At 69.3% G+C, this 114,313-nt stretch carries 106 protein-coding genes, 1 tRNA gene, 1 other RNA gene and 5 pseudogenes (1 of these 113 running past the window's edge); 70 read left to right on the top strand and 43 right to left on the bottom strand.

The features are described 5' to 3' along the window. Positions 1-44: 44 nt before the first annotated feature. Positions 45-728 carry an HAD-IA family hydrolase gene (locus KXD96_RS19005; RefSeq protein ID WP_260738767.1) on the bottom strand — a complete coding sequence of 228 codons (684 nt, stop codon included), beginning with the start codon at positions 726-728 and terminating at the stop codon, positions 45-47. A gap of 81 nt (positions 729-809) precedes the next feature. Here KXD96_RS19005 and cobC point away from each other — a divergent pair, with 81 nt between their 5' ends. From cobC to KXD96_RS18980, 5 genes are read left to right on the top strand one after another with little or no spacing between them, the layout of a single operon-like run. Beyond that, a complete protein-coding gene (gene cobC / locus KXD96_RS19000) occupies positions 810-1,838 on the top strand; it encodes an Rv2231c family pyridoxal phosphate-dependent protein CobC (protein ID WP_260738765.1) in 1,029 nt (342 codons plus the stop codon). Continuing rightward, positions 1,835-2,980, top strand: coding sequence for a Nif3-like dinuclear metal center hexameric protein (locus KXD96_RS18995; RefSeq protein WP_260738763.1), 1,146 nt, complete (start codon positions 1,835-1,837; stop codon positions 2,978-2,980). The genes cobC and KXD96_RS18995 overlap by 4 nt, the downstream gene beginning before the upstream one ends. After that, complete coding sequence (locus KXD96_RS18990; protein ID WP_260738761.1) at positions 2,980-3,717, top strand: zinc ribbon domain-containing protein; 738 nt, start codon at positions 2,980-2,982, stop codon at positions 3,715-3,717. The genes KXD96_RS18995 and KXD96_RS18990 overlap by 1 nt, the downstream gene beginning before the upstream one ends. After that, positions 3,714-4,826: a bifunctional RNase H/acid phosphatase gene (locus KXD96_RS18985; RefSeq protein ID WP_260738759.1), complete on the top strand. Its 1,113-nt coding sequence runs from the start codon at positions 3,714-3,716 to the stop codon at positions 4,824-4,826. The genes KXD96_RS18990 and KXD96_RS18985 overlap by 4 nt, the downstream gene beginning before the upstream one ends. Positions 4,827-4,863: 37 nt before the next feature. Further along, positions 4,864-5,064, top strand: coding sequence for a hypothetical protein (locus tag KXD96_RS18980; RefSeq protein ID WP_260738757.1), 201 nt, complete (start codon positions 4,864-4,866; stop codon positions 5,062-5,064). Positions 5,065-5,068: 4 nt separating this feature from the next. On the opposite strand, the gene KXD96_RS18975 is transcribed toward KXD96_RS18980, so the two are convergent. The 3 genes from KXD96_RS18975 to tpx all read right to left on the bottom strand — a co-directional run bounded on the left by KXD96_RS18975 (position 5,069) and on the right by tpx (position 7,481). Beyond that, positions 5,069-6,610: a molybdopterin-dependent oxidoreductase gene (locus KXD96_RS18975; protein ID WP_260745450.1), complete on the bottom strand. Its 1,542-nt coding sequence runs from the start codon at positions 6,608-6,610 to the stop codon at positions 5,069-5,071. A 17-nt stretch (positions 6,611-6,627) separates the two neighbouring features. After that, positions 6,628-6,822 (bottom strand): ferredoxin, encoded by a 195-nt coding sequence (locus tag KXD96_RS18970; RefSeq protein WP_260738756.1) that lies wholly within the window; start codon positions 6,820-6,822, stop codon positions 6,628-6,630. Positions 6,823-6,986: 164 nt separating this feature from the next. Further along, positions 6,987-7,481 carry a thiol peroxidase gene (gene tpx, locus KXD96_RS18965; protein ID WP_260738754.1) on the bottom strand — a complete coding sequence of 165 codons (495 nt, stop codon included), beginning with the start codon at positions 7,479-7,481 and terminating at the stop codon, positions 6,987-6,989. 154 nt (positions 7,482-7,635) lie between these two features. Here tpx and KXD96_RS18960 point away from each other — a divergent pair, with 154 nt between their 5' ends. Next, on the top strand, positions 7,636-8,541 hold the full coding sequence (locus tag KXD96_RS18960) for a hypothetical protein (RefSeq protein ID WP_260738752.1): 906 nt from the start codon (positions 7,636-7,638) through the stop codon (positions 8,539-8,541). Between the two features lie 32 nt (positions 8,542-8,573). Here KXD96_RS18960 and KXD96_RS18955 read toward each other — a convergent pair whose 3' ends face one another. Both KXD96_RS18955 and KXD96_RS18950 read right to left on the bottom strand, forming a co-directional pair. Continuing rightward, entirely contained in the window at positions 8,574-9,749 is a 1,176-nt protein-coding gene (locus tag KXD96_RS18955; RefSeq protein ID WP_260738751.1) for a cytochrome P450, read from the bottom strand. A gap of 73 nt (positions 9,750-9,822) precedes the next feature. Beyond that, complete coding sequence (locus KXD96_RS18950; RefSeq protein WP_260738750.1) at positions 9,823-10,533, bottom strand: 2OG-Fe(II) oxygenase; 711 nt, start codon at positions 10,531-10,533, stop codon at positions 9,823-9,825. A gap of 101 nt (positions 10,534-10,634) precedes the next feature. On the opposite strand from KXD96_RS18950, the gene rnpB reads away from it, so the two are divergent. Continuing rightward, an RNA gene (rnpB, locus tag KXD96_RS18945) (RNase P RNA component class A) lies at positions 10,635-11,034 on the top strand. 8 nt (positions 11,035-11,042) lie between these two features. Here rnpB and KXD96_RS18940 read toward each other — a convergent pair. After that, positions 11,043-12,575: a CYTH and CHAD domain-containing protein gene (locus KXD96_RS18940; RefSeq protein WP_260738748.1), complete on the bottom strand. Its 1,533-nt coding sequence runs from the start codon at positions 12,573-12,575 to the stop codon at positions 11,043-11,045. A gap of 140 nt (positions 12,576-12,715) precedes the next feature. Continuing rightward, positions 12,716-12,955, bottom strand: a complete 240-nt coding sequence (locus KXD96_RS18935; RefSeq protein WP_260738745.1) for a hypothetical protein — start codon at positions 12,953-12,955, stop codon at positions 12,716-12,718. Positions 12,956-13,162: 207 nt separating this feature from the next. Between KXD96_RS18935 and KXD96_RS18930 the strand changes: the two genes are divergently transcribed. Beyond that, positions 13,163-13,543 (top strand): heme-binding protein, encoded by a 381-nt coding sequence (locus KXD96_RS18930; protein WP_396876987.1) that lies wholly within the window; start codon positions 13,163-13,165, stop codon positions 13,541-13,543. Between the two features lies 1 nt (position 13,544). Here KXD96_RS18930 and KXD96_RS18925 read toward each other — a convergent pair whose 3' ends face one another. Continuing rightward, a complete protein-coding gene (locus KXD96_RS18925) occupies positions 13,545-14,723 on the bottom strand; it encodes a cellulase family glycosylhydrolase (protein ID WP_260745448.1) in 1,179 nt (392 codons plus the stop codon). A 142-nt stretch (positions 14,724-14,865) separates the two neighbouring features. After that, complete coding sequence (gene panB, locus KXD96_RS18920) at positions 14,866-15,711, bottom strand: 3-methyl-2-oxobutanoate hydroxymethyltransferase (RefSeq protein ID WP_260738743.1); 846 nt, start codon at positions 15,709-15,711, stop codon at positions 14,866-14,868. Between the two features lie 188 nt (positions 15,712-15,899). Here panB and KXD96_RS18915 point away from each other — a divergent pair, with 188 nt between their 5' ends. Further along, the gene (locus KXD96_RS18915) at positions 15,900-17,456 is read left to right on the top strand and encodes an alpha/beta hydrolase (RefSeq protein ID WP_260738741.1); all 1,557 of its coding nucleotides are present in this window, start codon (positions 15,900-15,902) and stop codon (positions 17,454-17,456) included. A gap of 109 nt (positions 17,457-17,565) precedes the next feature. Next, positions 17,566-19,128: an alpha/beta hydrolase gene (locus KXD96_RS18910; RefSeq protein WP_260738739.1), complete on the top strand. Its 1,563-nt coding sequence runs from the start codon at positions 17,566-17,568 to the stop codon at positions 19,126-19,128. 12 nt (positions 19,129-19,140) lie between these two features. On the opposite strand, the gene KXD96_RS18905 is transcribed toward KXD96_RS18910, so the two are convergent. Both KXD96_RS18905 and KXD96_RS18900 read right to left on the bottom strand, forming a co-directional pair. Then, positions 19,141-19,590 (bottom strand): hypothetical protein, encoded by a 450-nt coding sequence (locus KXD96_RS18905; protein WP_260738737.1) that lies wholly within the window; start codon positions 19,588-19,590, stop codon positions 19,141-19,143. 28 nt (positions 19,591-19,618) lie between these two features. After that, positions 19,619-20,131 carry a DUF2231 domain-containing protein gene (locus tag KXD96_RS18900; protein ID WP_260738735.1) on the bottom strand — a complete coding sequence of 171 codons (513 nt, stop codon included), beginning with the start codon at positions 20,129-20,131 and terminating at the stop codon, positions 19,619-19,621. Positions 20,132-20,424: 293 nt separating this feature from the next. Here KXD96_RS18900 and KXD96_RS18895 point away from each other — a divergent pair, with 293 nt between their 5' ends. The 9 genes and pseudogenes from KXD96_RS18895 (at position 20,425) to KXD96_RS18860 (ending at position 30,059) form a co-directional block, all read left to right on the top strand. Next, the gene (locus KXD96_RS18895; protein WP_260738733.1) at positions 20,425-21,762 is read left to right on the top strand and encodes a glutamine synthetase family protein; all 1,338 of its coding nucleotides are present in this window, start codon (positions 20,425-20,427) and stop codon (positions 21,760-21,762) included. Between the two features lie 49 nt (positions 21,763-21,811). After that, complete coding sequence (locus tag KXD96_RS18890) at positions 21,812-24,796, top strand: bifunctional [glutamine synthetase] adenylyltransferase/[glutamine synthetase]-adenylyl-L-tyrosine phosphorylase (protein ID WP_260738731.1); 2,985 nt, start codon at positions 21,812-21,814, stop codon at positions 24,794-24,796. Then, entirely contained in the window at positions 24,793-25,437 is a 645-nt protein-coding gene (locus KXD96_RS18885) for a PaaI family thioesterase (protein ID WP_260738729.1), read from the top strand. Before KXD96_RS18890 ends, KXD96_RS18885 begins: the two co-directional genes overlap by 4 nt. Continuing rightward, positions 25,434-26,294 (top strand): TIGR03619 family F420-dependent LLM class oxidoreductase, encoded by an 861-nt coding sequence (locus tag KXD96_RS18880; RefSeq protein WP_260738727.1) that lies wholly within the window; start codon positions 25,434-25,436, stop codon positions 26,292-26,294. The genes KXD96_RS18885 and KXD96_RS18880 overlap by 4 nt, the downstream gene beginning before the upstream one ends. A 113-nt stretch (positions 26,295-26,407) precedes the next feature. Further along, positions 26,408-26,794 carry a DUF6394 family protein gene (locus tag KXD96_RS18875; protein WP_260738724.1) on the top strand — a complete coding sequence of 129 codons (387 nt, stop codon included), beginning with the start codon at positions 26,408-26,410 and terminating at the stop codon, positions 26,792-26,794. A gap of 3 nt (positions 26,795-26,797) precedes the next feature. Further along, positions 26,798-28,537: an NAD-binding protein gene (locus tag KXD96_RS18870; protein ID WP_260738722.1), complete on the top strand. Its 1,740-nt coding sequence runs from the start codon at positions 26,798-26,800 to the stop codon at positions 28,535-28,537. A gap of 75 nt (positions 28,538-28,612) precedes the next feature. Beyond that, positions 28,613-28,708, top strand: a pseudogene (locus tag KXD96_RS28795) (hypothetical protein); the annotation flags it as partial. Then, positions 28,702-29,381, top strand: a pseudogene (locus KXD96_RS18865) (LLM class flavin-dependent oxidoreductase); the annotation flags it as partial. The pseudogenes KXD96_RS28795 and KXD96_RS18865, both read left to right, overlap by 7 nt. 90 nt (positions 29,382-29,471) lie before the next feature. Further along, positions 29,472-30,059, top strand: a complete 588-nt coding sequence (locus KXD96_RS18860; protein WP_260738720.1) for a GNAT family N-acetyltransferase — start codon at positions 29,472-29,474, stop codon at positions 30,057-30,059. Between the two features lie 892 nt (positions 30,060-30,951). On the opposite strand, the gene KXD96_RS18855 is transcribed toward KXD96_RS18860, so the two are convergent. After that, complete coding sequence (locus tag KXD96_RS18855) at positions 30,952-31,935, bottom strand: hypothetical protein (RefSeq protein WP_260738718.1); 984 nt, start codon at positions 31,933-31,935, stop codon at positions 30,952-30,954. Between the two features lie 147 nt (positions 31,936-32,082). Between KXD96_RS18855 and KXD96_RS18850 the strand changes: the two genes are divergently transcribed. Next, positions 32,083-32,409 (top strand): hypothetical protein, encoded by a 327-nt coding sequence (locus tag KXD96_RS18850; RefSeq protein WP_260738716.1) that lies wholly within the window; start codon positions 32,083-32,085, stop codon positions 32,407-32,409. Here KXD96_RS18850 and glnA read toward each other — a convergent pair. Beyond that, the gene (glnA, locus tag KXD96_RS18845; RefSeq protein WP_260738713.1) at positions 32,397-33,833 is read right to left on the bottom strand and encodes a type I glutamate--ammonia ligase; all 1,437 of its coding nucleotides are present in this window, start codon (positions 33,831-33,833) and stop codon (positions 32,397-32,399) included. The genes KXD96_RS18850 and glnA overlap by 13 nt on opposite strands. 243 nt (positions 33,834-34,076) lie before the next feature. Between glnA and KXD96_RS18840 the strand changes: the two genes are divergently transcribed. Then, positions 34,077-34,499 carry an RDD family protein gene (locus KXD96_RS18840; protein WP_260738710.1) on the top strand — a complete coding sequence of 141 codons (423 nt, stop codon included), beginning with the start codon at positions 34,077-34,079 and terminating at the stop codon, positions 34,497-34,499. Between the two features lie 8 nt (positions 34,500-34,507). On the opposite strand, the gene KXD96_RS18835 is transcribed toward KXD96_RS18840, so the two are convergent. The 5 genes from KXD96_RS18835 to sucB are packed head-to-tail and all read right to left on the bottom strand — an operon-like array spanning position 34,508 to position 39,707. Then, the gene (locus KXD96_RS18835; RefSeq protein WP_260738708.1) at positions 34,508-35,260 is read right to left on the bottom strand and encodes a DUF4191 domain-containing protein; all 753 of its coding nucleotides are present in this window, start codon (positions 35,258-35,260) and stop codon (positions 34,508-34,510) included. A gap of 55 nt (positions 35,261-35,315) precedes the next feature. Next, positions 35,316-36,242: a lipoyl synthase gene (gene lipA, locus KXD96_RS18830; protein ID WP_260738706.1), complete on the bottom strand. Its 927-nt coding sequence runs from the start codon at positions 36,240-36,242 to the stop codon at positions 35,316-35,318. Beyond that, positions 36,239-36,937: a lipoyl(octanoyl) transferase LipB gene (lipB, locus tag KXD96_RS18825; protein WP_260738703.1), complete on the bottom strand. Its 699-nt coding sequence runs from the start codon at positions 36,935-36,937 to the stop codon at positions 36,239-36,241. The genes lipA and lipB overlap by 4 nt, the downstream gene beginning before the upstream one ends. Positions 36,938-36,992: 55 nt before the next feature. After that, positions 36,993-37,904, bottom strand: coding sequence for a TIGR01777 family oxidoreductase (locus KXD96_RS18820; protein WP_260738700.1), 912 nt, complete (start codon positions 37,902-37,904; stop codon positions 36,993-36,995). A 15-nt stretch (positions 37,905-37,919) separates the two neighbouring features. Next, the gene (gene sucB / locus KXD96_RS18815) at positions 37,920-39,707 is read right to left on the bottom strand and encodes a 2-oxoglutarate dehydrogenase, E2 component, dihydrolipoamide succinyltransferase (protein ID WP_260738699.1); all 1,788 of its coding nucleotides are present in this window, start codon (positions 39,705-39,707) and stop codon (positions 37,920-37,922) included. 196 nt (positions 39,708-39,903) lie between these two features. On the opposite strand from sucB, the gene KXD96_RS18810 reads away from it, so the two are divergent. Next, positions 39,904-41,679: an SDR family oxidoreductase gene (locus tag KXD96_RS18810; protein WP_260738697.1), complete on the top strand. Its 1,776-nt coding sequence runs from the start codon at positions 39,904-39,906 to the stop codon at positions 41,677-41,679. Between the two features lie 7 nt (positions 41,680-41,686). Here the strand turns inward: KXD96_RS18810 and KXD96_RS18805 are convergent, their stop codons facing one another. Continuing rightward, complete coding sequence (locus KXD96_RS18805) at positions 41,687-42,031, bottom strand: aminopeptidase (RefSeq protein WP_260738695.1); 345 nt, start codon at positions 42,029-42,031, stop codon at positions 41,687-41,689. A 139-nt stretch (positions 42,032-42,170) separates the two neighbouring features. On the opposite strand from KXD96_RS18805, the gene KXD96_RS18800 reads away from it, so the two are divergent. After that, positions 42,171-42,620: an SRPBCC domain-containing protein gene (locus KXD96_RS18800; RefSeq protein WP_260745447.1), complete on the top strand. Its 450-nt coding sequence runs from the start codon at positions 42,171-42,173 to the stop codon at positions 42,618-42,620. Next, positions 42,617-44,218, top strand: a complete 1,602-nt coding sequence (locus KXD96_RS18795) for an NAD(P)/FAD-dependent oxidoreductase (RefSeq protein ID WP_260738694.1) — start codon at positions 42,617-42,619, stop codon at positions 44,216-44,218. The genes KXD96_RS18800 and KXD96_RS18795 overlap by 4 nt, the downstream gene beginning before the upstream one ends. On the opposite strand, the gene KXD96_RS18790 is transcribed toward KXD96_RS18795, so the two are convergent. After that, on the bottom strand, positions 44,215-45,762 hold the full coding sequence (locus tag KXD96_RS18790; protein WP_260738692.1) for a leucyl aminopeptidase: 1,548 nt from the start codon (positions 45,760-45,762) through the stop codon (positions 44,215-44,217). The two genes, KXD96_RS18795 and KXD96_RS18790, sit on opposite strands and share 4 nt — an antisense overlap. Positions 45,763-45,773: 11 nt before the next feature. After that, positions 45,774-46,898, bottom strand: a complete 1,125-nt coding sequence (locus KXD96_RS18785) for an adenylate/guanylate cyclase domain-containing protein (protein WP_260738690.1) — start codon at positions 46,896-46,898, stop codon at positions 45,774-45,776. A gap of 41 nt (positions 46,899-46,939) precedes the next feature. Between KXD96_RS18785 and gcvT the strand changes: the two genes are divergently transcribed. Next, on the top strand, positions 46,940-48,037 hold the full coding sequence (gene gcvT / locus KXD96_RS18780; protein ID WP_260738688.1) for a glycine cleavage system aminomethyltransferase GcvT: 1,098 nt from the start codon (positions 46,940-46,942) through the stop codon (positions 48,035-48,037). Between the two features lie 52 nt (positions 48,038-48,089). Beyond that, positions 48,090-49,196: a branched-chain amino acid aminotransferase gene (locus KXD96_RS18775; protein ID WP_260738687.1), complete on the top strand. Its 1,107-nt coding sequence runs from the start codon at positions 48,090-48,092 to the stop codon at positions 49,194-49,196. A gap of 67 nt (positions 49,197-49,263) precedes the next feature. Here the strand turns inward: KXD96_RS18775 and KXD96_RS18770 are convergent, their stop codons facing one another. Genes KXD96_RS18770 through KXD96_RS18755 form a run of 4 tightly spaced genes read right to left on the bottom strand, consistent with a single transcriptional unit; the run spans position 49,264 to position 52,315 of the window. Further along, positions 49,264-50,022 carry an adenosylcobinamide-GDP ribazoletransferase gene (locus KXD96_RS18770; RefSeq protein WP_260738685.1) on the bottom strand — a complete coding sequence of 253 codons (759 nt, stop codon included), beginning with the start codon at positions 50,020-50,022 and terminating at the stop codon, positions 49,264-49,266. After that, positions 50,019-51,074 carry a nicotinate-nucleotide--dimethylbenzimidazole phosphoribosyltransferase gene (gene cobT, locus KXD96_RS18765; RefSeq protein WP_260745446.1) on the bottom strand — a complete coding sequence of 352 codons (1,056 nt, stop codon included), beginning with the start codon at positions 51,072-51,074 and terminating at the stop codon, positions 50,019-50,021. Before cobT ends, KXD96_RS18770 begins: the two co-directional genes overlap by 4 nt. Then, positions 51,071-51,607: a bifunctional adenosylcobinamide kinase/adenosylcobinamide-phosphate guanylyltransferase gene (locus KXD96_RS18760; RefSeq protein WP_260738684.1), complete on the bottom strand. Its 537-nt coding sequence runs from the start codon at positions 51,605-51,607 to the stop codon at positions 51,071-51,073. Before KXD96_RS18760 ends, cobT begins: the two co-directional genes overlap by 4 nt. A gap of 27 nt (positions 51,608-51,634) precedes the next feature. Further along, on the bottom strand, positions 51,635-52,315 hold the full coding sequence (locus KXD96_RS18755; protein ID WP_260738681.1) for a DUF3043 domain-containing protein: 681 nt from the start codon (positions 52,313-52,315) through the stop codon (positions 51,635-51,637). Between the two features lie 190 nt (positions 52,316-52,505). Here KXD96_RS18755 and KXD96_RS18750 point away from each other — a divergent pair, with 190 nt between their 5' ends. Beyond that, a complete protein-coding gene (locus KXD96_RS18750; protein ID WP_260745445.1) occupies positions 52,506-53,585 on the top strand; it encodes a glycerate kinase in 1,080 nt (359 codons plus the stop codon). 79 nt (positions 53,586-53,664) lie between these two features. Beyond that, a complete protein-coding gene (locus KXD96_RS18745) occupies positions 53,665-54,021 on the top strand; it encodes an iron-sulfur cluster assembly accessory protein (protein ID WP_260738677.1) in 357 nt (118 codons plus the stop codon). A gap of 15 nt (positions 54,022-54,036) precedes the next feature. Here KXD96_RS18745 and KXD96_RS18740 read toward each other — a convergent pair whose 3' ends face one another. Continuing rightward, positions 54,037-54,693, bottom strand: a complete 657-nt coding sequence (locus KXD96_RS18740; protein WP_260738675.1) for a hypothetical protein — start codon at positions 54,691-54,693, stop codon at positions 54,037-54,039. Between the two features lie 185 nt (positions 54,694-54,878). Here KXD96_RS18740 and KXD96_RS18735 point away from each other — a divergent pair, with 185 nt between their 5' ends. Beyond that, on the top strand, positions 54,879-55,868 hold the full coding sequence (locus tag KXD96_RS18735) for a carbohydrate kinase family protein (protein WP_260738672.1): 990 nt from the start codon (positions 54,879-54,881) through the stop codon (positions 55,866-55,868). 60 nt (positions 55,869-55,928) lie between these two features. Here the strand turns inward: KXD96_RS18735 and asnB are convergent, their stop codons facing one another. Then, a complete protein-coding gene (asnB, locus tag KXD96_RS18730; RefSeq protein WP_260738670.1) occupies positions 55,929-57,881 on the bottom strand; it encodes an asparagine synthase (glutamine-hydrolyzing) in 1,953 nt (650 codons plus the stop codon). Between the two features lie 147 nt (positions 57,882-58,028). On the opposite strand from asnB, the gene KXD96_RS18725 reads away from it, so the two are divergent. The 4 genes from KXD96_RS18725 to KXD96_RS18710 all read left to right on the top strand — a co-directional run bounded on the left by KXD96_RS18725 (position 58,029) and on the right by KXD96_RS18710 (position 61,330). Continuing rightward, the gene (locus KXD96_RS18725) at positions 58,029-59,138 is read left to right on the top strand and encodes a cytochrome c oxidase subunit II (RefSeq protein WP_260738667.1); all 1,110 of its coding nucleotides are present in this window, start codon (positions 58,029-58,031) and stop codon (positions 59,136-59,138) included. Between the two features lie 13 nt (positions 59,139-59,151). Continuing rightward, complete coding sequence (locus KXD96_RS18720; protein ID WP_260738665.1) at positions 59,152-59,571, top strand: cytochrome c oxidase subunit 4; 420 nt, start codon at positions 59,152-59,154, stop codon at positions 59,569-59,571. Between the two features lie 182 nt (positions 59,572-59,753). After that, positions 59,754-60,689 carry an MmpS family protein gene (locus tag KXD96_RS18715; RefSeq protein ID WP_260738663.1) on the top strand — a complete coding sequence of 312 codons (936 nt, stop codon included), beginning with the start codon at positions 59,754-59,756 and terminating at the stop codon, positions 60,687-60,689. After that, entirely contained in the window at positions 60,689-61,330 is a 642-nt protein-coding gene (locus KXD96_RS18710) for a DUF2561 family protein (protein WP_260738661.1), read from the top strand. The genes KXD96_RS18715 and KXD96_RS18710 overlap by 1 nt, the downstream gene beginning before the upstream one ends. 7 nt (positions 61,331-61,337) lie before the next feature. Here the strand turns inward: KXD96_RS18710 and KXD96_RS18705 are convergent, their stop codons facing one another. Beyond that, positions 61,338-61,571 (bottom strand): hypothetical protein, encoded by a 234-nt coding sequence (locus KXD96_RS18705; protein ID WP_260738659.1) that lies wholly within the window; start codon positions 61,569-61,571, stop codon positions 61,338-61,340. 336 nt (positions 61,572-61,907) lie between these two features. Between KXD96_RS18705 and KXD96_RS18700 the strand changes: the two genes are divergently transcribed. Further along, a complete protein-coding gene (locus KXD96_RS18700; protein ID WP_260738657.1) occupies positions 61,908-62,369 on the top strand; it encodes a DUF5994 family protein in 462 nt (153 codons plus the stop codon). On the opposite strand, the gene KXD96_RS18695 is transcribed toward KXD96_RS18700, so the two are convergent. Genes KXD96_RS18695 through KXD96_RS18680 form a run of 4 tightly spaced genes read right to left on the bottom strand, consistent with a single transcriptional unit; the run spans position 62,366 to position 66,787 of the window. Further along, a complete protein-coding gene (locus tag KXD96_RS18695; protein ID WP_260738654.1) occupies positions 62,366-64,063 on the bottom strand; it encodes a cytochrome bc complex cytochrome b subunit in 1,698 nt (565 codons plus the stop codon). The genes KXD96_RS18700 and KXD96_RS18695 overlap by 4 nt on opposite strands. Continuing rightward, on the bottom strand, positions 64,060-65,271 hold the full coding sequence (locus tag KXD96_RS18690; protein WP_260738652.1) for a ubiquinol-cytochrome c reductase iron-sulfur subunit: 1,212 nt from the start codon (positions 65,269-65,271) through the stop codon (positions 64,060-64,062). Before KXD96_RS18690 ends, KXD96_RS18695 begins: the two co-directional genes overlap by 4 nt. After that, positions 65,268-66,134 (bottom strand): cytochrome c, encoded by an 867-nt coding sequence (locus KXD96_RS18685; RefSeq protein WP_260738649.1) that lies wholly within the window; start codon positions 66,132-66,134, stop codon positions 65,268-65,270. Before KXD96_RS18685 ends, KXD96_RS18690 begins: the two co-directional genes overlap by 4 nt. A gap of 41 nt (positions 66,135-66,175) precedes the next feature. Beyond that, on the bottom strand, positions 66,176-66,787 hold the full coding sequence (locus KXD96_RS18680) for a heme-copper oxidase subunit III (protein ID WP_055401014.1): 612 nt from the start codon (positions 66,785-66,787) through the stop codon (positions 66,176-66,178). A gap of 138 nt (positions 66,788-66,925) precedes the next feature. On the opposite strand from KXD96_RS18680, the gene trpD reads away from it, so the two are divergent. Next, a complete protein-coding gene (trpD, locus tag KXD96_RS18675) occupies positions 66,926-68,008 on the top strand; it encodes an anthranilate phosphoribosyltransferase (protein WP_260738638.1) in 1,083 nt (360 codons plus the stop codon). On the opposite strand, the pseudogene KXD96_RS18670 reads toward trpD, so the two are convergent. Then, a pseudogene (locus tag KXD96_RS18670) lies at positions 67,946-69,787 on the bottom strand (DEDD exonuclease domain-containing protein); the annotation flags it as partial. The gene trpD and the pseudogene KXD96_RS18670 sit on opposite strands and share 63 nt — an antisense overlap. Positions 69,788-69,956: 169 nt before the next feature. Here KXD96_RS18670 and KXD96_RS18665 point away from each other — a divergent pair. From KXD96_RS18665 to pimB, 4 genes are all read left to right on the top strand, one after another. After that, positions 69,957-70,211 (top strand): hypothetical protein, encoded by a 255-nt coding sequence (locus tag KXD96_RS18665; protein ID WP_260738636.1) that lies wholly within the window; start codon positions 69,957-69,959, stop codon positions 70,209-70,211. Positions 70,212-70,393: 182 nt separating this feature from the next. Next, entirely contained in the window at positions 70,394-71,533 is a 1,140-nt protein-coding gene (ripC, locus tag KXD96_RS18660; protein ID WP_260738635.1) for a peptidoglycan hydrolase RipC, read from the top strand. Positions 71,534-71,564: 31 nt separating this feature from the next. Then, entirely contained in the window at positions 71,565-72,419 is an 855-nt protein-coding gene (locus tag KXD96_RS18655; protein ID WP_260745444.1) for a hypothetical protein, read from the top strand. A 47-nt stretch (positions 72,420-72,466) separates the two neighbouring features. Then, a complete protein-coding gene (pimB, locus tag KXD96_RS18650; RefSeq protein WP_260738633.1) occupies positions 72,467-73,624 on the top strand; it encodes a GDP-mannose-dependent alpha-(1-6)-phosphatidylinositol monomannoside mannosyltransferase in 1,158 nt (385 codons plus the stop codon). 12 nt (positions 73,625-73,636) lie between these two features. Here pimB and KXD96_RS18645 read toward each other — a convergent pair whose 3' ends face one another. Further along, the gene (locus KXD96_RS18645; RefSeq protein ID WP_260738632.1) at positions 73,637-75,439 is read right to left on the bottom strand and encodes a long-chain fatty acid--CoA ligase; all 1,803 of its coding nucleotides are present in this window, start codon (positions 75,437-75,439) and stop codon (positions 73,637-73,639) included. Positions 75,440-75,583: 144 nt separating this feature from the next. Between KXD96_RS18645 and KXD96_RS18640 the strand changes: the two genes are divergently transcribed. The 5 genes from KXD96_RS18640 to KXD96_RS18620 all read left to right on the top strand — a co-directional run bounded on the left by KXD96_RS18640 (position 75,584) and on the right by KXD96_RS18620 (position 78,988). Next, entirely contained in the window at positions 75,584-75,973 is a 390-nt protein-coding gene (locus tag KXD96_RS18640) for a polyketide cyclase / dehydrase and lipid transport (protein WP_260745443.1), read from the top strand. Positions 75,974-76,088: 115 nt separating this feature from the next. Further along, positions 76,089-76,523: an SRPBCC family protein gene (locus tag KXD96_RS18635; protein ID WP_260745442.1), complete on the top strand. Its 435-nt coding sequence runs from the start codon at positions 76,089-76,091 to the stop codon at positions 76,521-76,523. 14 nt (positions 76,524-76,537) lie between these two features. Further along, positions 76,538-77,788, top strand: a complete 1,251-nt coding sequence (locus KXD96_RS18630; RefSeq protein WP_260738630.1) for an ArsA family ATPase — start codon at positions 76,538-76,540, stop codon at positions 77,786-77,788. Further along, a complete protein-coding gene (locus KXD96_RS18625) occupies positions 77,785-78,165 on the top strand; it encodes a hypothetical protein (protein WP_260738628.1) in 381 nt (126 codons plus the stop codon). Before KXD96_RS18630 ends, KXD96_RS18625 begins: the two co-directional genes overlap by 4 nt. 85 nt (positions 78,166-78,250) lie before the next feature. Beyond that, the gene (locus tag KXD96_RS18620) at positions 78,251-78,988 is read left to right on the top strand and encodes a 1-acyl-sn-glycerol-3-phosphate acyltransferase (RefSeq protein ID WP_260738624.1); all 738 of its coding nucleotides are present in this window, start codon (positions 78,251-78,253) and stop codon (positions 78,986-78,988) included. Positions 78,989-78,992: 4 nt separating this feature from the next. On the opposite strand, the gene KXD96_RS18615 is transcribed toward KXD96_RS18620, so the two are convergent. Beyond that, positions 78,993-80,288 (bottom strand): glycosyltransferase 87 family protein, encoded by a 1,296-nt coding sequence (locus tag KXD96_RS18615; protein ID WP_260738623.1) that lies wholly within the window; start codon positions 80,286-80,288, stop codon positions 78,993-78,995. A 91-nt stretch (positions 80,289-80,379) separates the two neighbouring features. Between KXD96_RS18615 and KXD96_RS18610 the strand changes: the two genes are divergently transcribed. From KXD96_RS18610 to KXD96_RS18600, 3 genes are read left to right on the top strand one after another with little or no spacing between them, the layout of a single operon-like run. Further along, the gene (locus tag KXD96_RS18610) at positions 80,380-81,264 is read left to right on the top strand and encodes a hypothetical protein (RefSeq protein ID WP_396876966.1); all 885 of its coding nucleotides are present in this window, start codon (positions 80,380-80,382) and stop codon (positions 81,262-81,264) included. A 9-nt stretch (positions 81,265-81,273) separates the two neighbouring features. Continuing rightward, positions 81,274-81,798, top strand: coding sequence for a polyadenylate-specific 3'-exoribonuclease AS (locus KXD96_RS18605; protein ID WP_260738621.1), 525 nt, complete (start codon positions 81,274-81,276; stop codon positions 81,796-81,798). Positions 81,799-81,858: 60 nt separating this feature from the next. Next, positions 81,859-83,247 carry a class II 3-deoxy-7-phosphoheptulonate synthase gene (locus tag KXD96_RS18600; RefSeq protein WP_260738619.1) on the top strand — a complete coding sequence of 463 codons (1,389 nt, stop codon included), beginning with the start codon at positions 81,859-81,861 and terminating at the stop codon, positions 83,245-83,247. A gap of 80 nt (positions 83,248-83,327) precedes the next feature. Here the strand turns inward: KXD96_RS18600 and KXD96_RS18595 are convergent, their stop codons facing one another. Then, positions 83,328-84,521, bottom strand: a complete 1,194-nt coding sequence (locus tag KXD96_RS18595; RefSeq protein WP_260738617.1) for a protein kinase domain-containing protein — start codon at positions 84,519-84,521, stop codon at positions 83,328-83,330. A gap of 79 nt (positions 84,522-84,600) precedes the next feature. On the opposite strand from KXD96_RS18595, the gene KXD96_RS18590 reads away from it, so the two are divergent. Beyond that, the gene (locus tag KXD96_RS18590; protein ID WP_260738615.1) at positions 84,601-85,005 is read left to right on the top strand and encodes an Rv2175c family DNA-binding protein; all 405 of its coding nucleotides are present in this window, start codon (positions 84,601-84,603) and stop codon (positions 85,003-85,005) included. Here the strand turns inward: KXD96_RS18590 and KXD96_RS18585 are convergent. After that, positions 84,999-86,540, bottom strand: coding sequence for an alpha-(1->6)-mannopyranosyltransferase A (locus KXD96_RS18585; protein ID WP_260738613.1), 1,542 nt, complete (start codon positions 86,538-86,540; stop codon positions 84,999-85,001). The two genes, KXD96_RS18590 and KXD96_RS18585, sit on opposite strands and share 7 nt — an antisense overlap. Positions 86,541-86,544: 4 nt before the next feature. Further along, positions 86,545-87,594, bottom strand: coding sequence for a bifunctional (2E,6E)-farnesyl/geranyl diphosphate synthase (idsA2, locus tag KXD96_RS18580; protein WP_260738611.1), 1,050 nt, complete (start codon positions 87,592-87,594; stop codon positions 86,545-86,547). A gap of 288 nt (positions 87,595-87,882) precedes the next feature. Between idsA2 and KXD96_RS18575 the strand changes: the two genes are divergently transcribed. Continuing rightward, positions 87,883-88,779 (top strand): mycobacterial-type methylenetetrahydrofolate reductase, encoded by an 897-nt coding sequence (locus KXD96_RS18575; protein ID WP_260738610.1) that lies wholly within the window; start codon positions 87,883-87,885, stop codon positions 88,777-88,779. Here the strand turns inward: KXD96_RS18575 and KXD96_RS18570 are convergent. After that, positions 88,776-89,423, bottom strand: a complete 648-nt coding sequence (locus tag KXD96_RS18570) for an LppM family (lipo)protein (RefSeq protein WP_260745440.1) — start codon at positions 89,421-89,423, stop codon at positions 88,776-88,778. The two genes, KXD96_RS18575 and KXD96_RS18570, sit on opposite strands and share 4 nt — an antisense overlap. Positions 89,424-89,551: 128 nt before the next feature. Next, positions 89,552-90,160, bottom strand: coding sequence for an N-acetyltransferase (locus tag KXD96_RS18565; RefSeq protein WP_260738607.1), 609 nt, complete (start codon positions 90,158-90,160; stop codon positions 89,552-89,554). Positions 90,161-90,498: 338 nt separating this feature from the next. On the opposite strand from KXD96_RS18565, the gene KXD96_RS18560 reads away from it, so the two are divergent. The 20 genes and pseudogenes from KXD96_RS18560 to KXD96_RS18465 all read left to right on the top strand — a co-directional run bounded on the left by KXD96_RS18560 (position 90,499) and on the right by KXD96_RS18465 (position 112,829). Then, positions 90,499-90,900 carry a DUF3040 domain-containing protein gene (locus tag KXD96_RS18560; protein ID WP_260738604.1) on the top strand — a complete coding sequence of 134 codons (402 nt, stop codon included), beginning with the start codon at positions 90,499-90,501 and terminating at the stop codon, positions 90,898-90,900. Between the two features lie 419 nt (positions 90,901-91,319). Next, on the top strand, positions 91,320-91,751 hold the full coding sequence (gene mraZ / locus KXD96_RS18555) for a division/cell wall cluster transcriptional repressor MraZ (RefSeq protein ID WP_007170790.1): 432 nt from the start codon (positions 91,320-91,322) through the stop codon (positions 91,749-91,751). Then, positions 91,726-92,916: a 16S rRNA (cytosine(1402)-N(4))-methyltransferase RsmH gene (gene rsmH, locus KXD96_RS18550; protein ID WP_260738590.1), complete on the top strand. Its 1,191-nt coding sequence runs from the start codon at positions 91,726-91,728 to the stop codon at positions 92,914-92,916. The genes mraZ and rsmH overlap by 26 nt, the downstream gene beginning before the upstream one ends. Next, complete coding sequence (locus KXD96_RS18545; RefSeq protein WP_260738588.1) at positions 92,913-94,091, top strand: hypothetical protein; 1,179 nt, start codon at positions 92,913-92,915, stop codon at positions 94,089-94,091. The genes rsmH and KXD96_RS18545 overlap by 4 nt, the downstream gene beginning before the upstream one ends. Then, complete coding sequence (locus KXD96_RS18540) at positions 94,088-96,163, top strand: penicillin-binding protein 2 (protein WP_260738586.1); 2,076 nt, start codon at positions 94,088-94,090, stop codon at positions 96,161-96,163. Before KXD96_RS18545 ends, KXD96_RS18540 begins: the two co-directional genes overlap by 4 nt. 198 nt (positions 96,164-96,361) lie before the next feature. Continuing rightward, positions 96,362-97,897, top strand: coding sequence for a UDP-N-acetylmuramoyl-L-alanyl-D-glutamate--2,6-diaminopimelate ligase (locus KXD96_RS18535; RefSeq protein WP_260738584.1), 1,536 nt, complete (start codon positions 96,362-96,364; stop codon positions 97,895-97,897). Continuing rightward, positions 97,894-99,444, top strand: coding sequence for a UDP-N-acetylmuramoyl-tripeptide--D-alanyl-D-alanine ligase (gene murF, locus KXD96_RS18530; protein WP_260738581.1), 1,551 nt, complete (start codon positions 97,894-97,896; stop codon positions 99,442-99,444). The genes KXD96_RS18535 and murF overlap by 4 nt, the downstream gene beginning before the upstream one ends. Continuing rightward, the gene (mraY, locus tag KXD96_RS18525; protein WP_260738580.1) at positions 99,441-100,520 is read left to right on the top strand and encodes a phospho-N-acetylmuramoyl-pentapeptide-transferase; all 1,080 of its coding nucleotides are present in this window, start codon (positions 99,441-99,443) and stop codon (positions 100,518-100,520) included. The genes murF and mraY overlap by 4 nt, the downstream gene beginning before the upstream one ends. A 1-nt stretch (position 100,521) precedes the next feature. Continuing rightward, positions 100,522-101,979 carry a UDP-N-acetylmuramoyl-L-alanine--D-glutamate ligase gene (gene murD, locus KXD96_RS18520; protein WP_260738579.1) on the top strand — a complete coding sequence of 486 codons (1,458 nt, stop codon included), beginning with the start codon at positions 100,522-100,524 and terminating at the stop codon, positions 101,977-101,979. Between the two features lie 6 nt (positions 101,980-101,985). Further along, positions 101,986-103,578 (top strand): putative lipid II flippase FtsW, encoded by a 1,593-nt coding sequence (ftsW, locus tag KXD96_RS18515; protein ID WP_260738578.1) that lies wholly within the window; start codon positions 101,986-101,988, stop codon positions 103,576-103,578. Next, positions 103,575-104,794 (top strand): annotated as a pseudogene (murG, locus tag KXD96_RS18510) (undecaprenyldiphospho-muramoylpentapeptide beta-N-acetylglucosaminyltransferase); the annotation flags it as partial. The gene ftsW and the pseudogene murG, both read left to right, overlap by 4 nt. Then, positions 104,792-106,252 carry a UDP-N-acetylmuramate--L-alanine ligase gene (gene murC / locus KXD96_RS18505; RefSeq protein ID WP_260738576.1) on the top strand — a complete coding sequence of 487 codons (1,461 nt, stop codon included), beginning with the start codon at positions 104,792-104,794 and terminating at the stop codon, positions 106,250-106,252. The pseudogene murG and the gene murC, both read left to right, overlap by 3 nt. A 32-nt stretch (positions 106,253-106,284) precedes the next feature. Continuing rightward, a complete protein-coding gene (locus tag KXD96_RS18500; protein ID WP_396878836.1) occupies positions 106,285-107,241 on the top strand; it encodes a cell division protein FtsQ/DivIB in 957 nt (318 codons plus the stop codon). 226 nt (positions 107,242-107,467) lie between these two features. Beyond that, positions 107,468-108,622 carry a cell division protein FtsZ gene (ftsZ, locus tag KXD96_RS18495; RefSeq protein WP_260738572.1) on the top strand — a complete coding sequence of 385 codons (1,155 nt, stop codon included), beginning with the start codon at positions 107,468-107,470 and terminating at the stop codon, positions 108,620-108,622. Between the two features lie 101 nt (positions 108,623-108,723). Further along, positions 108,724-109,431: a peptidoglycan editing factor PgeF gene (pgeF, locus tag KXD96_RS18490; protein ID WP_260738569.1), complete on the top strand. Its 708-nt coding sequence runs from the start codon at positions 108,724-108,726 to the stop codon at positions 109,429-109,431. 5 nt (positions 109,432-109,436) lie between these two features. Continuing rightward, positions 109,437-110,222 (top strand): YggS family pyridoxal phosphate-dependent enzyme, encoded by a 786-nt coding sequence (locus KXD96_RS18485; protein ID WP_260745439.1) that lies wholly within the window; start codon positions 109,437-109,439, stop codon positions 110,220-110,222. Positions 110,223-110,287: 65 nt separating this feature from the next. Next, the gene (locus KXD96_RS18480; protein ID WP_260738567.1) at positions 110,288-110,938 is read left to right on the top strand and encodes a cell division protein SepF; all 651 of its coding nucleotides are present in this window, start codon (positions 110,288-110,290) and stop codon (positions 110,936-110,938) included. A gap of 145 nt (positions 110,939-111,083) precedes the next feature. Beyond that, complete coding sequence (locus KXD96_RS18475) at positions 111,084-111,374, top strand: YggT family protein (RefSeq protein ID WP_007170773.1); 291 nt, start codon at positions 111,084-111,086, stop codon at positions 111,372-111,374. Positions 111,375-111,634: 260 nt separating this feature from the next. Next, positions 111,635-112,432 (top strand): DivIVA domain-containing protein, encoded by a 798-nt coding sequence (locus KXD96_RS18470; RefSeq protein ID WP_260738553.1) that lies wholly within the window; start codon positions 111,635-111,637, stop codon positions 112,430-112,432. Between the two features lie 91 nt (positions 112,433-112,523). Continuing rightward, the gene (locus KXD96_RS18465; protein WP_260738551.1) at positions 112,524-112,829 is read left to right on the top strand and encodes an SUR7/PalI family protein; all 306 of its coding nucleotides are present in this window, start codon (positions 112,524-112,526) and stop codon (positions 112,827-112,829) included. A gap of 3 nt (positions 112,830-112,832) precedes the next feature. On the opposite strand, the pseudogene KXD96_RS18460 reads toward KXD96_RS18465, so the two are convergent. Both KXD96_RS18460 and KXD96_RS18455 read right to left on the bottom strand, forming a co-directional pair. After that, positions 112,833-113,516: pseudogene (locus KXD96_RS18460) on the bottom strand (phosphoribosyltransferase); the annotation flags it as partial. A gap of 88 nt (positions 113,517-113,604) precedes the next feature. After that, positions 113,605-113,690, bottom strand: a tRNA-Leu gene (locus KXD96_RS18455). 98 nt (positions 113,691-113,788) lie between these two features. Here KXD96_RS18455 and KXD96_RS18450 point away from each other — a divergent pair. Further along, a protein-coding gene (locus KXD96_RS18450; protein ID WP_260738549.1) for a M20/M25/M40 family metallo-hydrolase crosses the window boundary here: on the top strand, positions 113,789-114,313 show its start. It continues 837 nt past the right edge of the window; 525 of the gene's 1,362 nt are visible here — the first part of the coding sequence; its start codon is at positions 113,789-113,791; its stop codon lies off the right edge, out of view.

Raw genomic sequence — 114,313 nt, 5'->3', positions numbered from 1 at the left:
AGATGTTGCCGGTGCAGACGAACGTGACGTGCAGCGGCTCGCGATCAGACACCGAGCACCGCCCGCAGCTCGTCGACGGTGGCGGCGTGCGTCGCGCCGGTGCCGCTGAATCCGTCGGGGAAGTCGTCCCGCCCGTAGCCCCAACCGACCACCACGGTGTCGATGCCGTGCGCGGCCGCGCCGTGCACGTCGTGGCTGCGGTCGCCGACCATCAGAATCCGCTCGGGCAGCGGGTGCAGCTGCTCCAGCGCGTGCGCCAGCACGTCCACCTTGGTCTTGCGCGAGCCGTCGGGGCTCGCCCCGGCGATCACCTCGAAATTCTGATCGAGCCCGAAATGGGCCAGGATGCGCCGCGCCGTCGGCTCCAGCTTCGAGGTGGCCACGGCCAGCCGGACACCGGCGGCGCTCAGGTCGGCCAGCAGCGGCTCGATGCCGTCGAACAGCGTGTTCATCGCCCAGCCGCGGCTGCCGTACTCGGCGCGGAAGGCGCTGATCGCCCGCTCGGCGTCCTCGCCGAGCATGGTGCGGAAGGTGTCGTCCATCGGCGGGCCCACGATCTGCGCCACCAGGTCGCCGTCGGGCACCGCGACGCCGACATGGTCGAGCGCGTGCAGGAAGCTGGCCACGATCCCCTCCGCGGAGTCGGTGAGCGTGCCGTCGAGGTCGAAGATCACCAGCTGGGCCGTCAGGGCGGGCGACGGGCGATCGGTGGACGTTGTGCTTGTCACCTCACCATTGTCCTCGATGGTCCGGGCCGGGTGTGACGGTGTCGCTGCCACGCGCCCCGGCGGCCCACTAGTGTTTCTCGGATGGCGAGTCTGAACTTGAGCCCGCCTGCGGCGCGCTATCACGGTGACCAGGCCGTCGCACCCGGGATGCTGGATTTCGCCGTCAACGTCCGTCACGCGCAACCGCCCGAGTGGCTGGTGCGCCGGCTGGCCGCGCGGCTGCCGGACTTGGCGCGCTACCCGAGCGCCCAGGACGTGCGCGCGGCGCAGGACGCGGTGGCCGAGCGCCACGCCCGGCCACACAACGAGGTGCTGCCGCTGGCGGGGGTGGCGGAGGGGTTCGCGTTGTTGAGCAACCTGCGTCCGGCGCGGGCGGCGATCGTCGCGCCCTCGTTCACCGAGCCGGCCGCGGCGCTGACCGCGGGCGGGGTGCCGCTGCACCATGTGGTGCTCGAGCCGCCCTTCGGCCTGGACGGGGTGAGGATTCCCGACGACGCGGACTTGGTCGTGGTGGGCAACCCGACCAACCCGACCTCGGTGCTGCACACCCGCGAGCAGCTGCTGGCGTTGCGCCGGCCCGGCCGCATCCTGGTGGTCGACGAGGCCTTCGCCGATTCCATCCCGGGCGAACCGGAGTCGCTGGCCGGTGACTCGCTGCCGGATGTGCTGGTGCTGCGCAGCCTGACCAAGACGTGGGCGCTGGCGGGATTGCGGGTGGGCTATGCGCTGGGCGCACCGCAGGTGTTGGCCCGGTTGACCGCGCAGCGGGCCCACTGGCCGGTGGGGACGCTGCAGTTGACGGCGATCGGGGCGTGCTGCGGCCGGCAGTCCGTCACCGAGGCGGCGGCCGGTGCCGCACGGTTGGCGGAGTTGCGCGCCGAGATGGTGGCCGGCCTGACGTCGGTGGGCGCCGAGGTGGTCGACGGCCGGGCCCCGTTCGTGCTGTTCCGCCTGCCGGACGCCGTTGGGGTCCGAGAGGCCTTGCGAGACAGGGGGATCGCCATCCGTCGCTGTGACACGTTCGTCGGCTTGGACAAAAGCTACCTGCGGGCGGCGGTGCGCCGGGAGTGGCCGCTGCTGGTCCAGGCGATTTCGGAGGTACGGCGGTGAGCGTGCGGCTGGCCGACGTCATCGAGGTGCTGGACGAGGCCTACCCGCCGCGGCTGGCCGAATCGTGGGACTCGGTGGGCCTGGTGTGCGGTGACCCCGACGATGCGCTCGAGTCGGTGACCGTCGCGGTCGACGCGACCCCGGCGGTCGTCGACGAAGTTCCCGACGGCGGGCTGCTGCTGGCCCATCACCCGTTGCTGTTGCGCGGGGTGGACACGGTGGCGGCCAGCACGCCCAAGGGCGCGCTGGTGCACCGGTTGATCCGAACGGGGCGTTCGCTGTTCACGGCGCACACCAACGCCGACTCGGCCACGCCGGGCGTCTCTGATGCGCTGGCTCACGCCCTCGGCCTCACCGTCGAAGCGGCCCTGGAGCCGCGGACGGCCGCGCCCGACCTCGACAAGTGGGTCATCTACGTGCCGCGCGAGAACGCGGAAGCGGTGCAGGCGGCCCTGTTCGAGGCCGGCGCCGGGCACATCGGCGACTATTCGCACTGCAGCTGGAGCGTCAGCGGCATCGGGCAGTTCCTGCCGCACGAAGGGGCGTCGCCCGCGGTGGGCAGCGTCGGCACCGTCGAGCGGGTGGCCGAAGACCGGTTCGAGGTCATCGCGCCCGCCCGGATCCGGGCCGCCGTGCTGGCGGCGATGCGCGCCGCCCATCCATACGAGGAGCCCGCGTTCGACGTCTACGCGTTGCTGCCGGTGCCCGGCGACGTCGGCTTGGGCCGCATCGGCACCTTGCCCCGGCCCGAACCGCTGCGCGACTTCGTGTCCCGCGTCGACGCCGCCCTGCCGCGGACGTCGTGGGGCGTCCGCGCGGCCGGCGACCCCGACATGCCGGTGTCCCGGGTCGCCGTCTGCGGCGGCGCCGGTGACTCGCTGCTGACAACCGCGGCCGGCGCGGGAGTGCAGGCCTACGTCACGGCCGACCTGCGGCACCATCCGGCCGACGAGCATCGCCGGGCCTCCGGTGTGGCGCTGGTGGACGTCGCGCACTGGGCGAGTGAATTCCCGTGGTGCGAGCAGGCCGCCGACCTGCTGCGGTCCCGTTTCGGTGCGGAGCTGTCGGTGCGGGTATGCAGCATTCGCACCGACCCATGGAATATGGGGCGGTGCGGCGGACAGACCGGGGGTGAGGCGTAATGAAGGCCGAAGTCGCTCAGCAGCGTTCGCTGCTCGAGCTGTCGAAGCTGGACGCCGAGCTGTCCCGCATCACGCACCGGGCCAGCCATCTGCCGGAACAACAGGCCTGCGAGCGGGTGCAGGACGAACTCAACGCCGCCGGCGACCGCGTGGGTGCGATTCGAATCGCGTTGGAGGACATCGATATTCAGGTTTCGCGCTTCGAGTCCGAAATCGAGGCGGTGCGGCAGCGCGAAGACCGCGACCGCTCGCTGCTGCAATCCGGCAGCGTCGACGCGAAGCAACTGTCGGAACTGCAGCACGAGCTGGAGACCCTGACACGCCGGCAGGCCAGCCTGGAAGATTCGCTGCTGGAGGTGATGGAGCGCCGCGAGGAGCTGCAGTCCCAGCTGGATGACGCGCAGGGCAGGGCCGAGGCGCTAGAGGCCGAATTGGCCGAAACCCGGCAGGCGCTGGACGCCGCACTCGCCGAAATCAGCGAAGCCCGCCAGGCGCACTCCTCGCGGCGCGACACGCTGAGCGCCGAATTGGACCCCGCGCTGTCGGCGCTGTACGAACGGCAGCGCGCCGGGGGAGGGCCGGGCGCTGGGCCGTTGCTGGGGCGCCGGTGTGGTGCCTGCCGCCTCGAGATCGACCGCGGCGAGATGTCGCGCATCTCGGCCGCGGCCGAAGACGACGTGGTGCGATGCCCGGAGTGTGGTGCGATCCTGTTGCGGGTCAAGGGGTTCGACCAATGAGAGTCGTGATCGAGGCCGACGGCGGGTCGCGGGGCAACCCCGGCCCGGCCGGATACGGCGCCGTGGTGTGGACGGAGGACCACTCGACGGTGCTGGCGGAGAGCAAGCAGGCCATCCACCGGGCCACCAACAACGTGGCCGAATACCGGGGCCTGCTGGCCGGTTTGGACGAGGCCCTGCGGGTCGGCGCCACCGAGGCGGCGGTCTTCCTGGATTCCAAGCTGCTGGTGGAGCAGATGTCGGGGCGGTGGAAGGTCAAGCACCCCGACCTGATCCCACTGCACACCCAGGCCCGAGAGCTGGCGGCGCGGTTCGAGCGGATCCGCTACACGTGGATTCCGCGGGACCGCAACTCTTATGCCGATCGGTTGGCCAACGAGGCGATGGACGCCGCCGCCGCCGGCGACCCGGCGGGAGAATCTGAGCAGCCCGCGGCGGAGCCCGCGAAAACCCCTGCGGCGCCATCCCCGCAGGCACCCGGCTGGACCGGAGCGCGCGGCACACCGACCAGGCTGCTGTTGCTGCGACACGGCCAGACTGAGCTGTCGGCGCAGCGCCGCTATTCGGGCCGCGGCAACCCGGCGCTCACCGAAGTGGGTCGCCGGCAGGCCGACGCCGCGGCGCGCTATCTGGCACAACGCGGCGGGATTTCGGCGGTGTTCGCCTCGCCGCTGCAGCGGGCCTACGACACCGCGGCCAGGGCGGCCAAGGCGCTCGAGCTGGATGTGACCGTCGACGACGACTTGATCGAAACCGATTTCGGCGCCTGGGAGGGGCTGACCTTCGGTGAGGCCGCCGAGCGGGACCCGGAGCTGCACGGCCGCTGGCTTCGTGACACCGGCACCACCCCGCCGGGCGGGGAAAGCTTCGACGACGTGCTCGATCGGGTCGTGAAGGCCCGCGAACGAATCATCGCCGCGCACCCGGGCACGACGGTGCTGGTGGTGTCGCACGTGACGCCGATCAAGATGCTGTTGCGGCTGGCGCTGGAGGCCGGGCCCGGCATCCTGTACCGGCTGCACCTCGACCTGGCGTCGCTGAGCATCGCCGAGTTCTATTCCGACGGGGCGTCTTCCGTGCGCCTGGTGAACCAAACCGGTTACCTCTGAGGGTCAGATACCGCCTTCGGTCGCGTAGCATCCCCGTATGAGAAGGACATTCGTCGCGACGTTCGCCTTCGGGTTGATCCTCGCGTTGTTCGGTTTAATCTGGGCGCTTCAGGGATTCGGAGTGCTTGGCGGTAGCCCGATGAGCAACACCACGACCTGGTCCGTCATCGGTCCCATCACGGTGTTGATCGGCATCGCGATCGCGGTCGTCAGCTGGCGGAGACTCTCTTCGAAATAGTGCGTCACCCCGCCACGGTGAAGTTCACCGTGTGCCAGCCGGTGGCGCCGTCGGGAACGGGAGCGGCCCTGTCCGCGGTCTGGGTGGATCCGGTGTTGTCGGTGGCGCGCACAGTGATGCTGTGCCTCCCAGGGCTTTTCGCCTGCCAGGGAAAACTCCACAGCCGCCACGTCTCGTTGGAGTAGCTCGCGCCCTGTTCTGCGGGCTGCCATGCGCCGCCGTCGATGCGAACTTCCACGGACCGCACGCCGCGGTTCTGCGCCCACGCGACACCGCCGAACACCACCGGCCCCATCGGCACCTGCTGACCAGCTTTCGGCACGTCGATCCGCGACTCGGTCTTGACCGGTGCACGCGGTGCCCAGCCCTGCCGCGTCCAGTACGCCTCCGCCTTGTCGAAGCGGGTCAGCTCCATATCGACGACCCACTTGGTGGCCGACACGTACCCATAGAGCCCGGGTACGACCAGCCGGGCCGGATAGCCATGCTCGATCGGCAGGGGCTGACCGTTGAGCGCGACCGCCAGGAGCGCGTCGCGGCCGTCGGTGAGCGCATCCACCGGCGTGCCGGCGGTGAAGCCGTCGATCGACGTCGAAAGCACCATGTCGGCGTCCGGGTGCACTCCGGCCGCCCCCAGCAGATCGGCCACCCGGTAGCCCGTCCAGATCCCGGTCGAAATAAGGTTGCCGCCAACGGGATTGGATACGCAGGTTAGCGTCGCCACCTTCTCGACGACGTCAAAGCCGGCGAGGTCGGCGAAGCTGTAGGTTGCTTCGCGGTCCACCATGCCGTGGATGCGCAGCCGCCACTCGCCGTGGCTGAGTTGGGGAACGGTGAGCGCGGTGTCCACTCGGTAGAAGTCGGCGCTGGGAGTGACAAAGCTCGGGAGCGCAACGCCTTTCGGTTGCACGTCAGCCGGTATCGGGGGCGCCGATGCGCGCGGTCGGGGAAGCGTGAAGTTGTTGCGGTCCGCGGCCACCGAATGCACCAATCGCGTGATGACCGCACCCGCCACGCCACTCGCGATCCCGAATCCGAGCAGTCCGAGCACCACCAACCTGCGCCTGTCGGTATCCGCTTCGTCTCGATCGCCACGGTGTTCTTCGGGGCCTCCCGGCCAGAACCGACGGGTCAGCAAGCGTAGGGTCGCCACCCCACAGGCCGTGCCGGCGATGGTGGGGATCGTGTCGGGTGCCGTCGCGCCCTGCCGGGACAACACCGCGACGCATCCGAGCGCACCCGCCGCGGTGATCGCGGCGCTGCCGAACGGGCGACGCCGGGTCTCTAAGGTCCCGGCAATTGCGGCGATCGCAGCGATCGCCACGAGCACCGCCACGGCTAGGAAGAGTTTGTCCAGCGATCCCAGGGTCTGAATGGCCCACTCTTTGATCGGGCCCGGCGAAAGGTCCACGACCGCCGAGCCGATCGCCGCCCGCGCGTCGGCCCGCGCACCGAACGGGATGCCCACCAGCTGGGCTATCCCGAGCGCGACGGCCGCGGCGGCGACCCCGGCGATCATCCGCTCGTTCGACGCCGCGGTGGCCATCGGAGTTACGTTCTGCCTCAACGGGACAGCGTGATGGCGCCTTCGGGGCAGTTCTGCTCGGCGGTGACGGCCTGCGCCTCGAGTTCGCCGGACACGTCGCACACGAGCACGACGGAGTGGCCGACCTCGTCGGAATCGAAGACGTCGGGCGCCAGGGTGTAGCAGCGCCCGTGCCCGGTGCACCGTTCGGTGTCGACGAGAACGCGAGTCATCAGCGGCGCTCCTTTTGCTCTGCGTCGTCGCCGGCGCGGGTTATGGCAGACGCATCGTAAGCCTAGTTCGCGAATGGCGCACGAGGTTGTCTCGGAGATAGTCGGTGCCTGTTGGCGGCGGTTTGCGCCTGCGTCGCCGGGCGGCGTGGCCCGCGCGGCATCGCTCAGCCCAGCATGGCCAGCGCAGTGTCGTAGTTAGGCTCCTGCTCGAGTTCCGGCACCAATTCCGTGTATGCGACATTGCCGTCGGGGCCAATCACCACGACCGCCCGGGCAAGGAGCCCCGCCATCGGACCGTCGGTGATCGTGACGCCGTAGTCCTCGCCGAAGCTGTCACGGAACGCCGAAGCTGTCTTGACGTTGTCGATGCCTTCGGCGCTGCAGAAGCGTTGAAATGCGAACGGCAGGTCTTTTGACACGCACACCACGGGCACACCGGTCCCCGCGGCGCGCTCGTTGAAGGTCCGCACGGTCGTCGCGCAAACCGCGATATCGACGGACGGAAAAATGTTCAGCACCAGGGTCTTGCCGCGAAACTGCTCGGTACTGATCACCCACAGGTCGGAGCCGATCAAGTTGAAGTCGGGGGCTTTTGATCCGATGGCAGGCAGCTCACCGACGGTGTTGATCGGGTTTCCATTCAGGGTTATCTGTGCCATGGGCACAGTGTGCCAGGGCGGCTTGAGTCAGGTCGGGATGTTGCTGAATTAGTGAGTATCGGAAACGAGAGGGGCAATTACTCACTTAGTCGCGGTCGAGGGGAAGCCGACGAAAGTTCAGCCCGTGAGGGCGTATCTGGGCAATAATCGCCGCATGCGTGATGGACTCAAACGCCGCTGGCAACGAGCAACTCAGCTCAGTTATCTCAGCCCGTTCGAACGCAGGCTCAACCGATCGCTCTGGGCGCTGGCGTGCGTTGCCCTGTCCTACTGCATTGCTCAGCACGTTTTGCTCGCCAACATTCCGGAAGCCTTCCGAGGTGGTGAGCGACTCGGCAGCGTTGGTTTCCACCTCGCCAACGGCTACGTGGAAGCGTTCATCTTCTACCTGCTTGTGGTCCGGCTGCCGTTGCGGCGAGATCGCCAAAACATTTACAAGAACCTGGAACCGCTGATCGCCCGCGTCGTTGCCGAGGCGACGAGCCTCATGGGCACATTGCACCAAGCGGCAGGCTTCGATAGCCATCGAGAGAATTCGCTGGCGAACGTTCAAGAGACGTGTAGCAAGATCGGACCGGAAACGCCTACCAACATGCTGATTGCGTCGACAAGCCCTGCGGCGCACGCCCCGGTGTTCGATGCCATTCGCTACCACATGGACCGCGCCCGCCGGGTAAATCGAGAGATTCTCGACCTCTCGGCGTTCGTCGCGTCGGAAGTCATCTGCCTTGTGAACGACATCGAAAGCCACGGCTATTTCGAAGCGTTTGAGTTCGTCTACCCCTTGTTCAAGGCCAACCAGCTCGGTAAGTCCGACCTGTCGATTCTCAGTCGGCACATCTTCGACTATTTGTTGGTTGTCGACCGACTTGACGCCTATCGCCGCGAGTTCCTTCCGGAGCCGTCACCGCGACCCGCGTACCTCATTTCGGGCTCAATGCGCGATAGCGACGAAGTTCCGCTACGACACTTCTGGACTCCCGAGCGAGGAGGCGGAGGAATCCGGATGCCCAAGAGGCCCGGTGAAGGGCACCGAGCCTCGCAGGCCGCCAAGGTCTGAGCAGCGTCGAAACCGCAAATCAGGACGCCTGGCTAAGGCACCGGGAAGGTCAGCGGCAGCGATTCGACCGATCTCAGCGCGCGGGTGTAGGCGAGCTCGAAGCCGGGGCGGATCTCGTAATTCGGTATGCGCCGGTGGAATTCACGCAGCGCCACCCGCAGCTCCATGCGGGCCAGGTGAGAGCCAAGGCAGCGGTGCGGCCCGCCGCCGAACGCCCGGTGCCGGTTCGGGTTGCGGCAGAAGTCCACCAGCTCGGGCTCCGGGAACTCGGCCGGATCCGTGTTGGCCGCGCCGAGCAACGGGGTGACCCGTTCCCCTTTGGTGATCGGGCAGCCGCCCACCTCGACGTCCTCCATGGCCACGCGAACGACACCCGGTACGGGTGTCTCCCAGCGCAGCAGCTCCTCGACCGCGCTGGGCAGCACGTCCGGTTGCTCGACCAACTGGCGACGGTGGTCGGGATGGCGGGCCAGGTAGACGAAGAAGCAGTCCAGCGAGTCGGTGACCGTGTCCAGCCCGGCGATGAGGAACAGGAAGCAAATGTCGAGCAGCTCTTCCCGTGACAGCGGCCGACCCTCCTCGTTGAGGTTCGCAGCGATCATCGCCGAGAGCACGTCGTCGCGCGGGTTGGCGATGTGGTCGTCGATGGCGCGCTCGAAGTATTCGTAGATCTGTTCTGCCGCGGACGCCGCGGCCGTTCCGTGCTGTTCGTAGTTCTTGGCGCCCTCCGGGCGGATCACGCCGTCCTTCCACTCGAGGAACTTGTCGAGATCCTCCAGGGGCAGGCCGAGCAGCTGCAGGAAGACCGTGCAGGGCAGGGGCACCGCGAACTCGGCGTGGAAGTCGCATTCCCCGCGATCGACGAAGGTGTCGATCATCTGGTTCACCAGCTCGGTGACGCGCGGTTCACGTCGGGCCATCTCCCGCGGCGTAAACAGTGGATCGAGGATGCGGCGGTACTTGGCATGCTCGGGCGGGTCTATCTGCAGCGGGATCAGCGGCCGCACGTTACCGAGGTTGACCGCATCCATGTTCGAGGAGAACAGCTCGGTGTGTTTGAGCGCCATCTCGATGTCGGAGAGGCGGCTGAGAACGACCGCCTCGGGCGACCGGAACACCGGGCTGGAATCGCGCAGTGCTTTGTACATCGGCTGGGGCTCCGCGAGACCCTTTGCCGTCTGATCGACGAACCCTTCGGTTTGTGTCATCAGGTCAGACTGACATCAACATTCCCGTTGGGCAATGACCAATGCTAAGCGGTCGCCAAAACTGCCGATCACCTCAGGCCGCATCGTGAAAGATCAGCCCCAGGGCATAGCGTTCGCCGGACCGCACGACCGAGACGCCGTGGCGTACCGGCGCCGCGGACCAGCCCCGGCTAGAAGCGATCGGCCGCTCCCGCGTGGTGAACACAAACCCGTGCCCCTGCGGCAACTGCGTTGAAGTGCCGCGGGATTGCGCGCGTGGCCGCTGTTCGACGAGGAGAAACTCGCCGCCGGTGTAGTCGGTGCCGGGTTCGCTCAGGTTGATCACCACCTGTAGCGGAAAGACCAAGTCGCCGTAGAGGTCTCGATGCAAGGCGTTCCAGTCGCCCGGGCCGTACCTGAGCATCAGCGCGGTGGACCTGGTTTGGCCGGTCGCGTGGCAGGTTGCCAGCCAATCGTCGAGGCTGTCCGGCCAGGGCGCATCGCGGCGTAGCTTGCCCCACCAGTCCCGGGCTATCGGCAACAGCCGCGGATACAGCCCCTGTTTGAGTTCTTCGATCGGGTCGGGATAGGGCGCGTGGAAGTAGCGATACTGCCCGGCGCCGTACCGCCTGGGCGCCATGTCGACGGTCGAGCGGAACAGGCTGTCGTCGTCGTAGAGCCTGCGGAGCCGCGCGGCCTCGCTGCTGGTGACCAGCCGCGGCAGCAGTGCCCCGCCGTACTCGTCGACCGCGGCGGCGATCGCGTCCCAGTCGCCGGAGTCGACCCGCCTCTTCCACCGGGACATCGACGTCCTCTCGTGTTCGGATCCGCCCGGTCCACGATAGGCCGCCGAGTCCAATCCGCTGGCCCGGGAATTGTCCGGCGAGTACCGTTGTTGTTCGCGGACGAGTTGGCCGGGCGGCCGCGGACCGTCGCGAGGCGGTTCGAGGAAAGTCCGGACTTCGCAGAGCAGGGTGATTGCTAACGGCAATCCGAGGTGACTCGCGGGACAGTGCCACAGAAAACAGACCGCCACCCTCGCGGTGGTAAGGGTGAAACGGTGCGGTAAGAGCGCACCAGCATCCCGGGTGACCGGGGTGGCTAGGCAAACCCCACCCGAAGCAAGGCCAAGAAGGCCGCACCGCAGGTGCGGCCGCGCAGGCGTTCGAGGGCTGCTCGCCCGAGCCTGCGGGTAGGCCGCTCGAGGCACCCGGTGACGGTGTGTCCAGATGGATGGTCGCCGCCGCGTAGCTCCGGTCGCCGGAGGTGTGCGGAACAGAATCCGGCTTACAGGCCAACTCGTCCGCCCCGCTTTTAGCGCTGGGCCTTGTGCACCGCCTTGGCGAGTTTGCGCAACGCGTCGTCGAGCTGTTGTGTGCACCGCTCGGCCAGGTCGGCCTCCTGCTGGTACAGCAGGCCGTAGGTGAAGGTGTCCTCCCCGGCGGCGTGGGCGGCTTCGGATTCGTGGCGCAGGTGTTCGCGGCTGACCACGCTGTCCTGGTGGTCGCCGAGCAGCGACTGGATGGCCTTCGCCTGCTCGGACACGTTGTCCGCGCCGGTGGCCGCGGCGGTGTAGCGAAGTCGCTTGGCGCGCTTGCGGATCCGGTGGACCGCCTCGTCGCGCTCGTGGTGGCCTTCCGGGTGCTCCCGCCGGACCTGGGCGGCGGCCTTGGCGGCCTTGCGGACCTTCTTGTAGGCGGCGTCGATGGTGACCGGCGCGTGTTCTTCACCCGGGGCGCTGCCGGGGGACTGGGCGGCTATCGCATCGAGGGCGTTGAGCAGCCGGAAGTAGCGCTGCGACCGCATGGCCATCAACGAGCGGCGCAGCCCGGTCTGGTAGCGCCGCTGGGCGCCGCCGACCAGCCGCTCGTGCACCGGCCCGCGCACCAAATCCGGCGTCAGCGCGTCCAATTCACGCTCGTAACGCTCGGCGAGCACCTCGGCGTCGCGCGCTGTGCCGAGGATGCCGGCCAGCTCGCGCAGCTCGTCGAGAACCCACGCATCGTCGGGCAACCCGAACGACTCCTGGTAGTCGCGCAGCAGGCTGCGCAGCTTGCGGGTGGTGACCCGCATCTGGTGAATGGAATCGAAGGCGTCGGCCCGCACGGCGCGATCCCACACCAAGAGCTCGCGAATCTGCGCGGCCACCGCGCGCTGCAGCGGGTGCTCGGCGGGCTGTTCGCCGTTGGGCGGCGGCGTGGTGCCGAGCACCCGCGCCAGTTTGGAGGCGTGACCGGCGGGCACGGCGCCGGCGTCCAGCAGCCGGTTACCCAGCCGGTTCAACAGGCCGGTGTCCGGGGTCTCGTTCGTCTCGACGAGTTCCAGTTCCCACTCGCGCCACTCCTGCTGCGTGGGCTCCAGGTCGGCGTCATCGGAACCGCGCGCCGACCATGCGGTGACGCGGTCATTGCTGAACTCCGCCAACGGCGCGCCGTCGGCCGAATACAGCACCTGGCTTTCGCGTTGGGTGGTGATGCGCGCGACCGGTTGCAGGGGGCGGTCGCGGACGATCGCCAGCACGACGTCGACCAACTCCTCGGGCACGGTGTCGGGGCCGGACGCATCCAGCGGCACCCGGACTTCGGTGCGGACTTCGGGCCCGGCCGGCAGTTTCAGGTGCCATCCCGCGTCGGAGCCACCAGTGCGGCGGCGCAGGGTGATCTTGTTGCGGGCGAGGTCGTGTGCCGGGGTGTCGAAGTACGTCGCGTCCAGTGTCTGGGTCGGCGACTTGTCGACGCGCGCCACCGCGGCAATGCCCTCGAACGATGGTGAGACGGTGTGCTCGTCGACGTCGAACTTGCGCTCCACCTCTGAATGGCGCGAGCTCTGCGGCGCTTTTGCAGGCATTTTCGGCTCCGTTGAGGGCGCGTCGCCGCGGCCTTGAAACGTCGTGGACGGTGGTGATGGGCTCCCATAGCCTGCCATACCGCGGCCAGGCGAATGGCGGCGATGGCCGCTGTCCGCGTGGTCCGTCGTCGGCCCCGGTGCTACGGCGGCGGCGGGGGAGGGGGCGTGGTGTCTTCCGGCAGCGGCGCATACGCGTTTGGCGGCGGGACATAACGGGCGATGTTGTCGCCGATATCGGTGCACCCGCTCACCGAAATGCGCCGGCCCCCGCCGACGCAGATGGTCGCCTCCGCCCGGTCGGGGGAATGCGTGACGACGAGGATCCCGGGAACCGAGGCCATTCCCGCGAACGCCAACGCGATCCAGCGGCGCGCATCCATGTGAAGAGCTCCTTCCTGCCACCGTGAACCGCTTCGAGCCATCGCGGTGGGCGGGCAGAGAATTGGAGTATATCGACGCCGCAGCCGGTGGCGGTCCGATTCGTCCGGGGCGGGCGCGATTGTTCGTCGCCGAATGGCCCATGCGCTACCCGAAGACACCTTATGGTTTGCGGTACGTCCTACGGATGCCTGACCAAGGAGCGCTTTATGGTGTCTTTTGCCCGCGGCATGACTCGAGCGATTGCCGGCGGAATCGCGGCCGGCGCGGCCAGTGTGGCAATGCTTTTCACCGGCGCCGGAGCGGCCGGCGCGGATCCGGGACCGGACGCCCCGGACCCGGCGCCCTCGCCGGCGCCCAACTGCACGGCGGCCGACCTGGCCCAGATATCCGCGGGCGTCGCCGCGGCGACGTCGGCCTACCTGTTCACCCATCCGGACGTGAACGCCTACTTCACCAGCCTGAGGGGCCAGTCCCGCAACGATATCCGCGACCAGCTCAAGCAGTACATGGATGCCAACCCGCAGACGCACGCCGACCTGGAAGGCATTCGCCAGCCGCTGACCGATTTCCAGAATCGGTGCCAGTAGCTCAGCTCGGCGGCGGCGCTTCGCGCAGGTGCATCGCCAGGCCGCCCAGCTGGCGGATCGTCTGAATCTCGGGATCCCGGAACGGCCGTCCGTCGGGCGCGAGCAGGTCGTGGAACCATACCTTTGGCATCGTGGGGTACGGATGCTCCCACGAGTCCCAGGGAAAATAGGTCTGCGTCTTGCCGGCGACCACCCCCCAGTTGAACGCACCCACGTTGTAACGCTTGGCGATTGGCAGGATGGCCTCAACAGTGCTGCCCAAGGGCCGAGCCATGTACTCGGTGCACAGGATGGGGCGTCCATACGGGACAAGCTCGTTGATGCGGGTCTCAAACCACGCCGGCTTGTCATAGGAGTGGAACGTGATCACGTCGGAGTTGTCGAGCTGAATGCCGCTGATTGCGCTGCGGCGCCCGGGGTCTGCCCACTCCCCGTGCCATACGGCACTCGTCAACGGCTGACAGGGGTCTACCGCGCGTGCCCACTCGAACACCTGCGGGAGCAGGTTCGCGACGACGGCTTCTTTGTCTTTCCTCTCGACGGCGCGATATTGGCGCGAGGGGTTATCGGGCTCATTCCACAGGTCCCAGCCCAAAACGCGGTCGTCGTTGCGGAATTGGGTCAGCACTCCGGTGACATAGTCACGCAGCGTGTGGGCGTAGCCGGGGTCGTCGATGCGTTGCGCGCCCGGACTCTGCACCCAGCCGGAGTTGTGGACGCCGGGCCTCGGCGGGCGCTGCGGACCTGCCTGCGGGAGCGGGTCCCAACAGGAGTCGAACAAGACGAAGAGGGGTTTGATGCCGTGGCGCGCCGCGATGTCGACGAACTGTGAGAGACGGCCCTGGAACCCTTGATAGTCCTGCGCCCAGAGCAGATCATGCAGGAAGACCCGGATCGTATTGAACCCGGCTGACCGGGCCCAGCCCAGCTCGGTATCAATGCGCTGCGGGTCGAAGGTGTCGGCCTGGAACATCTCCAGCTGGTTGATGGCGTTCGACGTGATGTAGTTCGCGCCGACCAGCCAACCTTGAGCTCGGTACCAGTTGGCGGCACGGTCTGGTGACCATGGGCTTGATTTCGGCGAGGCGGGGGGCGGTTGCGCGGCGGCGTGCGGTGCGCGGGCCAGTGCGGTGCTACCTGCCAGTAGCAGCGGCGACTTCAGCACCGTTCGGCGGTGCACGAACTCACCGCGAATCCCCCGGTCGATGTCTTCACCTTTGCTCTCAGCGTCGAGACTCAATCCAAGAGCAATCGTACCCGCCTGCCACACAACAAGTTTCGGTTTTAGTCATTACGGCGGATGTGGGCCGGGGCGGCGGCGGTCAGAAGCAGTGCTCGTCGGCGGGGAAGACCCCCTCCGCCACCTCGTGCGCATATTGGATTGCGGCCCGACGCAATTCCCCGCCTACGTCGCCGAACCGCTTCACGAAGCGGGCGGCCTTGCCGCTGCTGACGCCCGCCATGTCCTGCCAGACCAGGACCTGGCCGTCGCAGTTCGGGCCGGCCCCGATCCCGACGGTCGGGATGGTCAGCTTGCCGGTGATCTGGGTGGCCAGTTCGGCCGGCACCATCTCCATGACGACGGAGAACGCTCCGGCCTCGGCGACGGCGATGGCGTCGGCGACGGTCTGTTCCGCTGCGTCACCGCGGCCCTGCACCCGGAAACCGCCCAGGCTGTTGACGCTTTGCGGGGTGAACCCGATGTGCGCCATCACGGGGATGCCCGCCGCGGTCAGGCAGGCGATCTGCTCGGCCACCCGCTCGCCGCCCTCGAGCTTGACGGCGTGTGCGCCGCCCTCCTTCATGAACCGGGTGGCCGACGCCAGGGCGGCGGCCGCACCCGCCTCGTAGCTGCCGAACGGCAGGTCCGCGACGACCAACGCGTGCCGGGCGCCGCGCACCACGCCGCGAACCAGCGGAATCATCTCGTCGATCGACACGGGCACCGTGGTGTCGTAGCCGTACACGACGTTGGCGGCCGAGTCGCCCACCAGCAGGACCGGGATGCCGGCCTCGTCGAAAATGCGGGCGGTCGAATAGTCGTAGGCCGTGAGCATGGCCCACTTGTGCCCTTCGGCCTTCATCTTCTGCAGGTGGTGGGTACGGATCTTGGGGAGCGGCTGCGCGTGCTCGGAGGCGCCTGCACCATAAACGTTCTGCTCAGACATCGTTGTCCCTAGTGGTGGTCGGGTCGATCCTCGTGGCCCGTGTCGGGTCCCCGGGTTCGTCTGACGGTGTCATTCTGCCATCTCTGCTGTGGCTTTGCACCGTCGGTGTGATGTGAGACATGCCATGCCCGGTGGCCGGTGGTGCCGCTCACCAGGATCTCAGCTTTCCTCTGGCAGCATATGTTGGCATGGGTCTGTCTTGCCGCGTCAAGGTCGCGCGCACGCTGCTGGTTTGGACAACGGTCGCTGCCGTAGCGCTCCTTCTCGCGGGCTGCGTGCGCGTCGTCGGTGGGCGCGCCGTTTTGGCCGAGCCGAAGCTGGGACAGGCGGTGGAGTGGACGCCCTGTCGCTCGGCGAACCCGAAGGCCAAGATTCCGGCCGGCGCGCTGTGCGGCAAGCTGGCGGTGCCGGTCGACTACGACCACCTCGACGGTGACGTGGCGACGCTGGCGATGATCCGCTTCCCCGCCACCGGGGACAAGGTCGGCTCGCTGGTGATCAACCCCGGTGGCCCCGGCGAGTCCGGTATCGAGGCCGCCCTGGGCGTCGTGCAGTCGCTGCCCAAGCGGGTCCGCGAACGGTTCGACCTGGTGGGCTTCGACCCCCGTGGGGTGGGGTCCTCGCGGCCGGCGATCTGGTGCAACTCCGACGCCGACAACGACCGGCTGCGCACGGAGCCGAATGTCGACTACAGCCCCGCGGGCGTGGCCCACATCGAGGACGAGACCAGGCAGTTCATCGGCCGCTGCGTCGACAAGATGGGCAAGAACTTTCTGGCCAACGTCGGCACCGTCAACGTCGCCCGGGACCTGGACGCGATCCGCGCGGCGCTGGGCGACGACAAGCTGACCTACCTCGGCTACTCCTATGGCACCCGCATCGGCTCGGCCTACGCCGAGGCCTACCCGGACAATGTGCGGGCGATGATCCTCGACGGCGCCGTCGACCCCAACGCCGACCCCATCGAAGCGGACCTGCGTCAGGCCAAGGGATTTCAGGACGCGTTCAACGGCTTCGCCACCGAGTGCGCGAAGCAGCCGACCTGCCCGCTGGGCACCGACCCGGCCAAGGCCGTCGACGTCTACCACAGTCTGATCGACCCGCTGGTCGACCCCGACAACCCGATGGTCGGCAGGCCGGCGCCCACGAAAGACCCGCGGGGACTGAGCTATAGCGACGCGATCGTCGGCACCATCATGGCGCTGTACTCGCCGACGTTGTGGCACCACCTGATCGACGGACTGAGCGAATTGGCCGACAACCGAGGCGACACCCTGCTCGCCCTGGCCGACATGTACATGCGCCGCGACGCGAACGGTCACTACACCAATGCCACCGACGCCCGGGTGGCGATCAACTGCGTCGATCAGCCGCCGATTACCGACCGCGCCAAGGTGATTGACGAAGACCGCCGCTCGCGGGAGATCGCGCCGTTCATGAGCTACGGCACGTTCACCGGCGACGCCCCGCTGGGCACCTGCGCATTCTGGCCGGTGCCGCCAACGAGCAAGCCGCACACCATCTCGGCGCCCGGCCTGGCGCCGACCGTGGTGGTGTCGACCACCCACGATCCGGCGACGCCGTACAAGGCCGGGGTGGATCTGGCCAACCAGCTCCGCAGCTCGCTGCTCACCTACGACGGGACCCAGCACACGGTGGTGTTCCAGGGCGACGGTTGCGTCGACAACTACGTCACGGCGTATCTGGTCGGCGGCGCCACGCCGCCGAGCGGCGCAAAGTGCTAGTGCGCGTACGGGTCTGACGCCGAGCGCAATCCGACGCGCCGCGTGAGGGGCGCAGACGAGACCAAGGCGTAACCGTTTCGCGCCGCTTCGGGTACCCGAAGCTGACACGATGACTGCCATGTCGCGCCTGAGATCCTTGAGCTCGGCGCTGCTGTCATCCGGGCTGTTGCTCGGGCAATCGGCGATGGGACCGCCGGTGGCGGGCGCCACCCCGGAACCCGATGCGGGGCAGACGCCGGCCCCGAGGGCGTCGGTCACGGCGCCGCAGCCGTGGGGGAGTTGCGGTCAATTCGCCACGGACACAAGCGAAATCCCCACCGCGCAGTGCACCACGGTCTCGGTGCCGGTCGACTACGACAATCCGGGGGCGACGCAAGCCAAACTGGCGGTGATCCGCGTTCCGGCGACCGGTCAGCGGATCGGCTCCCTGCTGGTCAATCCGGGCGGTCCCGGTGGGTCGGCGGTCGACATGGTGGCCGCGATGGCATCGAACCTGGACGGCACCCCGATTAGGCGCAACTTCGACCTGGTCGGCTTCGACCCGCGCGGGGTGGGCCACTCGACCCCGGCGTTGCGCTGCCGCTCGGACGCCGATTTCGACGCTTACCGGCGTGAGCCGATGGTCGACTACAGCCCGGCGGGTGTGGCGCACATCGAGCAGCTCTACCAGCAGGTGGCCCAGCAGTGCCTGACCCGGATGGGGACCGCGTTTCTGGCCAACGTCGGCACCGCATCCGTCGCGCGCGACATGGATGTGGTCCGCCAGGCGCTGGGCGACGACCAGATCAACTATCTCGGCTACAGCTACGGCACCGAGCTGGGCGCGGCGTACCTGGAGAGGTTCGGTTCGCACGTCCGGACCATGGTGCTCGACGGCGCGATCGACCCGACCGTCGGCCCGGTCGACGAAAACGTCCAGCAGATGGCGGGATTCCAAACCGCTTTCAACGACTATGCCGCGGACTGCGCGCGCTCGCCGGGCTGCCCGCTGGGCACTGACCCGGCCCAGTTCGTCAACCGCTACCACGCCCTGGTCGACCCGTTGGCCGCCAAGCCGGGCCGCACGTCGGACCCGCGCGGCCTGAGCTACGCCGACGCGACCACCGGCACCATCAACGCGCTCTACACCCCGGCGCACTGGAAGTACCTGACCAGCGGCCTGCTCGGGCTGCAGCGCGGCACCGACGCGGGCGATCTGCTGGCGCTCGCCGACGACTATGAGGGCCGTGACCGCAACGGGCACTACACCAACGACCAGGACGCCTTCAATGCGATCCGGTGCGTCGACGCGCCCACGCCGAAAGACTCGGCGAGCTGGGTCTCCGCCGATCAGCGCATCCGCCAGGCGGCCCCGTTCCTCAGTTACGGGCGATTCACCGGAAACGCGCCCCGCGATCTGTGCGCGCTGTGGCCGGTGCCGGCGACGTCGACGCCGCACGCCGCCTCGCCCGCGGCTCCGGGCAAGGTCGTCGTCGTCTCCACCACGCACGACCCGGCCACCCCGTATCAGGCCGGCGTCAACCTGGCGCACCAGCTGGGCGGCACGCTGATCACCTACGACGCGACCCAGCACACCGCGGTGTTCAACGGCGACCAGTGTGTGGACGCCGCCGTCATGCGCTACATCGTCGCGGGCACGTTGCCGCCCGCGTCCTACCGGTGCGAGTCCTGACCGGACTGAGCCCTAGCCCGCTCCGATACCGGCCATGGTGAGCACCACTAGTACGAGGGTGGTCACCGCCAGCACCCCGTGGGCGCCCACGATGGCGACGGGAAAGGAACGCTCCGGCGGGTTGTCACCGGAGCCCCCGGCCGGCTGCTGGCTGCCGGGGGCGGCCGCGGCCTGGCGGGCGCGGTAGCTGGGCACCCATCGCGCGAACATGGTCAAGCCGCCCACCGCGGCCAATGCCAGCAATACCAATGCCGCCCAGCCCACGGGGCGGCTGTCCGCCCCCAGGTAGATGATCCAGAGCACCAGCCCGGCCGCCGCGAGGAGGAAATGCCCGAAGATCAGTGCGGGCGGGAACCTGGTGGCGCTTGTGCGCCGATGCCCGCCGCCGCCGACCCACTGGGCCAGCAGGTAGAAGCCGCCGCCGGCGGTCAGGATCCATAAAACGAGTGCTGCGATACCCATGATCGTTCCTTCCTGGGCCGGTGGGGAATCAGGAGCGGAAAGCTTCGGTTTGGTCGGCCTCGCGCGCGACGCGGACGCCGTAGCGGTAGGACAACATGCCGCCCAAGAAGCCCGACACCGTCAACACGGCGAGGCCGACGGCCGACAGCACCAGCGGCCCCAGCGCGACTGCGGCGGGGTCGCCGTAGCTGCCGTGGCGCCAGATGAAGTTGACCGCGTAGGCGACGACGATGGCGGCGTTGAGCGTCATGTGTAGCAGCGCGACCCGGAAGGCCCGCGTGCCGCCGGGGATGGCCAGTAGATCCAGCAACCCGATCATTGCGGCCAGCAGCGCACCGATGACACCGATCGCGATCAGCCATTCCGAGCCCTGGGCCAAGAAGCCGGGGGTGGTCACAATGTGCGACGCGATGTCGAACACCAGGCTGCTGACCCAGGCACCGATCGGCACCGTCACCAGGATGGGATGGAAGGGGTGTCCATAGGGCCCGGCCAACACGGCGCTGACCGGTTCTTTGGCCTGCTCGACTTCGGTGGCCATCGCGCCCTCCGTGTGGTCGTTTGCGCTAGCCGAGGTGGGTCGGATGAAGCAGGTGCTTCGCGCGCGCGACGGCTACCCGCTTCGCGTGTGGCTAAACGTGGTCAGCGCCAGACCACCGGGACTCGTTTGGCGGGCGTCGGTCGGCCCGCCGGGCCGCCCCTCGCGCGAGACACGGCGCGGCGCCGCCGTCGACCACAGGAGGCCGCCCGCGTGTTTCGCGATAGTGCCTGGTCAACGCACACCGGTAGCGGCTCGGTAACACGGATTTAACAGCTGTTGCCTACTGTTTGGTTATGGATCGCCAGAAGGAATTCGTCCTCCGCACGCTGGAGGAACGGGATATCCGCTTCGTTCGGCTGTGGTTCACCGATGTGCTCGGTTTCCTCAAGTCGGTCGCCATCGCCCCGGCCGAACTCGAAGGCGCCTTCGAAGAGGGCATCGGCTTCGACGGATCCTCGATCGAGGGCTTCTCGCGGGTCTCGGAATCCGACACCGTGGCCAACCCCGACCCGTCGACCTTCCAGGTGCTGCCGTGGGCTTCCGGCGGCCACCACCACTCGGCGCGGATGTTCTGCGACATCACCATGCCCGACGGCTCGCCGTCCTGGGCGGACCCGCGCCACGTGCTGCGCCGCCAGCTGCAGAAGGCCAACGACCTCGGGTTCTCCTGCTACGTCCACCCCGAAATCGAATTCTTCCTGCTGAAGCCGGGCCCGGACGACGGGTCGGTGCCCGTCCCGGTCGACAACGCCGGCTACTTCGACCAAGCGGTGCACGACTCCGCCTCCAACTTCCGCCGCCACGCGATCGAGTCGCTGGAGTTCATGGGCATCTCGGTGGAGTTCAGCCACCACGAGGGCGCGCCGGGGCAGCAGGAGATCGACCTGCGGTTCGCCGACGCCCTGTCGATGGCCGACAACGTGATGACGTTCCGCTATGTCATCAAGGAGGTCGCGATCGAGAACGGCGCCCGCGCGTCCTTCATGCCCAAGCCGTTCGGGCAGCACCCCGGCTCGGCGATGCACACCCACATGAGCCTGTTCGAGGGTGACGTCAACGCGTTCCACAGCCCCGACGACCCGCTGCAGCTGTCCGACGTCGGCAAGTCGTTCATTGCCGGGATCCTCGAGCATGCCTCCGAGATCAGCGCGGTCACCAACCAATGGGTCAACTCCTACAAGCGGCTGGTGCAGGGCGGTGAGGCGCCCACGGCGGCGTCGTGGGGAGCGGCCAACCGGTCCGCGCTGGTGCGGGTGCCGATGTACACCCCGCACAAGACGTCGTCGCGGCGCATCGAGGTGCGCAGCCCCGACTCGGCCTGCAATCCCTACCTGACGTTCGCCGTGCTGCTGGCCGCCGGGCTGCGCGGGGTGGAGAAGGGCTACGTGCTGGGCCCGCAGGCCGAGGACAATGTGTGGGACCTGACGGCCGAGGAGCGGATCGCGATGGGCTACCGCGAGCTGCCGACCAGCCTGGACAGCGCGCTGCGCGCCATGGAGTCCTCCGAACTCGTCGCGGAAACCTTGGGCGAGCACGTTTTTGACTTCTTCCTGCGCAACAAGCGCACGGAGTGGGCCAACTACCGCAGCCACGTCACGCAATACGAGCTGAGCACCTACCTGTCGCTGTAGCCGACGGCGCCGCCTTACCCCTGCTCGGCGGGCGGTTTGCGATACCGTCGTGGTCGTGACCAAACCCGCGACCCAGCGCCCACGGCTGCCCAGCGTGGGCCGGCTCGGCTTGGTCGATCCCCGGGCGCACGATCGCCTGACGGAGCTGGGTTGGTACGACCGCGACGACCAGGCCCACGTCGACCTGCTGTGGTCGCTGTCGCGCGCCCCCGACCCCGACGCCGCGCTGCGCGCCCTGATCCGGCTGGCGGAGAACCGCGACACCGGCTGGGACGAGCTCAACGCCGCCCTGCTCACCGAACGCCCGCTGCGGGGGCGGCTGTTCGCGGTGCTCGGCTCGTCGCTGGCGCTGGGGGATCACCTGGTAGCCCACCCGCAGTCGTGGAAACTGTTGCGGGGCAGGGCCAGACTGGCCACGCATGACGAGCTGTGCGCGGCGTTCACCGACTGTGTCGAGGATGCTTCCGCCGATCCCGGTTCGGTCGTGGCACGCCTGCAATCGTTGTACCGCGACCAGCTGCTGGTCCTGGCCGCGCTCGATCTGGCCGCGACGGTCGAGGACGAACCGGTGCTGCCGTTCACCGTGGTCGGTGCCCAGCTGTCGGACCTGGCGGATGCCGCGCTTGCCGCCGCCTTGCAGGTGGCCGAGGCCAGCGTGTGCGGCGACCGCACGCCACCACGGCTGGCGGTCATCGCGATGGGCAAATGCGGTGCCCGCGAACTGAACTACGTCAGCGACGTCGACGTCATCTTCGTCGGTGAGCGCGCCGACCCACTGACCACCCGGCTGGCCGGCGAGATGATGCGGGTGGCGTCGTCGGCCTTCTTCCAGGTGGACGCCGGGCTGCGGCCGGAGGGCCGCAGCGGTGAGCTGGTCCGCACCGTCGAATCGCACGTCGCCTACTACCAGCGCTGGGCGAAGACGTGGGAATTCCAGGCGTTGCTGAAAGCCCGTGCCGCCGTGGGTGATCGGGAGCTCGCTGAGCGTTACCTGACCGCGTTGATGCCGATGGTGTGGGTCGCTTGCGAGCGCGAGGATTTCGTCGTCGAGGTGCAGGCCATGCGCCGCCGGGTCGAGCAGCTGGTGCCCGCCGACGTCCGCGGCCGCGAGATCAAACTCGGCAGCGGCGGGCTGCGGGACGTGGAGTTCGCCGTGCAGCTGCTGCAGCTGGTGCACGGGCGCAGCGACGAGTCGCTGCACGTGGCCTCTACGGTGGACGCGCTGGACGCGCTGGGCCAGGGCGGCTACGTCGGCCGCGAGGACGCGGCGAACCTGACGGCTTCCTACGAGTTCCTCCGGCTGCTCGAGCACCGGCTACAGCTGCAGCGGCTCAAGCGCACCCACCTGTTGCCGGAGGCAGAGGATGAGGAGGCGGTGCGCTGGCTGGCGCGCGCCGCGCACATCCGGCCCGACGGGCGCCACGACGCCGCGGGCGTGCTGCGCGAGGAGCTGCGCCACCAGAACCTGCGGGTGTCGCAGCTGCACGCCAAGCTCTTCTACCAGCCGCTGCTGGAGTCGATCGGCCCGGCCGGCTTGGAGATCGGGCACGGGATGACGCCCGAGGCCGCCGAACGGCAGCTCGCCGCGCTCGGCTACGAGGGGCCGCAGACCGCGTTGAAGCACATGTCGGCGCTGGTCAACCAGAGCGGCCGGCGTGGTCGCGTGCAGTCGGTGCTGCTGCCCAGGCTGCTGAACTGGATGTCGTACGCCCCCGATCCCGACGGCGGGCTGCTGGCCTACCGCCGCCTGTCCGAGGCGCTGGCCGGGGAGAACTGGTATCTGTCCACGCTGCGCGACGAGCCGGCGGTGGCCAAGCGACTCGTGCACGTGCTGGGCACCTCGGCGTACGTGCCGGACCTTTTGATGCGCGCGCCCAGGGTGATTCAGGACTACAGCGACGGCGCGGCCGGGCCCAAGCTGCTCGAGACGGACCCCGACGCGGTGGCTCGGGCGTTAGTCGCCTCGGCCGGCCGCCATCCCGACGCGGTGCGCGCGATCGCGGCCGCCCGCACGCTGCGCCGCCGCGAGCTGGCCCGCATCGGCTCGGCCGACCTGCTCGGCTTTTACGAAGTCACCGACGTGTGCCGGGCGCTCACGTCAGTGTGGGTCGCCGTGTTGCAGGCCGCGTTGGACGCGATCATCCGTGCGAACCTCCCTAAGGGCGGCAAGGCGCCGGGGGCCATCGCGGTGATCGGCATGGGCAGGCTGGGCGGCGCCGAGCTGGGCTACGGCTCCGATGCCGACGTGATGTTCGTGTGCGAGGCGGCGGCTGGTGTCGAGGACTCGGTGGCGATCCGCTGGGCGACGACGGTCGCCGAGCAGGTGCGCACCCTGCTGGGCACGCCCAGCGTCGACCCTCCGCTGGAGGTCGACGCCAACCTGCGGCCCGAGGGTCGGCAGGGTCCGCTGGTGCGCACGCTGGGCTCCTACGCCGCGTACTACGAGCAGTGGGCCCAGCCCTGGGAGATTCAGGCCCTGCTGCGCGCGCACGCGGTCGCCGGCGACGCGGAGCTGGGCCAGCGGTTCTTGTTGATGGCCGACAAGACGCGCTATCCGCCCGACGGCGTGTCCGCCGAGGCGGTGCGGGAGATCCGGCGCATCAAGGCCCGCGTCGAGTCTGAACGGTTGCCGCGCGGCGCCGACCCCAACACGCACACCAAGCTGGGCCGCGGCGGACTGGCCGACGTCGAGTGGACCGTGCAGCTGCTGCAGCTGCGGCACGCGCACGAGATTCCGGCCCTGCACAACACCTCGACGCTGGAGTGCCTCGACGCGATCGCCGCCGCCGACCTGGTGCCCGCCGAGGAGGTCGAGCTGCTGCGCCAGGCGTGGCTGACCGCCACCCGGGCCCGCAACGCCCTGGTGCTGGTCCGCGGCAAGCCGACCGACCAGCTGCCGGGGCCTGGACGCCAGCTCAACGCGGTCGCGGTGGCCGCGGGCTGGCCGACCGACGACGGCGGGGAGTTCTTGGACAACTATCTGCGGGTGACGCGGCGGGCAAAGGCCGTGGTTCGGAAGGTGTTTGGGAGTTGAGTCAGGAGGCCGGCGCGTTGGACGCCATATTCGAGGTGCTCGACGCGGCGGAGGCTGACCGTGTGACAGCGCTCTACGCCCCGTTGGCCGACGCCGTGCGTGAACTGGTCGACGCCACCGTCCGGACCGAGGTCGACGACGAGGTCGTCGCCCGGGCGCGATCCGCGATCGAGGCCGTCACCGAGTCGTTGCGGCAACGGACCCGACCGGTCGGGGTCAGCTACCAGGTCAACGACCGGGCGCTGCCGCTGGGCAACGCCGCGATCGGGGTGTGCAACCCGGTCGCGCCGCCGATCGTCGTGCGGCACGAGGGCGGCGGGCGCTGCTGGAGCGAGTTCGTCCTCGGGGTGGCATACGAGGGGCCACCGAAACTGGTGCACGGCGGCGTCAGCGCCCTGGTGCTCGACCACATGCTCGGAGAGGCCGCCAGTGAGGGGTTGTCCAAGCCCCGTTTCACCGGAACCATCACCGTGAAATACCTGCGCGGCACCCCGCTGGGCCCGCTTCGCTGCGATGCGTGGGTGGACCGCAAGGAGGGCATCAAAGTGTTTGCGCGCGGGACGATTTCGGATGCCGCGGGGGTCACGGTTGAGGCCGAGGGCGTCTTCATCGAGCCGGCGTGGGCGCGGGACGTGCAATGAAGTTCTACATCAGCAGCGCATTCCTGGACACCCGGGAGATCATCGAGCTCGCCAGGGCCGCAGACGAACTCGGATACGACGGCATCGGCATCCCCGACCACGTCCTCAACCTGGAGACCCTGGACACCCCGTACCCGTACACCAAGGACGGGCAGCGACGGTGGCAGCCGTTCACCGACTGGCCCGATCCGTGGGTCCTGATCGGCGCGCTGGCGCAGGTCACCACGCGGGTGCGGTTCGTCACCACCGTTTACATCCCGGCGATGCGAAATCCGTATTCGGCGGCGAAAGCCATTGGCACCGCTGCCGTTTTGGCGTCGGGCCGGGTGGAGCTCGGCATCGGCGTGGGCTGGTGCCGTGAGGAATTCGCGTTGATGGGCGAGCGGTTCGAAGCCCGCGGGAAACGGACCGACGAGATCATCGACTTGATGCGTGCGCTGTGGCAGCCGGGCTGGGCGGAGTTCGAGGGCGCGTTCTTTCGGGCACCGCGGCTGGAGATGGAGCCGACCCCGCCGCCGATACCGGTGTACGTGGGCGGGCTCAGCGACATTGCGCTGCGCCGCGCCGCGCGCAACGAGGGCTGGATCGGCGATCTGATCAACACCGAGCGCGCCCTTGACGCGGTGGGCCGGCTGCGGGAGATGCGGGCCGAAAACGGTTTGTCCATGGACCGTTTCACCGTTCTGACACCGCTGACCGACGCGTTCACCACCGCCGATTATCGGCGCGCGGAGGCCGCCGGCATCACTGGGATCATCACGATGCCGTGGATGTTCTACGCCGGGCCCGACGCCAGCCTGGACGACAAGATCGACGGGATGCGACGCTTCCGCAAGGACTTGGGGCTCGACGGCTAGGCGAGCAGGCGCGGCCCCAATTCCTGCCGAAATTGCTTGCTTTTGCGTCTGCTCGCGAGGGGACGGCGCGCCAATTCCGACTCGACACGCGACAGTAGAGCTAGGCTGCCGGTGTGAATCTGGAGAAGGTGGTTTTTGGTTTCTTTGTGATGCTGGCAGCGACCTTGAACTTCGGTTTCTTCGTCGGCGACGTCGGGGATCCCAAGCTGCACAACTCCTGGGAGCTCTTCCTTGCCCTCGTCGTCGCTCTCATCACCACGGTCCTGAAGTTCGGTGACCGCACCCAGCTCGGTGCGGTCCACCTCGCGGCCAGCCTCGTCGCGCTGCTCCAGCTCGTTGCCGCGGCCGCGATGTGGGTGTATGCCACCCACGTATCCGTCGCCGGACTGGACCGACATGCGACCGCGAGTGTGGTGTCCCTGTCGGGCGGGGCGTTGCTGGCCAACATCGTCTCCGTCACCCTGCTCGTGGTCGAGACGGCGTCGTTCCGGCGCCGGTAGTCGATGCCGAACTTGTTGCACCTGTTTCCGTTCTGGACCCGACGGCGGGTGAAACCGCGGCGCAAGCCGATCACCGTTCCGACGGCGGTACCGACCACCGATGTGATCTTCCTCTTCATGCGGCGCATGCGGGCGCCGCTGATCGTCGTGATCACGATTTTCAGCATCTGTACCGCCGGGCTGATGTTCATGCCGGGCGTCGACGCGCATGGAAACCCATACCGGCTGACCGTTTTCGATGCCTTCTACCAGATGACCATCACGCTGACGACGGTTGGCTACAGCGAGCTGCCCGGCGCCTTCAGCTACCCGCAGCGGATGTGGCTGTCGCTGTCGATTTACCTGGTCGTCGTCAGCTGGGCCTACGCCATCGGGGTCTTCTTCTCGGTGATCCAGGACGCCGCTTTCCGGGACGCCATCGCGGCCCAGCGGTTCCGTCGCCGGGTCCGCCGGATGGTTGAGCCCTTCTTCGTCGTCGCCGGTTACGGGGACGCCGGCCGGGCCGTCGGCTCCGAGCTCGACGAACAGCGGCGCCGGTTCGTCGTCATCGACAAGCAGGAGGCCAGGGTCCAGTCGGTGATATCCGAGCAGCTCAGTTTCGACGTCCCCGCGGTCGAGGGCAACTGCGCCATACCGGCGATGCTGGGCGTGGCCGGGCTGGCGCATCGCGACTGTGAGGGTGTGCTCGCCCTGACCAACGACGACGACGCGAACCTCGCCGTCGTGATGACGGTATCGCTGCTGCGGCCTGAAGTGCCGGTCCTTGCCCGTTGCACCGACCACCGAATCCAGGGCTGGATGGAGCATTTCTCCCCGGCCGCCGTCATCAACCCCGACGATCGGTTCGGCGACTACCTCGCGCTGTCGATCCATCGGCCGGTCAACCATCAGCTGCTGCGCTGGCTGATGGACAACGACCAAGCCGAGTTACCGCCGGTGCGCGGCGGCCTTGCGGCCGGCCGTTGGGTGGTGTGCGCCGAGGCCGATTTCGGGCGCGATCTCGTCAGCACTCTGGCTGCCATCGGGGTCACCGCGGAACTCGCCGACCCGGCCGGCGGCGAAGTGGACGTCTCCGATGCCGTCGGATTCGTCGCGGGCACCCGCAACGACACGGCCAACATCGCCATGGCCGAGCGGGCCCGGCTCACCAATCCCGACGTCTACCTCGTCGTCCGCCAGCGGACGAGCGCTAACACCTCCCTGCTCGACGCCGTGCAGATCGACTCGGTGTACATCGCGACCGAACTCGTCGCCCGCGAGGTCCTCGCCCGAATTCTCACCCCGGTGTTTTGGAGCTTCGTTGAACATGCCTTCCGGCGCGACGAGCGGTGGGCCACCGAAGTGCGTGAGCACTTGCGGGATCGCTGCGGCCGGTGCACACCCGAGCGTGCCGCCATCGTGCTCTCCGCTGCGCAGGCCCCGGCTATTGCGGACTGGTTGCACCGCGGGCGCACCCTGACGATCGGGGACCTCATGCGCCGGCCCGATGACCGCGACGCTGCGCTGCCGCTGGCCGCGCTGGTCCTCGTCCGCGCCGGCGAGCCGCGGTTCATGCCGGCCCCGGATACCCCCCTCGCCCTCGACGACCAGGTGCTCCTCGTCGGTAAGCCCGAGGGGTTGTCCCAGGCGCAAGAGATCTGCCACTATCCGGCGACCGTGGAGTACCTGGCCACTGGCCGCGACGTCGCCTTGACGTGGGTGTGGGGGAGGCTCACCTCTCGGCGCCGCAGCAGGACGACCTGAGCGGATCACCGCGCCCTGCTCTTCGGCTGCTCGCGAGGGGACTGGACCCCATTACACGTCGCAGTAGAGCGCGAAAGCTACGGCCCGTTCACCGGAAGCGCCCCGCGAGATTTGTGCGCGCTGTGGCCGGTGCCGGCGACGTCGACGCCCCACGCGGCGCCCCCGACTGGCCCGATCCGTGGGTCCTGATCGGCGCGCTGGCGCAGGTCACCACGCGGGTGCGGTTCGTCACCACCGTTTACATCCCGGCGATGCGAAATCCGTATTCGGCGGCGAAAGCCATTGGCGCCGCTGCCGTTTTGGTGTCGGGGCGGGTGGCGCTCGGCATCGGCGTGGGCTGGTGCCGTGAGGAATTCGCATTGATGGGAGAGCGGTTCGAGGCCCGCGGGAAACGGACCGACGAGATCATCGACTTGATGCGGAAGCTGTGGCAGCCGGGCTGGGCGGAGTTCGAGGGCGCGTTCTTTCGGGCACCGCGGCTGGAGATGGAGCCGACCCCGCCGCCGATACCGGTGTACGTGGGCGGCCTCAGCGACATTGCGCTGCGCCGCGCCGCGCGCAACGACGGCTGGATCGGCGGCTTGATCGAGACGAGCGGGCCCTTGACGCGGTAGGCCGGCCGCGGGAGTTGCGAGCCGAAAACGGTTTGTCCATGGATGATTTCACGATCCTGACGCCGCTGACCGATGCATTCACCACCGCCGACTACCAACGCGCCGCCGACGCCGGCATCACCGGCATCATCACCATGCCGTGGATGTTCTACGCCGGTCCGGACGCGTCGCTGGCCGACAAGATCGATGGTATGCAGCGCTTGCGCAAGGACTTGGCGCTCGACGGGTGATTCCGGGCCTTCTCGCCTTCTTGCCTTCTTGCCTGGTGTCGCGACACATAACCTATGGCGACGACACGCCGCAGACCTTCGCCATAGTTTATGTTTGACGAGCGCCGCACCGAAACCCCTTGCCGGCCTGGCAGAATCCCCGGCATGCCAGGGAACACCGGCGGGGTGCGTCCGGCGTCCGCAGCGGATGCCGAGGCGTGCCTCGCAATCTATCGCCCGTATGTCGAAGACACGGCCATCAGCTGGGAAATTGAAGTGCCGAGCGTAGGGGAGATGGCCGCCCGCATCACCGCCGCCCACGAATGGCTGGTGCTCGAACGTGGCGATCAGACCGTAGGTTTCGCTTACGGCCACGCGCTTCTACGCCTGCCCAGCTTCCAGTGGTCGGTCGAGACCGGAATCTATGTCGACCTCGGCCATCACCGCACGGGCGGCGGTCGCCACCTCTATACGCGACTGCTGCGCCGGCTCGCGGAGCGCGGCTACCGCAGAGCTTTCGCCGGAATCACCCAACCAAACGAGGCTAGCAACGGTTTTCACCGATCATTCGGGTTTCAAGACGCCGGCCTGTACCGGCGCGTCGAATGGAAACACGGCCGCTGGCACGACGTCGCGTGGATGCAACTCGACCTGGCCGGCGCAGCCGACCCCGACGAGCCGCCCGGCCCGATCGTGTGATCGGTTAGCGGCCGCCGCCGGCACCGCCACCGACGAAGCCGCCGCCGGCACCTCCGCCGAAGCGGCCGCCGCCGGCACCTCCGCCCACGCGGCTCCCGCCGCTCCCGACCATTGTTTGTGCGGTGCTGATTGTCATGCGCGAGAAGTTAACCCCGGGTCCGTAGCGGACGCAAGGGTTTTAAATTGAACTTTCGGATTCGACAAACGCGCGGCCCGTTTTCGCCCTCCACGACTGGCGTACCTAGCCGAAGGGGCCCGCTGCGGCGTCGGCCGTTTCCATCGTGGTGGCTGAATTTCGGCGTCGGGTGGGCCATCGCGGGGTGGCGTTCTCGTGAAAACCCTACTTTCGGCCCAGGGTCTGGGCAGTATGTCTGACTGGCGGCCTGTCCGGAGCAGAACGTCCCAGACATCAAAAGGCAAAGGACTGCGAGATGAGTCATAAGGTGCGTCGTGGTGGTGCTGTGGGCTTCGGATTGGCTGCCGGCTCCATACTGGCCGCCGGATGGATCTCGGTGGCGGCAGCGCCCACCGCTGTGGGCACTGCTCCCGCAGCCCCGGCTCCAGTTCCGGCGGATCCCGTCACGAAGGAGCCGCCCCCTGCGACGGGGGCTCCGGCCCCGGCTGAACCGGCGGCTACGGCCGAGGCGACTGCGAAAAGCGCTCCGCCTCCTGCCTCTCCGGCGCCGGCAGCTGGGCCATCCGGGGCTCCGACCCGGCAGCTGCCCGATGGTCCCGGCGCCGGTGCCGGACCGAGCGCCGGTCCCAGCGCCGGCCCTCTCCCAGGGCGATTCGGTCCCGGTGCCGGCAATGGCCCCGGTTCCGGTCCTGGGGCGGGAGTCGGTCCCGGTCGTCGTGCCGGGCCTGGCCGGTAATTCGAGCCGTCGACAGTGGACTACTTCGCCTGTTCGTCGACGCCGACCTCGGGGCACTCCCAATTGCCGGCCGTGTTCTTCGCCGCGTCGCTGTCGGCGATGTGCTCCATCCTCTTGAGCGAGATGACATGCGAGGCATCGGCATTGACGATGACGGCGAATCCCGCGGCCGGGGCCCATCGCGCCGGCACCAACACCCAGCGGTCGTTGTGGACGGCCAGCGAACGGAAACATTCGTAGCGAAGAAACGTTGACTTCGCCGACGGGTCGCTGCCCAGCGGCGCCCAGCTCACTTTGATCTGATTGCCCAGCAGCAGCGGCAGATCCTGCTTGGCTTCCACGTCCAGAACGACGACATTTTCGCGCGACCACAATCCCGCGTTGGTGTTGGTCGCGAGGTCGTGACCACGAAACGTCGCGAAAATGTCAGCCACCCAAAACAACGCCACGACGATCGCGCCGGCCGCCACCACGAAGCTGCCCCTTTCGGCGGCCGCGAACGGTCGCGGCGCATCGGGAGCGCGGGTTCCCGCAAGCAGCCACAACCCGACCACCAACAGGGCGGCACCCACGCCGAGCGCCAACGGCGTCACTGCGTCGACCTGAATCGGGGCCCAGTCCGGCTTGGTGAGGCCGACGATGGCCCTGGCCACGCATATCGCGCCGACGACGAGCGCGACCCATGCCAATCTGCGTAGCGACCGCGGTCGGCGCTCGGATTCCAATAGGCGACGCAGGTAGTCGGCCGCCCAGAGCATCATCACCCAGGTGAACAAGCCCACGACCAGCGGCACGTACAGCGCCGGAAGGCTCTTGACCACGTAATCGGACGTCGTGAATCCAATTGCGTCCGTGTCGATTCCGAAGTACGAAAAATACGTTCGGGTCGCGACGTAACCATAGAAGTAGCACAGCGAGGTGATGATGGTGGTCGGCGCGATGAACAACCCCACGACGCCGATCCACTTCGGGAGGGTGCGCGAACCCTCCACTTCGTCGCTCACGGTGTCGGAACCTGAGTCGGTGTAGTCAGAGCCGGTGACGGCGATGTGCCGGTTGGCGCGGTGGTCATCGTCGTAGAGGGCAGAGGTGTCGTCACGCTCGTCGTCGGTGGCGTTCCCGTGGTGAGCGGTGGCGGCTTATAGACGGAGATGGTCGAGCTCGAAGTGGTCGTGTGCGTAGTCGACGACACCGACGATGAGGTCGTCGGCGGCGCCTTGGTGTCGGTTCCACAGGAGGTCGCCCAGAGCGTCGCGGCGGCGGCCATGAACGTTGTGACTACCGCTCGGCCTGCCGAGAGCTTCGAGTCGGTCGGCGTCATTGCAACCTCCGCGCGCGGTATCCCCGTGGAACGTGATACTCCCACCTCGGCGGTCAAACGAGGGGCGTATCGCGGGATTCCGGCCGTCAGCACAAACGAAATCACCCGCGCGGCGGCCGCCACGCGGGTGATTTCGTTGACGGATCACACGTCGTAGTACAGCGCGAACTCGTACGGGTGCGGTCGGATCTGGACCGGCATGATCTCGTTCTCGCGCTTGAAGCTGATCCACGTCTCGATCAGGTCGGGCGTGAAAACGCCTCCCTCAGTGAGGTATTCGTGGTCCTCTTCGAGCCGGTCGATCACCGCGGACAGCTGGGTGGGCGCCTGTGGGATGTTGGCGGCCTCCTCCGGCGGCAACTCGTACAGGTCCTTGTCGACCGGGGCCTGCGGCTCGATCTTGTTCTTGATGCCGTCCAGCCCGGCCATCAGCATCGCCGAGAACGCCAGGTAGGGGTTGCCCGACGAGTCGGGGCAACGGAACTCGAGGCGCTTGGCCTTCGGGTTGCTGCCGGTGATCGGGATGCGGACACAGGCCGAGCGGTTGCGCTGGCTGTAGACCAGGTTGATCGGCGCTTCGTAACCCGGGACCAGCCGCTTGTAGGAGTTGACGGTCGGGTTGGTGAACGCCAGCAGCGACGGGGCGTGGTGCAACAGGCCACCGATGTAGTGACGCGCGGTGTCCGACAGGCCGGCGTAGCCGGTCTCGTCGTACATCAGCGGGCTGCCGTCCTTCCACAGCGACTGGTGGGTGTGCATGCCGGAACCGTTGTCGCCGAACAGCGGCTTGGGCATGAAGGTGACGGTCTTGCCGTTCTGCCATGCCGTGTTCTTGACGATGTACTTGTACAACTGCATGTCGTCGGCGGCGTGCAGCAGCGTGTTGAACTTGTAGTTGATCTCGGCCTGCCCGCCGGAACCCACCTCGTGGTGGCCCTTCTCCAGGATGAAGCCGGATTTGATCAGATTCGACAGCATCTGGGCGCGCAGGTCGACGTAGTGGTCGACGGGCGCGACCGGGAAATACCCACCCTTGGGGCGCACCTTGTAGCCGCGGTTGGGGCTGCCGTCGTTTTCGGTCGGCTCGCCGGTGTTCCACCATCCCGAGATCGCGTCGACCTCGTAGAAGGAACCGTTGGTGCGCGAGTCGAAGCTGACCGAGTCGAAGATGTAGAACTCGGCCTCGGCGCCGAAGTACGCGGTGTCGGCGACGCCGGTGCTGATCAGGTAGTTCTCCGCCTTGCGGGCGATGTTGCGCGGGTCGCGCGAGTAGGGCTCGAGCGTGAACGGGTCGTGCACGAAGAAATTCAGGTTCAGCGTCTTGTGCTCGGTGAACAGGTCGATCCGCGCCGTCGCGGGGTCGGGCAGGAGCAGCATGTCGGATTCGTGGATGGACTGGAACCCGCGAATCGACGAGCCGTCGAAGGCCAGGCCGTCCTCGAAGACGCTTTTATCGAAGAACGAAACCGGAATCGTGAAGTGCTGCATGATGCCTGGCAAGTCACAGAACCGTACGTCGACAAACTCGACGTCCTCGTCCTTGACGAGTTTGAAGACGTCGTCGGGCGTCGTTTCCGTCACAGAAATGCTCCTTTACTGGTGAGATCCGCGGCCTGACGCTATGGAGCAGATGTTGCCCGGCAGTCAACCCCATGTTGCGCGCACGTTACGCGACCCACGTTGTTCACAAAAGAGGCGCCGTCGCGGCGGGCTCTATTGTGGGGCCATGGACCGCTGGATCGTAACCGTTCCCGTGCCCTGGCGCAGCGTTCAGTCGGGGTTCTGGAACCGGCCGGTTGCCGCGGCGAAGCAAGGTCCCGGTCGATGACGCCGGATTCACCGCCCACCTATCCCGGCGAGCGGCTCGGACTGCCGCAAAGTGGACCGGGTTCCCTGGCCCCGATGGGCCGCAGGCTGGGCGCCCTGATGGTCGACTGGCTGATCTCCTACGGCCTGGCGGCGCTGGCCCTGCGCCTCGGCGTCTTCTCCGAACACACGTTGGCGACGGCGGTGCTGGCCATCTGGTTCGTGCTCGGCGTGGTTTCGGTGCGGCTGTTCGGCTTCACGCCGGGGCAGTTGGTGCTGGGTCTGCAGGTGGTGGCGGTCGACGGTCGGGCGGGCGTCGGCATCGTCCGCGCGGTGGTGCGGGGCGTGCTCGTCGGGACCGTCGTCCCGGCGTTGTTCACCGACTGGGACGGCCGCGGCCTGCAAGATCGGCTGACGGCAACGGCTGTTGTGCGGCGCTGACCGGCTGACTACTTGCGGCGCACGGTGCGCTGCACACCGCGCATCTTGCCGGCGTTGGGGAGCGGCCCCTTCGGCAGCACGGCGGCGCCGGCCCGCGTTCCCAGCGCGGCCAGCCGGGACTCCAGCGTGTCCATCTGTTTGACGGTGATGTTGGCCGGCAGGCGGTTGAGGTGGCGCTCCAACTTGGACAGCGGGACCTCGTCCTCGCCGTTGCCGACGATGAAGTCGTAGATCGGCACGTCGCCGATCAGCCGCGCGGTGCGCTTCTTCTCCTGCGCCAGCAGCGGCCGGAGCCGCGCCGACGACCCTTCGCCGACCAGGATGACGCCGGGCCGGCCGATGACTCGGTGCACCGCGTCGAGGTGGCCGGTCGCCGCCACCCCCGGCGTCACCCGCCACTTGCCCCGCAGGTTGTCCAAAGCCCATGCGGCCGCGCCGGTTTGGCCCTCGGCCTTGCTGTAGACGCTCTTCTGCGCGCGGCGGCCGAAGATGATGAAGGCCACCAGCCCGCCGAGCACCACGCCCAGCGGAATCAACGTGATCATCGTCAGCCCGCCGGCCCACACCCCGACCGCCACGGAGACGGCGACGATCAGCACAAAGGCGCCGATCATGTAGGGCAGCAGCCGCTTGTCCTCGCGGCGCTGCAGGTTGAACGCCTGCCACAACTGGGCGCGGCGCTCTTTGGCGGCCGCCTTGCGCGCGGCCTGCGCCTGGGCCCGGGCGGCCTTGTTCTCGGCGGCGGTGCGGGGTTTAGCCATAGTCAAAGGATACGTACCGGCGCCGCTGAACAATCGGGCCTACGGCGCCCCGGCATCAAAGGGCGCGGGTGCGCGCGGCTTGCTCGTAGAGCCGACCCGCCCGGTAGGACGACCGCACCAGCGGCCCGGCCAGCACCCCGGAGAAGCCCAGCCCCTCGGCATGCCGGGCGAACTCGACGAATTCCTCGGGCCGCACCCAGCGCTCGACCGGGTGGTGACGCGTCGACGGGCGCAGGTATTGGGTGATGGTGACGATGTCGCAGCCGGCGCCCCGCAGGTCGGCCAGGGCGGTGCGCACCTCGTCGGGTGTTTCGCCCAGCCCGAGGATGAGGTTGCTCTTGGTGACCAGCCCGAAGTCGCGCGCCGCGGTGATGACGTCGAGGCTGCGCCGGTAGCTGAAGGCGGGCCGGATCCGCTTGAAGATCCGCGGCACGGTTTCGACGTTGTGCGCCAACACTTCCGGGCGTGCCTCGAACACCTCGGCAAGCCGCGCGGGCGCGCCGTTGAAGTCGGGGATCAAGAGCTCGACACCGGTCGACGGGTTCTGTTCTTTGATGGCGCGCACCGTCTCGGCGTACAGCCAGGCCCCGCCGTCGGGCAGGTCATCGCGGGCCACCCCGGTGATGGTGGCGTAGCGCAGCCCCATGGCCCGCACGCTGTCGGCGACCCGTCTGGGCTCGTCACGGTCCAGCTCCGCGGGCTTTCCGGTGTCGATCTGGCAGAAGTCGCAGCGCCGGGTGCACTGGTCACCACCGATCAGGAAGGTGGCTTCCCGGTCCTCCCAGCACTCGAAGATGTTGGGGCAGCCGGCCTCTTCGCAGACCGTGTGCAGTCCCTCGCGGCGGACCAGGCCCTTCAGCTGGGTGTATTCGGGCCCCATCCGGGCCCGGACCTTGATCCATGGCGGTTTGCGCTCGATCGGGGTTTGCGCGTTGCGGACCTCGAGGCGCAGCAGCTTGCGGCCTTCGGGTGCGACAGTCACATGGCTGATGCTACGCGCGTGGCCGGGTGTTCCCGGACCGGAAGTGCCCCGTCGAGGGCGTCACAGACGGCGTCGGCGATGGCCGCGCGGACCTCGGCGACAGTCACCGGACGCCGCAGCTCGGCCGTCAACGACGTCACGCCGGCGTCGGTGATGCCGCACGGCACGATCGCCTCGAAAGCGTGCAGGTCGCAGTCGCAGTTGAGCGCGAACCCGTGCAGGGTGGTGGCGCGCGAGACCCGCACGCCGATGGCGGCGACCTTGCGGTCGGGCCGGCCGGCGGCCCCCGGCACCCACACCCCGGACCGGCCGTCCACCCGGCACGTCTCCACCCCCAGGTCGCCGCACACCTTGATCAGCGCCTCCTCGAGGCGCCGGACGTACTTCACCACGTCGAGCGGCTCGCCCAGGCCGATGATCGGATACCCGACCAGTTGCCCCGGGCCGTGCCAGGTGATCTTGCCGCCACGGTCGGTGTCGACGACGGGGGTGCCGTCCACCGGTCGTTCGTGCGGCTCGGTGCGCCGCCCCGCGGTGTAGACCGGCGGGTGCTCCATCAGCAGCAGCGTGTCGGTACCGCCGGCGACCCTGGCGTCGGCCAGCTCGCGCTGCAGCTGCCAGGCGGTGCGGTATTCGACGGTTCCGAGCTGGCGGACGTCGATCACGGACCGGCTGGACCGGATGGAATCGATCACGTTCGCGACGGTACTCGCCGTGCAGCCGTGCCGCAGGCCGGGACCCGCTAGGCCGCTAATCGTGTTCGCGCCGGGCGGTCGCGTAGCCGAGCGCCTCGCCAATGGTGTTGTGATGGAACTGGAAACCGGCCCGTTCCAACGCGGACGGGATGGCGCGCTGGCCGACGAGGACGCCCTCGTCGGCGAACTCGCCGAGCGCGGCCCGCACCGCGAAGCCCGGCAGCATCAACGGCGTCGGGCGGTTGACCGCGCGGCCGAACGCGGTGGTGAATTCGGCGTTGGTGACCGGTGCGGGCCCGGTCATGTTCACCGGGCCGGACAGCGTGGTGTTGGAGATCGCGAACAGCAGTGCCCGCACCTCGTCTTCCAAAGTGATCCAGGACATATATTGACGGCCGCTGCCCAGCCGGGCGCCGAGGCCCGTATTGAACAACGGGCGCAACCGCCCCAACGCGCCGCCCGCGGGCGCGAACACCAGCCCCGTGCGGGCCAGCACCACCCGGGCGCCGCCGTATTGGGCCGGCAGCGTGGCGGCTTCCCAGTCCTCGCACAGCTGGGCCAGGAAACCCCTTCCCGCCCGGTCGTTCTCATCCACCACGCGGTCTTTGGTGTTCCCGTAGTAGCCCACCGCGCTGGCGTTGACCAGTGTCGCCACACCGGCTTCGGCGACGGCATGCGCCAGGACTTCGGTGGGCGCGATGCGGCTGTCCCGCAGGCCCTGCTTGAAGGCGCCCGACCAGCGGCGCTGGCCGACGTTGACGCCGCACAGATTGACGACGGCGTCGACGCCGCTGATCGCGTCGACGTCGATTTCGCCGCTTTCGGGGTTCCAGTGCAGTTCGTCGGAATTCGACGGTGCCCGGCGCACGATGCGCAACACCCGGTGGTCGGCTGCACGCAGCGCCGCGGTCAAGGCGGATCCGATCAGGCCGGATGAACCCGCTATCGCGATGACCGGCTTGGCCACGGTTCGCCAGCCCTCCTAAAGACCCAGATCGGCCTCGAACGATCCCTCTTCGAGCCGCTGCTTGATCGTGGTGAGGAAACGTCCGGCATCCGCACCGTCGATGAGCCGATGGTCATAGGTCAGCGGGAGGTAGCAGACGGAGCGGACGCCGATGGACTCGTTGCCGAACTCGTCGACGATCACCCGCGGCCGCTTCACGATCGCCCCGGTGCCCAGCATGGCGGCCTGCGGCGGAACCAGGATGGGTGTGTCGAACAACGCGCCCTGGCTGCCGATGTTGGTGATGGTGAAGGTGCCACCGGACAGCTCGTCGGGTTTCAGGTCGCCCGACCGGGCGCGCGCCGCGATGTCCGCGATGGCCCGGGCCAGGCCGGCCAGCGACAGGTCGCCGGCGTTGTGGATGACGGGGGAGAGCAGGCCCTGCTCGGTGTCGACGGCGAAGCCGAGGTGTTCGGCGTCGTAGTAGGTGATCTCCTTGGTCTGCTCGTTGTAGCTGGCGTTGATGTTGGGGTGGATCTTCAGCGCGTCGATCACCGCCCTGGCGATGAACGGCAGGTAGGTCAGGTTGACCCCCTCGCGTTCGGCGAACGCGGACTTCGCCCTGGCCCGCAACCCGACGATCCGGGTCATATCGACCTCGTGCGTCTGGGTGAGCTGGGCGGTCGCCTGCAAGGACTCCCGCGTCTTGTTCGCCGTGAGCTGGCGGATCCGGCTGGCCTTCTGCGTGGTGCCGCGCAGGTGCGCCAGCGCGGGCGCCGGGGTCGCCGCGGGTGCCGGGGCCGCCTTGCCGTCCACGGCCGGCGCGGCGGGTGCCTTCGCGGGCGCCGTCGGGGCCTGCTGCTGTCGCTTCTGCTCCGCCGCGGCGAGCACGTCCTGCTTGCGGATGCGGCCACCGACGCCGGTGCCGGTGATCTGCGCCAAGTCGATGTCGTTCTCGCTGGCCAGTTTGCGCACCAGTGGGGTCACGTACGGCGCGCCGTTGGGACCGGAGCTGCCGGCCGCGGCGGCTGGTTGCGCTTGCGCCGGTTGGGTTTTCGGAGCGGGCGCCGGCTCGGGCCGCGAAACCGGCTGCGGTTCGGGCCTCGCCTCGGCCTTGGGTGGTTCGGGTGCCGGCTCGGGCTTGGGTTCCGGTTTGGGAGCGGGCGGGGGCGCGGCAGCGGACGCGGCCTCGGAACTGCTGCCGATCCGCGCCAGCTCGCCGCCGACCGGCACGGTGGTGTCCTCCTCGGCGGTGATGCTGACCAGGACGCCGGCTACCGGTGACGGGATCTCGGTGTCGACCTTGTCGGTCGACACCTCCACCAGCGGCTCGTCGACTCCCACCGAGTCGCCGACCTTCTTGAGCCAGCGGGTCACCGTCCCCTCGGCCACCGACTCGCCGAGCTCGGGCATCAGCACCGGCGTCGCGCCGCCGACACCGGAACTCTGGGGGGCGGGCGCGGGCTCGGGTCGGGCCGGGGCCGCCGCTTCGGGCTCGGGCTCCGGTTGGGCCGGCGGGGCGGTTTCGGCCTGCGGCTCGGGCTGGCTGGGCGTCTGCGGGGTCGCCTGTGGACCCCCACCCTCGGACGCGTCGCCGATGACGGCCAGTTCGCCGCCCACCTCGACGGTGTCGTCCTCCTGGGCGACGATCTTGGTCAGGACACCGGCGGCCGGCGACGGGATTTCGGTGTCGACCTTGTCGGTGGACACCTCGACGAGGGGTTCGTCGAGTTCGACCGTGTCGCCTTCCTGTTTGAGCCAGCGGGTGACAGTCCCCTCGGTGACGCTCTCACCGAGTGCCGGCATCTGGACGGAGAAGGCCATCGTCTTTGACTCCTCGGTCGCTCGTGGGTCGGGGTGGATCGAACATCTTGCTAGCCGTTCGAAGTAGCTAGTTCAAAACTATCCTGTCACTGCGTCCGCGCCCGCACACATCCAGGGCGGACCGCGCGCGGTTGCCGGGACGGCCCGAACACCCTTGCTACGGTGTGGCCACTGCAGTTCAAGCGGGGAGGTGCCGATGCCGGCAACACGACAGCTGACCCAGCATTTCGTCGACAGCGCCGACGGCGCGCGAATCGCTGTCTACGAAGAGGGCAACCCCGACGGTCCCACCGTCGTGCTGGTGCACGGCTTCCCGGACTCGCACGTGCTGTGGGACGGTGTCGTGCCGCTGCTGGCCGACCGGTTCCGCATCCTGCGGTACGACAACCGCGGCGTGGGCATGTCCTCGGCGCCCAAGCCGGTGTCGGCGTACACCATGGACCGGTTCGCCGACGACTTCGCCGCGGTGACCGGCGAGCTCAGCCCCGGCCGGCCCGTGCACGTGCTCGCCCACGATTGGGGGTCGGTGGGCGTGTGGCATTACCTGACGCGTCCGGGTGCCGGTGACCGGGTCGCCACCTTCACGTCGGTGTCCGGCCCGAGCCAGGACCAACTGGTCGACTACATCTTCAGCGGGCTGCGGCGGCCCTGGCGCCCCCACACCTTCGCCCGGGCGATCAGCCAGACGCTGCGGCTCAGCTACATGCTGTTCTTCTCGATCCCGGTGCTCGCGCCGCTGTTCCTTCGGCTGACGCTGTCGATCCCGGCGCTGCGGCGCAACGCGGTCGACAACATCCCGGTCGAGCAGATCCACCACTCGCCGCAGCTGGCCTCCGACGCCGCCCGTTCGGTGAAAACCTATCCCGCCAACTACTTTCGCTCCTTCTCCGGCCGCAGGCAGGGCGTCCACGTCGTCGACGTGCCGGTGCAGCTCATCGTCAACACCAAGGACAAGTACGTGCGGCCGTACGGCTACGACCACACGCCCCGCTTCGCGCCGCGGCTCTGGCGGCGCGACATCAAGGCCGGGCACTTCTCGCCGATGTCGCACCCGCAGGTGATGGCCGCGGCGGTGCACGACTTCGCCGATCTGGCCGAGGGCAAGCCGCCCAGCCGCGCGCTGCTGCGCGCGCAGGTCGGGCGCCCGCGCGGGTCCTTCGGCGACACCCTGGTGTCGGTCACCGGCGCCGGGAGCGGAATCGGTCGCGAAACGGCGTTCGCGTTCGCGCGCGAAGGCGCCGAGCTGGTCATCAGCGACGTCGACGAAGCCGCCGTCAAGGCCACGGCCGCCGAGATCGCCACCCGCGGCGGCGTCGCACACCCCTACGTGCTGGACGTGTCCGACGCCGACGCCGTGGAGGCGTTCGCCGAGCGGGTCAGCGCCGCGCACGGGCTGCCCGACATCGTGGTGAACAACGCCGGCATCGGCCACGCCGGGGGCTTCCTGGACACCCCGGCCGAGCAGTTCGATCGGGTGCTCGACGTCAACCTGGGCGGCGTGGTCAACGGGTGCCGGTCATTCGCGCGGCGGCTGGTCGAACGCGGCACCGGCGGATACATCGTCAACGTGTCGTCGATGGCCGCCTACGCCCCGCTGCAGTCGCTGAACGCCTACTGCACGTCGAAGGCGGCGACCTATATGTTCTCCGACTGCCTGCGCGCCGAACTCGACGCCGCCGGGGTGGGACTGACCACGATCTGCCCCGGCGTCATCGACACCAACATCATCAACACCACCCGCTTCGACGCGCCCGCGGGCAAGGCCGAACGGGTCGACGGCCGGCGGGGCCAGCTCGGGAAGATGTTCGCGTTGCGCCACTACGGCCCCGACAAGGTCGCCAACGCGATCCTGTCGTCGGTCAAGAAGAAGAAGCCGATTCGCCCCGTCGCGCCGGAAGCCTATGCGCTGTACGGTCTTTCGCGGGTGGCACCGCAAGGCCTGCGCAACTTCGCGCGGATGCGGGTGATCTGACGCGCCGTCAGGTGCCCGCCCGGGCCGCGCCCTGACGACCGGTCATCAACGCTCCGCCGATCGCGATCAGCCCGAGAACCGCCAGCGGGATCGACCACGCGCGCCGGCTGCCCACCGACGACTGGCATTGCGTCACATAGTCGGTGTGCGGAACGACCTGATTGAGGATCGGGATGTTCGCCACGCTGTTGTTGTTCGCGCTCCTGGCCGCGGAGAGGTCCATGGCGACGGCGTTGCCGCACCCGATCGAATGGCCGCTGCCGTCAGAAATCGACACCGGCGCCAATAGCCCGATCACGCCGGCCAGCAAAAGCACGGCGCCCACACCGAGGATCAACCGTCGCACCGTCACGATCCCGCCTTTCTTCGTACGTGTTTTCGACCGTGGGAGATTAGCCGTTGGGCGGGGCCGGTAAACCCGAAATTGACCGGATTTACCGCCCCGTTCGTGGGTATTCCGCCGCGGTAGTCGAGAGAGGAGTTGGGTCGTGGTGCTGATTGCGACGCGGGACGTGGCCGCGCCTTGCGAACGGGTGTGGGAAGTGCTGGCCCAGGGCTGGACCTACACCCAGTGGGTGGTGGGCAACAGCCGCATGCGGGCCGTCGATCCGAACTGGCCGGAGCCCGGCTCGTCGATCAGGCACTCGATCGGGATTTGGCCGTTGGTGATCGACGACGCCACGGTCGTGGAGGAGAGCGAACCGCCGCGCAAGCTGGTGCTGTGTGCGCGTCTGGGGCCGTTGGGCGCCGCACGGATCACGATCCTGCTGCACGAGACCCCGCAGGGGTGCCGGGTGGAGATGATCGAGGTGCCCGCCGAAGGCCCGATGGCGGCCGTCCCCGATTCGCTCGCGTTGGCCGCGGCCTACCCGCGCAACAAGGAGTGCCTCTGGCGGCTGGGGGCCCTGGCAGAGCGCAAGGTGCCGAGCCAGGTGAAGTGAGCGTGCCCGACACCGCCGACGCCGTCGTCATCGGGGCGGGACACCACGGGCTGGTTGCCGCCTCGATGCTGGCCGACGCGGGCTGGGACGTGCTGGTGCTCGAGGCCCAGCCGGAACCCGGCGGCGCCGTCCGCAGCGCCGAGCTGACGCCGGGCTACATCACCGACCTGTTCAGCTCGTATTACCCGATGACGGTGGCCTCACCGGCGATCGCGGCGCTCGAGCTTGCGGACCACGGCCTGCGCTGGTCGCACGCGCCCGCGGTGGTCGGGCATCCGCGCAGCGCGACCGACGACGACCCGCCCATCGTCTACCGCGACCCGGCGCGCACCGCAACGGAATTCGCGCGCCGGGAGCCGGCCGACGGCGAGAACTGGTGGCGGCTGGTGGATTTGTGGCAGCGGATCAAGTCGCCGCTGCTGGACGCCATGCTGGCGCCGTTCCCGCCCGTGCGCCCGCTGATGCGGCTGGTGACCAAACTCGGCACCTCCGAGGCGCTCCGGGTGGCGCGTCTGCTGGTGCAGCCGGCCAACGCAATGGCCGGTGAACTGTTCACCGGTGAGGCGCCGCGAGTGATGTTGCTGGGCAACGCAATGCACGCCGACGTCCCGCCGGATGCGCCCATCAGCGGCGCCATGGGATTCCTGATGACGATGCTGGCCCAGGATTGCGGCTGGCCGGTGCCGGTCGGGGGTTCGGGACAATTGACGGCCGCGCTGGTCAGTCGAGCCCGCTCCGCGGGTGCGCGAATCGAGTGCAACCAGAACGTTTCCCACATCCAGGTGCGGGGTGGCCGCGCGATCGGGGTGACGACGGTCGGGGGGCGCACCGTCGCCGCTCGCCGGGCGATCGTCGCCGACGTGACGGCGCCGCGATTGTTCTGCGACATGCTGCCCGCGAACGCGGTGCCACCCAAGCTGCGCCGCGACCTGGAGCACTTCGTGTGGGATCCGCCGGTGGTGAAGGTCAATTACTCGCTCAACGGGCGCATCCCCTGGCGGGCGAAGCGCCTGCAGGGCGTGGGCACCGTCCATCTGGGCGCCGACGGTGACGGGCTGGTCCGCTGGATGGCCGACCTGAACACCCGGGTGGTGCCCGAGCACCCGTTCATGTTGTTGGGGCAGACCACCACGGCCGACCCGAGCAGATCGCCGGCGGGCACCGAAAGCGTCTGGGCTTACACGCATTTGCCCCGCAACGTCGCCGACGACGCGTCGGCCGAGCGGCTCGCCGAAGCGGTGGACCGGGTCATCGAGGAACACGCGCCGGGTTTCGGTTCGGCGATCATCGACCGGTTCGTGCAACGCCCCTCCGACCTGGAGGCCAGCGACGCCAACCTGCACCTGGGCGCGCTCAACGGCGGCACCGCGCAATTGCAGCAGATGCTGATCTTTCGCCCGGCGCCCGGCATGGGGCGGGCCGAAACCCCGGTGCAGGGGCTATATCTGGGCAGCGCGTCGGCGACCCCGGGCGGCTCCGTGCACGGCGCCTGCGGGCGCAACGCGGCCAACGCGGCGCTGGCCGCCCACGGGATCACGGGCTGGCCGCGCCGCACGGTGAAACGGGCCGTCTTCTCGCTGACGACGGGGAAGCGCTAGCCCTTTTCGGCGATGTCCTCGAGCACCGCGAACATGGTGCGGGTCGGCACGCCGGTGCCGCCCTTGGGCGTGTACCCCCACGGGCTGCCGGTGTTGTACGCCGGGCCGGCCACGTCAATGTGCGCCCAGCCCACCCCGTCGGCGACGAACTCGCGCAGGAAAACCCCCGCCACCAGCATGCCGGCGAAGCGCTGGCCGCTGATGTTGGACAGGTCGGCCACTGTCGACTTCAGGTCATCCTTGAGTTCGTCGGGCAGCGGCATCGGCCAGCCGTTCTCGCCCACCCGCTGCGAGATCGCGGCGACCCGGTCGCGGAACTCGTCGCTGCCCATCACCCCGGGGATCCGGGCGCCCAACGCCACCGTCTGGGCGCCGGTCAACGTGGACGTCTCGATCAGGTAGTCCGGGTGGTCCTCACACGCGCGCACGATGGCGTCGGCCAGGATCAGCCGGCCCTCGGCGTCGGTGTTCTGCACCTCGACGGTGATTCCGCCGTACTGCGTCAGCACGTCACCGGGCCGCTGCGCGGTGCCCGACGGCATGTTCTCGGCCATCGGCACCGTGGCGATGACGTCGATCGGCAACCGCAGCTGCGCGGCCAGCGTCACCGTGGCGATGACCGCGGCCGCCCCGCCCATGTCCGAGGTCATGTGGTGCATCGACGCCGCCGGCTTGATCGAGATGCCGCCGGTGTCGAACGTGATGCCCTTGCCGACCAGCGCCACTTTCTTCGCCTGCTTGGGCTTCTTGGCCAGCTTCGAACCCCGGTGGGTCAGCCGCACCAGCCGCGGCGGCCGCGACGAGCCCTGGCCGACGCCGAGCACGCCGCCGTAGCCGGCCTTCTGTAGCGCCTTATCGTCGAGCACCTCCACCTCGAGGCCTACCGATTCACCCAAAGCCCTTGCGCGCCGGGAAAATTCGGCGGGAAAGAGGTGACTCGGCGGCGTGTTGACGAAGTCGCGAGCGGTGGCCACCGCGGTCGCCACGGCGGCGCCGTGCGCGCTGGCCGCTTTGGCGTCCTTCGAGGCGGACAGCACTGTGATCCTGCGCAGCCCTTTGTCTTTCGGCGCCGTCTTGCCGCTGCGGAACTCGGTGAACCGGTAGCTGCCCAGGATCAGTCCCTCGACGGCCGCCGAGCAGACGTCGTCACCGGGCAGCTCGCCCAGCGTCGTGATCACCGCCTCGGCGGTGCCCAGCGACCGCGCCGCCGCACCGGCGGCCCGACGGATCGTGTCGGCGGGCCACTCCGGTCGCGGTTTACCCAGGCCGATCGTCAGCACGCTGGACACCGGCAGCGACGGCACCACCAGGCGGTGGACCTGCTCACTGCCGCCGGTGGCGTCCAATGCGCGCAGGCCGGATTCGATCTCGGTGACAGCGTCGGCCGGCAGCATCGACCCGCCCGGGGCAAGCGCCGCCCCCGGCCGGTCCTCGTCGCCGGTCGAGACGATCGGCACGATCAATACCGAAGAGCCCGCCCGGCGTTTCGGCAGCGACGCGGCGACGTTTACGGAGGGGCTTTCATAGGTCAATTCGGTGGCCACGGGCAGTTACCCTAATCGCCGGAGCCCGCGCCGAGCTCGGCGGCGCCCCAACCGTCCAGCTCGAAGGCGACGATCGGCGCGTCGAAACCTTTGAGGTCAAACGGGCCACGGGGGATCGCCGGCCAGTCCGGCACCTGCTCGTGCAGGGCCGGATCGGCGAGGATCTGGCAGGGCGCCGCCGCCCCGACCAGACGCGCCGCCAGGTTGACCGGACTGCCGAAGTAGTCCCCGTTGATCGCCAGCACGGCGCCGTACGCCAGGCCGGCACGGACCCGCAGGCCCTCCTCGCGCGCCCGCGGATGGTTGACCAGGTCGGCCGCCGCCCGGGCGAGGCGCTCGGGCGACGCGCTCACCCACATCACCTCGTCGCCGATGAATTTGACCACCCGACCGCCATCGCGATGCACCACGTCTGCCACGGTTCCGGCGAACTCGTTGAGCAAATTCGAAAGCTGCGCGGGGGTAAGCGCGTGGGTGAGCACGGTGAAGCCGGACAGGTCCGCGAAACCGATGCCGCACACCACACTTTCCGAGGCGTCGCGAAGGACGCCTTCGAAATGGGTTCGGGCGCCGGTCAGATGGTGGCGGTGAACGACGTCGATCAGCGCGGAAATCCGGGGGACGAACTCCGCGACGGCGCGGTACGCCTGCGCCGTGGCGAGCTCGTCGTTGGTGTAGGTCATCTGGATGTCCGGCGTCCCGGCCCGGATCGCCGTTGACTCGGCCTCCGCGAGCCGGGCCATCGCCGCGCCGAGCACCCGCAGCAGCCCGAACGCGCCGTCCTCGCCCACCACCGTCTTCATTGCGACCCAGGTCCCCAGCGCGTCGACGTCGGCCTGGCTCAGCGCCGGAACGTCCGGCCCCGCGACCGTGAGGCCGAGCAGACCCCACGCGTGGGCCACTTCATCGGGCGACAGGCCGAGTTGTTCGGCCGCGGTCGCCATCGTGTGGATCGGGCGGCCCGACCATTGCAGGACGTCGCCGGCAAGCCCGAACAGCCGTCCGCGCTGCTCGGCTTCCACCATTTCGTCGACGGTGAAGCCGAGTTCGCCCAGGTACTTGATCAGGTCGCCGCGCTCGCGCGCATTAGCGATTCCGGCAGCCTCGAGCGCGTCGAAGTCGGGAGAATCGACCACCCGCCCAAGTGTGCCAGCACGCGGGATTAGGGTGAACCGTCGTGACCGATGACCTACAGCATGGCCCGTTGGAAGACCGCCACCGCGACTTGGGGGCCAGTTTCGCTGAGTTCGGCGGCTGGCTGATGCCCGTGGCGTACGCCGGGACCGTCAGCGAGCACAACGCCACCCGCAACGCCGTCGGCCTGTTCGACGTCAGCCACCTCGGCAAGGCGCTTGTGCGCGGGCCGGGTGCCGCCGAATTCGTCAACTCGACGCTCACCAACGACTTGAGCCGCATCGGGCCTGGCAAGGCCCAATACACGTTGTGCTGCAACGAATCCGGCGGCGTCATCGACGACTTGATCGCCTACTACGTCGCCGACGACGAGATCTTCCTGGTGCCCAACGCGGCCAACACCGCCGCGGTGGTCGAGGCGTTGCGGGCGGCCGCCGGGCCCGGGTTGACCATCACCAACGAGCATCGCTCCTACGCGGTACTGGCGGTGCAGGGCCCGCGATCGGCGGACGTGCTCGGTGGGCTGGGACTGCCGGCCGACATGGACTACATGGGCTACGCCGACGCCTCGTACGTGGGGGTGCCGGTGCGGGTGTGCCGGACCGGATACACCGGAGAGCACGGCTACGAGCTGCTGCCGCCGTGGGATTCCGCGGGTGTGGTGTTCGACGCGCTGGTCGCGGCGGTCGGCGCCGCCGGCGGCGAGCCCGCCGGCCTGGGCGCCCGCGACACGCTGCGCACCGAGATGGGCTATCCGCTGCACGGGCATGAACTGGCGCTGGACATTTCGCCGCTGCAGGCCCGCTGCGGCTGGGCGATCGGCTGGAAGAAGGACGCGTTCTTCGGCCGGGATGCGCTGCTGGCGGAGAAGGCGGCGGGACCGCGACGGCTGCTGCGCGGGCTGCGGATGGTCGGCCGCGGCGTGCTGCGCCCCGGCCTGACGGTGCTCGCCGGCCAGACGCCGGTCGGGGTCACCACGTCGGGGACGTTCTCCCCGACGCTGCAAGCCGGCATCGGGCTGGCGCTGATCGACACGGGCGCCGGAGTCGAGGACGGCCAGCGTGTCACCGTCGACATCCGCGGGCGCGCCGCGGAGTGCGAAGTCGTTCGGCCGCCCTTCGTCGAAGCGAAAACCCGCTAGTGCCGCCGGTTCAGTGAAAAGCCCGTTCCCAGGCGGATATACAATCAGCCCCATGACCAGCGGCTCGCTTGAGTTCACGGTTTCGCGCTCGGCCAACCCCAAGACCGACGCCGAACGTGAATCCATCCTGGCCGAGCCCGGTTTCGGCAAATACTTCACCGACCACATGGTGTCGATCGACTACGACGACGGGCGGGGCTGGCACAACGCGCGCGTCATTCCGTACGGCCCGATAGAGCTCGACCCGTCGGCGATCGTGCTGCACTACGCGCAGGAGATCTTCGAAGGGCTCAAGGCGTACCGCTGGGCGGATGGCTCGATCGTGTCGTTCCGCGCCGAGGCCAACGCCGCGCGGCTGCGGTCGTCGGCGCGGCGGCTCGCGATGCCCGAACTGCCCGACGAACTGTTCATGGGATCACTGTGTCAACTCATCGCCGTCGACAAGCCCTGGGTTCCGGCCGCCGGGGGCGAAGAGGCGTTGTATCTGCGCCCGTTCATCATCGCCACTGAGCCCGGACTGGGCGTACGGCCGTCCAAGCAGTACCGCTACCTGCTGATCGCGTCGCCGGCCGGGGCGTACTTCAAGGGCGGCATCAACCCGGTCACTGTCTGGGTGTCGACGGAGTACGTGCGCGCGAGCCCGGGCGGCACGGGCGCGGCCAAGTTCGGCGGCAACTACGCCGCCTCCCTGCTGGCGCAGGCCGAGTCCGCCGCGCACGGGTGCGACCAGGTGGTGTGGCTGGACGCCGTCGAGCGCCGCTTCGTCGAAGAGATGGGCGGCATGAACATCTTCTTCGTGTTCGGCAGCGGCGGGTCGGCGCGGTTGGTCACCCCCGAGTTGTCCGGCTCGTTGTTGCCGGGGATCACCCGGGATTCGTTGCTGCAGTTGGCGATTGACGCCGGATTCGCCGTCGAGGAACGCAAGATCGACATCGACGAATGGCAGAAGAAGGCCGCCGCCGGCGAGATCACCGAGGTCTTCGCCTGCGGTACCGCCGCCGTCATCACCCCCATCTCGACCGTGAAGTACGGCGATACCGAGTTCACAATCGCCGACGGCCAGCCCGGTGAGGTGACGATGGCGCTGCGCGACACGCTGACCGGGATCCAGCGGGGGACCTTCGCCGACACCCACGGCTGGATGGCCCGGCTGGGCTGAGTTCCGCCCGAATGCCCGTCCAGCCGGGCAGCCGGGCCCGAGCGCCCGGCTGGCCGGGCGCGCGCACCTAGAACCGCACCAATGCCGCGAGCGCCACGGCGCTCACCGTCGTGGTCAGCTCGATGGCGGCACCCAGCACGTCGCCGGTGATGCCGCCGAATCGTCGCACGCAGTGCCGCACCAATACCGCCGCGCAGCACAGCCCCGCCAGCACCGCCACCGGCCCCTGCCACGGCCGCGGTCCGGCCGCCAGCGCAGCGACGAGCAGCGCCGCGACCCAGGCCGCTACCGCGATCACCGGCTGGCTGCCGGCGACCCGCGCGCCCAGGGCGCTGCCCGCCGCCGCCGGCACCGACCGGCGGGTGGCCAGCACCGCGGCGACCCGGCCGGCGACGACCGCCACGGCGACGCCGACGAGCCCCGGCCTGCCCGCCGCCCCGAGCGCCGCGAAGGCCAGCCCCTGCAGCGCGATCACCACGACGACGGCCGCCGCCCCGAACGGTCCGCTCGACCCGTCGCGCATCACCGCCAGGGCGCGCTCGGGCGGCCCGTAACAGCCCAGCCCGTCGGCCGTATCGGCGACACCATCGACGTGCAGGGCGCGGGTCGCCAGCAGCAGCGCCGCGACGGCGAGCAGGCCGGACAGCGGACTGGACGGGCCGAACGCGTGAGCCCCGCCCCACGTCACCGCGGCGGCCAACGCACCCAGGGCGGCGCCCACCACCGGCAGCGCCGTCATCGCGCCGCGGCCCAGCGGCGCGTCCTGACAACGCGGGATGGGCAGGATCGTACCGAACGCGAAAGCCGTTGCCAGCGAACGCATCACGACGGAGGAGCGGACTGGTCGGACACACCGGCCTGGGTGAACGTGGCCATCGACGACAAGGTCGCCACCGCGGCGCGCAGCACCGGCAGCGCCAGCGCGGCGCCGCTTCCCTCGCCGAGCCGCATCCGCAGGTCCAGAATCGGCTCCAGGCCGAGCTCGGTCAGCGCCAGGGCATGACCGGGCTCGGTGGACCGGTGACCGGCCTGCCACCACAGCCGGGCGCCGGGCGCCAGCCGCTCGGCGACCAACGCGGCGGCCGCCACCGCCATCCCGTCGAGCAGCAGCGGGGTGCGCCGCGCGGCGGCCTGCGCGCAGAAGCCCGCCATCGCGGCCAGGTCGGCGCCGCCGGCGCAGCGCAGCAACGCCACCGGGTCCGGCAGCACCAGCCGCGTCCGGAACAGCGCATCGCGCACCGCGGCCGTCTTGCGCGCCCATCCCGCGTCGTCGACCCCGCTGCCGAAGCCCACCACCGCGACCGGCTCGGCGTTCGTCAGCGCCGCCACCAACACCGCGGACGGGGTCGTGTTCCCGATCCCCATGTCCCCGGCGATCAGCAGGTCGGCGCCGGCGTCGACCTCCTCGTCGGCGATGTCCCGGCCCGCGGCGATCGCCGCGACGGCCTCGTCGCCGGTCAGCGCGTCCTCGACGGTGATGTCGCCGCTGCCGCGCCGCACCTTGTGGGCGCCGATCCGGTCCGTCAGCGCATCGCCCGCCACCGCCAGGTCCGCGACACGCACCGTCGCGCCCGCGATATCGGCCAGCGCATTGATCGCCGCGCCGCCGGCATCGAAGTTGGCCACCATCTGAGCGGTCACCTCCGGCGGGTAGGCCGACACCCCGGACCGGGCGACACCGTGGTCGCCGGCGAACACCACCACCCGTGCGCGCTCGAATTGCCTTGGGGGGCATTGCGCTTGACACGACGCGACCCACACCGACAGGTCCTCGAGGCGGCCCAGCGCACCCCTGGGCTTGGTCAGGGTGTCCTGGCGGGCGCGGGCGGCGGCGGCGACGCCCGCATCGGGCGGCGATATCGGCGCGAATTCCATCAGGTCCCCGGCGGCTTGATCGGCACCGCCTGCCCGGCCACCACCAGCACTACCCGGTCGCAGAGCTCGGCGACGCGCTGGTTGAGGCTGCCCAGTTCGTCGGCGAACCGCCGCCCGGACGCGGTGGCCGGGACGACGGCCAACCCGACCTCGGGGCTGACTAGCACCAGCGTGGAGCCGAATGCGCCGACGGCGGCGAGCAAGTCGCGGACCGGCGCCGCCACCGACCCGCCGTCCCACCCGCGGTGCCGGTCCAGCGTGCCGGTCAGCCAGGTGCCCAGGTCGTCGACGAGCGTCGGCGTGTTCGGCGACCCGCGCAGCCGGCTTGCGATGTCTTCGGTTTCGACCGTCGACCAATGCCCGGGTCGGCGGCTGCGGTGCTCGGCGACCCGGTCCGCCCAGGCCGCGTCGCCCGCACCGGTCGGCCCGGGGGCCAGGTAGCAAACCGGGTGGCCGGCGGGCACCGCGTCGGCGATGGCCTCCTCCGCCCACCGGGATTTGCCCGACCTGATCCCGCCGAGCACCAGCGTGCGCACCGCGCTCAGGCGGCTTTCCGGCGACGCCTAAGCAACATTCGCGCCGCGCTGGACTTGGGGCCGCGGCGTCCGCAACCGTCGCATCTGCGATGCCCGGCTTGCGGCGTACAGGCCCAGCTTCCAACGGCTTTCGGTGTTGTCGGGGAACTTGGCGTCCACCAGCTTGCTCACCTTGCGGCCCAGGAGCAGCCCGTCGGCCATCATCACGCCCATCAGCAGCAGCATCGCCGGGGAGACGTAGAGCTGCAGCTGCGGGGTGGTGAACATGGCGAACATCAGGAACAGCGTTGCCGGCATGAACAGGCCGAGCAGGTTGCGCCGGGAGTCCACCACGTCGCGCACGTAGCGCCGGATCGGGCCCTGGTCCCGCGGGAGCAGGTAGGCCTCCTCGCCGGCCATCATGCGCTCCCGGCGGTTCGCCATCTTGGCGCGGTTGGCCGCCCGGTCGGCCTTGCGCTCCTCGCGGCTGAGCTTGGGACCGGCCAGCGATTTGCGGCGCGCCCGCGCCTCCGCCGCGGTCATCGGTGCGGGCGCGACAGGACCCTTCCGCGCGGTGCGCCGCGCCTGGTCGCGTTTGGGCGTGGGCCGGCCCTTGGGGCTGGTCCCACGCGAACCGCGCGGCGTCGTCTCGGCGCCGGCGGCGCCCACCGCGGCGGTGGCCTCGTCGAGGTCTTCGTCCTGGCTTTTCTTACGGCCCATCAACTTCACAGAGGCCAGGTTACTTCGCTGATGGCCCGTCTCGGAATTGCCTTGGAATCCTTGCTATTGGACCTGCGTCAGCGCCTCACTTCGCCATACTCTTACCAGTGATGAACGGCTGCCTGTAATGGATGACGGGTCGATGGCCTCGGATGATGCTGCCTTGGGCCTGGCCCCCGGCCGTCTTCAGTTGCCCGCCATGGTCGTTCTGGTCGCCCCGGATTGCTATGGCGATTCCATGACGGCCGTGGAGGCCGCGGCGGCAATCGCGACCGGGTGGACCCGTTGCCGACCGGGGGATCGGTTCATCGTCGCCCCGCAGTCCGACGGTGGCCCCGGCTTCGTCAAGGTGCTCGCCAGCCGGCTGGGGGGCAAGACGCGACGGCTGCGGGTGTCCGGGCCGCTGTCGACGATGGTCGAGGCCGAATGGTTGTTCGACCCCGCCACGACGACTGCGTACCTGGAATGCGCGCAGGCGTGCGGCCTGGCCCTGCTGGGCGGTCCGCCCACGCCGGAGACCGCGATGGCCGCCCACAGCAGGGGAGTCGGGCAGCTAATCGCCGAGGCGCTGCGCGCGGGGGCGACGCGCATCGTGGTCGGGCTTGGCGGCAGCGCGTGCACCGACGGCGGGCAGGGCATGATCGCCGAACTCGGCGGGCTGGATTCCGCCCGCCGCCAACTGGCCAACGTGGAGCTCGTCGCCGCCTCCGACACGGAGTACCCCCTGCTCGGACCGTGGGGCGCGGCCAGGGTCTTCGGACCGCAAAAGGGCGCCGACACGGTCACCGTCGCGGCCCTGGAAGTCCGCCTGCAGGCGTGGGCGCTCATCCTGGAAGCGGTCGCCGGCCGCGACGTGAGCTCCGAACCGGGCGCGGCCGCGGCCGGCGGCATCGGTGCCGGGCTGCTCGCCCTCGGCGGCCGGTGCGAGTCGGGCGCGGCGATCATCGCCCATCACACCCGACTGGCCGCCGATCTGGACATGGCGGAGCTGATCGTCACCGGGGAGGGCCGCTTCGACGAGCAGTCGCTGCACGGCAAGGTGGTGGGCTTTCTCGCGGACGCCGCCCGGCCGCGGGGACTGCCGGTGATCGTGCTGGCCGGCCAGGTGGGCCTGGACAACGCCACGGTGCGTTCGGCGGGCATCATGTCGGCCCTGTCCATCGCCGACCACGCCGGATCGGTGCGGCTGGCCCAGGCCGACGCGGCCAATCAGCTCATGGGTCTGGCATCGGTGGTCGCGGCGCGGCTCGGGAATAGCGGTCCCGCAAGGTACCGTTGAAGCAGTGGGCTTTGTCCGGGCGTCCCGTACCAGCGGAGCCTCAAGGTCCCATCCGACGATGAGGCATGTAGGAGAAGCAATGACGGTGCAAAACGAGTCGAACGCCAAGACCCACGGCGTGATCCTGACCGAGGCCGCCGCCAGCAAGGCAAAGTCCCTGCTCGACCAGGAGGGGCGGGATGACTTGGCGTTGCGTATCGCGGTCCAGCCGGGCGGGTGCGCCGGCCTGCGCTACAACCTCTTCTTCGACGACCGGACGCTGGACGGCGACCTGACTGCCGAGTTCGGCGGCGTGACGCTGACGGTGGACCGGATGAGCGCGCCCTACGTGGAAGGCGCGTCCATCGATTTCGTCGACACCATCGAGAAGCAGGGCTTCACGATCGACAACCCGAACGCCACCGGTTCGTGCGCCTGCGGCGACTCGTTCAACTGACCGGGTTTCCCTCGCTCAGTACGAGCCCCCGGTGCGGAGCACGTACGAGCACACCATGATCTGGCCCCGCTGAAACAGCAGCTGGGCGATGCCCTGCAAGTCACCGCGCATCGGACCGCCGCCCGCGGGTGACGCCCGCATGGTGAACAGCGCCTGGGCCTGGTACTGCGACAGGTACACGATCTTGTCGATCGAGGTCACCTCGACCTGGGAAAACTGCTTGCGGAACGCATCGCTGCTCAACTTCGCCAACGCCTGGTCGGACCGTTTGTCGCGGACGGCGTCGTACATGCCGCACAGCGCGTTGCGTTCGATCTCCTGGATGTCGCGGTGGTCGAGCGCGTCCAGGTACCCCTGGATCGCCGTCTTGGCGGCGCCCTCGGAGAAGGTGGCGCCGGTGTTGGCGCCGTTGGTGCGGACGCCGTAGACGATCGCCACGGTGAGGGCGGCCACCAGCGCGATGGCCAACAGAAGCCCGATGATCAGCCGCCGCTTGGACCGTCGCTGCGGGTACGGCATCGGCGGGGGTGGCTGCCCGGCATAATTGGCGGGAGCCGCACCGCCGGAGCGGGGGTCGGCGGGGAACTCGAGCGGCTGAGATTCGCCCTGGGGCTCAGGCCCGCCGGGTCCGCCACCGCCGACAGTGTGCTTCGGCGAATGCGGACCTGCCATCGTGGTTCTCCTACGGTGGTAGACGGGACTGCGTGCGGGATACCCAACCGAGCATCGTGGTCCCGGCGACTTGAGCGAGTTCCCTAGGGAGGCTAGCGCACCGCTTCGCGCCGACAGCGGACACAGCGACGGTCCGGAGGCGTGCGTAAGCTAGATAACCTTACTAACGAAGGGCGGAGACATTCGTGACGATCGTGGTGACAGGTTCGATTGCGACCGACAATTTGATGCGGTTCCCCGGCAAGTTTTCCGAGCACCTGCTGGCCGAGCATCTGCAGAAGGTATCCCTCAGTTTTCTGGTCGACGACCTGGTGATTCACCGCGGCGGTGTGGCGGGAAACATCGCCTACGCCATCGGCGTGCTCGGCGGTGACGTGGCGCTGGTGGCCGCGGCCGGCAATGACTTCGACGGCTACCGGCAGTGGCTGCAGTCGCACGGCGTCAACTGCGACAAGGTGCTCATCTCCGAGACGGCCCACACGGCGCGCTTTACCTGCACCACCGACGTCGACATGGCCCAGATCGCGTCGTTCTACCCCGGCGCCATGTCGGAGGCCCGCAACATCAAGCTCGCCGACGTGGTGTCGGCCATAGGTGAGCCGGACCTGGTGATCATCGGGGCCAACGACCCGGACGCGATGGTGGTGCACACCGAGGAATGCCGCAAGCTGGGCCTGCCCTTCGCCGCCGACCCGTCCCAGCAGCTGCCCCGCCTGTCCGGCGCCGAGATCGACAAGCTCGTCGACGGAGCCGCCTACCTGTTCACCAACGACTACGAGTGGGAGCTGCTGCTCAACAAGACCGGCTGGTCGGAAGCCGACGTGCAGGGCAAGGTCGGCCTGCGGGTCACCACGCTGGGCCCCAAGGGCGTGGACATCGTCGAACCCGACGGCACGACGACGCACGTCGGCGTGGTGCCCGAGACCAGCCAGACCGACCCCACCGGCGTCGGCGACGCGTTCCGCGCCGGTTTCCTCACCGGGCGCACCGCCGGTCTGAGCCTGGAGCGCTCCGCGCAGCTGGGCTCGCTGGTCGCCGTGCTGGTCCTGGAATCGACCGGCACGCAGAACTGGGACTGGAACCGCGAGACGGCGGTGAGCCGATTGGCCGGGGCCTACGGCGACGACGCGGCCAACGAGATCGCCGCGGTGCTCGCCTCGTCACCGCGAGCGTAACCACGCTGCGATCTAGGGCGTGGTTTTTCGCGGTGCGGCTACGCTCGCGACGTTGCCTGGCTAGAGCTGCACGGGATAGTGCGGCTCGCTGATCTGCGGCACCACGCTGTGCTCGACGAAGATCGCGTGCCAGAGCATGAAGATCAGCAGCGTCCAGAGCCGGCGGCTGTGATCGCTGACGCCGTTGCGGTGCTCGTCGAGCATCCGCCGGACGGCGGTCAGGTCCACGAGGTGACCGGCTTGCGACGCGGCCACCAACCCGTAGGCCCAGTCCAGCAATTCACCGGCGCGCAGCCAATGCCGGATCGGCACCGGGAACCCGAGCTTGGGCCGGTGCAGCACGTGCGCGGGAACGATCGGCTCCAGGGCCCGCCGCAGCGCGTACTTGGTGGTGGTGCGGGTGATCTTGGCCTCGACGGGCAGTCGCGAGGCGACGGCGAACACCTCCGGGTCCAGGAACGGCACCCGCAGCTCCAGCGAGTTGGCCATCGTCATCTTGTCGGCCTTGACCAGGATGTCGCCGCGCAGCCAGGTGAACAGGTCGACGTGCTGCATGCGGGCCACCGGGTCCCAGCCCATCGACTCGGCGTACAGCGGCGCCGTGACGTCGGTGTGCGTCCAGTCCTCGCGGAAACCGGGCAGCACGTCGCGCAGCTGGGCGTCGGAGAAGCTGCGGGCGTTGCCGTAGTAGCGCTCCTCGAGCGTCAGCGAGCCGCGGTGCAGCAGGCTCTTGCCGCGCATGCCCTCCGGCAGCGGCTTGGACATCTTGCCCATCGACCGCCGCAGCGGCCGCGGCAGGTAATCGAAGGGCTTGAGCGACAACGGTTCCCGATAGATCGTGTAGCCGCCGAACAGCTCGTCGGCCCCCTCCCCGGACAGCACCACCTTGACGTGCTTGCGGGCCTCCCGGGCGACGAAGAACAGCGGCACCAGCGCGGGGTCCGCCACGGGTTCGTCGAGATACCAGACGATTTCGGGCAGGGCGGCCACGAACTCGTCGGGATGGACCACCTTGGCGATGTGGCGGGCGCCGATCGCCTCGGCGGAGGCCACGGCGACGTCGATCTCGGAGAACCCCTCCCGCTCGAAGCCGGTGGTGAAGGTGATCAGCTTGGGGTTGTGCCGGATGGCCAGCGCCGCGATGGCGGTCGAATCGATACCCCCGGACAGAAACGCCCCGACGGTGACGTCGGCGCGCATGTGCTTGGCCACCGAGTCCTCGAGCACCGCGGTGATCTCGTCGTAACGGGCCTGTTCGGTGTCGCGGGTGATCGGTGTGGCGGCGAAGCGTGGCACGAAGTAGCGGGTGACCTCGGGCTGCCGCCCGGCCCGGATTCGCGCGTAGCAGCCCGATTCCAGCCGGCGCACGCCGCGGTGCAGCGTCTCGGGCTCCGGCACGTACTGCAGGACGGTGTAGTGCTGCACGGCCCGCTGATCGATCCGGGTGTCGAACCCGGCCAACTCCGCCAGATCGAGCAGACATTTCTTCTCGCTGGCCACCGCCGTGCCACCGGTGCCGGTCGCCATAAACAGCGGTTTGATACCGAAAGGGTCTCGGGCGCAAAATAATTCGAGGGTGGCGGTGTCCCACAGGGCGAAGGCGAACATGCCGCGCAGCCGGGTGAGCACGTCGACACCCCAGTAGTGATAGCCGGCGACGATGGCCTCGCCGTCGCCGCCGGTGGCGAAGACGGCGCCGTGCCGGGCGGACAGCTCGTCGCGGAGCTCGAGGTAGTTGTAGATCTCGCCGTTGAACACCAGCACGTAGCGGCCGGGTGCCTCCGGCGGGCCCCATCGCAGCGGCTGATGCGAGTGCGCGATGTCGATGATCGAGAGCCGGTTGAAGCCGAACACCGCGCCTCCCGCGGAGCCTGCGGCTCCTAGGTCGGTCCACGTGCCCGGCTCGTCGGGCCCGCGGTGGCGCATCAAATGCGACGCGCGCGCGATCGCATCGTCGGCCCGGGCGGCGTCGGCATTGCCCGGGGCGGCGACAAACGCCAGCAGACCACACACGGCGCCCCAGTATGCCGCACGTCGGGGACGCTCGTGGCGGTCGCACCCGTACGCCGGTGACGGCACGGCGGGCCGGGGTTTCGTCGCTGCGGTCAGCGGCGTGGTCTACGCTGCGTAGTATTCGATATCCGAGCAGGAGGCGCCGACGTGACACCTCGCGAGCAGGCCCGTTCGCAACGTTTGTCGCAGGGCAGGTTTGAGAGCCTTTCCAGCCGCCGTTCCGGGGGCGTCCGGCAGGGTCTGTCCCGTCGTATGCGGCCGCTGGCGCTGGCCGTGACGTTCGCCGTGCTGGCGGTGACCCTGAGCGGATGCAGCTGGGTGGACGTGCTGGGCCTGGGCTGGCCCAAGGGCATCACGACGCAGGCGCACTTCAACCGGCAGCTGTGGCTCGGAGCGACGATCGCCTCGCTGGTGGTCGGGGTCATCGTGTGGGGGCTGATCTTCTGGGCGTCCGCGTTCCACCGGAAGAAGGCGACGGACACGGAGCTGCCGCGCCAGTTCGGCTACAACATGCCCCTGGAACTGGTGTTGACGGTGACGCCGTTCCTGATCATCTCCGTGCTGTTCTACTTCACCGTGGTGGTGCAGGAGAAGATGCTGCACGTCGACAAGGACCCAGAGGTGGTGGTCGACGTCACGGCCTTCCAGTGGAACTGGAAGTTCGGCTATCAGAGCGTCAACTTCAAGGACGGCACGATGACCTACGACGGTGCCGACCAGGCCCGCAAGAACGCGATGGTCTCCAAGCCCGAGGGCAAGGACGCCCACGGCGAGGAGCTCGTCGGGCCGGTCCGCGGGCTGAACACCTCGGACCGCACGTACCTGAACTATGACAAGGTCGAAATTCTGGGAACCAGCGACGAAATCCCGGTGCTGGTGCTGCCCACCGGCAAGCGCATCCAGTTCCGGTTGGCGTCGGCGGACGTGGTCCACACGTTCTGGGTGCCGGAGTTCCTGTTCAAGCGCGACGTCATCCCCAATCCCGAGGCGAACAACTCGGTGAACGTCTTCCAGGTCGACGACATCAGCAAGCCGGGGGCTTTCGTCGGGCACTGCGCCGAGTTCTGTGGCACGTATCACTCGATGATGAACTTCGAGGTGCGGGCGGTGTCGCCCAACGACTTCAAGGCGTACCTGCACCAGCGGATCGATGGAAAGAGCAACGCCCAGGCATTGCAGGCGATCGGTCAGGCGCCGGTCGCGGTGAGCACGCATCCGTTCGACACCCGCCGCGGCCAGTTGTCCGGAAGTCAGTAGGTTAGGACACCAAATGCATATTGAAGCCAGGCTTTTCGAATTCATCGCCGGGTTTTTCATTGTGGTTTCGGTGCTCTATGGGGTGCTGACAGCGCTTTTCGCCACCGGCGGTGAGGAATGGGCGGGCACGACCGCACTGGCGCTGACCGGCGGGCTGGCGTTGATCGTGGCCACCTTCTTCCGGTTCGTGGCGCGCCGCATCGACACCCGGCCCGAGGACTACGAGGGCGCCGAGATCAGCGACGGAGCAGGTGAATTGGGCTTTTTCAGCCCGCACAGCTGGTGGCCGATCCTGGTCGCCCTGTCGGCCTCGGTGAGCGCGGTCGGTATCGCGCTGTGGCTGCCCTGGCTGATCGCCGCGGGGGTGACGTTCGTCCTCGCATCGGTCGGCGGACTGGTCTTCGAGTACTACGTCGGACCTGAGAAGCACTGATCCGCTCCGGCCAAGGTCACAATCAGATCACGTGATCTGCGGCCGCTTCGCCAGGACATCTTCGCCCCTCTGTGTTTCGGTAGTGTTTTGCCCAGGCAAATGACAATTTCTCAAGCGCGCGCGCAACGATCCGGCCGCGGGGCCCCGCGCGCTGGTGAGGCAGTCGGACAGGGTAGGCGAGGATGAGCGGGCCGAAACCCCCGGAATGGGAAGCTGAGGAACCCGATTCCGTGGACGAGGCTCCCCACCAACCGCATCCCGGCGGCGAGCCCGCGGACGCCCAAGAACACGGTTCCGAGGCCGAACTGGAACCCTTCGCCGACCACGCCGAGCCGGGCGCCGACCAGACCGGCCAGACCGACGCCTATTCGCGGGCCTATTCGGCACCTGAGTCGGAGCATTTCGTCAGCGGCCCGTACCTGCCGGCCGATCTCAGGCTCTACGACTACGACACCTTCGACGAGTCGGCCGACACCGAGGACGAAGGCGGCGCCCCGCGCTGGCCGTGGGTGGTCGGGGTCGCCGCCATCCTGGCCGCCATCGCGCTCGTGGTGTCGGTGTCCCTGCTGTTCGCGCGCACCGACACCACCAAGCTGGCCAACCCCAACACCACCACCACCGTCCCGTCGACGCCGCCGATGCAGGACGAGATCACCACGACCAAGCCGGAGCCCCCGCCGCCTCCTCCGCCTCCACCGACGACTGAACCACCACCCCCACCAGCAACGGAGACACAGACTGTGACGGTGACGCCTGCACCGCCGCCGCCGGCGCCGGCGCCCGCTCCGGCGCCACCCCCGGCCACCTCGACGGCCGCAGCGCCACCGCCGACGACGACACCGACCGGGCCGCGGCAGGTCACCTACTCGGTGACCGGCACCAAGGCGCCCGGCGACATCATCTCGGTGACCTACGTCGACGCGTCGGGGCGGCGGCGCACGCAGCACAACGTCTACATCCCGTGGTCGATGACCGTCACGCCGATCTCACAGTCCGACGTGGGATCCGTCGAGGCGTCGAGCCTCTTCCGGGTCAGCCGGCTGAACTGCTCGATCACGACGAGCGACGGAACGGTCCTGTCCTCGAACAACAACGACGCGCCGCAGACGAGCTGCTGATGGTCAGCAGGTATTCGGCGTACCGCCGAGGGGCGGGGGACCGCCCCATTTCGCCCGACGTCGTCGACCGCATACTGATCGGGGCGTGCGCCGCCATCTGGCTGGTATTGCTGGGCGTGAGCGTCGCCGCGGCGGTCGCGCTGGCGGACTTGGGACGGGGCTTTCACAGGGCAGCCAGCAGCGCGCACACCACCTCTTGGGTGCTGTATGCCGTGATCATCGTGTCCGCGCTGATCATCGCCGGGGCGATCCCGATGCTGTTGCGGGCCCGCCGGATGGCCCAGACCGACCCGTCCGCCCGGGGGATGACCGCGCCCAGCCGGCCGCCGGTGCGCCTGATGTCCCCTGCGCCGCGCACCGCGGCCGAACGGGCGCGACAACCGAGGGCGTCGGCTCAGGCGGCCGACTCCGAGTGGTCGGGTGAATCGGTCGATCGGGTCTGGTTGCGCGGCACCGTGCTGTTGGCCGGCGCGATGGGCGCCGCGCTGGTCGCGGTGGCGACGGCAACCTACCTGATGGCCGTGGGCCACGACGGCCCGTCCTGGGTCGCGTACGGGGTCGCAGGGGTCGTCACCGCGGGGATGCCGGCGATCGAGTGGCTGCACGTTCGCCGGCTGCGCAGCATCGTCGCCGCGCAGTAGGCGCTTCCTACGACGCCTTGGCGTACCTGCGCACCAAGTCGTCCTCGCGGAACGTGCCGGTGTGTTGGGTGCCGTTGTCGTCGCGGCCGAAGAACGTCCAGCGCCGGGGAGTTGTCTGCGGCCCGCTGATCATCTTTACGGTGAAGCGCAGCTGGGTGGGGCTCAGCGTGCCGATGATGTCACCGACCCGAATCTTTGAAGGGTGGACCTCTGGCGCGTCGCCCCAGTCCTGTATTGCCATTACGCCCATCCTCACCGTGTCGGCCCTCCGCTCACCCGGACAGCGCCACGGTCAGGCACTCGCCACTCTAGTGCACCGGACGGGGTCGGGCCGGTTTGCCGAGCCGAGCCGCGCCGTCCGGTCACCCTGGCCGCCCCTGGGGGCCACCGGTGGCGTAGCGTCGACGGCGAGCCATTTCGTTGTCACCGGTGGTGCGCCGCGCGCCTTGCGGACGCCATCCACGGGCAATGCGATTCCTCCGTCCGCCCCGCGATCGCCGGGGCGAACGACGCCGACGTGAAGGAAACCGCCCGTGGAAGCTGCGACCGTGCCTGGCCGGGACCGCCAGGTCCTCGGATGACCGCATTGTTCGCGCACCGACGCCGAGCCAATCCCGTCCGGCTGTCGGTGGCTCGTGAACTCGGCCGCGCCATCGACGGCGCGTGGTGGCCGCGCGCGGACCGCATCACCAACGAATTGCCCGATCTGGTCGCCGTCCTGACTCCCTTGCTGGGCGACATCGACGCCATCAACGTCAACTGGCCACCGCTGCAGCGGCCACCCGACCTGAACTGGGCGGGATGGGAACGCAAACGCCAACACGTGATGACGATCATCGGGGTCGACGCGCGCGTCAACCTGCTGATCATCCCGTACGCGACCCACAGCGCGCTCGCCCTGATGGTGATGCGCTGCGCGGCCGACCTACCCGTCGAGGCACGCGACCAGGCGAAGCCGGCCTTCGTGACCGCCGGCTCCATCCTGCGGGCCGCCCAGCAACAGTGCGGAACGGGCCTCACCGAACCAGCGCGAAGCTAGTGGTGCTCGCCGTTCTCGCCGTTTGACCCGACGGTGCTCTCCTGGTGTTCGCGCAGCGCGGTGAGGGCACGTTGCTCGGAGCTGTGTGCCGCCTCGCGCAGGGCCGCGTCCTCCGACGCCGGGTCGGCGAACAAGAAGCTGCCGCTACCCGGCGAACCGGCCGAGCCCAGCTTGTTCATCCGCTTGGGCAGCGCCGCGCCCTGGTACTCGAGCGGTATCGGGTGGCCGTGGTCGTCAACGGGGCCGAGCGGCTGATGCAGCTCGATGTAGGCGCCGTGCGGCAGCCGCTTGATGATGCCGGTCTCGATGCCGTGCGCGAGCACCTCGCGGTCGCTGCGCTGCAGCGCGATGCACCACCGGTAGGTGATGAAGTAGACCAGCGGCGGCAGGATGACCATGCCGATGCGGCCGATCCACGTCGTCGCGTTGAGAGAGATCTGGAACTTCAACGCGATGATGTCGTTCATCGCCGCCAGCGTCAGCAACATGTAGAACGAGATCGCCATCGCGCCAATGGAAGTGCGCACCGGTGCATCGCGCGGCCGTTGCAGCAGGTTGTGGTGCGCGTAGTCGCCGCTGAACCGCTTCTCCAGGAAGGGGTAGATGATCAGCAGGACGAAGATCAACCCCATCAGCAGCGCCACCCAGACGGCGGCGGGGATGGTGTGGTGCCAGAAGTAGAACTCCCACGGCGGCCAGATGCGCGCCAGCCCCTCGGTCCACATCATGTAGAAGTCCGGCTGCGAGCCGGCCGAGACGTGGGATGGCTTGTAGGGGCCCAGGTTCCAGATCGGGTTGATCTGCAGCAGCCCGCCCATCAGGCCGAGCACGCCGACGATCGCGGCGAAGAACGCGCCGGATTTCACCGCGAAGATCGGCATCACCCGCACGCCGACGACGTTGTGCTCGGTACGGCCCGGGCCGGGGAACTGGGTGTGCTTCTGGAACCACACCATCGCCAGGTGCAGCCCGATCAGCGCCAGGATGATCCCCGGCAGCAGCAGGATGTGCAGGGCGTACATGCGCGGGATGATGGCGCCCACCGCCGCGCATTCGTTGCCCACGCCACCGCAGGGGAAGTCACCACCGAACAGCGCCCAGTGCAGCCACGTGCCGATCACCGGCATTCCCAGCGTGATCGAGGACAGGGCGGCGCGCAGACCGATGCCGGACAACAGGTCGTCGGGCAGCGAGTAGCCGAAGTACCCCTCGAACATGGCCAGGATCAGCAGCAGCGAACCGATCACCCAGTTCGTCTCCCGGGGGCGGCGGAACGCGCCGGTGAAGAAGATGCGCGCCAGGTGCACCATGATCGCGGCCGCGAAAATCAGTGCGGCCCAGTGGTGTACCTGCCTGACGAACAGGCCGCCACGCACCTCGAACGAGATGTCGAGAGTCGAGGCGAACGCCTTGGACATGTCGACACCGCGCAGCGGTTGGTAGGCGCCGTTGTAGGTGACCTCGGCCATCGACGGGTCGAAGAACAGCGTGAGATACACACCGGTGAGCAACAGCACGATGAAGCTGTACATCGCGATCTCGCCCAGCAGGAACGACCAGTGCGTCGGGAAGACCTTGTTGAGCTGCCGGCGCACCGCCGCAGACGGGTGATAGCGGGTGTCGATGTCTTCGCCTTGGCGGGCGAGGATTTCGCCGATCTTGGGCGGTTTGGGGGGACTCAGTTTTGGACTCATGATGTTGTGCGCTCCCAAAATGCCGGTCCGACGGGCTCGATGAAGTCACCGTTGGCAACCAGATACCCGTTGGTGTCGATCGTGATGGGCAGTTGCGCCAGCGCGCGGGCCGCCGGGCCGAAGATCGGCTTGGCGAAGTGCAGGGCGTCGAACTGCGACTGGTGACAGGGGCACAAGATTCGGTAGGACTGCTGCTCGAAAAGCGAAGCGGGGCAACCCAGGTGCGAGCAGACCTTGGTGTAGGCGAACAGCTCGCCGTAGTTGAAGCTCTCCTGGCCCTGGCGCTTGACCACCCGAGGCATGTCGGACGGCCGGACCCGGATGAGCATCACGGGGTTGCGGACACCCTGGTTGATCGCGCGGAGCTTTTCCTGTGATTCCGGCGTGGTGCCGTCACCGTCGGATTCGCGCCAGGGGAAGACGGTCTCCATGCCGCCGGCGTCGAGGTCTTCGGGTCGCATCTTGACGAAGGGCGAAGCGCCGGCCGAGCCGGTGGCCCGGGCGAGGAAGATGGTCTCGCCCTCATACCGCGGTGTCCAGCCGGACGTCCACAGCACCGCCTTCTTCCCGTTGGCGGTGGGCACCACGGGTTTCCACGGGTTCTTGATCAGACCACCGGCAAACGCCACCAGGGTCGACAGGCCGAACGCGCCGAGGCCCAGTCCCAGCGACAACCCGATCACCTTGCGGCGCCGCAGCGTCGAGCCGTCCAGGGCGTCGGTCAGGTTGGCCACCACCGTCTTGCGGTCGATCTCCCGGGAGGCGCCGTCATGCCGCTCCTGGATCGAAATCTCTTCGGGGATAAACCTTTTCTGGTAGAGGATCGTGCCGATGGCGATCGACAGGATCGACATCCCGAAGGTCAGCCCGTACAGCGGGGTGGCCAGGTCGTACAGCAGGCTGCCGGGTGCGGCCTTCGGCTTGTACTCCCAAGGCCAGAACAGGAAGACGAGCAGCAGCGCCAGGCCGAAACCGCCGCCGAGCAACAGCCACAGGGCGACGCCACGCTCGGCGCGCTTCTCGGCTCTGGTGCCCTCGACGGGCCAGCGCGGTTCCTTGACGATCGTCTTGACGCCGTCGAGCTTGCCGCCCAGCGCCACCAGCTCCTGCTGCGACATCGCGGCCAGCGCCGCGTCGTCGGGCTCCCGCTCGCCGACACCCTGGGCAGACCCGCCGGTGTCAGAGCCGCGAACGTCCTTTTCGCTCATGATGCTCGTGCCCCAATCCACAGTGCCAAACCGATGGCGGCGACCATCCCGATGATCCACGCAGCCATGCCCTCGGGCGCGGGCCCGAATCCGCCGAGGCCGTAGCCGCCGGGCTGGCGCTCTTCGGTGACCGCCTTGATGTAGCCGATGATGTCCTTCTTGGCTTCGAAGGACAGCTGGCGGTCGGAGAACTTCGGCATGCTCTGCGGGCCGGTCCGCATCGCCGCCAGGATCTGCTGCTCGTTGGGCGCATCCAGGGCCGGCGCGTACTTGCCCGACGACAGCGCCCCACCGCGACCGGTGAAGTTGTGGCACGAGGAGCAGTTCAGCCGGAACAGGTCCCCGCCGCGACCGAGGTCGTCGCCGCGCAGCGACTTCATGGCCAGGCTGCCGTCCGGGTTGCGCACCGTGGTCGGACCGCCGCCGTTGGCCTGCACGTACGCGCCCAGCGCGTCGACCTGCGCCTCGTCGAAGATCGGCTCCTTGCGCGGCGCCTGGGCCTCGCCGGTCATCGCGGGCATCCGGCCGGTGGACACCTGGAAGTAGACGGCCTCCTCGCCGACGCCGATGAGGCTGGGCCCGCGGTCGGGCACACCTTGCAGGTTGGCGCCGTGACACGACACGCACGATGTGTCGAACAGCTGCTTGCCGGTCCGCAGCAGCGCCGAGGACGACTCGTCGGCGACGGCCACCTGCGGGCGTGGCGTCAGCACGGCGGCCAGGCCGCCGGCGACGGTCAGCGCGATCAGCAGCAGCAGGCCGCCCGACAAGCGGCGGCGCAACCGCCGCCGGGAGCGATCGCTGGCGGCTTTACGCGGCTGCCCGGACCGCGCACCGGATCGGGTGGACCCCAGTTTCTTCAACCCAGCACTCCTGTTCATTCCTTCTTGAAGACGCCGGCCTACTAGCGGATGAAATAGATCACGGTGAACAGCGCGATCCACACGATGTCGACGAAATGCCAGTAGTAGGAGACGACGATGCTCGCGGTGGCCTGCGCCGGGGTGAACTTGCTCATCGCGGTGCGGGCCAGCAGGAAGATGAAGGCGATCAAACCGCCCGTGACGTGCAGGCCGTGGAACCCGGTCGCCAGGTAGAACACGCTGCCGTAAGCGCTGCCGGGGATGGTGGTGCCGTGCGTCGCCAGATGGAAGTACTCGTAGCCCTGTCCGCAAACGAAGAACAGGCCCATCAGGAACGTGATCACATACCACCGGCGCAGCCCGAAGACGTCGCCGCGTTCGGCCGCGAACACCCCCATCTGGCAGGTGAACGACGACGCGATCAGCACCAGCGTCACCGGGACGGCCTGATACAGGTTGAGTTCGGTCGGCGGCGGCGGCCACTTCCCGCCGGATTGGGCACGCGCGGTGAAGTACATCGCGAACAGGCCGGCAAAGAACATCAGCTCGCTGGAGAGCCAGACGATGGTGCCGACACTGACCATGTTGGGTCGATTCAACGAATGAACCCGCGACGTGATTGCAGTACCTGAGGTCCCTACAGCGCTGGTCACATCCGCAAGTATGACGCTTTGTAGTTGTTGAACTCCACCCGGGGCGGCATTTGATCTTTTCGCGTCGCGACCGCGTCGGGAGGGGGCGCCTTTCCGAGCCTGTTGGGCGAGGTTCGGTCCTCGTGGGACCATCGGCGCGTGGCTCTGTCATCCGAGGCTTTGTCCCCCGGCGTTTCCGCCGGGGGGCTGTCGTGGCCGCGGGTCCTGGCCCTGTTGACCGAGGGCCGCGACCTGGCGCGCGGCCAGGCTGGCTGGGCCATGGAACAGATCATGACCGGCGACGCCAGCCCGGCCCAGATCGCCGCCTTCGCGGTGGCGATGAAGATGAAGGTTCCCACGTCGGGCGAGGTCAGCGAGCTGGCCGACGTCATGCTCAGCCACGCGCGCCCGATGCCCGCCATCCGGGACGACACCGTGGACATCGTCGGGACCGGCGGCGACGGCGTCGACACCGTCAACCTGTCCACCATGGCGGCGATCGTGGTCGCCGCCGCGGGCGTACCGGTGGTCAAACACGGCAACCGCGCGGCGTCGTCGTTGTCCGGCGGCGCCGACACGCTGGAGGCGCTCGGGCTGCGCATCGAGCAGGAACCCGAGCAGGTCGCGCGGAGCCTGACCGAGGTGGGCATCGGGTTCTGCTTCGCGCCGCTGTTTCACCCGTCGTACCGGCACGCCTCCGCGGCGCGCCGCGAGATCGGCGTCCCGACGGTGTTCAATCTCCTTGGGCCGCTTACCAATCCGGCTAGGCCGCGGGCCGGCTTGATCGGCTGCGCGTTCGCCAACCTGGCCGAGGTGGTGGCGGGGGTGTTCGCCGCGCGCCGGTCCAGCGTGCTGGTGGTGCACGGGGACGACGGGCTCGACGAGTTGACCACGACCACCACCAGCACGATCTGGCGGGTGCAGGCTGGGACGGTGGACAAGCTGACCTTCGATCCGGCCGGATTCGGTTTCCCCCGAGCCGATGTCGGCGATCTGCTGGGCGGTGACGCGCAAACCAACGCGGCGGAGGTGCGTGCGGTGCTTGCCGGCGCCAAGGGCCCCGTGCGGGACGCCGTCGTGCTCAACGCCGCCGGGGCGATCGTCGCCCACGCCGGCCTATCCAGCCGCGCTGAATGGTTGCCGGCGTGGGAGGACGGGCTGCAGCGCGCCAGCGCGGCGATCGATTCCGGTGCGGCCGAACAGTTGCTCGCGCGATGGGTGCGGTTCAGCCAGCAGGTCTGAGTCGCGTTGGGCCGCTTGTTCGTATGCCAGTCGCGCCGAGCGCGCCGAGGCCGCCCACGCCGCCCACGCCCCCGCGGAACGCAGCGGCGAGGCCCAGCCCGCCGCGTCGGGGGAGTCGTCGACACGGACGATGCGCACCCCCGGACCGGACAGCCAGCGCGCGATGAGGGCCGATTCCTCCACCAGCGCACCGCCCAGCGGGGCGGCGGCCGGCAAAATCGCCTGTGCCCCAGCCACAATGGCGTCGACCACCGGCATCGGGGGAACCCCGCGCCTGGCGGCGCCGGCCGCGGCGAGCTGGCCGTGCCGGACGACGGCGAGGTGGTAGCCGCCCTCCCCGTCGGGCGCGGCGGCGATCAGCTCGGGCAGGGCGGTCAGGGCGCGCAACCGCTGGCCGCGCCACAGGATCTCGACGGCCGTGGCCGTGCGGTCGCGCAGGCGCGCGGCGCTCTCGAAATGGTGGCGCTCGGCCAGCGCCGCGATCTGATCCACGGCGGCCGCCAGGGCGGCGTTCTCCAAGCCGTCCACCAGCGCCGCGACGCGCGCCACGGCCGCGGCGTACTGCGTGGCCGTGATGTTGCGGGCCGCGGGGCACGGCGAGACCACCGCCTCGCCGCAGGCCGGCCCGTGCAGCACCGAGCGGCCCAGCCGGGCGGTGCACGTCCGTAGGCCGGTGAAGCGGGCCAGCAGGGCGGCCGTGTCGGCGGCGTCGGCGCGCGACCGAAACGGGCCGACGGCACGGTCATGGCGGGGCGCCCGCACCAACGCGAGCCGCGGGAACGCCTCGTCGGTGAGCGCCACCCACCACCACCGGTGCGGGAACTTCGACCGGCGGTTGTAGGGCGGGGCGTGCGCGGCGAGCAGTCGCAACTCGCGCACGCCGGCCTCCAGCGCGTGGGCGCACTCCACGTGGTCGACCGCGGTGGCCAGGGCGACCATCTCTTTCATCCGGCCGCGCGGGTCGGCGCCGGTGAAGTATTGGCCGACCCGGCGGCGCAGGTCGACGGCGGTGCCGACGTAGAGCACCTCGCCCGAGGGGCCGCGAAACAGGTAGACCCCGGGCCGGCGGGGCAGGCCCTCGGCCAGGACGCGCTTGCGCCGCTGGGCCGGGGTGACGTCCGGCAGATAGCAGCGCAGGTCGGCGTAGGTGTGCACCCCCTGGTTGCCGACCCGCTCGATGAGTGCGTGCAACACGTCGACGGTGGCGCGGGCGTCGTCGAGGGCGCGGTGCGTGGGCTGGGTGGCCACCGCAAACAACCGCGCCAGGGCGGCCAGCCGCACGCTGGGCGCTTCCTCCCGGCTGAGCACCCGGCGGGCCAGCCGCACCGTGCACAGCACCTGTGGCCGGGGCCAGGCGATTTCGCAGCGCTGCGCCGCGGCGCGCAGGAATCCGACGTCGAACCCGGCGTTGTGGGCGACCAGCACTGCCCCGTGGTCCAAGCCAGCGAACTCGAGGAACATCGGCAGCACCGCGTCGATGGTCGGCGCGTCGGACACCATCGCCGTGGTGATGCCGGTCAGCTGCACGATCTGTGGCGGGATGCTGCGCTGCGGGTCGACGAGCGTGGCGAACTCGCCGAGCACGACGCCGCCGCGGACCTTGACCGCCCCAATCTCGGTGATGGCGTCGGGCGGGTTTCCCCCCGTACTTTTCGTCCGCCCACCGGTAGTTTCCAGGTCCACGACCACGAAGGTCGTTTCGCGCAGCGAGACGTCGGCGGCGGCCAAGGACGGCCCCAATTCGGCGAAACTGAGCTGAGTCGCACCACCGGCACCCATGGGCGCGAGGTTAAGCGTGACCACCGACACCCGCGCGGCTTCCCACGCCGGACCGGGCGAGCCTGTCGCCAGCCGAAATGCGGCGCCGGCCGGTTGTCGGTGGCTGCGGTTACCGTTCGGAGAGTCCGACCTGACGTTCGCCAGAGCCTGACCGAGAGGACCGATCCTGATGGCACCAAACAGTGGGCCCGACAGCTACGGCGCGACGGTGCCGGAAGCGGGGGCGCCGGTGGTGATCGACTGCGACGACTGCGCGGTCCGCGGCGCCGGGTGCCGCGATTGCGTAGTGAGCGTGTTACTCGGGGTCCCCGAGACTTTGTTGGAGGACGAATGCGCCGCATTGGCCGTGCTTGCCGATGTGGGCCTGGCACCACGATTGCGGTTGGTGCCTATCCGCCGCGAACGCGATTCTGGCGTGGCTTAAGATGCTTTGCGTGCCAAAGGTTTACGAGACGGTCGGTATTACTCACATGATAATGACAGAAATCTTTCCAATTTCTTAACCGCCCGCTTTGGACAAACGCCGATATCGTTTCGTAACCTGTTTGAGACCTAAACCAGCTCGACGGCGCATGATCGTCGATGGCCGTTTAAGGAAGCAAAATCTTGAGGCTTGACTCTAGATACCCGTTTGCGCGTGTGTGCACACGATTTGCCATCGGGACGCTAGCGGGCCTCACGGTGTTATCCGGTGTCCTTGCCGCGAACGTTTCGGCCGACCCTGCCGATGACGCGCTGGCGAAGCTCAACGAGTTGTCCCGCCAGGCCGAGCAGACCACCGAGGCGATGCACAGCGCGCAGCTCAACCTCAACGACAAATTGGCGGCCCAGCGGGCGGCGGACAAGAAGCACAGCGACGCCCAGGCCGCCGTCGATGCGGCCAGGGCCCGATTGGCGTCGTTCCAGAGCGCCGTCAACAAACTCGCGGCCGCCACCTACATGGGCGGCCGCGTCGACGGCATGACGGCCATGTTGACGGCGGGGTCGCCGCAGGGACTGATCGACAAGTTGGCCATGCAGCGGCAAATGGCGACGCAGATGTCCGACCAGATGAAGAACTTCCGGATCGCCGGCGAGCAGGCCGCCAAGGCCGAGCGGGAGTCCGCCAAGGCCGCCGCCGACGCCAAGAGCGCGGCCGAGCAGGCCGCCGCGGTGCGCGCCAGCCTGCAATCCAAGCAAAGTCAGCTGCAGGTGCAGATAGCCGTCGTCAAGTCGCAGTACGTTTCCCTGACGCCCGAGCAGCGCACCGCGCTGGCCGATCCCGGCCCCGTGCCGGCCGCTGCGCCGGCGCCCGGCGCGCCCGCGCCGGAGGCCGCGCCGCCGCTCGCGGGACAGGCGCCCGGTGCGGTTCCGCCTCCCGGCGGAATGCCCGGGCCCTTCGGTGGCGGGTTCGGCGGCGGTGACCGCGCAACCGTCGTGCAGGCGGCGTTGACCCAGGTCGGTTCGCCGTATGTCTGGGGTGGCGCCGCGCCCGGCGGGTTCGACTGCTCCGGCCTGGTGATGTGGGCCTTCCAGCAGGCCGGTATCTCGCTGCCACACTCCAGCCAGGCGCAGGCCCAAGGCGGCCAACCGGTGGCGGTGTCGGACCTGCAGCCCGGCGACGTGATCACCTTTTATTCCGACGCGTCACATAGCGGCATCTACGTAGGTGACGGCATGGTGATCCATTCCTCCACCTACGGCCAGCCGGTGCGCGTGGTGCCGATGAATGCCGCAGGCCCGATCCACGACGCCCGCCGCTACTAGAGGCCCCGGCCCGCGGCGCCGGCGGCTCATCATGCTGCTGGCCTGGGTGTTCGTCGCCGAACTCGTCGTCGCGGCGGCCGTGCCGCTGCAAGCCGGACGCGGTAGCGGGATCCGGCCCGCCCAGCTGGTCACCCCCGCGCGCAGCCAAGTCAGCGCCGCGACGAAGTCACTGGTCGTCGGTGGCCGCACCGTGCGGCTGACCGGACTCGGCGGTCCGGCCGGCGACCGCTTGCTGTTACGGGTGGCGTCCGGCATCGGCGCCGCGATCAACGCGGTCGAGGCGTTCTGGGGCGTGCACTGGTCGCGCGACATCTTGGTGGTCGCGGCCCACACCGACGAGGAGTTCCGCGCGGCCGCCGGCGGGGGACCGGCGGCGCAGTGGGCCGACATCGCGGCCGTCACGGTGGTCGACCGTGTCGATCCGGCGCACCGGACGGCCGTCGGTGAGCGGATCGTCTTCGCGCCCGGCGCGGCCAACATGACCGAGGGGGCGCTACGAATCGTGTTGGCGCACGAGCTTTTTCACTACGCCGCACGCGCGGACACCGCCCCGGACGCGCCCAGGTGGCTGACCGAGGGCGTGGCCGACTTCGTCGCCCGGCCACGCACTCCGGTGCCCGCCGACGCGCTGCCGGTACCGCTGACGCTGCCCTCGGACGCCGACCTGGACGTGTCCGGGACGCAGCGCTCGCTGGCCTACGACCGCGCGTGGTGGTTCGCGCGGTTCGTCGCGGACACCTACGGGACGGCCAAGCTGCATGACCTGTATCTGGCCGTCTGCGGGGTCGGGCACACCGACGTGGCCGCCGCCGTCCCCGACGTCCTGGCCACAGACACGCCGGGCCTGCTCGTGCATTGGCACGACTGGCTGACCCACTCGGGCTGACCGATGCCCCGCACGGACCGTGTCCGCAGCCAGGCTAGCCTGGCGCAGTGAGTCGGGTCCTGCTGGTAACCAACGACTTTCCGCCCCGACGGGGCGGCATCCAATCGTACCTAAGTGACTTCGTCGGTCGGCTCGTTGATGCCGGGGCGCATTCGGTGACGGTGTACGCGCCGCAATGGAAGGGCGCCGCCGCCTTCGACGACGCGGCGCAGGCGGCCGGCTATCGCGTGGTCCGGCACCCAGGCACCCTGATGCTGCCCGGGCCGGCGGTGGACGCCCGGATGCGCCGGCTGATCGCCGACAACGACATCGACACCGTCTGGTTCGGCGCGGCGGCGCCGCTGGCGCTGCTGGCGCAGCGCGCCCGCCAGGCCGGGGCGGCCCGGGTGGTGGCCAGCACGCACGGCCACGAAGTGGGCTGGTCGATGCTTCCGGTCGCGCGGTCGGTGCTGCGCCGCATCGGTGACACCACCGACGTCGTGACGTTCGTCAGCCGCTACACCCGCGATCGGTTCGCGTCGGCCTTCGGGCCCAACGCCTCGCTGGAATACCTGCCGCCCGGGGTCAACACCGACCGATTCCACCCCGACCCGGCGGCCGGCGCCGCCCTGCGTGAGCGCTATCGGCTGGGTGAGCGGCCCACGGTCGTGTGCGTGTCCCGACTGGTCCCGCGCAAGGGCCAGGACACGCTGATCAAGGCGCTGCCGTCGATCCGGCAACGCGTCGACGGCGCCGCCCTGGTCATCGTCGGCGGCGGCCCCTACCTGGAATCGCTGCGCAGGCTGGCCCGCCAATGCGGGGTGGCCGAGCATGTGACGTTCACCGGGGGGGTGCCGTCCGCCGAACTGCCCGCACACCATGCGCTGGCCGACGTCTTCGCGATGCCGTGTCGCACCCGTGGCGGCGGTCTGGACGTCGAGGGCCTGGGCATCGTCTTCCTGGAGGCATCCGCGACCGGCAAGCCGGTGATCGCCGGCGACTCCGGCGGCGCCCCAGAAGCCGTGCAGCACAACAAGACTGGGCTCGTGGTCGATGGACGCTCGCTGACCGCGGTCGTTGGGGCCGTCGCGGAGCTGCTCAACGACCGGGAGCGGGCCGCCGCCATGGGCGCGGCCGGACGCGAGTGGGTGACGGCCCAGTGGCGGTGGGACACACTCGCGGCTCGGCTGGCCGATCTTCTGCGCGGTGACGATGCGGGCGGCTGAGGCGCGGGGCCGCTACTCCTGTTCGTAGATCCAGTCGATGTCGGAGGCGAACTTCTCGGCCACCACGTTGCGCTTGACCTTCATCGTCGGTGTCAGCTCACCGGTGTCTTCGGTGAAGTCGACCGGCAGGATGCGGAACTTGCGGATGGACTCGGCGTGCGACACCGCCTGGTTGGCCTGCTTGACGGCCGCGTCCACCTCGGCGACCAGGTCCGGGTCGTTGGCCAGATCGGCCACCGAAGCGCCGGCCGCCTTGTGGTTGCGTTCCTTCCAGGCGACAAACGCCTCGGGGTCGATGGTGATCAGCGCGCCGATGAACGGCTTGGCGTCGCCGACCACCATGGCCTGGCTGATCAGCGCGTGCGCCCGCAGCTGGTCTTCGAGCACGGCTGGGGCGACGTTCTTGCCGCCGGCGGTGACGATGATCTCCTTCTTGCGGCCGGTGATCTTCAAAAAGCCGTCCTCGTCGAGCGTGCCGAGATCGCCCGTCTTGAACCAGCCGTCGGTGAAAGCATCGTTGGTGGCCTGCTCGTTGCGCCAGTAGCCGTTGAACACCACGCCGCCGCGCACCAGCAGCTCGCCGTCCTCGGCGACGCGGATGCTGTTGCCCGGCAACAACGTTCCGACCGTCCCGATCCGCACGTTGCCGACCTGATTGACCGTGATGGCCGAGCTGGTCTCCGTCAGGCCGTAACCCTCGTGGATGGTCAGGCCCACACCCCGGTAGAAGTGGCCCAGCCGCGCGCCCAGCGGGGCGCCACCCGAGACGGACGCGTGGCATTCACCGCCGAGGGCGGCGCGCAACTTGTGATAGACCAGCCGGTCGAACAACGCATGCTTGGCGCGCAGCACCAGCCCGGGTCGCCCGCCGTCCTGCGCCTGGCTCCAGTCGACCGCGGTTTGCACGGCGGCGGCGAAGATCCGCCCCTTGCCGTCGTTGACCGCGTTCTGCTCGGCGGTGTTGTAGACCTTCTCGAACACCCGCGGCACCGACACCACCACCGTCGGCTTGAACACGGCGAACATCGGCAGCAGGTTCCTGATGTCGCTGGTGAACCCGACGGTCACTTTGTTGGCGAACGCCGAGAGCGTCAGCGAGCGTGCCAGCACGTGGGCCAGCGGCAGGAAAACCAGCAGCCGCTGCCCCTCGTCCAGCAGGGTGGGCAGGCACTCCTTGGCGCCCCGGGACTCGTAGAGCAGGTTGGAGTGGGTGAGTTGGCAGCCCTTGGGCCGCCCGGTGGTGCCCGAGGTGTAGATCAGCGTCGCCGGGTCGTCGGCGCGCAGCGCCTCCTGGCGGGCGGTGATCTCGGCGGGCTCGACCGACGCGCCGGCCTCGGCGAGCTGATCGAGCGCCTTCGGGCCCGAGCCGTCGATGTGCAGCACGCGGCGCAGCGCGGGCAGCTCGGCGGTGAGTTCGGTGATTATCGCGGCGTGCGCGTCGGTCTCGGCGAACGCCAACACCGCCTCGGAGTCCTGCAGCACCCAGCGCACCTGCTCGGCCGACGACGTCTCGTATATCGGCACGGTGACCGCCCCGACGGACAGGATCGCGAGGTCGATGATCGCCCACTCGTAGCGGGTCGCCGAGAAGATGGACACCCGGTCACCGGCCTGCACCCCGAGCCCGATCAGGCCCAGCGCCGCGGAGCGAACCTGGTCGGCTACCTCCGCGCAGGTGACGTCGGTCCAGACGCCGTCAACCTGACGCCGGAAGATGACGAAGCCCGGGTCTGACTGCTCGTGCTGGAAGACCATGGCCGCGATGTTGTCGTGCTCGCCGACGGAGAAGCGGGCGGGGACACTGTACTCACGCACTCTTACTGACCTCGTTTTGGCTTGGGCTCCCGTTGCGGGAGCCGGCTTATTGTCGTCCAGCCTAATCCGCGCATTCGTGCAGGAACGGTGGCACTGTGTCCGGCCTGGGCGCGGCGACCCGGATCGGTGTGTGAAGCTGAGATGGTGAACAGTATCCAGATCGCGGACGAGACGTTTGTTGCCGCCGACGGAGCGCGGGTCGGTGCCGCGGTCGCCGACCGGTCGTGCTGGCGTCGCTGGTGGCCGGACCTGCGGTTGGAGGTCGTCGAGGATCGGGCCGACAAGGGCATCCGGTGGACGGTCACCGGCGCGTTGACCGGCACCATGGAGATCTGGCTGGAACCGTCTTTGGACGGGGTCGTGCTGCACTACTTCCTGCACGCCGAGCCGAGCGGCGTGGCGGCCTGGCAGTTGGCCAAGCTCAATCTGGCGAAGATGACACACCGCCGTCGGGTGGCGGGCAAGAAAATGGCCTTCGAGGTCAAGACGACACTGGAACGTTCACGCCCGGTCGGAGTTTCTCCGGTAGTTTAGCCGGGTCAGGTTTGCGGGGAGAGTACGTTCGGGACCGAAGGCCCGGGGGTCGGACCCGCACGGTAGTTTCCCCGCCGGCGGCGTCGACCGCTTGCGGGAGAGAGGGCAGTACCAGGTGGCGGAGAAGACGTCGCAAACCATCTACATCGAGGCCGACCCGGGCACGGTGATGGACGTCATCGCGGACATCGATTCCTACCCGCAGTGGATCTCGGAATACCGGGAAGCCGAGGTCCAGGAGACGGACGCCGACGGCTACCCGAAAGTCGCGCGGGTGGTGCTCGACGCCGCCGTGCTCAAGGACACGCTGGTCATGTCCTACCAGTGGCCCAAGGACCGGCAATCGGTCAGCTGGTCGCTTGTCTCCAGCTCGCTGCTGCGTTCCCTGGAAGGCACATATCGGTTGGTGCCCAAGGGATCTGGCACCGAGGTGACCTACGAGCTCTCGGTCGACCTGGCCATCCCCATGATCGGTTTGCTCAAGCGCAAGGCCGAGCGCCGGTTGACCGACACCGCGTTGAAGGATCTGAAGAAACGAGTCGAGGGCTGAGTGGGTCGCGCGAAGTGCGGGCGTCCACCCCGGCCCGGATCAGTCTCTTCGTCGGCAAGGGCGGGGTAGGAAAATCCACGCTGGCCTGCGCCACGGCGGTCGGCGCCGCGAGCGCGGGACAGCGGGTGCTGGTGGTGTCCACCGACCAGGCGCACTCGCTCGGCGACGTGTTCGGGGTTCCCGTCCCGCCGAGTCGGGCCGAGCTGGTTCGGGTGCTGGCGGACGACGAGCAGGCCGGCGGCGGTTTTCTCGACGCGCTGGCGTTGGACACGTTGTCCCTGCTCGAGGCCCGCTGGCGCGACGTGGTCGACACGCTGGATCGGCGGTTTGGAGATTCGGAGCTCAGTACCATTGCGCCGGAGGAGCTTTCGGCACTGCCGGGTGTTCAGGAAGTCCTCGGGCTGCACGCCGTCGGTGAGCTGGCCGCCTCCGGAAGTTGGGATCGCATCGTCGTCGACTGCGCCTCGACGGCCGACGCGCTGCGGATGTTGACCCTGCCGGCCACCTTCGGGCTCTACGTCGAGCGCGCATGGCCGCGTCATCGCCGGCTGTCCGTCGGCGCCGACGACACCCGGTCGGCGGCGGTGGTGGAACTCCTGGAGCGCATCAGCGCCAGCGTGGAGGGGCTCAGCGCGCTGCTGACCGACGGCGATTTGGTCAGCGCGCATTTGGTGTTGACTCCCGAGCGGGTGGTCGCGGCCGAAGCCGCCCGGACGCTGGGTTCGCTGGCCCTGATGGGTGTGCGCGTCGAGGAACTGATCGTCAATCAGGTTCTGGCCGAAGACGAGTCTTACGAATACCGCAACCTGCCGGAGCACCCCGCGTTTTACTGGTACGCCGAACGCATTTCCGAACAACGTGGTGTTCTCGAGGAACTCGACGCCACCATTGGTGAGGTTGCCCTGGTGATGACTCCGCACCTGTCCGGGGAGCCGATCGGCGCCAAGGCGCTGGGCGCATTGCTCGACAGTGCCCGCCGACGTGGCGGGGCCGCCCCGCCGGGACCGTTGCGGCCGACGGTGGACCTGGAATCCGGAACAGGACTTGGTTCCATTTACCGAATGCGGCTAGCGTTACCGCAACTCGATCCCTCGGGGCTGAACCTGGGGCGCGTCGACGACGACCTGATCATCAGCGCGGGCGGATTGCGGCGCAGGGTTCGGTTGGCCTCCGTACTCCGGCGGTGCACCGTGCTGGACGCGCACCTGCGGGGTAGCGAGTTGACAGTCCGATTTCGACCAGACCCGGAGGTGTGGCCTAAGTGAGTGGGGCTCATCCCGAGATCGGTCCGGAGCTGCGCAGGCTTGCCCAGGCCATCCTGGACGGAATCGACCCGGCGATGCGGACGGCGGCCGCGCTGACGGCCGGCCGGGGCGTCGGAACCGGCAAGTGTCAGCAGGTGTGGTGTCCGGTGTGCGCGCTCGCCGCGTTGGCGACCGGCGATCAGCACCCGCTGATCACCGTGATCGCCGACCACAGCATCGCCCTGCTCGAGGTGATCCGCGCCATGCTCGACGACATCAACGGCGCGGCGAAACCGCCACCCGACGGTCCGCCCGGCGATGGTGCCACCGAGACGGAGGCTTCAGACGCCGCGACCAGGACGCGGTATCAGCACATCCCGGTCACCGTCGAGGAGTGACCGGGCTGCGCCCGAAGGTGGTCCCTTCCCCATGCGATGGGTACAGTTGGCGCAGAACACCGGCGGGCGGGCGAGAGGGAGGGCCATGTGGTACTGGCTATTCAAGTACGTACTCCTCGGCCCGTTGCTGTACTTGCTCGGTCGGCCAAAAGTCGAAGGCCTGGAACACATTCCGAGTTCCGGCCCGGCGATCTTGGCCAGTAACCACCTGGCGGTGATGGACAGCTTCTATCTGCCGTTGGTGGTGCGTCGCCGGATCACCTTCCTGGCGAAAGCCGAGTACTTCACCGGAACCGGCTTGAAGGGCTGGTTTCAGCGCTGGTTTTTCACCGCGGTGGGCCAGGTGCCGATCGACCGGACCGATGCCGACAGCGCGCAGGCCGCGCTGAACACAGCCGAAAGGCTGCTATCGGCGGGCAAGTTGCTGGGCATGTACCCCGAAGGCACCCGTTCGCCGGACGGCCGGCTGTACAAGGGCAAGACCGGCCTGGCGCGCCTGGCGCTGCACACCGGGGTGCCGGTGATCCCGGTGGCCATGATCGGCACCAACGTCGTCAACCCGCCCGGCACGAACATGCTGCGCTTCGGGCGGGTCACCGTGCGCTTCGGCGAGCCGATGGACTTTTCCCGCTTCGAAGGGCTGGCCGGCAACCGCTTCATCGAGCGGGCCGTCACCGACGAGGTGATCTACGAGCTGATGGGGCTCTCCGGCCAGGAGTACGTGGACATCTACGCCGCCAGCATCAAGGAAAACCACAACGGCTCGGCCGGTCAGGAATCCAACGGCCAGGCCGCACGGATCCCCGAGACCGCCGTCGGTTGAGCGACTAGCCGACCGTTGTCACCGGCGTCAATTGCCGCGGCGCGGAATCCGTCGCGGGCTTGCGGGCGGTGACCGTCAGCCCGGATGCGACGAGGACCGCCAGCGCCCACCACACGTAGGACATCCCGGCGAGCTGGCGCCACCAGACCGCCGTCGCCTCGTGATGCTTGGGCAGCAGGTCGATCGTCGACCATCGCATCAGCGCCACCCCCGCAACGCCGACCACGGCCAGCGCCGCGTTGCGGCGCCGCCAGGCCAGCACGGCGAGCACCACGACCGTCGGCAACCCCCACACCCAGTGGTGCGACCACGAGACCGGCGACACCACCAACCCGAACAGTGCCACGCACACCACCGCCAGCGCGGGCTCGTCGGCCCGCAGCACCCTGCGCATCGCCCATACGGTGAGCGCGAGCACGACCAGCGAGGCCGCCACCCACAACAGGAAGCGCTGCTGCTCGCCCAGCCCGAGCCGGGCCAGCGCCCCGGCGATGTTTTGATCGGTGTTCAACGCCGCCTCGCCGATGCGATCGGTGTGCTGCAGCGTGTGCGTCCAGTACTCCCACGAATCGCTCCATGCCAGAACGAAACCGAGCGCCGTGGCCACCACGAACGACGCCAGCGCGGTCAGTGCCGCGCGGTTGTCACGACGCAGCAGGAAGTAAAGCAGGAACACCGCCGGCGTCAGTTTGAGCGCTATGCCCAGGCCCAGCAGCAGGCCCCGCGGCCACGGTGTGCGGCGCGGCAGGCAGTCGGCGATCACCAGGGTCATCAGCACGACGTTGATCTGGCCGAAGGCGAAGTTCGAGGTGATCGGTTCCAGCCACACCGTCGCCGCCACGGTGATGATGATGGCCAGCCAGCAGCGGCGCAGCCACGCCGGGCCGGGCAGCGCCGTCGAGGCGGCCCAGACGTCGAGGCGGGTCAGCGCGATCACCGTCGACACAATCAGCAGCACCAGGGTCAACACCGTGATCGCGACGCTGGCGGCCGGCATGTGCAGCCAGGCGAACGGGCAGAACACGATCGCGGCCAGCGGGGGATAGGTGAATGGCAGATTGAGCCCGATCGGTGTGTGGAACAACACGTTCCCGTGGTACAGCGAATGCCCCTGCATCCAGGCTTGCGCACCCATCTGATACACGTCGATGTCGATGCGATAGGGCGTGTGCCCGAACAGTTGCCAGGAAACGTAGCCCAGGCCCGCCGCCGCCAGCAGCCACAGCCCGCACCACAACAGGGCCTGCCCGGGCCCACGTTTGCTTGAGAAGCCCACGCCGGGCGCCCGCCATCTACTCATGTCGCACAACAGCGTAATCGGTGTTCGGACGTGGCAGGTGGCCCAGCGCGGCTCCCGCCGGGTCGACGCCCGCAGGCGTAGCTTTTCTAGGGTGCTCCACTGGTTCGTGCCGCGGGTGACGCACTGGTTCGCGCACGACATCCTCGACCGTGGCCGGTTGCCCCTGCTGTGCTGCCTGGTGGCGTTCATCCTGACGTTCTTCGTCACGCGAACGTTCGTGCGCTTCATCCGCCACCGATCCGAGGCCGGCAGCCCGGCCAGATGGTGGCACCCCCGCAACGTCCATGTCGGCGGGGTCCATATCCACCACGTGACGTTCGGCGTGGTGTTGGTGTTGCTCTCCGGGCTGACGTTGGTCACCCTGTCGGTCAATGGCCATGAGCCCGAATTCACCTTTAGCGCAATCCTTTTCGGGGTCGGCGCCGCCCTGGTGCTCGACGAGTATGCATTGATCCTGCACCTGTCCGACGTCTACTGGGAAGAGGACGGGCGCACGTCGGTGGACGCCGTGTTCGCCGCGGTGGGAGTGGCCGGGTTGTTGATCATGGGCCTGCATCCGCTGATGTTCTTCCTGCCGATCTGGGAAGGCGCCGATTCGTGGCCGCTGCGGGCCGCGGTTGCCGGCGCTTTGGTGCTGACGCTGCCGCTGGCCGTGGTGGTGGTGCTCAAGGGCAAGGTGTGGACCGGTTTGCTCGGCATGTTCATCGTCGTCCTGCTGGTGATCGGTGCGATCCGGCTGTCCCGCCCGCACGCGCCGTGGGCCCGCTGGCGATACACCACCCAACCGGAGAAGATGCGGCGCGCGCTGCAACGGGAACGGACGCTGCGCCGCCCGGTCGTGCGGGCCAAGCTCTACCTGCAGTGTGCGATCGCCGGCACGCCCCGGTTGCCCGATGAACGCACCGTCGACGCCCAACTCGACCACGAGGTGCACCCCGCGCCGCCGCCCACGGGGCCGATCCTGATCAGCCGATAAGCTGCGGCGGTGCGGTACTTCTACGACACTGAATTCATCGAGGACGGCCGCACCATCGAGTTGATATCGATCGGCGTGGTGGCCGAGGATGGCCGGGAGTATTACGCCGTGTCCACGGAATTCGATCCGGAGCGCGCCGGTGGCTGGGTGCGCGCCAACGTGCTGCCCAAGTTGCCTCCCCCGGCGTCGCAGCTGTGGCGCTCACGCAGCCAGATCCGCACGGACCTGGAGGAGTTCTTCGGCGTCGACGGCGACGAGCCGATCGAATTGTGGGCGTGGGTCGGTGCCTACGACCACGTGGTCTTGTGCCAGCTGTGGGGCACGATGCCCGAGTTGCCGCGGGCGTTGCCCCGCTTCACCCGGGACCTGCGGCAATTGTGGGAGGACCGGGGGTGCCCGCCGATGCCGCCGCGCTCGCGCGACGCCCACGACGCGCTGGTCGACGCCCGCGACCAGCTGCGGAGATTCCGGCTGATCACCGCGGCGCACGCGGATGCCCCCCGGGGGCGATCCGAAGGGGAAGCCCCGGACTGAGCCCGCCCGGACGGCGTTCGCCCTGATCAGTCACCGTCGCGGCCCGGTTACCATGGACCGATGAACTGGACCGTCGACATCCCGATCGACCAGCTGCCGCCGCTGCCCCCGCTGCCGAACGATCTGCGGGTACGGCTGGACGCCGCGCTGGCCAAGCCGGCCGCTCAGCAACCCAGCTGGCCGGCCGACGAGGCGGCGGCGATGCGCACGGTCCTCGAGAGCGTGCCGCCGGTGACGGTGCCCTCGGAGATCCTCCGGCTGCAGGAGCAGCTGGCCCAGGTCGCCAAGGGCGAGGCGTTCCTGCTGCAGGGCGGCGACTGCGCCGAGACGTTCACCGACAACACCGAGCCCCACATCCGGGGCAATATCCGCGCCCTGCTGCAGATGGCCGTGGTGCTGACCTACGGCGCCAGCATGCCGGTGGTCAAGGTGGCCCGCATCGCCGGCCAGTACGCCAAGCCGCGGTCGGCCGACATCGACGCGCTGGGGTTGCGGTCCTACCGCGGCGACATGATCAACGGCTTCGCCCCGGATGCCGCCGCGCGTGAGCACGACCCGTCGCGGCTGGTGCGCGCCTACGCCAACGCCAGTGCGGCGATGAACCTGGTGCGGGCGCTGACGTCCTCGGGGCTGGCGTCACTGCACCTGGTCCACGACTGGAACCGGGAATTCGTCCGGACGTCGCCGGCCGGAGCGCGGTACGAGGCGTTGGCCACCGAAATCGACCGGGCTCTGCGGTTCATGAGCGCCTGCGGCGTGGCCGACCGCAACCTGCAAACCGCCGAGATCTACGCCAGCCACGAGGCTTTGGTGCTCGACTACGAGCGGGCCATGCTGCGCCTGTCCGACGTCGAAGGCGGGGAGCCGCAGCTCTACGACCTGTCGGCGCACACCGTCTGGATCGGCGAGCGCACCCGCCAGCTCGACGGCGCGCACATCGCGTTCGCGGAGGTGATCGCCAACCCGATCGGCGTGAAGTTGGGGCCCACGATGACCCCGGAACTGGCCGTCGAATACGTGGAACGGCTCGACCCGCACAACAGGCCCGGCCGGTTGACACTGGTGAGCCGGATGGGCAACAACAAAGTGCGCGATCTGCTGCCGCCCATCGTGGAGAAGGTCCAGGCCACCGGCCACCAGGTGATTTGGCAGTGCGACCCCATGCACGGCAACACCCACGAGTCGTCCAACGGGTACAAGACCCGGCATTTCGACCGCGTCGTCGACGAGGTACAGGGCTTCTTCGAGGTGCACCGCGCGCTGGGCACCCACCCGGGTGGCATCCACGTCGAGATCACCGGCGAGGACGTCACGGAATGTCTCGGTGGGGCGCAAGACATTTCGGACCTGGACCTGGCGGGGCGGTACGAGACGGCGTGCGACCCGCGGCTGAACACCCAGCAGTCGCTGGAGCTGGCGTTCCTGGTCGCCGAGATGCTGCGCGACTAGGCAGGCTGGGCCGAGCGCCCGTGTTTGTACCGCGACACGCCGGTACGGCTGTGCATTTGCGGACGCTCGCGGCAGAACAGTCAGAGCAGCCCGTTCAGGTTAGCCCCGATCGTCCACGCCGCCGTGGCGACCATCCCGGTGAGCGCCAGCACCAGCGCCACCCAGATCAGCACCATGCGCCGGCCGCGCTGGCGGGCGAACGCGAATTCGCTGATCGGAATGCCCGCGAATTCCCCTGTCACGGGCTGGTATTCGTAGTCGTCGGGTTCGTCGTCGGACTGCGGCGGGCGCCGCGGCTCCTGCCAGTCCTCGGGACCGCGGGTCAACTGGCGGGTGGGGTGGCGCTGGTTCATGCGGCTGTGCTGTAGGGCCGCCGACCGGTGCTGCGCGGAGTTGCGCGGCGCGGGAACCCGAAAGTGCGGCAGCGCAAGCTCTTCGGCGATCGCGTCGAGTTCGGCGCCCATCTCGATCGCGTCGGCGTACCGTGCGGCGGGGTCGCGCGCGGTCGCGCGCCGCACGAACTCGTCGAACTGTGGGGGCACACCATCGATCGCCGCACTGGGCGGTGGCACATCGGTGTCCAGTCGTTGGTAGGCGAGCGCCAACGGCGAGTCGCCGGTGAACGGGGTGCGCCCGGTCAGCAATTCGTAGGTGAGGATCCCGGCGGAGTACACATCGCTGCGGGGACTGGCGTCGCCGTCGCGCACCTGCTCGGGCGACAGGTAGGCCGCGGTTCCCAAAATGACGCTGGTGGAGGTGATTCCCGCCGCCGCCACGGCACGGACCAAGCCGAAATCGGCGATCTTGACGTCACCCTCGTCGGAGATCAGCACGTTCTCGGGTTTGACGTCGCGGTGGACCAGACCGGCGCGGTGCGCCGCTGCGAGCCCGCCCAGCACCGGGTGCAGCACCGCGGCCACGGCATAGGGCGGCATCGGCCCGCGCTCGGCCAGCAGCTCGCGCAGCGTGCCACCCTCGATCAGCTCCATCACCAAGAAGGGGTGCCGGGCGTCCAGGCCCTGGTCGTACACCGCTACCAGCCCCGGGTCCTTGAGCCGTGCGACCGTGCGGGCCTCGCGCTGGAACCGGGTCAGGAACTGGTCGTCGCCGGCGTACCGGGAATCCATCACCTTCACCGCTACCGGGCGGTCGAGCCGCGTGTCGAGCCCTCGGTACACCGTCGACGTGCCGCCGCTGGCGATCTTGGCCTGCACCAGGTAACGGCCGTCCAGCAATGCGCTGTCCAAGGGGTCTACCGTCCCGGGTTCGGCCACGGGGCCATCGTAGGTGCGGCCACCTGATTGGGCGGCCGAACATCGGTTCAATCCGCGTGACAAGGCCTACACTTGCGCCGTGAGCAGTGTTCCTGCCGGCGACGATGTTCTGGATCCCGACGAGCCCACCTACGACCTGCCGCGGGTCGCCGAATTGCTCCGGGTTTCGGTCAGCAAGGTGCAGCAGCAACTCCGGGAAGGCCACCTGGTTGCGGTGAAGCGGGACGGCGGCCTGGTGGTGCCGCAGGTGTTCTTCACCAAGCACGGTGAGGTGGTCAAGAGCCTGCCGGGACTGTTGACGATCCTGCACGACGGCGGCTACCACGACACCGAGATCATGCGGTGGTTGTTCACCCCCGATCCGTCGCTGACGATCACCCACGACGGCAGCCGGGATGCCATCAGCAACGCCCGCCCCGTCGACGCCCTGCACGCGCACCAGGCCCGCGAAGTCGTGCGGCGGGCGCAGGCCATGGCCTACTGAGCGGCGAGCTCCGGTTCGGCGTTCCGCGCGTCGGGCGCGCGGTGCACGCTGTACCAGGCGACCAGCGCGCAGGCGGTGGCCAGCGAAAAATGCAGCCACGAGTACATCCCGTGCGAGCCATCGGGTTTGAAGATCACCATCACCCACGTCGACAGGCCGGCGATGATCGCGATCGCCCGTCGTGACTGCTCCAGCGGCGCGACCACCGCCAGCGGCCACGAGTAGTACCACGGTAGCGCCGCGGGCACGAACAACACCACCACGAGCATCGAGAACGCGATGCCGGTCAGCGCGCCCCGGTCGTCGCGGCGGAACCGCCACCACAACAGCGGTAGCGACACCGCGATGATCGCGATCCCGACCAAGCGGGTGAGGCGCAGCATGGGATAGAAGTGCACCAAGAAGAACCCGCTGAAGACGGCGTGGATGAGGTTGGCGGCCGCGGTCGGCACCGTCAGCCAGTTGATGATCTTCACCGACCCGGCCAGTGCCGTCAGCCATCCCAGGCCCACCCCGGCCACGGCCGACAGGATGCCGAACACGACGGCGAAGACCAGTAGCGACATCGCTGTGGCCGCGGCGAACGCCCAGGCCGGCCGGTATCCGCGGCGGTCGCGCAAATGCCGCGTCCACACCCACACCATGAACGGCAGGGCGATTCCGGCGGTGGCCTTGACCGCGATTGCCACCGTGATCAGCATCGTGCCCGACACGTGGCGCCCGGCGAAACTCAGCGCGATGCCGGCGGCCATCAAGCCCACCATGAGCATCTCGTTGTGCACCCCACCCATCAGGTGGATGAGCACCAGCGGGTTGAGAACACAGATCCACAGGGCCGTCGCAGGGTCGGCGCCCAGGTGGCGGGCCAGGCGGGGCGTGGCCCAGATCAAGAGCGCCAGGCCGGGCAGCATGCACAGCCGCAGCAGCATGGTTCCGGCCACCACGTTGTTGCCGACGATCATGGTGACGAACTTGGCCACCAGGATGAACGCGGGACCGTACGGCGCGGTGGTGATCGTCCAAATGGGACTTACGTTGTCCAGCAGGATGTTCGGGTTGGCGACCGGACCCACCGCGTAAGGGTCGAAGCCGTCGCGCAGCAGGGCCCCCTGGGCCAGATACGAATAGGTGTCCCGGCTGAAGACGGGCACCGAGACCAGCAGCGGCGCCAGCCAGAAGCCGGTGGTGGCCTTCATCGTGTACTCGGTCAGTCCGCCGGCCAGCACGCGTCGGCCCAGGGCCACCCACGCGATAAGCATGAGGCCCACGCCCGTCCACAACACCACCGACGACAACACCAGGCCGTGACCAAAACGCAGCCAGGACATGTGGATCGACTCCAGCAGCGGGTCGTGTTGCCGGGTGCTGCCCGCGCCCAGGCCGCCCACAGCGATCAGCACCGAGCCGAGCATGCCCAGCTTCGCCGGCCGGGACTCCGCGGCGGTGGCGAACGCGCGTAGCCGCGAAAGCTGCCCGCCGCCAAATGGTTTGGTTGCCGACGAGTCGGACGGCGGGGTGTGCGTCGGAGTCGTCATCGGTTCAGGCGGACCGGTCGGTGGCCATTCTGGCCAGCTCGGAGAGCCCCGCTTTTGCCGCCGCGTTGATGGGGGCGGCCTCCAGCGCCGCGAGGGCCCGCTGGGTCAGCTCGGCGATGCGCCGCTCCGCCGCGGCCAGGGCGCCCACCGACTCGATGACCTCGCGCACCCGGTCCACTTCCGCGTCGGTTAGCTGCGCCCCGATCGAATCGCGTAACAGGTTGGCCGCCAACGGATCTGACCTATCCGCTAACTCCACCGCCTCGGCCAGCAGCACGGTGCGCTTGCCGGATCGCAAGTCGTCACCCGACGGCTTGCCGGTCACCGCCGGATCCCCGAACACGCCCAGCACATCGTCACGGAGCTGGAACGCCACCCCGAGGTCCGTCCCGAATCGGCCGAAGACGTCCTGCACGTCGGGTCGGTCGGCGGCGGCCGCCGCCCCCAGCTGCAACGGTCGCGCCACGGTGTAACAGGCGGTCTTGTAGGTGTCGACGTTCATCGCCGACGCGATCGACTCGGTGGCGCTGGCTTCGGCGACGATGTCCAGGTATTGACCACCCAGCACCTCGGTGCGGATCTCGGCCCACACCCGCCGGACGCGCCGCGCGGCCGCGGGCGACAGCTCCGCGCGAAACACGATGTCGTCGGCCCAGGACAGCGCAAGGTCGCCGAGCAGGATGGCGGCCGACATGCCGAACCGCTCCGGCGAGCCGCGCCATTGCCTGTTGCGGTGCAGGTCGGCGAACTGGACATGCGCGGTCGGCCGCCCGCGGCGGGTGGAGGAGTCGTCGATCACGTCGTCATGCACCAGCGCGCAGGCGTGCAGCAGCTCCAGCGCGGAAAACAGCAGCAGCGCTTCGGAATCGGGTTCCCCGGCCGCTACCGCGCGCCAACCCCAGTAGGCGAAGGCGGGCCGCAGCCGTTTGCCCCCGTTGAGCACGAACTCTTCCAGGGCGGCGACCAGGGCCTCGTAGTCGTCGCCGATGTAGGCGGTGTCGGCGCGCCGGTCGTGCAGATACCGCCGAAGTCGATCGGTTATCGCGCCGGTCAACTCGACGGTTGCCGCTACTGCTGCGGGTGCTTTTGAGCTCAGCGCGGCGCCCCTTTCTGCTCGACGTGAATGGTGTGTGGCGGGCCCGACCAGTGTATTCGGCGCGGCGTCTTGGATCTTTCCGACGTGGCGCGGCGGGTGACAGTGAGTGCGCCGGCTGCCTCGCTGTTCCGCCGCAAGCGGGCGCGACCCCCACGCATATGCTGGCGGGGGTGTCGGGGCCGCCCGCTGCTGTGTGCGGCCGGGGAGACGCCCCAAGCCACTCGTCGTCGGATGGAGACAAGCCGCGTGACACTCAACACCATTGCGCTCGAGCTGGTGCCGCCGAACGCCGACGACGGCCGGCAGCGGGCGCTCGAGGACGCGCGAAAGGTGGTGCGGTACTCGGCGGAATCCGGTCTGGCCGGCCAACTCCGGCACGTGATGATCCCGGGGATCATCGCCGAGGACGACGACCGCCCCATCGCGATGAAACCCAAGCTGGACGTGCTGGACTTCTGGTCGATCGTCAAGCCCGAGCTGGCGGGAATCCGCGGCCTGTGCACGCAGGTCACCGCCTTCTCCGACGAGGCGACGCTGCGCCGCCGGCTGACCGACCTGCGCGCCGCCGGGATGGAGGGCGTGGTCTTCGTCGGCGTCCCGCGCACGATGAACGACGGGGAAGGCTCGGGCGTCGCGCCGACCGACGCCCTGTCGATCTATCGCGAGCTGGTGCCCAACCGCGGCGTGATCCTGATTCCCACCCGCGAAGGGGAACACGGGCGGTTCAAATTCAAGTGCGAGCAGGGCGCGACCTACGGCATGACGCAGCTGTTGTACTCCGACGCGATCGTGGGCTTCCTCCGTGAATTCGCCGGCAACACCGATCACCGGCCGGAGATCCTGCTGTCGTTCGGCTTCGTCCCGAAGATGGAGAGCCGGGTCGGCCTGATCAACTGGCTGATTCAGGACCCGGGTAACGCCGCGGTGGCCGCGGAGCAGGAGTTCGTCAAGCGGTTGGCCGGCAGCGAACCGCCCGAGAAGCGCCGACTGATGGTCGACCTGTACAAACGCGTGATCGACGGGGTGGCCGAGCTCGGCTTCCCGCTGAGCATCCACCTCGAGGCGACGTACGGGGTGTCGGCGCCGGCCTTCCAGACGTTCGCGGAGATGCTGGCGTACTGGTCACCCGCCCGGCGCGGCTAGCTCGGCGGCTGGTCGCCGGGTGCGCTGAACCGCGGGGAACGATCGCGGTTCATCCACGCCAGCAGCGCGACCACACCGGCCGCCGCGAAGGACGCGATGCCCAGCCACACGCCCGCCCCGGTGAAGGACCGCGTGTTCGGGTCGGTGTAGCGGGCCTCGGCGGTCATGGTGCTCACCACGCCCGGTTTGAGCTTCCAGGACACTACCGTGGACTCGACCCGGTCGCCGTTGGTTGAGGTCACCACGCCGGGGAAGGCGACGGTCAGCTCGACCTCGGCTTCGGAATCGGTCAGCGAGGTCAGGTCCGCGCGGCCCTCGAGGATCACCAGGTTGCCGTTGCGGCGCAGCGACACATTCACGCCCTGCGCGTCGGAGTTCATGTTGGCCAGCTGCGGCAACTCGGCGAACGTCAGGTCCGAGAACACCGCCTGGGACCCCACGTAGCCGTCGCTGTCGTAGTTGGACACCGCCACCTTCTGGCTGAACGGCAAGTTGTTGCTGTCCAGCTGGGGGCCGGTGTCCTTGGGCGTCTTGGGTTTGGAGGCGGCGACGATCTCGCCGGACACCAGGTCATCGGGCGAGATGGTCAGCGAGGCCCTGACCCGCAGGCACCCGGTGGCCAGCGGCACCAGCATGAGCAGCATCGCGATGGCCACCAGCCGGCGCCGCCGAGCGGTGAATCCGCGGGTGCGGGGCGAGGGAGGGCTGGCGCGCACCAGGTCATCGTGCCAGATCCGGCGCGCCGCTTGGACGGCTCTGCCCGGGCCGGCGGTCACAGCGGCAGCTTGCGGCCCAGGATCGCGAATGCCCGTGGGTCGCCTGCGAAGTGGTAGCGGCGGATGACGTCGGTGAAACCCAGCCGGCGGTACAACCGCCAGGCCCGGTTCGGCTCGCCGTCGGTCTCCGGTGTGGACAGCAGGACATTCTCTTCGGCCCGACCGGCCAGGAGCCGCCGGGCCAGCGCCTCGCCGAGGCCGCGCCCCTGCGCGCGGGGGTGGATGTGCAACTCGGTCAACTCGAAGTAACTGTTCATCAGGCCGGCGATGTCCTGGGGCGGCAGGCCGCCGCGTTGCAGGCCGAGGACGACCTGCTGCTGCCACCACTGCCCGGGTGCCCCGGGGTAGCCGTAGGCGACGCCGAGCAACGGGGCGTTGCTCAGTTTGGCGGCCGACGGCATCGGCCCGTCCGCGCCTTCGTCCAGCTCGACGTCCACGACGCCCACCCCTTGCCACCCGCGCCGGTGGATGTGCTCGAGCCACATCGGGGCGCGCTGGTTTTCGGTGCCGCGCGGGTACCGCATCGCGTCGACATACACCTTCAGGGCGTCGCCGAGACGGCGCTCCATATCGGTGGGCGGCAGATCGATGAGGAATATCGCCAACTCGCGGTGTCCTCCTCATCCTCTGACTCATCCGGTGATCGGGTGCTTCGGCCGGCCGCCCGCCCGGCCGGCGTGGCCATCGCCATTATCGGACTCTGGGGGCGTTGTTCGACGGGCGGTCGCGGCAACGACCCGGCGGACCACCACGGTCGGGGAAGCCGGTTGTAGCGCACGGCCGTTCCGGATCCGGTGGGTGCCGGGCCGCGGCCGGGATACAATCGCCACCGAACCAGTGGTATGGCGCAGATTGACCTCGTATCATTTCAATTAGTTGCCCCCACAACGGGCATCCGCGTGCTATCGATAGTTACGCGCCAACTGTCGGCAAGGAGGGACGAATGCCACTCTCCGATCATGAGCAGCGGATGCTCGATCAGATCGAGAGCGCTCTCTACGCCGAAGACCCCAAGTTCGCGTCGAGCGTTCGAGGCGGAGGGTTGCGTGCACCCACCGCGCGCCGCCGCCTGCAGGGCGCGGCGCTGTTCGTCATCGGCCTCGCGATGCTGGTTTCCGGAGTGGCGTTCAAGGCCACCATGATCGGAAACTTCCCGATTCTTAGCGTCTTCGGATTCATCGTGATGTTCGGCGGCGTGGTGTTTGCTATCACCGGTCCGCGGTTGTCCGGACGGCCCGACCGCCCCGGATCGGCGCCCGGGTCGTTGCGCCAGCGCCGCAACAAGGGCGGAGGCTCGTTCACCAGTCGCATGGAAGACCGGTTCCGCCGCCGCTTCGACGACTAACCGCTTCGAGGACTAATTGGGGGTAGCCATCGGCTGCCCCCCTTTTTCATGCCCGCACCGGCGGCGCCATCGTCACAGACGCACCCGGCTCGGCTGGCGATGGCCGGGCCGGTCGATGCCGTTTTGACGCGAAATCGAGCCCTAACGGTGCTTCGCCGCAGGCGCCGGTCCCCACAGCGCCCCACTTGGAGCCCCACTCGGCCCCACCAGACCCTGTATATGGCGCTGAACTGCGCTTTTCCCTCTCCCGTAGCCGTGGTCGGCCTGACCCGCCAAACCATCATTTCCCGGCGTGCCCGGCTATAGGTGGCGGATAACCCGAAAAACTCCGCCGCGACACTCTCGCAATGGGGCAAAGTGGGGGATTGTGGGGTATGGTGGCTGCAGTGTTTGGGTGATCCCGAGAGGGAGGTGAGCTGGTGTTTCTCGGCACCTACACGCCCAAACTCGACGACAAGGGGCGGCTGACGTTGCCGGCCAAATTCCGTGACGCGCTGGCAGGGGGGTTGATGGTCACCAAGAGCCAGGACCACAGCCTCGCCGTCTACCCGCGGGGGGAATTCGAGCAGCTCGCACGCCGTGCGAGCAAGGCCTCACGGAGCAACCCTGACGCCCGCGCCTTCCTGCGCAACCTCGCCGCCGGCACGGACGAGCAGCATCCCGACGCGCAGGGGCGCATCACGTTGTCGGCCGACCACCGGCGCTACGCGAACCTCTCCAAGGACTGCGTGGTGATCGGAGCGGTCGACTACCTCGAAATCTGGGATGCGCAGGCCTGGCAGGACTACCAGCAGACCCACGAAGAGAACTTCTCCGCGGCCAGCGATGAAGCACTCGGCGACATCATCTGAGGCGCATGCCCGTGCAACGTGGCCTCTGCCCGAACCGACCCTGGCGTACTTCCCCAACGCCAGGTTCGTGCCTTCGGACAGGGACCTCGATGCAAGGGTGTCGGCCCTCCGGGCCGCCGAGGGGTCACGGGCTTGCCGCCCGAACCGGGGAGGTGTTGCGGTGGCTGACGATTCAGGCGACTTCGGGCATGTGCCCGTCCTGCTGGACCGCTGCGTCGAACTGCTCACCCCCGCCCTGACCCGGCACCACGCCGACGGTTCGGGTGCAATCCTGCTCGACGCCACCCTCGGGGCGGGCGGGCACGCCGAACGGTTCCTCGCCGAGCTGCCGGGGCTCCGGCTGATCGGACTCGACCGCGATCCCAGCGCGCTGGAAATCGCCCGGGCCCGGCTGGCGCGATTCGCCGACCGGGTCACGCTGGTGCACACCCGCTACGACGGCCTCGCCGCGGCGCTGGCCGAATCCGGTTACGGCACAGTCGGATCGGTCGATGGGATGCTGTTCGACCTCGGGGTGTCGTCCATGCAGCTCGACCGCACCGAGCGCGGCTTCTCCTACGCCCAGGACGCGCCGCTGGACATGCGGATGGATCCGGAGTCACCGCTGACCGCGGCCGACATCGTCAACACCTACGACGAAGCTGCGCTGGCGGACATCCTGCACCGCTACGGCGAGGAGCGGTTCGCGCGCCGCATCGCCGCGCAGATCGTGCGGCGGCGCGCCCGCGCCCCCTTCACCTCGACCGCGGAGCTGGTAGCCCTGCTCTACCAAGCGATTCCGGCCCCGGCCCGGCGCGCCGGGGGGCATCCGGCCAAGCGCACCTTCCAGGCCCTGCGGATCGCGGTCAACGACGAACTGAACTCGTTGCGCAGCGCGATCCCGGCCGGGCTCGACGCGCTCGCGGTCGGCGGACGCATGGTGGTGCTGGCCTATCAATCGCTGGAAGACCGGATCGTCAAACGGTTGTTCGCCGACGCGGTCGCTTCCCACACACCGGTGGATCTGCCGGTCGAGCTTCCCGGCCACGAGCCGCGATTCCGGTCGCTGACGCATGGCGCCGAACGTGCGGACGCCGCCGAGATCGAACGCAATCCGCGCAGCGCCGCCGTGCGACTGCGAGCTGTGCAACGGGTTAGGCAGGCAACCGGAAAGGGCGGCGCATGAAAGCAAAGCGGGAGACGCCGAATCGCCGCGGAGGACGCGACGGTTCCGTCCGGCGGAGCCGGCGCCCGGTGGCTGACGCCGGCGCGGCGCGGCGCGCCCGGCCCGGGCGGAGCGCGGCGCCCACCCGCGAGAGCCGCGCGCCCAAGTCCGGACCGCAAACCAGCCCCGTCGCCCGGCCGACCGAACGGCCGGCACGGCCCAAGAGCACGAGTCAGGCCAAGGCGCGGGCCAAGGCGCGGAAAGCCAAAGCCCCCAAGGTTGTTCGTCCTCGCCTGAGCGAACGGCTGGCGGCCCGGCTGGCGTCGATCGACCTGCGCCCCCGCACGCTGGCGAGCAAGGTTCCGTTCGTCGTGCTGGTCATCGGCGCGCTCGGCCTCGGCCTGGGCCTCACGCTGTGGTTGTCCACCGATTCCGCCGAGCGCTCCTACAAGTTGAGCCACGCCCGCGAGAAGACCCGGCTGCTGCAGCAGCAGAAGGAGGCGCTGGAACGCGATGTGCGCGAGGCGGAATCCGCTCCGGCGCTGGCGGAGGCGGCCCGCAAGCAGGGCATGATCCCGACGCGGGACACCGCGCACCTGGTTCAGGATCCGTCCGGGAACTGGGTGGTGGTCGGGACGCCCAAGCCGGCTGACGGTGTGCCGCCGCCGCCGTTGAACAGTAAGCTCCCCGAACCGGGTCCGCCGGTGCCCCCGGCGCCGCCGGCGCCTATCGCGGAGGTCCCAATCCGGGTGCAACCCGACCCGGTGGCGCCCGCGCCGGCCAGGTCCGGGCCCGAGGCGCTGCTGCGGGCACCGGACGGAGCGTCGACGCTCGGCGGCCAACACCTGGGACGGACCGGACCTCAGCCTCCGGGCATGCCGGGTGTACCGGGGGCGCCGGTCACCGGCCCCGCTCCGGGTGCGGCGCCGGCGCCGCGTGTGCCGGTGCCGGGGCTGCCCGCGCCTGCGGCGCCCGCGCTCGCTCCGGCGCCCGCCGAGGTGCCGATCCCGTTGGGCGGCTTGCCCGTTCCGCCGCCCGGACAGGTGCCCGCAACGCTGCCCGCCGAGGTGCCGGTTCCGGTGCAGCGGGACCCGGCGGCTCCCCAGCCTGTTGCCCCCGCCGTGCCCGCCGCCCCGGTGCTCGCGCCGCTGCCGGTGGCGCCGGGCCCCGCCGCGACGCCGGGTGCGGTCCGGTGAGCCGCGGCGACTCCATGCGCTCCCACCGGTCGCAGCCGACGCGCGGTCCCCGTAGAGCGCAGGAAGCCAAAGGGGTTCGCCAGCCGAAGCGGCGCGCGAAACAACAGCAAGCCAAGGACGTCCGGGAACCGAAGCGATTCCGGAAAGCCAAGGAGGCCAAGGACGCCAAGGACGCCAAGAAAGGGCGGCCCGCCGACCGGCCGGACGCGGTGGCGACCGGGCACTCGGCACGGCAGCGGCGCACCCGGCAGCTCATGCAGGCGGGCACCCGCGGCGCGTCGTTCGTCTTCCGGCATCGGGCCGGCAATGCGGCCATCGGGGCCTTGATCGTGGTGGCCGCCGCCCAGTTGTTCGTCCTGCAGGTGACTAACGCGCCCACGCTGCGCGCGCAGGCCGCGGGCCAGCTCAAGGTGACCGACGTCGAAAAGGCGGTGCGCGGCAGCATCGTCGACCGCAACAAGGATCAGCTGGCGTTCACCATCGAGTCGCGCGCGCTGACATTCCAGCCCAAGCGGATTCGCAAGCAACTCGACGAGGCCAAGGCCAAGAACTCGGCCGCGCCCGATACCCAGCAGCGGCTGCGGGACATCGCCAAGGAGGTCGCCACCCGGCTGGGCAACAAGCCGGACTCCGCGACCGTGTTGAAGAAGCTGCAAAGCGACGAGACCTTCGTCTATCTGGCGCGCGCCGTCGACCCCGCCGTCGCCGGCGCGATCTCCGACAAGTACCCCGAAGTCGGTTCGGAGCGACAGGATCTGCGGCAGTACCCCGGCGGGTCGTTGGCGGCCAACGTCGTCGGCGGCATCGACTGGGACGGTCATGGGCTGCTGGGGCTGGAGGAGTCCCTGGACTCGGTGCTGTCCGGTACCGACGGCTCGGTCACCTACGATCGCGGCTCCGACGGCGTGGTCATCCCCGGCAGCTACCGCAACCGGCACCGGGCGGTCAACGGTTCGACGGTCCAGCTGACCCTCGACGACGACATCCAGTTCTATGTGCAGCAGCAGGTCCAGCAGGCCAAGAATCTGTCGGGCGCGCACAATGTTTCGGCCGTGGTGCTCGACTCGAAGACCGGCGAAGTGCTGGCCATGGCCAACGACAACACCTTTGACCCGTCCCAGGACATCGGGCGTCAGGGCGACAAACAGCTGGGCAACCTGGCGGTGTCCTCTCCGTTCGAGCCGGGCTCGGTGAACAAGGTCATCACCGCGTCCTCGGTGATCGAATACGGTCTGTCCAACCCCGACGAGGTGCTGCAGGTGCCCGGGTCGATCCAGATGGGCGGGGTGTCCATCCACGACGCGTGGGACCACGGCGTCATGCCCTACACCACCACCGGCGTGTTCGGAAAGTCCTCCAACGTCGGCACTTTGATGCTCGCCCAGCGCGTCGGCCCGGAGCGCTTCTACGACATGGTGCGCAAATTCGGGCTCGGGCAGCGCACCAACGTGGGCCTGCCCGGTGAGAGCGCCGGGCTGGTGCCGCCGATCGACCAATGGTCGGGCAGCACCTTCTCCAACCTGCCAATCGGGCAAGGCCTTTCGATGACGCTCCTGCAGATGGCCGGCATGTACCAGACCATCGCCAACGACGGGGTGCGGATACCGCCGCGGATCGTCAAGGCCACCATCGCGCCCGACGGCACCCGGACCGAAGAACCGCGTCCCGAAGGCGTGCGGGTGGTGTCGGCGCAGACGGCCCAGACCGTGCGCAACATGCTGCGCGCCGTGGTGCAACGCGACCCGATGGGCTACCAGCAGGGCACCGGTCCGGCCGCCGCGGTGACGGGCTACCAGATGGCCGGCAAGACGGGCACCGCGCAGCAGATCAACCCGGCGTGCGGCTGTTACTTCGACAACGTCTACTGGATCACCTTCGCCGGCATGGCCACCGTCGACAACCCGCGCTACGTCGTCGGCATCATGATGGACAACCCCGATCGCAACGCGGACGGTACGCCGGGCCACTCGGCGGCCCCGCTGTTCCACAACATCGCCGGCTGGCTCATGCAGCGCGAGAACGTGCCGCTCTCGCCGGACCCCGGCCCGCCGCTGACGTTGCAGGCCACCTAGCGGGGCCCACGCGGGCCGTCGACTGTGCGGTGACGGCTTTGCGTGTGCGTTCAAGGCGGAATCAGGGCCCTTATCGCGCCCTCGACGCACACTGAAAGCCCTCGACGCACACTCAATTGACGAGCGCACCTGGGTGGCAGGTGCGTCTCGGTAGGGTGTCATGGCCGATCATGAGGACCACGCGCGTGGACGGGAGGTTTGTCGGTGCCCACTGGTTTGCGGCCAAGCGTCGGGGCGGGCACGCGCCTGCCCGCGCTGGCGACCCAGGTCGGGGCGGTGCTGGCGCACGGGGGCGCGGCGGTGCCCGACGTGGCCGTCACCGGCGTGACGCTGCGCGCCCAGGACGTGCAGCCCGGCGACTTGTTCGCCGCGCTGCCGGGCTCGTCGACGCACGGGGCCCGCTACGTGGCGGAGGCGGTCCAACGCGGCGCCGTCGCGGTCCTCACCGATGCCGCCGGGGTCGCGGCGATGGGTGCTTCGGCCTCGGCCGTGCCGACGCTGGTGCACCCGGCGCCGCGCAGCGTGCTTGGCGCCCTGGCCGCGACCGTGTACGGGAACCCGTCGGAGCGCACCACGGTCGTCGGCATCACCGGAACGTCGGGCAAGACCACCACGACTTATCTGGTCGAATCCGGGCTGCGCGCCGCCGGCCGGAAAGCCGGGCTGATCGGCACCATCGGCATCCGCATCGACGGCGCCGACGTTCCGAGCGCGCTGACCACGCCGGAGGCCCCCGCGCTGCAGGCCATGTTCGCGGCGATGGCCGAGCGCGGGGTGGACACCGTCGTCATGGAGGTGTCCAGCCACGCGCTGGCGCTGGGCCGGGTGGACGGCACCAGATTCGCGGTGGGCGGCTTCACCAACCTCTCGCGCGACCACCTCGACTTTCACCCCACCATGGCCGACTACTTCGAGGCCAAGGCGCAGCTGTTCGATCCCGCGTCGGCGCTGCGGGCCCGCCGGGTCGTGGTCTGCATCGACGACGACGCCGGGCGCGCCATGGCCGAAAGGGCCGGTGACGCGATCACCGTCAGCGCCGCCGGCCGGCCCGCGCACTGGCGCGCCATGGACGTGACCCCGTTGGGCGCCGGGGGACAGCAGTTCACCGCAATCGACCCCGCCGGCGTGCGCCACCGGGTCGGCGTCCGGCTGGCGGGGCATTACAACGTCGCCAATTGCCTTGTCGCGCTGGCCATTCTCGACGCGGTGGGAGTGTCGCCGGAGCAGGCGGCGCCGGGACTGCTGGAGACCCGGGTCCCGGGCCGCATGGAAGAGATCGACTGTGGCCAGGATTTCCTCGCGCTGGTCGACTACGCCCACAAGCCGGGCGCGCTGCGGGCGGTGCTGACCGCCCTGGCGCGACCGGGTCGCCGGCTGGCGGTGGTGTTCGGCGCCGGTGGCGAGCGCGACCCGGGCAAGCGGGCGCCGATGGGCGCGACCGCGGCCGAGCTGGCCGACCTGGTCGTCGTCACCGACGACAACCCCCGCGGCGAGGATCCGGCCGCCATTCGCCGAGAGATCCTGGCCGGTGCGGCCGAAAGTGGCGGTGCGGCCGAGGTTGTCGAGATCGGCGACCGGCGAGCGGCGATCGAACACGCGGTCGCCTGGGCCGGCGCGGGCGACGTCGTCCTGGTCGCGGGCAAGGGGCATGAGACCGGTCAGCGCGGGGCGGAAAAGGTCCGCCCGTTCGACGATCGGGTCGAGCTGGCCCGGGCGCTCAAGGCGCGGTCATGATCGACCTGACCGTCGCGCAGATCGCCGAGATCGTGGGCGGCACGCTGGCCGACATCTCGCCGCAGGCCGCCGCCGAGCTCCGCGTCACCGGCACCGTCGAATTCGACTCGCGCGCCGTCGGTCCCGGCGGGCTGTTCCTGGCGCTGCCGGGGGCCCACGCCGACGGGCACGACTACGCGCGCGCGGCGGCGGCGGCCGGCGCGGTCGCCGTGCTGGCCGCCCGGCCGGTCGGGGTGCCCGCCATCGTGGTGCCCCCGGAACCGGGGACTGGTCGCGCCGACGCCGGCCTGGCCGGGGTGCTCGAAAACGACACCGACGGCTCGGGCGCGGCGGTGCTGGCCGCGCTGGCGAAGCTGGCCAAGGCGGTGGCCGCGGAGCTGGTGGCGGGCGGGCTGACCATCATCGGCATCACCGGCTCGTCAGGGAAGACGTCGACCAAAGACCTGGTGGCCGCCGTGCTCGAGCCGCTGGGCGCGGTGGTGGCCCCGCCCGGGTCGTTCAACAACGAGCTGGGACACCCCTGGACGGTGTTGCGCGCGACGCGGCGCACCGACTACTTGGTCCTCGAGATGTCGGCCCGCCATCCCGGCAACATCGCCGCGCTGGCAAGGATCGCGCCGCCGGCGATCGGGGTGGTCCTCAACGTCGGCACCGCCCACCTGGGCGAGTTCGGCTCACGGGAAGCCATCGCACGCACCAAATCCGAACTGCCCCAATCTGTTCCGTCCTCCGGTGTGGTCATCCTCAACTGCGACGACCCGGCCGTGGCGGCCATGGCCCGTGTCACCGCGGCGAGGGTGGTGCGGGTCAGCCGGTCCAGCCATACCGATTCGGGCCCCAGCGACGTCTGGGCGGACGGAGTGTCGCTGGACGAACTGGCCAGGCCGCGCTTTACCCTGCACGCGATGGACAGCGCGGTCGCGGTTGAGCTCGGGGTGTTCGGCGACCATCAGGTCACCAACGCGCTGTGCGCCGCCGCGGTCGCGCTGCAATGCGGCGCCACCGTCGGCCAGGTCGGCGCCGCGCTCGCGCAGGCGGGACCGGTGTCGCAGCACCGGATGCAGGTGACCACCCGGGCGGACGGGGTCACGGTGATCGACGACGCCTACAACGCCAACCCCGACTCGATGCGGGCCGGACTGCAGGCGCTGGCCTGGATCGCCCACGGCCCCGAGAAGCGCAGGAGCTGGGCGGTGCTGGGCGAAATGGCCGAGCTCGGCGAGGACGCGGTAGCCGAACACGATCGCATCGGCCGGCTGGCGGTGCGCTTAGATGTGTCTCGACTCGTCGTCGTGGGAAGTGGGAGGTCAATGAGCGCCATGCACCACGGAGCGGTCATGGAGGGCTCGTGGGGCTCGTGGGGCGACATAGGGGCCGATAGAGGGGTCGATAGAGGGGCCGTCAAGGTGGCCGACGCCGACGCCGCCCTGGCGCTGTTGCGGGCCGAGCTGCGGCCCGGCGACGTGGTGCTGGTCAAGGCCTCCAACGCGGCCGGGCTGGGGGCGCTGGCCGACGCGCTGGCCACGGGCGGGGGGACGGCCTCGTGAGGCAGATCCTCATCGCCGTGGCGGTCGCGCTCGCGGTGTCAATCCTGTTGACGCCGGCGCTGATCCGCTTGTTCACCCGGCAGGGTTTCGGCCATCACACCCGCGACGACGGCCCGCCCAGCCACCACACCAAACGCGGCACGCCGTCGATGGGCGGGGTGGCCATCCTGGCCGGCATCTGGGCCGGATACCTGGGCACGCACCTGGTCGGGCTGGCGTTCGACGGGGAGGGTGTCTCGGCGTCCGGGCTGCTGGTGTTGGCTCTGGCCACCGTGCTCGGTGCCGTCGGCTTCCTCGATGACCTGATCAAGATCCGCCGGTCGCGCAACCTCGGGCTGAACAAGACGGCCAAGACCGTCGGGCAGGTCGCCGCGGCGGTGCTGTTCGGGGCGCTGGTGTTGCAGTTCCGCAATGGCAGCGGATTGACGCCGGCCAGCTCGGACCTGTCCTACGTGCGCGAGATCGCCACCGTCACTTTTGCTCCCGGGCTGTTCGTGTTGTTCTGCGTGGTGGTCGTCAGCGCCTGGTCCAACGCGGTCAATTTCACCGACGGCCTGGACGGGCTGGCGGCCGGGTGCATGGCGATGGTGACCGCCGCGTACGTCTTGATCACCTTCTGGCAGTACCGCAACGCCTGCGTCACCGCCCCGGGCCTGGGCTGCTACAACGTGCGCGACCCGCTGGACCTGGCGCTCGTCGCGGCCGCCACCGCGGGCGCCTGCATCGGCTTTCTGTGGTGGAATGCCGCTCCGGCAAAGATTTTCATGGGTGACACGGGATCGCTGGCGCTGGGCGGCATCATCGCGGGCCTGTCGGTCACCAGCCGCACCGAGATCCTCGCCGTCGTGCTGGGGTCGCTGTTCGTCGCCGAGGTCACCTCGGTGGTGCTGCAGATCCTGGCGTTTCGCACCACCGGGCGCCGGGTGTTCCGGATGGCGCCGTTCCACCACCATTTCGAATTGGCCGGCTGGGCCGAGACAACGGTGATCATCCGCTTCTGGCTGCTCACGGCCATCACCTGCGGGCTGGGCGTGGCCCTTTTCTACGGTGAGTGGCTGGCCGCGATCGGTGCCTGAGATGCCCGGGCTCGAACCGTTGGAGCCGGGCGCGGCCGTGCTGGTGGCCGGCGGCGGCATCACCGGCAAGGCGGTGCTGGCGGCCCTGGCCCGATTCGGCGCGGTGCCGACCCTGTGCGACGACGACCCGGCTACGCTGCGGCGCTACGCCGAGACCGGTGTGGCGACGGTGACCACCCCGACGGCCACGCAGCGCGTCGCGCAGTACGCCCTGGTGGTCACCAGCCCCGGATTCGCGCCGGACACGCCGCTGCTGGTCGCCGCCGCGGCGGCGGGCGTGCCGGTCTGGGGCGACGTCGAGTTGGCCTGGCGGCTCGACGCGGCGGGCCGGTACGGTCCGCCGCGCCGCTGGCTGGCGGTGACCGGCACCAACGGCAAGACGACGACGACGTCGATGCTGCACGCCATGTTGGCCGCCGGGGGCCGGCGCAGCCTGTTGTGCGGCAATATCGGCGACCCGGTCCTGGACGCGCTCGACGAGCCCGCCGAGCTGCTGGCCGTCGAGCTGTCGAGCTTCCAGCTGCACTGGGCGCCCTCGGTGCGGCCGGAGGCTGGCGCCGTCCTCAACATCGCCGAAGACCACCTGGACTGGCACTCCACCATGGCCGAGTACACGGCCGCGAAGGCGCGGGTGCTGGACGGCCGGGTGGCGGTGGTCGGTCTCGACGACGCCCGGGCGGCCGCGTTGCTAAAGACCGCCGCGGCGCCGGTGCGCGTGGGCTTCCGGCTCGGTGAGCCGGCGGCGGGCGAGCTGGGCGTGCGCGACGGCCAACTTATCGACCGCGCATTCGCCGACGACCTGGCCCTGCTACCGGTCGACTCGATCCCGGTGCCGGGACCCGTCGGCATCCTCGACGCCCTGGCCGCGGCGGCGCTGGCGCGCAGCGTCGGTGTGCCCCCCGACGCGATCGCGGATGCGATCGCGTCGTTCCGCGTGGGCCGGCACCGGGCTGAGGTTGTCGCGGTCGCCGACGGGATCACCTACGTCGACGACTCGAAGGCCACCAACCCGCACGCCGCCGAGGCGTCCGTGCTGGCCTATCCGCGCGTGGTCTGGGTGGCCGGCGGATTGCTCAAGGGCGCGTCGGTCGACGCCGAGGTCGCCAGGATCGCCTCCCACCTGGTCGGCGCGGTGCTGATCGGTCGGGATCGCCAAGAGGTTGCAGAGGCGTTATCGCGACACGCGCCGGATGTCCCCGTCGTCCAGGTTGTGACAGGCGAGGATGCTGGTATGAATGCGACGGCTGAGGTTGTTGGTGCAGGTGTGACAGAAGTGAAACATTCCGGTGGCGATATCGGCACTTCCGTCATGACCGCGGCGGTGGCCGCGGCCCGCGACCTGGCGCGGCCCGGCGACACGGTGCTGCTGGCACCGGCCGGTGCGTCGTTCGACCAGTTCACCGGGTACGCCGACCGTGGCGATGCCTTCGCCGCCGCCGTGCGCGCGGCCACCCGGTAGGCGGGCATGGGTAACCCCCTGGCCCGGCTGAGACGCCGGGGCAAAGACACTTCCGAGGCTGCCGGGGCCGAGCCGGGCGATGCCGACGAGGCGACCGGCCCGGTGCGCACCGAAGGCAGCTCCGAAGCCAAGCCGCAGGCCGGTGGCCAGCGGCGCAACCGGTTCGGCGCCTGGCTGAGCCGGCCCATGACGTCGTTCCACCTGATCATCGCGGTCGCCGGGCTGCTGACGACGCTCGGCCTGATCATGGTGCTGTCGGCGTCGGGCGTGCGGTCCTACGATGCCGACGGGTCGGCCTGGGTGATCTTCGGAAAGCAGGTGTTGTGGACGGTGATCGGCCTGATCGCCTGCTACGCCTCACTGCGAATGTCGGTGCGGTTCATCCGCCGCGTGGCCTTCACCGGCTATCTCGTCACCGTCATCCTGTTGGTGCTCGTGCTGGTTCCCGGCATCGGCAACCTGGCCAACGGGTCCCGTAAGTGGTTTGTCGTCGCCGGCTTCTCGATGCAGCCCTCCGAGCTGGCGAAAATCGCCTTCGCCATCTGGGGCGCGCACCTGCTGGCGGCCCGCCGCCTCGAGCGGGCGTCGCTGCGCGAGATGCTGATCCCGCTGGTGCCGGCCGCCGTCATCGCGCTGGCGCTCATCGTGGCCCAGCCCGACCTGGGGCAGACGGTCTCGCTGGGCATCATCCTGCTGGCGCTGTTGTGGTACGCCGGGCTGCCGCTGCGCGTCTTCGCCACCTCGCTGCTGGCCGTGTTCATGGCCGGCGCGGTCCTGGCCATGTCGGCGGGTTACCGCTCGGAGCGGGTGAAGTCCTGGATGAACCCCGAGAACGACCCCATGGACACCGGCTATCAGGCCCGCCAGGCGAAGTTCGCCCTGGCCCACGGGGGCATTTTCGGCGACGGCCTGGGCCAGGGCGTCGCCAAGTGGAACTACCTGCCCAACGCCCACAACGACTTCATCTTCGCGATCATCGGCGAGGAGCTGGGGTTCGTCGGCGCATTCGGGCTGCTGGTCCTCTTCGGGCTGTTCGCCTACACCGGGATGCGCATCGCCCGCCGGTCGGCCGACCCCTTCCTGCGCCTGTTGACCGCCACCACCACGATGTGGGTGCTGGGCCAGGCGTTCATCAACATCGGTTACGTGATCGGCATCCTGCCGGTCACCGGCATTCAGCTGCCGCTCATCTCCGCGGGCGGAACATCTACGGCGGCAACGCTTTTCATGATCGGGATCATGGCCAACGCGGCCCGTCACGAACCCGAGGCGGTGGCGGCGCTGCGCGCCGGCCGCGACGACAAGGTCAACCGGTTCCTGCGGTTGCCGCTGCCCCAGCCGTACGTGCCGACCCGCCTGGAGTCGTTCCGCGATCGCAAACGCGGCGGCAACCAACCGGCCAAGGGAGCCTCCCGCAACGCCGCCCAGGCGCCGGCCCGCAAGGCCTCCCGCAAGGCTGAGGAACCGCTGCGGCCGGCGTTCTCCCGCACGGCCGCCCGCCCGGCCCGCCGGGCGGTGCATCATGGATCTGGCCAGCGATACGCCGGCCAGCGTCAGTCACGGCGCGCTCGCGCACTGGAAGGTCAGCGTTACGGGTGAACGACACGGTCAGCATGCCGACCGGCGGGTTGGGGGCCAGCCCCCAACCCGCCGGTGCCGCGTTGTCGGCTGTTAAGCCCGGCCGGCCACTGTCGGTCGTGCTGGCCGGCGGGGGCACCGCCGGCCACGTCGAGCCCGCGATGGCGGTCGCCGACGCGCTCAGCGCGCTCGATCCGCAGGTGCGCATCACCGCGCTGGGCACCCGCCGCGGGCTGGAGACGCGGCTGGTGCCCCAGCGCGGCTACCACCTCGAGCTGATCACCCCGGTGCCGCTGCCGCGCAAGCCCAGCGGCGACCTGGCGCGGCTGCCACCACGGGTGTGGCGCGCGGTCCGGGAGACCCGCGCCGTGCTCGACGCGGTGCACGCCGACGTCATCATCGGTTTCGGCGGATACGTGGCGCTGCCGGCGTACCTCGCCGCCCGCGGGCTGCCCCGCGGTCTGAGCCGCAGGCGCCGAGTACCAGTACTGATCCACGAAGCCAACGCCAGCGCCGGGCTGGCCAACCGGATAGGCGCCCGCGCCGCCGACCGGGTGCTCTCCGCGGTTCCCGATTGCGGGCTACCGCGGGCCGAGGTGGTCGGGGTGCCGGTGCGGGCGGCCATCACCTCGCTGGACCGCGCGGCGTTGCGCGCCGAGGCGCGAAAACACTTCGGCTTCGCCGACGATGCGCGGGTGTTGTTGGTGTTCGGCGGCTCGCAGGGCGCCGTGTCACTGAACCGGGCCGTGTCCGGCGCCGCCGCCGACCTGGCCGCCGCGGGCGTGTCGGTGCTGCACGCGCACGGACCCAAGAACACCCTCGAGCTGCCCGAGAGCCGGCCCGGCGACCCGCCGTACGTGGCGGTGCCGTATCTGGACCGGATGGACCTGGCCTACGCGGCCGCCGACCTGGCCATCTGCCGGTCCGGCGCCATGACCGTCGCCGAGGTCTCGGCCGTCGGGCTGCCGGCCATCTACGTGCCGCTGCCGATCGGCAACGGCGAGCAGCGGCTCAACGCGCTGCCGGTGGTGAACGCCGGGGGCGGCATGGTGGTCGCCGACGCCGCCCTGACACCGGAGCTGGTCGCCCGCGAGGTGGCCGGCTTGCTCAACGACCCGCCGCGGCTGGCGGCGATGACGAGGGCCGCCGCGCGCGTGGGCCACCCCGACGCGGCGCGCCAAGTGGCACAGGCGGCGCTGGACATCGCCAGGAAGGCAGCGGCGGGAGGACGACGGTGAACGCCGAACAGCTGCCGCCCGAGCTGCAGCGGGTGCACATGGTCGGCATCGGGGGAGCCGGCATGTCGGGCATCGCCCGCATCCTGCTGGACCGCGGCGCGCTGGTGTCGGGGTCCGACGCCAAGGAGTCGCGCGGCGTGCACGCCTTGCGGGCCCGGGGCGCGTCGATCCGCATCGGCCATGACGCGTCGTCGCTCGACCTGCTGCCCGGCGGCCCGACCGCGGTCATCACCACGCACGCCGCCATCCCGAAGACCAACCCCGAACTCGTCGAAGCGCGGCGGCGCGGCGTCCCGGTGCTCCTGCGTCCGGTGGTGCTGGCCAGGCTGATGCAGGGGCGCACCACACTGATGGTCACCGGCACGCACGGCAAGACGACGACGACGTCGATGTTGATCGTGGCGCTGCAGCACTGCGGCCGCGACCCGTCCTTCGCGGTCGGCGGCGAGCTGGGGGAGGCCGGCACCAACGCCCATCACGGCAGCGGCGACTGCTTCGTCGCCGAGGCCGACGAGAGCGACGGGTCGCTGCTGGAGTACACGCCCAACGTCGCCGTGGTCATCAACATCGAGACCGATCACCTGGACTTCTACGGCAGCGCCGACGCCTATGTCGCGGTGTTCGACGCGTTCGTGGAGCGGCTCGCCCCGGGGGGAGCACTGGTGGTGTGCGTCGATGACCCGGGCGCGGCCGCGCTGGCAAACCGCACGGCCGAGCTGGGAATTCGGGTGCTGCGCTACGGGTCCGCGCCGGACCAGGACCTCGCCGCCACCCTGTTGTCCTGGGAGCAACAGGGCACCGAGGCGGTCGCGCACATCCAGCTGGCGGGAGAGCGGTATCCACGTGTGATGCGACTGTCGGTGCCCGGGCGGCACATGGCGCTCAATGCGCTCGGCGCGCTGCTGGCGGCGATCGAGATCGGCGCCCCGGCGGACGCCGTGCTCGACGGGCTGGCCGGCTTCGAGGGCGTGCGCCGGCGGTTCGAGCTGGTGGGCAACGCCGGGTCGGTGCGCGTCTTCGACGACTACGCCCACCATCCCACCGAGATCAGCGCCACGCTGGCCGCGGTTCGCACCGTCCTCGAGCAGACCGGCGGCGGTCGCAGCCTGGTGGTGTTCCAGCCCCACTTATATTCGCGCACAAAGGAATTCGCGATCGAGTTCGGTCACGCGCTCGATGCCGCCGACGAGGTGTTCGTCCTCGACGTCTATGGCGCGCGCGAACAACCGCTCGCCGGTGTCAGCGGCGCCAGCGTGGCCGAGCACGTCAGTGTGCCGGTGCACTACCTGCCGAACTTCTCCGCAGTCGCCCAGCAGGTGGCCGAAGCGGCCGGCCCCGGCGACGTCATCGTCACCATGGGGGCCGGCGACGTGACCCTACTGGGACCGGAGATCGTGACCGAGTTGCGGGCCCGGGACAACCGCAGCGCGCCCGGCCGGCCGGGAGTGTTGCGATGACCCAGCCCAACGATGCCGACCGCCCGGTGACGATGCGGGCTGGGGAGCGGCCGGCCGAGGCTGCGGGCAATCCGGACGAGACGGTCGGCGACGCCCAGGCGGCCGGGGAGGCCGCCACCGAGCCGCTCTTCGTCGGAGGGCCCGAGGCCGAAACCCCGCCGACGCAGATCGAATTCGAGGGGCCGCGCCGGCGGGCGCGCCGCGAACGAGCAGAACGCCGCGCCGCCCAGGCGCGGGCCACCGCCATCGAAGAAGCCCGCCGGGAGGCCAAGCGCCGGATCAGCGGTCGCCCGGCCGACGAGCCCAAACCCGTCGCCCGGGGCGTGGTTCGTGGCCTGAAGATGCTGTTGGTGACGGTGCTGCTGGTCGCCCTCGGGATCGGGCTCGCGTTGATCCTCTATTTCACGCCCGCGATGTCAGCCCGCAACATCGTCGTCGTCGGCACCGGGGTGGTGACCCGCGAAGAGGTGCTGGACGCGGCGCGGGTGCGGCCGGGCACCCCGCTGCTGCAGATCAACACCAGCCAGGTCGCCGACCGGGTGGCGGCGATCCGGCGAGTGGCCAGCGCGCGGGTGCAGCGCCAGTATCCGTCGGCGCTGCGCATCACCATCGTCGAGCGGGTTCCGGTGGCGATGAAGGACTTTCCGGACGGCCCGCACCTGTTCGATCGCGACGGCGTCGACTTCGCGACGGGGCCGCCCCCGCCGGCGCTGCCCTACCTCGACGTCGCCGATCCGGGCCCCAACGACCCGGCCACCAAGGCCGCGCTGCAGGTGCTCACCGCGCTGCGCCCCGAGGTCGCGGGTCAGGTGGGCAGGGTCGCGGCCCCCTCGGTGGCCTCGATCACGCTCACGTTGGGCGACGGCCGCGTCGTCATCTGGGGGACGACCGATCGCACCGATGAGAAGGCCGAGAAGCTGGCCGCGCTGCTGACCCAGCCCGGGCGGACCTACGACGTCTCGAGCCCCGACCTGCCGACGGTGAAGTAGCGACAAGCCTGGCGTGTGACCGCCGCAACGGAAAAAATTTGCGAACCGCGTGTCGGCGCGCCTGCGGGGTTAGCACGCGCCATGCCCATACCGTTCTGGTTGCGCGGAACTACTTGACATAACTCTAACTCTATGGTTGAGGTTGAGGGTTTGCCAGGGAGGATCGCGAACGTTCGGGGGCAACCCCGTCGCGAAGAACTGGGCCCACCAGGGAGGAAAACGAATGATGACCCCCCCGCATAACTACCTGGCCGTCATCAAGGTCGTGGGTATCGGTGGCGGCGGTGTCAACGCCGTGAACCGGATGATCGAGCAGGGACTCAAGGGCGTGGAGTTCATCGCGATCAACACCGACGCGCAGGCGCTGTTGATGAGCGATGCCGACGTCAAACTCGACGTCGGCCGCGACTCCACCCGCGGGCTGGGCGCCGGGGCGGACCCGGAGGTCGGCCGCAAGGCCGCCGAGGACGCCAAGGACGAGATCGAGGAGCTGCTGCGCGGGGCGGACATGGTGTTCGTCACCGCCGGCGAGGGCGGCGGGACCGGCACCGGCGGCGCGCCCGTCGTGGCCAGCATCGCCCGCAAGCTGGGTGCGCTGACCGTCGGCGTGGTCACCCGGCCGTTCTCCTTCGAGGGCAAGCGGCGTGGCAACCAGGCGGAAAGCGGCATCGCGGCGCTGCGCGAGAGCTGCGACACCCTGATCGTGATCCCCAACGACCGGTTGCTGCAGATGGGTGACGCCGCGGTGTCCCTGATGGACGCGTTCCGGAGCGCCGACGAGGTGCTGCTCAATGGTGTGCAGGGCATCACCGACCTGATCACCACGCCCGGGCTGATCAACGTCGACTTCGCCGACGTCAAGGGCATCATGTCCGGGGCCGGCACCGCGTTGATGGGCATCGGATCGGCGCGCGGAGAGGGCCGATCGCTCAAGGCGGCCGAGATCGCGATCAACTCGCCCCTGCTGGAGGCCTCGATGGAGGGCGCGCAGGGCGTGCTGATGTCGATCGCCGGCGGCAGCGACCTGGGCCTGTTCGAAATCAACGAGGCGGCCTCGCTGGTGCAGGACGCCGCGCATCAGGACGCCAACATCATTTTCGGCACGGTCATCGACGACTCGCTGGGCGACGAGGTGCGCGTCACCGTCATCGCGGCCGGGTTCGACGCGGTCGGCGCCGGCCGCAGGCCCGTGGTGGGGGGCACTGCCGGCGAGAAAAGCGCTGGTGCGCACCGGATCGAGTCGGCGAAGTCCGGCAAGCTCAGTTCCACGCTTTTCGAGCCCGCCGACGCGGTCAGCGTGCCGGTTCACACCAACGGCTCCACGCTGAATATCGGCGGCGACGACGACGACGTCGACGTGCCACCGTTCATGCGCCGCTGAGGGTCTCGATTTGCTTGCCAGTGCGCGACAAACCGGCCACGAAGCATAAGGGCCGGATGGCGCTGGGCTCTGGCAGGCAGTGGAGTCCGGATACTGGACACGTGAACGTGCGCATCCGGCGGGTGACCACCACCCGTGCGGGCGGTGTCTCGGGCCCGCCGTTCGACACCTTCAACCTGGGCGACCATGTCGGTGACGACCCGGCGGCGGTGGCCGCCAACCGCAACCGGCTGGCCAGCGCCATCGGCCTCAAGCCCGAGCGTGTGGTGTGGATGAACCAGGTCCACGGTGATCGGGTCGAGGTGGTCGACGGGCCCCGGGCGGGTGCGGTCGACAACACGGACGCATTGGTGACCCCAACGGCGCGACTGGCGCTGGCGGTGGTGTCCGCCGACTGCGTACCGGTGCTGCTGGGCGACGCGCGCGCCGGAGTGGCCGCGGCGGTGCACGCCGGTCGCGTCGGTGCCCAACTCGGGGTGGTCGCCCGCACCGTGGAGGCCATGGTGGCGCTCGGCGCGCACCCCGAGGACATCTCGGCCCTGCTCGGCCCGGCCGTCAGTGGCCGCAACTACGAGGTGCCCGCGGCCATGGCCGACGAGGTGGAGGCCGCGCTTCCCGGTAGCCGAACCGCGACCGCGGCCGGCACCCCCGGCCTCGACCTTCGGGTCGGGATCGCCTGCCAGCTAAAGGATTTGGGCGTCACGGCCATCGACATCGATCCGCGGTGCACGGTGGACGACCCAACGTTGTTCAGCCACCGCCGGGACGCGCCGACCGGGCGGCTGGCCTCGCTGGTGTGGATGGAGTGACCGCGATGGCGGACAGGGCTCCGGCGCCAGAGAGTCACAGCGACCGCGAAACGGAATTGACACACGCATTAGCGGCCGTGCGCTCGCGCCTTGCGGCGGCAGCCGAAGCGGCGGGGCGCAATGTCGGTGAAATCGAACTGCTGCCGATTACAAAATTCTTTCCAGCAACCGATGTCGTGATTTTGTCCCGATTGGGTTGCCGGGCCGTTGGCGAATCGCGGGATCAGGAAGCGTCGGCAAAAGTGAGCGAAGTCACCAAACTTTTGGCGGCCTCTTCGCGGGCGGACGTACCGAGCCTGCGCTGGCACATGGTGGGCCACATTCAGCGGAACAAGGCGCGCTCGGTTGCGCGCTGGGCGCACACCGCCCACTCGGTCGACAGCGCCCATTTGGTCAGCGCCCTCGATCGCGGCGTCTCCGCGGCCCTCGCGGAGGGCCGCCGCACCGACCCGATGCGGATCTACGTGCAGATCAGCCTCGACGGCGACGAATCGCGGGGCGGCGTCGACATCTCGGCGCCGGGGGCGGTCGACCAGTTGTGCGCGCAGGCCGACGAGGCAAAATACCTGGAACTGGCGGGGCTGATGGCTATCCCGCCGCTGGGCTCGGACCCCGACGAGGCCTTCGGGCGCCTGCGAACGGAGCATTTGCGCGTCCTGGAGTCGCATCCCAATGCGGTCGGCCTGTCCGCGGGGATGTCCGACGATTTCGAAATTGCGGTCAAACACGGTTCGACATGTGTGCGTGTCGGTACCGCGCTATTGGGCCCGCGGCCGCTACCGTCACCGTAATAAGTCACTGTAGTCACATCTTCATCACTGACACCAAACGTCAGGGGCTAGAAGGGGTCAACGCAATGAGCACACTGCACAAAGTCAAGGCCTATTTCGGTATGGCCCCGATGGACGACTACGACGACGAGTATTACGACGACCACGCTCCCTCCCGCGGTTTCCCGCGCCCCCGTTTCGACGAGGGATACGGCCGCTACGAAGGCCGGTTCGAAGGGCGCGACTACGACGACCCGCGCGAGCCCGCCGACTACCCACCGAGCGGCTACCGCGGCGGTTACGGCGAGGAGTCGCGCTACGGCGCCGTCCATCCCCGCGAGTTCGAGCGGCCCGAGATGGGCAGGCCCCGCTTTGGATCCTGGCTGCGCAACTCCACCCGCGGCGCGCTGGCGATGGACCCGCGCCGGATGGCGATGATGTTCGAGGAGGGCCACCCGCTCTCGAAGATCACCACGCTGCGGCCGAAGGACTACAGCGAGGCCCGCACGATCGGCGAGCGGTTCCGCGACGGCACCCCGGTCATCATGGACCTGGTGTCGATGGACAACGCCGACGCCAAGCGGCTCGTCGACTTCGCGGCCGGCCTTGCGTTCGCGTTGCGCGGCTCCTTCGACAAGGTGGCCACCAAGGTGTTCCTGCTCTCGCCCGCCGACGTCGATGTGTCCCCGGAGGAGCGTCGCCGGATCGCCGAAACCGGCTTCTACGCTTACCAATAACCCAGGCCCGGCGGCGCGGGCGCGGCGCCGCTTTCGGCGGCCCGGCCGGTTGACATGTGGCCGGAGGCTCGGAGTCGGTAGGCTGGCAGGCGCCGCGCAAGCCCGCGGCGCTTGACATCTCATCGGTAAGGTCGGGGCTCTTCAGTTGGTGCTGTTCTTTCAGATCCTTGGGTTTGCGCTGTTCATCTTCTGGCTGCTGCTCATCGCTCGGGTCGTCGTCGAGTTCATCCGCTCGTTCAGCCGGGACTGGCATCCCACCGGCATCACCGTGGTGATCCTCGAGATCATCATGTCGATCACCGATCCGCCGGTGAAGCTGCTGCGCCGGCTGATCCCGCAACTCACCATCGGGGCGGTCCGCTTCGACCTGTCCATCATGGTGCTGCTGCTGGTCGCGTTCATCGGCATGCAACTGGCCTTCGGGGCCGCGGCTTGAGCCGGTTGCGGCCCGCGGCGCCCGCATCGTCCGGCCCGGAGACGGTTCGGCCACGTTTTAGCTTCGGTTTGGTGGCTGCGATTTAAAAAGGCTAAGGTTTCGGATTTTATTGCCCTCAGTGTTTGAAATTGGTTCTTATTTATTGGCCTAAACAGCAACGGTCGGGCCTGGTGTGACAGGATGGACGGCAGTTGCAGGACGGCGACCACTGCGTTCTACACTTTTCAGAACGTTAGACAGGAACTTGAGGGGACGAAACAATGCCGCTGACACCAGCCGACGTCCACAATGTGGCGTTCAGTAAGCCACCGATCGGCAAGCGGGGCTACAACGAAGATGAGGTCGACGCCTTCCTCGATCTGGTGGAGGCCGAGCTGACGCGGCTCATCGAGGAGAACAGCGATCTACGTCAGCGGATCGAGGAACTGGACCAGGAGCTGGCCGCCGGCGGTGGCGCCGGCGCCGCTCCCGCCGCCGCGGCCGTCCCCACTCAGGCGATCCCCGTCCCCGAGCCGGAGCCCAAGGCGGCACCGTCACCGGCACCCGCCGCCGCCGGGACCAATGAGGAACAGGCCATGAAGGCCGCCCGGGTGCTGAGCCTGGCCCAGGACACCGCCGACCGGCTGACCAGCACCGCCAAGGCGGAGTCGGACAAGATGCTGGCCGACGCCCGCGCCAACGCCGACCAAATCCTCACCGAGGCGCGCCAGACCGCCGAGACCACGGTCGCCGAGGCCCGGCAGCGCGCCGAAGCGATGCTCGCGGATGCCCAAACCCGTTCCGAGACCCAACTGCGCCAGGCGCAGGAAAAGGCGGACGCCCTGCAGGCCGACGCCGAGCGCAAGCACTCCGAGATCATGGGGACGATCAACCAGCAGCGCACCGTCCTGGAAGGCCGCCTCGAGCAGCTGCGCACCTTCGAACGCGAGTACCGGACCCGGCTCAAGACCTACCTGGAGTCGCAGCTCGAGGAGCTCGGCCAGCGCGGATCGGCGGCACCCGTCGACTCCAGCGCCGACGCCGGCGGATTCGAGCAATTCAACCGGGGTAACAACTAGCCTCGTGCCGGACACTCGCCAAGCTGCGCGGTCGGCACCGGAAGACCTGCACACGAACTGGCTGTCCCGCTCGTCGCTTGGAGGATGACTGATGCTCATCATTGCGCTGGTGCTGGCCCTGATCGGGCTCGTCGCGTTGGTGTTCGCCGTAGTCACGAGCAATGAACTGGTGGCCTGGGTGTGCATCGGCGCCAGCGTGCTCGGCGTGGTCCTGTTGATCATCGACGCGTTGCAGGAGCGGCAGCGTCGCGACACGGGTGCGGCCGACCAGCACGAGGAAACGGCCCCGGACGAGGACGAGGCCGACGAAGAGGCCGTCGACTACCCCGAGGAAGCCCCGCCCGAGGACGCCTATGAATCATCGGCGGAGGGCCACGGCGACGAGGCCGCCAAGTAGCTCTCAGCCGGTGGGCGTGGCCAGCGTCTGGCGCACCTCGTCGTCGCTGACCTGGTGAAAATCGCCGTATACCTGGCCGACCGCTTCGAATCCGGGCGGCATCGTCACGCAAACGACCTCATCGGTCTCGAGCGAGAGCTCACGGCAGGCTGACGGCGCTCCCACCGGAACCGCCACGACAATCGATTTCGGGCCTGCGGCCCGCACCGCTCTGACGGCCGCCAGCATGCTCGCACCGGTGGCGATCCCGTCGTCGACCAAGATCACAACCTTGCCGTGCGGGTCGGCGGGGGGACGACCCCCTCGGTACGCCTGCTCGCGGCGGGCGAGTTCGGTTGTCTCGCTTTCGATTACCTCGCGCACCTGCTCGTCGGTGATGCGCAAGCTGGACACCACGTCGTCGTTCATCACGACGCCACCGCCGCTGGCCACCGCGCCCATCGCGAGCTCCGACCAGCCCGGCACCCCGAGCTTGCGGACCAAAAACACGTCCAGGGGCGCGTGCAGCGCCGCGGCGATCTCCCAGGCCACCGGCACCCCGCCGCGGGCCAGCCCGAAGACCAGCACGTCGTCCCTGCCGCGGTAGGAGATCAGCTGCTCGGCCAGTGCGCGACCGGCCTCACGACGGTCGCGGAACGTGCGCGTCGAAGTGTGCCGGAGAAATCCGTTGGGTGTCATCGGTCGCATTCCAGCCTACGGGCTTTGGTGGCGGCCGGACCGGTCAGCGCGGAGCGTCCTGGCTCCGCCGGTCTGGGCTTCGCAGGGCCGCCATGCGTGTCCGAGGGGGGACTTGAACCCCCACGCCCATTAGTAGGGCACTAGCACCTCAAGCTAGCGCGTCTGCCATTCCGCCACTCGGACAAGTCCAACCGCATGGGTTGGCAGCTAAGGCTATCGGATTGTCTCACGCGGACCCAATCCAGCCGCGCCGCTCGGCCTTGAGCCGAGCGGCCTCGCCAATGGTAGGAAAGGTGGTTGTGACCGTCACCGACTTCCCGACCGACCCGGCTGACGATGTGGTCGAGGTCGTCAGCCGGTTGATCCGGTTCGACACCACCAATACCGGCGAACCGGAGACAACCCGGGGCGAGGCCGAGTGCGCGCAATGGGTCGCCGAGCAGCTCGCCCAGGTCGGCTATTCGCCGCAGTATGTGGAGTCGGGCGCTCCGGGCCGCGGCAATGTGATCGCCCGCCTCGCTGGCGCGGACAGTTCCCGCGGCGCCCTGCTGATCCACGGGCATCTCGACGTGGTGCCGGCCGAGCCGGCCGAGTGGAGCGTGCACCCGTTCTCCGGGGCGGTCAAGGACGGCTTCGTCTGGGGCCGCGGCGCGGTCGATATGAAGGACATGGTCGGCATGATGATCGTGGTCGCGCGGCAGTTGAAGCGGGCCGGGATCGTGCCGCCCCGCGATCTGGTGTTCGCGTTCCTTGCCGATGAGGAACACGGCGGCAGCTACGGGGCGCAGTGGCTGGTCAGCAATCGT

The organism is Mycobacterium sp. SMC-2, assembly GCF_025263485.1.
Taxonomy (GTDB): Bacteria; Actinomycetota; Actinomycetes; order Mycobacteriales; family Mycobacteriaceae; genus Mycobacterium.
This window is presented reverse-complemented; position numbering and strand designations above follow the sequence as displayed.

Excerpts from the sequence above, each read along its gene's own strand:
- cobC (WP_260738765.1), top strand. The coding sequence starts at position 810 with ATGGCGAGTCTGAACTTGAGCCCGCCTGCGGCGCGCTATCACGGTGAC.
- KXD96_RS18990 (WP_260738761.1), top strand. The coding sequence starts at position 2,980 with ATGAAGGCCGAAGTCGCTCAGCAGCGTTCGCTGCTCGAGCTGTCGAAG.
- KXD96_RS18985 (WP_260738759.1), top strand. The coding sequence starts at position 3,714 with ATGAGAGTCGTGATCGAGGCCGACGGCGGGTCGCGGGGCAACCCCGGC.
- KXD96_RS18980 (WP_260738757.1), top strand. The coding sequence starts at position 4,864 with ATGAGAAGGACATTCGTCGCGACGTTCGCCTTCGGGTTGATCCTCGCG.
- KXD96_RS18975 (WP_260745450.1), bottom strand. The coding sequence starts at position 6,610 with ATGGCCACCGCGGCGTCGAACGAGCGGATGATCGCCGGGGTCGCCGCC.
- KXD96_RS18970 (WP_260738756.1), bottom strand. The coding sequence starts at position 6,822 with ATGACTCGCGTTCTCGTCGACACCGAACGGTGCACCGGGCACGGGCGC.
- tpx (WP_260738754.1), bottom strand. The coding sequence starts at position 7,481 with ATGGCACAGATAACCCTGAATGGAAACCCGATCAACACCGTCGGTGAG.
- KXD96_RS18960 (WP_260738752.1), top strand. The coding sequence starts at position 7,636 with ATGCGTGATGGACTCAAACGCCGCTGGCAACGAGCAACTCAGCTCAGT.
- KXD96_RS18955 (WP_260738751.1), bottom strand. The coding sequence starts at position 9,749 with ATGACACAAACCGAAGGGTTCGTCGATCAGACGGCAAAGGGTCTCGCG.
- KXD96_RS18950 (WP_260738750.1), bottom strand. The coding sequence starts at position 10,533 with ATGTCCCGGTGGAAGAGGCGGGTCGACTCCGGCGACTGGGACGCGATC.
- KXD96_RS18940 (WP_260738748.1), bottom strand. The coding sequence starts at position 12,575 with ATGCCTGCAAAAGCGCCGCAGAGCTCGCGCCATTCAGAGGTGGAGCGC.
- KXD96_RS18935 (WP_260738745.1), bottom strand. The coding sequence starts at position 12,955 with ATGGATGCGCGCCGCTGGATCGCGTTGGCGTTCGCGGGAATGGCCTCG.
- KXD96_RS18930 (WP_396876987.1), top strand. The coding sequence starts at position 13,163 with ATGGTGTCTTTTGCCCGCGGCATGACTCGAGCGATTGCCGGCGGAATC.
- panB (WP_260738743.1), bottom strand. The coding sequence starts at position 15,711 with ATGTCTGAGCAGAACGTTTATGGTGCAGGCGCCTCCGAGCACGCGCAG.
- KXD96_RS18915 (WP_260738741.1), top strand. The coding sequence starts at position 15,900 with ATGGGTCTGTCTTGCCGCGTCAAGGTCGCGCGCACGCTGCTGGTTTGG.
- KXD96_RS18910 (WP_260738739.1), top strand. The coding sequence starts at position 17,566 with ATGACTGCCATGTCGCGCCTGAGATCCTTGAGCTCGGCGCTGCTGTCA.
- KXD96_RS18905 (WP_260738737.1), bottom strand. The coding sequence starts at position 19,590 with ATGGGTATCGCAGCACTCGTTTTATGGATCCTGACCGCCGGCGGCGGC.
- KXD96_RS18900 (WP_260738735.1), bottom strand. The coding sequence starts at position 20,131 with ATGGCCACCGAAGTCGAGCAGGCCAAAGAACCGGTCAGCGCCGTGTTG.
- KXD96_RS18895 (WP_260738733.1), top strand. The coding sequence starts at position 20,425 with ATGGATCGCCAGAAGGAATTCGTCCTCCGCACGCTGGAGGAACGGGAT.
- KXD96_RS18880 (WP_260738727.1), top strand. The coding sequence starts at position 25,434 with ATGAAGTTCTACATCAGCAGCGCATTCCTGGACACCCGGGAGATCATC.
- KXD96_RS18870 (WP_260738722.1), top strand. The coding sequence starts at position 26,798 with ATGCCGAACTTGTTGCACCTGTTTCCGTTCTGGACCCGACGGCGGGTG.
- KXD96_RS18860 (WP_260738720.1), top strand. The coding sequence starts at position 29,472 with ATGTTTGACGAGCGCCGCACCGAAACCCCTTGCCGGCCTGGCAGAATC.
- KXD96_RS18850 (WP_260738716.1), top strand. The coding sequence starts at position 32,083 with ATGGTCGAGCTCGAAGTGGTCGTGTGCGTAGTCGACGACACCGACGAT.
- KXD96_RS18840 (WP_260738710.1), top strand. The coding sequence starts at position 34,077 with ATGACGCCGGATTCACCGCCCACCTATCCCGGCGAGCGGCTCGGACTG.
- KXD96_RS18835 (WP_260738708.1), bottom strand. The coding sequence starts at position 35,260 with ATGGCTAAACCCCGCACCGCCGCCGAGAACAAGGCCGCCCGGGCCCAG.
- sucB (WP_260738699.1), bottom strand. The coding sequence starts at position 39,707 with ATGGCCTTCTCCGTCCAGATGCCGGCACTCGGTGAGAGCGTCACCGAG.
- KXD96_RS18810 (WP_260738697.1), top strand. The coding sequence starts at position 39,904 with ATGCCGGCAACACGACAGCTGACCCAGCATTTCGTCGACAGCGCCGAC.
- KXD96_RS18775 (WP_260738687.1), top strand. The coding sequence starts at position 48,090 with ATGACCAGCGGCTCGCTTGAGTTCACGGTTTCGCGCTCGGCCAACCCC.
- KXD96_RS18750 (WP_260745445.1), top strand. The coding sequence starts at position 52,506 with ATGGTCGTTCTGGTCGCCCCGGATTGCTATGGCGATTCCATGACGGCC.
- KXD96_RS18745 (WP_260738677.1), top strand. The coding sequence starts at position 53,665 with ATGACGGTGCAAAACGAGTCGAACGCCAAGACCCACGGCGTGATCCTG.
- KXD96_RS18740 (WP_260738675.1), bottom strand. The coding sequence starts at position 54,693 with ATGGCAGGTCCGCATTCGCCGAAGCACACTGTCGGCGGTGGCGGACCC.
- KXD96_RS18720 (WP_260738665.1), top strand. The coding sequence starts at position 59,152 with ATGCATATTGAAGCCAGGCTTTTCGAATTCATCGCCGGGTTTTTCATT.
- KXD96_RS18715 (WP_260738663.1), top strand. The coding sequence starts at position 59,754 with ATGAGCGGGCCGAAACCCCCGGAATGGGAAGCTGAGGAACCCGATTCC.
- KXD96_RS18710 (WP_260738661.1), top strand. The coding sequence starts at position 60,689 with ATGGTCAGCAGGTATTCGGCGTACCGCCGAGGGGCGGGGGACCGCCCC.
- KXD96_RS18705 (WP_260738659.1), bottom strand. The coding sequence starts at position 61,571 with ATGGCAATACAGGACTGGGGCGACGCGCCAGAGGTCCACCCTTCAAAG.
- KXD96_RS18700 (WP_260738657.1), top strand. The coding sequence starts at position 61,908 with ATGACCGCATTGTTCGCGCACCGACGCCGAGCCAATCCCGTCCGGCTG.
- KXD96_RS18695 (WP_260738654.1), bottom strand. The coding sequence starts at position 64,063 with ATGAGTCCAAAACTGAGTCCCCCCAAACCGCCCAAGATCGGCGAAATC.
- KXD96_RS18690 (WP_260738652.1), bottom strand. The coding sequence starts at position 65,271 with ATGAGCGAAAAGGACGTTCGCGGCTCTGACACCGGCGGGTCTGCCCAG.
- KXD96_RS18665 (WP_260738636.1), top strand. The coding sequence starts at position 69,957 with ATGGCACCAAACAGTGGGCCCGACAGCTACGGCGCGACGGTGCCGGAA.
- KXD96_RS18655 (WP_260745444.1), top strand. The coding sequence starts at position 71,565 with ATGCTGCTGGCCTGGGTGTTCGTCGCCGAACTCGTCGTCGCGGCGGCC.
- KXD96_RS18620 (WP_260738624.1), top strand. The coding sequence starts at position 78,251 with ATGTGGTACTGGCTATTCAAGTACGTACTCCTCGGCCCGTTGCTGTAC.
- KXD96_RS18615 (WP_260738623.1), bottom strand. The coding sequence starts at position 80,288 with ATGAGTAGATGGCGGGCGCCCGGCGTGGGCTTCTCAAGCAAACGTGGG.
- KXD96_RS18600 (WP_260738619.1), top strand. The coding sequence starts at position 81,859 with ATGAACTGGACCGTCGACATCCCGATCGACCAGCTGCCGCCGCTGCCC.
- KXD96_RS18585 (WP_260738613.1), bottom strand. The coding sequence starts at position 86,540 with ATGACGACTCCGACGCACACCCCGCCGTCCGACTCGTCGGCAACCAAA.
- KXD96_RS18570 (WP_260745440.1), bottom strand. The coding sequence starts at position 89,423 with ATGCTGCTCATGCTGGTGCCGCTGGCCACCGGGTGCCTGCGGGTCAGG.
- KXD96_RS18560 (WP_260738604.1), top strand. The coding sequence starts at position 90,499 with ATGCCACTCTCCGATCATGAGCAGCGGATGCTCGATCAGATCGAGAGC.
- rsmH (WP_260738590.1), top strand. The coding sequence starts at position 91,726 with ATGAAGCACTCGGCGACATCATCTGAGGCGCATGCCCGTGCAACGTGG.
- KXD96_RS18545 (WP_260738588.1), top strand. The coding sequence starts at position 92,913 with ATGAAAGCAAAGCGGGAGACGCCGAATCGCCGCGGAGGACGCGACGGT.
- murF (WP_260738581.1), top strand. The coding sequence starts at position 97,894 with ATGATCGACCTGACCGTCGCGCAGATCGCCGAGATCGTGGGCGGCACG.
- murD (WP_260738579.1), top strand. The coding sequence starts at position 100,522 with ATGCCCGGGCTCGAACCGTTGGAGCCGGGCGCGGCCGTGCTGGTGGCC.
- ftsW (WP_260738578.1), top strand. The coding sequence starts at position 101,986 with ATGGGTAACCCCCTGGCCCGGCTGAGACGCCGGGGCAAAGACACTTCC.
- KXD96_RS18500 (WP_396878836.1), top strand. The coding sequence starts at position 106,285 with ATGCGGGCTGGGGAGCGGCCGGCCGAGGCTGCGGGCAATCCGGACGAG.
- ftsZ (WP_260738572.1), top strand. The coding sequence starts at position 107,468 with ATGACCCCCCCGCATAACTACCTGGCCGTCATCAAGGTCGTGGGTATC.
- KXD96_RS18485 (WP_260745439.1), top strand. The coding sequence starts at position 109,437 with ATGGCGGACAGGGCTCCGGCGCCAGAGAGTCACAGCGACCGCGAAACG.
- KXD96_RS18480 (WP_260738567.1), top strand. The coding sequence starts at position 110,288 with ATGAGCACACTGCACAAAGTCAAGGCCTATTTCGGTATGGCCCCGATG.
- KXD96_RS18470 (WP_260738553.1), top strand. The coding sequence starts at position 111,635 with ATGCCGCTGACACCAGCCGACGTCCACAATGTGGCGTTCAGTAAGCCA.
- KXD96_RS18465 (WP_260738551.1), top strand. The coding sequence starts at position 112,524 with ATGCTCATCATTGCGCTGGTGCTGGCCCTGATCGGGCTCGTCGCGTTG.